Annotated in this window: 105 protein-coding genes and 2 pseudogenes; 55 read left to right on the forward strand and 52 right to left on the reverse strand. The window is 61.1% G+C overall.

Translation table 11 applies throughout. The features are described 5' to 3' along the window. Positions 1-31: 31 nt before the first annotated feature. From QM600_RS00005 to QM600_RS00015, 3 genes are all read right to left on the reverse strand, one after another. On the reverse strand, positions 32-1,117 hold the full coding sequence (locus tag QM600_RS00005; RefSeq protein WP_283259435.1) for a helix-turn-helix domain-containing protein: 1,086 nt from the start codon (positions 1,115-1,117) through the stop codon (positions 32-34). Positions 1,118-1,267: 150 nt separating this feature from the next. Next, on the reverse strand, positions 1,268-2,440 hold the full coding sequence (locus QM600_RS00010; protein WP_283259437.1) for an MFS transporter: 1,173 nt from the start codon (positions 2,438-2,440) through the stop codon (positions 1,268-1,270). Then, entirely contained in the window at positions 2,437-3,384 is a 948-nt protein-coding gene (locus QM600_RS00015; RefSeq protein ID WP_502942828.1) for a PAC2 family protein, read from the reverse strand. Before QM600_RS00015 ends, QM600_RS00010 begins: the two co-directional genes overlap by 4 nt. Before the next feature lie 51 nt (positions 3,385-3,435). Here QM600_RS00015 and metH point away from each other — a divergent pair, with 51 nt between their 5' ends. The 6 genes from metH to hisG all read left to right on the forward strand — a co-directional run bounded on the left by metH (position 3,436) and on the right by hisG (position 10,736). Then, on the forward strand, positions 3,436-7,005 hold the full coding sequence (metH, locus tag QM600_RS00020) for a methionine synthase (protein WP_283259438.1): 3,570 nt from the start codon (positions 3,436-3,438) through the stop codon (positions 7,003-7,005). Continuing rightward, a complete protein-coding gene (locus QM600_RS00025) occupies positions 6,998-7,696 on the forward strand; it encodes an HAD family hydrolase (RefSeq protein ID WP_283259439.1) in 699 nt (232 codons plus the stop codon). The genes metH and QM600_RS00025 overlap by 8 nt, the downstream gene beginning before the upstream one ends. 13 nt (positions 7,697-7,709) lie before the next feature. Continuing rightward, positions 7,710-8,570, forward strand: coding sequence for an oxygen-dependent tRNA uridine(34) hydroxylase TrhO (gene trhO, locus QM600_RS00030; RefSeq protein ID WP_283259440.1), 861 nt, complete (start codon positions 7,710-7,712; stop codon positions 8,568-8,570). A 3-nt stretch (positions 8,571-8,573) separates the two neighbouring features. Next, the gene (locus QM600_RS00035) at positions 8,574-9,488 is read left to right on the forward strand and encodes a pseudouridine synthase (RefSeq protein ID WP_283259441.1); all 915 of its coding nucleotides are present in this window, start codon (positions 8,574-8,576) and stop codon (positions 9,486-9,488) included. Positions 9,489-9,546: 58 nt separating this feature from the next. Beyond that, positions 9,547-9,810, forward strand: coding sequence for a phosphoribosyl-ATP diphosphatase (locus QM600_RS00040; RefSeq protein WP_003944933.1), 264 nt, complete (start codon positions 9,547-9,549; stop codon positions 9,808-9,810). A gap of 74 nt (positions 9,811-9,884) precedes the next feature. After that, on the forward strand, positions 9,885-10,736 hold the full coding sequence (hisG, locus tag QM600_RS00045) for an ATP phosphoribosyltransferase (protein ID WP_283259442.1): 852 nt from the start codon (positions 9,885-9,887) through the stop codon (positions 10,734-10,736). Positions 10,737-10,773: 37 nt separating this feature from the next. Here hisG and QM600_RS00050 read toward each other — a convergent pair whose 3' ends face one another. Then, positions 10,774-11,583, reverse strand: coding sequence for a thioesterase family protein (locus QM600_RS00050; protein WP_283259443.1), 810 nt, complete (start codon positions 11,581-11,583; stop codon positions 10,774-10,776). Continuing rightward, entirely contained in the window at positions 11,584-12,474 is an 891-nt protein-coding gene (locus QM600_RS00055) for a RecB family exonuclease (RefSeq protein WP_283259444.1), read from the reverse strand. 86 nt (positions 12,475-12,560) lie between these two features. Between QM600_RS00055 and QM600_RS00060 the strand changes: the two genes are divergently transcribed. Further along, positions 12,561-13,571 carry a tRNA (adenine-N1)-methyltransferase gene (locus QM600_RS00060; protein ID WP_283259445.1) on the forward strand — a complete coding sequence of 337 codons (1,011 nt, stop codon included), beginning with the start codon at positions 12,561-12,563 and terminating at the stop codon, positions 13,569-13,571. A 64-nt stretch (positions 13,572-13,635) separates the two neighbouring features. Here the strand turns inward: QM600_RS00060 and QM600_RS00065 are convergent, their stop codons facing one another. Further along, a complete protein-coding gene (locus tag QM600_RS00065; protein ID WP_283259446.1) occupies positions 13,636-14,136 on the reverse strand; it encodes a WKL family lipoprotein in 501 nt (166 codons plus the stop codon). Positions 14,137-14,329: 193 nt separating this feature from the next. On the opposite strand from QM600_RS00065, the gene arc reads away from it, so the two are divergent. From arc to QM600_RS00110, 8 genes and pseudogenes are all read left to right on the forward strand, one after another. Then, entirely contained in the window at positions 14,330-16,105 is a 1,776-nt protein-coding gene (gene arc, locus QM600_RS00070) for a proteasome ATPase (RefSeq protein WP_283259447.1), read from the forward strand. Between the two features lie 133 nt (positions 16,106-16,238). Beyond that, positions 16,239-16,721 (forward strand): hypothetical protein, encoded by a 483-nt coding sequence (locus QM600_RS00075; RefSeq protein WP_283259448.1) that lies wholly within the window; start codon positions 16,239-16,241, stop codon positions 16,719-16,721. 544 nt (positions 16,722-17,265) lie between these two features. Continuing rightward, complete coding sequence (locus tag QM600_RS00080) at positions 17,266-18,174, forward strand: peptidoglycan DD-metalloendopeptidase family protein (RefSeq protein WP_283259449.1); 909 nt, start codon at positions 17,266-17,268, stop codon at positions 18,172-18,174. 314 nt (positions 18,175-18,488) lie between these two features. Further along, entirely contained in the window at positions 18,489-18,875 is a 387-nt protein-coding gene (locus QM600_RS00085) for an HsmA family protein (RefSeq protein WP_283259450.1), read from the forward strand. Positions 18,876-18,910: 35 nt separating this feature from the next. Continuing rightward, positions 18,911-19,363, forward strand: a pseudogene (locus QM600_RS00090) (6-phosphogluconolactonase); the annotation flags it as partial. Positions 19,364-19,574: 211 nt separating this feature from the next. Further along, a complete protein-coding gene (locus tag QM600_RS00095; protein ID WP_283259451.1) occupies positions 19,575-20,594 on the forward strand; it encodes an FAD-dependent oxidoreductase in 1,020 nt (339 codons plus the stop codon). Between the two features lie 274 nt (positions 20,595-20,868). Further along, complete coding sequence (locus QM600_RS00100; protein WP_283259452.1) at positions 20,869-21,060, forward strand: hypothetical protein; 192 nt, start codon at positions 20,869-20,871, stop codon at positions 21,058-21,060. Positions 21,061-22,127: 1,067 nt separating this feature from the next. Then, positions 22,128-22,553 carry an RlpA-like double-psi beta-barrel domain-containing protein gene (locus QM600_RS00110; protein ID WP_283259453.1) on the forward strand — a complete coding sequence of 142 codons (426 nt, stop codon included), beginning with the start codon at positions 22,128-22,130 and terminating at the stop codon, positions 22,551-22,553. Between the two features lie 295 nt (positions 22,554-22,848). Here QM600_RS00110 and QM600_RS00115 read toward each other — a convergent pair whose 3' ends face one another. Beyond that, complete coding sequence (locus QM600_RS00115) at positions 22,849-23,373, reverse strand: GAP family protein (RefSeq protein ID WP_283259454.1); 525 nt, start codon at positions 23,371-23,373, stop codon at positions 22,849-22,851. A gap of 600 nt (positions 23,374-23,973) precedes the next feature. After that, entirely contained in the window at positions 23,974-25,581 is a 1,608-nt protein-coding gene (locus QM600_RS00120; RefSeq protein WP_283259455.1) for an AMP-binding protein, read from the reverse strand. A 251-nt stretch (positions 25,582-25,832) separates the two neighbouring features. Between QM600_RS00120 and QM600_RS00125 the strand changes: the two genes are divergently transcribed. Beyond that, positions 25,833-27,515 carry an ATP-binding cassette domain-containing protein gene (locus QM600_RS00125; RefSeq protein ID WP_283259456.1) on the forward strand — a complete coding sequence of 561 codons (1,683 nt, stop codon included), beginning with the start codon at positions 25,833-25,835 and terminating at the stop codon, positions 27,513-27,515. An 85-nt stretch (positions 27,516-27,600) separates the two neighbouring features. Here the strand turns inward: QM600_RS00125 and QM600_RS00130 are convergent, their stop codons facing one another. Continuing rightward, positions 27,601-28,026 carry a pyridoxamine 5'-phosphate oxidase family protein gene (locus tag QM600_RS00130; protein WP_283259457.1) on the reverse strand — a complete coding sequence of 142 codons (426 nt, stop codon included), beginning with the start codon at positions 28,024-28,026 and terminating at the stop codon, positions 27,601-27,603. Between the two features lie 134 nt (positions 28,027-28,160). Between QM600_RS00130 and QM600_RS00135 the strand changes: the two genes are divergently transcribed. After that, a complete protein-coding gene (locus tag QM600_RS00135) occupies positions 28,161-28,766 on the forward strand; it encodes a class I SAM-dependent methyltransferase (protein ID WP_283259458.1) in 606 nt (201 codons plus the stop codon). A 17-nt stretch (positions 28,767-28,783) separates the two neighbouring features. Here QM600_RS00135 and QM600_RS29725 read toward each other — a convergent pair whose 3' ends face one another. After that, a complete protein-coding gene (locus QM600_RS29725; RefSeq protein WP_502942836.1) occupies positions 28,784-29,134 on the reverse strand; it encodes a MarR family winged helix-turn-helix transcriptional regulator in 351 nt (116 codons plus the stop codon). A 191-nt stretch (positions 29,135-29,325) separates the two neighbouring features. Between QM600_RS29725 and QM600_RS00145 the strand changes: the two genes are divergently transcribed. Continuing rightward, positions 29,326-30,243, forward strand: a complete 918-nt coding sequence (locus QM600_RS00145) for an NADP-dependent oxidoreductase (protein ID WP_283259460.1) — start codon at positions 29,326-29,328, stop codon at positions 30,241-30,243. Between the two features lie 112 nt (positions 30,244-30,355). Here the strand turns inward: QM600_RS00145 and QM600_RS00150 are convergent, their stop codons facing one another. Then, positions 30,356-30,928: an NUDIX hydrolase gene (locus tag QM600_RS00150; RefSeq protein ID WP_283259461.1), complete on the reverse strand. Its 573-nt coding sequence runs from the start codon at positions 30,926-30,928 to the stop codon at positions 30,356-30,358. A gap of 57 nt (positions 30,929-30,985) precedes the next feature. Here QM600_RS00150 and dop point away from each other — a divergent pair, with 57 nt between their 5' ends. From dop to prcA, 4 genes are all read left to right on the forward strand, one after another. Then, positions 30,986-32,485 (forward strand): depupylase/deamidase Dop, encoded by a 1,500-nt coding sequence (dop, locus tag QM600_RS00155; RefSeq protein ID WP_283259462.1) that lies wholly within the window; start codon positions 30,986-30,988, stop codon positions 32,483-32,485. Positions 32,486-32,630: 145 nt separating this feature from the next. Then, positions 32,631-32,825: a ubiquitin-like protein Pup gene (locus QM600_RS00160; protein WP_003944925.1), complete on the forward strand. Its 195-nt coding sequence runs from the start codon at positions 32,631-32,633 to the stop codon at positions 32,823-32,825. Beyond that, positions 32,822-33,700 carry a proteasome subunit beta gene (gene prcB / locus QM600_RS00165; RefSeq protein WP_283259463.1) on the forward strand — a complete coding sequence of 293 codons (879 nt, stop codon included), beginning with the start codon at positions 32,822-32,824 and terminating at the stop codon, positions 33,698-33,700. Before QM600_RS00160 ends, prcB begins: the two co-directional genes overlap by 4 nt. Then, positions 33,697-34,479, forward strand: a complete 783-nt coding sequence (prcA, locus tag QM600_RS00170) for a proteasome subunit alpha (RefSeq protein ID WP_283259464.1) — start codon at positions 33,697-33,699, stop codon at positions 34,477-34,479. Before prcB ends, prcA begins: the two co-directional genes overlap by 4 nt. Before the next feature lie 15 nt (positions 34,480-34,494). On the opposite strand, the gene QM600_RS00175 is transcribed toward prcA, so the two are convergent. Beyond that, entirely contained in the window at positions 34,495-35,916 is a 1,422-nt protein-coding gene (locus QM600_RS00175; protein ID WP_283259465.1) for a bifunctional phosphatase PAP2/diacylglycerol kinase family protein, read from the reverse strand. 143 nt (positions 35,917-36,059) lie between these two features. Between QM600_RS00175 and pafA the strand changes: the two genes are divergently transcribed. The 7 genes from pafA to QM600_RS00210 all read left to right on the forward strand — a co-directional run bounded on the left by pafA (position 36,060) and on the right by QM600_RS00210 (position 44,566). Then, the gene (gene pafA, locus QM600_RS00180; RefSeq protein ID WP_283259466.1) at positions 36,060-37,418 is read left to right on the forward strand and encodes a Pup--protein ligase; all 1,359 of its coding nucleotides are present in this window, start codon (positions 36,060-36,062) and stop codon (positions 37,416-37,418) included. Between the two features lie 43 nt (positions 37,419-37,461). Continuing rightward, positions 37,462-38,475, forward strand: coding sequence for a helix-turn-helix transcriptional regulator (locus QM600_RS00185; protein WP_283259467.1), 1,014 nt, complete (start codon positions 37,462-37,464; stop codon positions 38,473-38,475). Next, complete coding sequence (locus tag QM600_RS00190; protein WP_283259468.1) at positions 38,472-39,449, forward strand: helix-turn-helix transcriptional regulator; 978 nt, start codon at positions 38,472-38,474, stop codon at positions 39,447-39,449. The genes QM600_RS00185 and QM600_RS00190 overlap by 4 nt, the downstream gene beginning before the upstream one ends. A 122-nt stretch (positions 39,450-39,571) precedes the next feature. Then, entirely contained in the window at positions 39,572-39,841 is a 270-nt protein-coding gene (tatA, locus tag QM600_RS00195; RefSeq protein WP_283259469.1) for a Sec-independent protein translocase subunit TatA, read from the forward strand. A gap of 88 nt (positions 39,842-39,929) precedes the next feature. Then, on the forward strand, positions 39,930-40,961 hold the full coding sequence (gene tatC, locus QM600_RS00200) for a twin-arginine translocase subunit TatC (protein ID WP_283259470.1): 1,032 nt from the start codon (positions 39,930-39,932) through the stop codon (positions 40,959-40,961). A gap of 80 nt (positions 40,962-41,041) precedes the next feature. After that, complete coding sequence (locus QM600_RS00205; protein ID WP_283259471.1) at positions 41,042-43,768, forward strand: DEAD/DEAH box helicase; 2,727 nt, start codon at positions 41,042-41,044, stop codon at positions 43,766-43,768. A gap of 99 nt (positions 43,769-43,867) precedes the next feature. After that, positions 43,868-44,566 carry a DUF4333 domain-containing protein gene (locus tag QM600_RS00210; RefSeq protein ID WP_283259472.1) on the forward strand — a complete coding sequence of 233 codons (699 nt, stop codon included), beginning with the start codon at positions 43,868-43,870 and terminating at the stop codon, positions 44,564-44,566. Here the strand turns inward: QM600_RS00210 and QM600_RS00215 are convergent, their stop codons facing one another. Further along, complete coding sequence (locus tag QM600_RS00215; protein WP_283259473.1) at positions 44,567-45,529, reverse strand: 5'-3' exonuclease; 963 nt, start codon at positions 45,527-45,529, stop codon at positions 44,567-44,569. A 59-nt stretch (positions 45,530-45,588) separates the two neighbouring features. Here QM600_RS00215 and QM600_RS00220 point away from each other — a divergent pair, with 59 nt between their 5' ends. Next, complete coding sequence (locus QM600_RS00220) at positions 45,589-46,722, forward strand: M24 family metallopeptidase (protein WP_283259474.1); 1,134 nt, start codon at positions 45,589-45,591, stop codon at positions 46,720-46,722. 157 nt (positions 46,723-46,879) lie between these two features. Here the strand turns inward: QM600_RS00220 and QM600_RS00225 are convergent, their stop codons facing one another. Further along, positions 46,880-47,302 carry a PPOX class F420-dependent oxidoreductase gene (locus tag QM600_RS00225; RefSeq protein ID WP_283259475.1) on the reverse strand — a complete coding sequence of 141 codons (423 nt, stop codon included), beginning with the start codon at positions 47,300-47,302 and terminating at the stop codon, positions 46,880-46,882. A 30-nt stretch (positions 47,303-47,332) separates the two neighbouring features. On the opposite strand from QM600_RS00225, the gene dprE2 reads away from it, so the two are divergent. From dprE2 to QM600_RS00260, 7 genes are all read left to right on the forward strand, one after another. Further along, positions 47,333-48,094 carry a decaprenylphospho-beta-D-erythro-pentofuranosid-2-ulose 2-reductase gene (gene dprE2, locus QM600_RS00230; RefSeq protein WP_283259476.1) on the forward strand — a complete coding sequence of 254 codons (762 nt, stop codon included), beginning with the start codon at positions 47,333-47,335 and terminating at the stop codon, positions 48,092-48,094. Continuing rightward, positions 48,091-49,365 (forward strand): precorrin-6y C5,15-methyltransferase (decarboxylating) subunit CbiE, encoded by a 1,275-nt coding sequence (gene cbiE, locus QM600_RS00235; RefSeq protein ID WP_283259477.1) that lies wholly within the window; start codon positions 48,091-48,093, stop codon positions 49,363-49,365. The genes dprE2 and cbiE overlap by 4 nt, the downstream gene beginning before the upstream one ends. Beyond that, a complete protein-coding gene (cobM, locus tag QM600_RS00240) occupies positions 49,362-50,111 on the forward strand; it encodes a precorrin-4 C(11)-methyltransferase (protein WP_283259478.1) in 750 nt (249 codons plus the stop codon). Before cbiE ends, cobM begins: the two co-directional genes overlap by 4 nt. A gap of 20 nt (positions 50,112-50,131) precedes the next feature. Further along, entirely contained in the window at positions 50,132-50,878 is a 747-nt protein-coding gene (locus QM600_RS00245) for a cobalt-precorrin-6A reductase (RefSeq protein WP_283259479.1), read from the forward strand. Positions 50,879-50,969: 91 nt separating this feature from the next. Then, on the forward strand, positions 50,970-51,944 hold the full coding sequence (locus QM600_RS00250; RefSeq protein WP_283259480.1) for a HAMP domain-containing protein: 975 nt from the start codon (positions 50,970-50,972) through the stop codon (positions 51,942-51,944). 159 nt (positions 51,945-52,103) lie between these two features. Next, complete coding sequence (locus QM600_RS00255) at positions 52,104-52,745, forward strand: ScbR family autoregulator-binding transcription factor (RefSeq protein ID WP_283259481.1); 642 nt, start codon at positions 52,104-52,106, stop codon at positions 52,743-52,745. Between the two features lie 18 nt (positions 52,746-52,763). Further along, positions 52,764-53,267, forward strand: coding sequence for a DUF1990 domain-containing protein (locus QM600_RS00260; protein WP_283259482.1), 504 nt, complete (start codon positions 52,764-52,766; stop codon positions 53,265-53,267). A 24-nt stretch (positions 53,268-53,291) separates the two neighbouring features. Here the strand turns inward: QM600_RS00260 and cobJ are convergent, their stop codons facing one another. From cobJ to cobG, 3 genes are read right to left on the reverse strand one after another with little or no spacing between them, the layout of a single operon-like run. After that, positions 53,292-54,776 (reverse strand): precorrin-3B C(17)-methyltransferase, encoded by a 1,485-nt coding sequence (cobJ, locus tag QM600_RS00265; protein ID WP_283259483.1) that lies wholly within the window; start codon positions 54,774-54,776, stop codon positions 53,292-53,294. After that, positions 54,773-55,399, reverse strand: a complete 627-nt coding sequence (locus tag QM600_RS00270) for a precorrin-8X methylmutase (protein ID WP_283259484.1) — start codon at positions 55,397-55,399, stop codon at positions 54,773-54,775. The genes cobJ and QM600_RS00270 overlap by 4 nt, the downstream gene beginning before the upstream one ends. 19 nt (positions 55,400-55,418) lie before the next feature. Then, the gene (cobG, locus tag QM600_RS00275; protein WP_283259485.1) at positions 55,419-56,561 is read right to left on the reverse strand and encodes a precorrin-3B synthase; all 1,143 of its coding nucleotides are present in this window, start codon (positions 56,559-56,561) and stop codon (positions 55,419-55,421) included. Between the two features lie 220 nt (positions 56,562-56,781). Between cobG and cobN the strand changes: the two genes are divergently transcribed. Then, the gene (gene cobN / locus QM600_RS00280; RefSeq protein ID WP_283259486.1) at positions 56,782-60,432 is read left to right on the forward strand and encodes a cobaltochelatase subunit CobN; all 3,651 of its coding nucleotides are present in this window, start codon (positions 56,782-56,784) and stop codon (positions 60,430-60,432) included. Between the two features lie 214 nt (positions 60,433-60,646). Next, a complete protein-coding gene (locus QM600_RS00285) occupies positions 60,647-61,288 on the forward strand; it encodes a hypothetical protein (protein WP_283259487.1) in 642 nt (213 codons plus the stop codon). A 1-nt stretch (position 61,289) separates the two neighbouring features. Here QM600_RS00285 and QM600_RS00290 read toward each other — a convergent pair whose 3' ends face one another. Then, positions 61,290-62,930 (reverse strand): GMC oxidoreductase, encoded by a 1,641-nt coding sequence (locus QM600_RS00290; RefSeq protein WP_283259488.1) that lies wholly within the window; start codon positions 62,928-62,930, stop codon positions 61,290-61,292. A gap of 212 nt (positions 62,931-63,142) precedes the next feature. Here QM600_RS00290 and QM600_RS00295 point away from each other — a divergent pair, with 212 nt between their 5' ends. Continuing rightward, positions 63,143-63,523: a PPOX class F420-dependent oxidoreductase gene (locus QM600_RS00295; protein WP_283259490.1), complete on the forward strand. Its 381-nt coding sequence runs from the start codon at positions 63,143-63,145 to the stop codon at positions 63,521-63,523. A 2-nt stretch (positions 63,524-63,525) separates the two neighbouring features. On the opposite strand, the gene QM600_RS00300 is transcribed toward QM600_RS00295, so the two are convergent. After that, positions 63,526-64,551, reverse strand: a complete 1,026-nt coding sequence (locus QM600_RS00300; protein WP_283259492.1) for an alcohol dehydrogenase catalytic domain-containing protein — start codon at positions 64,549-64,551, stop codon at positions 63,526-63,528. An 820-nt stretch (positions 64,552-65,371) separates the two neighbouring features. Between QM600_RS00300 and QM600_RS00305 the strand changes: the two genes are divergently transcribed. Continuing rightward, entirely contained in the window at positions 65,372-66,985 is a 1,614-nt protein-coding gene (locus QM600_RS00305) for a tyrosinase family protein (RefSeq protein ID WP_283259493.1), read from the forward strand. Positions 66,986-67,030: 45 nt separating this feature from the next. Further along, positions 67,031-67,558: a hypothetical protein gene (locus QM600_RS00310; protein WP_283259494.1), complete on the forward strand. Its 528-nt coding sequence runs from the start codon at positions 67,031-67,033 to the stop codon at positions 67,556-67,558. A gap of 98 nt (positions 67,559-67,656) precedes the next feature. On the opposite strand, the gene QM600_RS00315 is transcribed toward QM600_RS00310, so the two are convergent. Beyond that, positions 67,657-68,460, reverse strand: a complete 804-nt coding sequence (locus QM600_RS00315; protein WP_283259495.1) for a pentapeptide repeat-containing protein — start codon at positions 68,458-68,460, stop codon at positions 67,657-67,659. A 326-nt stretch (positions 68,461-68,786) separates the two neighbouring features. On the opposite strand from QM600_RS00315, the gene QM600_RS00320 reads away from it, so the two are divergent. Further along, entirely contained in the window at positions 68,787-70,292 is a 1,506-nt protein-coding gene (locus QM600_RS00320) for a hypothetical protein (RefSeq protein WP_502942829.1), read from the forward strand. 28 nt (positions 70,293-70,320) lie between these two features. Here the strand turns inward: QM600_RS00320 and QM600_RS00325 are convergent, their stop codons facing one another. From QM600_RS00325 to QM600_RS00335, 3 genes are all read right to left on the reverse strand, one after another. Then, positions 70,321-70,680, reverse strand: a complete 360-nt coding sequence (locus QM600_RS00325; RefSeq protein WP_283259496.1) for a hypothetical protein — start codon at positions 70,678-70,680, stop codon at positions 70,321-70,323. A 90-nt stretch (positions 70,681-70,770) separates the two neighbouring features. Next, positions 70,771-72,345, reverse strand: coding sequence for a hypothetical protein (locus QM600_RS00330; protein WP_283259660.1), 1,575 nt, complete (start codon positions 72,343-72,345; stop codon positions 70,771-70,773). Positions 72,346-72,570: 225 nt separating this feature from the next. After that, the gene (locus QM600_RS00335; protein ID WP_283259497.1) at positions 72,571-73,206 is read right to left on the reverse strand and encodes an isochorismatase family protein; all 636 of its coding nucleotides are present in this window, start codon (positions 73,204-73,206) and stop codon (positions 72,571-72,573) included. A gap of 56 nt (positions 73,207-73,262) precedes the next feature. Between QM600_RS00335 and QM600_RS00340 the strand changes: the two genes are divergently transcribed. Further along, positions 73,263-74,240, forward strand: a complete 978-nt coding sequence (locus QM600_RS00340; protein WP_283259661.1) for a GlxA family transcriptional regulator — start codon at positions 73,263-73,265, stop codon at positions 74,238-74,240. Between the two features lie 225 nt (positions 74,241-74,465). Here the strand turns inward: QM600_RS00340 and QM600_RS00345 are convergent, their stop codons facing one another. From QM600_RS00345 to mhpA, 5 genes are read right to left on the reverse strand one after another with little or no spacing between them, the layout of a single operon-like run. Next, the gene (locus QM600_RS00345) at positions 74,466-75,164 is read right to left on the reverse strand and encodes an IclR family transcriptional regulator (protein ID WP_283259498.1); all 699 of its coding nucleotides are present in this window, start codon (positions 75,162-75,164) and stop codon (positions 74,466-74,468) included. Positions 75,165-75,212: 48 nt separating this feature from the next. Continuing rightward, positions 75,213-76,574: an MFS transporter gene (locus QM600_RS00350; RefSeq protein WP_283259499.1), complete on the reverse strand. Its 1,362-nt coding sequence runs from the start codon at positions 76,572-76,574 to the stop codon at positions 75,213-75,215. Positions 76,575-76,625: 51 nt separating this feature from the next. After that, entirely contained in the window at positions 76,626-77,570 is a 945-nt protein-coding gene (locus QM600_RS00355) for a 3-carboxyethylcatechol 2,3-dioxygenase (protein WP_283259500.1), read from the reverse strand. Then, positions 77,567-78,433, reverse strand: a complete 867-nt coding sequence (locus tag QM600_RS00360) for an alpha/beta fold hydrolase (protein ID WP_283259501.1) — start codon at positions 78,431-78,433, stop codon at positions 77,567-77,569. Before QM600_RS00360 ends, QM600_RS00355 begins: the two co-directional genes overlap by 4 nt. Positions 78,434-78,481: 48 nt before the next feature. Then, positions 78,482-80,203, reverse strand: a complete 1,722-nt coding sequence (mhpA, locus tag QM600_RS00365; RefSeq protein ID WP_283259502.1) for a bifunctional 3-(3-hydroxy-phenyl)propionate/3-hydroxycinnamic acid hydroxylase MhpA — start codon at positions 80,201-80,203, stop codon at positions 78,482-78,484. A gap of 818 nt (positions 80,204-81,021) precedes the next feature. Between mhpA and QM600_RS00370 the strand changes: the two genes are divergently transcribed. Continuing rightward, the gene (locus tag QM600_RS00370) at positions 81,022-81,441 is read left to right on the forward strand and encodes a hypothetical protein (protein WP_283259503.1); all 420 of its coding nucleotides are present in this window, start codon (positions 81,022-81,024) and stop codon (positions 81,439-81,441) included. Positions 81,442-81,900: 459 nt separating this feature from the next. Then, positions 81,901-82,602 (forward strand): hypothetical protein, encoded by a 702-nt coding sequence (locus tag QM600_RS00375; RefSeq protein WP_283259504.1) that lies wholly within the window; start codon positions 81,901-81,903, stop codon positions 82,600-82,602. 52 nt (positions 82,603-82,654) lie between these two features. Here the strand turns inward: QM600_RS00375 and QM600_RS00380 are convergent, their stop codons facing one another. Both QM600_RS00380 and QM600_RS00385 read right to left on the reverse strand, forming a co-directional pair. Continuing rightward, entirely contained in the window at positions 82,655-83,314 is a 660-nt protein-coding gene (locus QM600_RS00380) for a maleylpyruvate isomerase family mycothiol-dependent enzyme (RefSeq protein ID WP_283259505.1), read from the reverse strand. 318 nt (positions 83,315-83,632) lie between these two features. Beyond that, the gene (locus QM600_RS00385) at positions 83,633-84,949 is read right to left on the reverse strand and encodes a ferredoxin reductase family protein (protein WP_283259506.1); all 1,317 of its coding nucleotides are present in this window, start codon (positions 84,947-84,949) and stop codon (positions 83,633-83,635) included. A gap of 411 nt (positions 84,950-85,360) precedes the next feature. Here QM600_RS00385 and QM600_RS00390 point away from each other — a divergent pair, with 411 nt between their 5' ends. After that, positions 85,361-86,731: a trimethylamine monooxygenase gene (locus QM600_RS00390; RefSeq protein WP_283259662.1), complete on the forward strand. Its 1,371-nt coding sequence runs from the start codon at positions 85,361-85,363 to the stop codon at positions 86,729-86,731. Positions 86,732-86,791: 60 nt separating this feature from the next. Here the strand turns inward: QM600_RS00390 and QM600_RS00395 are convergent, their stop codons facing one another. From QM600_RS00395 to QM600_RS00405, 3 genes are read right to left on the reverse strand one after another with little or no spacing between them, the layout of a single operon-like run. Next, positions 86,792-88,153: a metallopeptidase TldD-related protein gene (locus QM600_RS00395; RefSeq protein ID WP_283259507.1), complete on the reverse strand. Its 1,362-nt coding sequence runs from the start codon at positions 88,151-88,153 to the stop codon at positions 86,792-86,794. After that, positions 88,150-89,676 (reverse strand): TldD/PmbA family protein, encoded by a 1,527-nt coding sequence (locus tag QM600_RS00400; protein ID WP_283259508.1) that lies wholly within the window; start codon positions 89,674-89,676, stop codon positions 88,150-88,152. The genes QM600_RS00395 and QM600_RS00400 overlap by 4 nt, the downstream gene beginning before the upstream one ends. 4 nt (positions 89,677-89,680) lie before the next feature. Then, on the reverse strand, positions 89,681-90,421 hold the full coding sequence (locus tag QM600_RS00405; RefSeq protein ID WP_502942837.1) for a TSUP family transporter: 741 nt from the start codon (positions 90,419-90,421) through the stop codon (positions 89,681-89,683). A gap of 65 nt (positions 90,422-90,486) precedes the next feature. Between QM600_RS00405 and QM600_RS00410 the strand changes: the two genes are divergently transcribed. After that, on the forward strand, positions 90,487-91,650 hold the full coding sequence (locus tag QM600_RS00410) for a sensor histidine kinase (protein WP_283259510.1): 1,164 nt from the start codon (positions 90,487-90,489) through the stop codon (positions 91,648-91,650). A gap of 120 nt (positions 91,651-91,770) precedes the next feature. Here QM600_RS00410 and QM600_RS00415 read toward each other — a convergent pair whose 3' ends face one another. The 6 genes from QM600_RS00415 to QM600_RS00440 all read right to left on the reverse strand — a co-directional run bounded on the left by QM600_RS00415 (position 91,771) and on the right by QM600_RS00440 (position 97,163). Then, positions 91,771-92,160: a hypothetical protein gene (locus QM600_RS00415; RefSeq protein ID WP_283259511.1), complete on the reverse strand. Its 390-nt coding sequence runs from the start codon at positions 92,158-92,160 to the stop codon at positions 91,771-91,773. Positions 92,161-92,362: 202 nt separating this feature from the next. Next, positions 92,363-92,839, reverse strand: a complete 477-nt coding sequence (locus QM600_RS00420) for an SRPBCC family protein (protein WP_283259512.1) — start codon at positions 92,837-92,839, stop codon at positions 92,363-92,365. Between the two features lie 33 nt (positions 92,840-92,872). Further along, positions 92,873-94,708: an acyl-CoA dehydrogenase gene (locus QM600_RS00425; RefSeq protein WP_283259513.1), complete on the reverse strand. Its 1,836-nt coding sequence runs from the start codon at positions 94,706-94,708 to the stop codon at positions 92,873-92,875. Positions 94,709-94,794: 86 nt separating this feature from the next. Further along, complete coding sequence (locus QM600_RS00430; RefSeq protein WP_283259514.1) at positions 94,795-96,180, reverse strand: flavin-containing monooxygenase; 1,386 nt, start codon at positions 96,178-96,180, stop codon at positions 94,795-94,797. Between the two features lie 85 nt (positions 96,181-96,265). Continuing rightward, complete coding sequence (locus QM600_RS00435; RefSeq protein ID WP_283259515.1) at positions 96,266-96,595, reverse strand: hypothetical protein; 330 nt, start codon at positions 96,593-96,595, stop codon at positions 96,266-96,268. Positions 96,596-96,740: 145 nt separating this feature from the next. Continuing rightward, positions 96,741-97,163, reverse strand: a complete 423-nt coding sequence (locus tag QM600_RS00440; protein ID WP_283259516.1) for a hypothetical protein — start codon at positions 97,161-97,163, stop codon at positions 96,741-96,743. Positions 97,164-97,363: 200 nt separating this feature from the next. Between QM600_RS00440 and QM600_RS00445 the strand changes: the two genes are divergently transcribed. Continuing rightward, positions 97,364-98,659 carry a M23 family metallopeptidase gene (locus QM600_RS00445; RefSeq protein WP_283259517.1) on the forward strand — a complete coding sequence of 432 codons (1,296 nt, stop codon included), beginning with the start codon at positions 97,364-97,366 and terminating at the stop codon, positions 98,657-98,659. Between the two features lie 134 nt (positions 98,660-98,793). Here the strand turns inward: QM600_RS00445 and QM600_RS00450 are convergent. Beyond that, positions 98,794-99,120 (reverse strand): annotated as a pseudogene (locus tag QM600_RS00450) (transglycosylase family protein); the annotation flags it as partial. A 1,184-nt stretch (positions 99,121-100,304) separates the two neighbouring features. Between QM600_RS00450 and QM600_RS00455 the strand changes: the two are divergent. After that, positions 100,305-100,625, forward strand: coding sequence for an amphi-Trp domain-containing protein (locus QM600_RS00455; RefSeq protein WP_283259519.1), 321 nt, complete (start codon positions 100,305-100,307; stop codon positions 100,623-100,625). Positions 100,626-100,690: 65 nt separating this feature from the next. Here QM600_RS00455 and QM600_RS00460 read toward each other — a convergent pair whose 3' ends face one another. The 3 genes from QM600_RS00460 to QM600_RS00470 form a co-directional block, all read right to left on the reverse strand. Continuing rightward, positions 100,691-101,083, reverse strand: coding sequence for a hypothetical protein (locus tag QM600_RS00460; protein WP_283259520.1), 393 nt, complete (start codon positions 101,081-101,083; stop codon positions 100,691-100,693). Between the two features lie 223 nt (positions 101,084-101,306). Then, positions 101,307-102,782 carry an FAD-dependent oxidoreductase gene (locus tag QM600_RS00465; RefSeq protein ID WP_283259521.1) on the reverse strand — a complete coding sequence of 492 codons (1,476 nt, stop codon included), beginning with the start codon at positions 102,780-102,782 and terminating at the stop codon, positions 101,307-101,309. 174 nt (positions 102,783-102,956) lie between these two features. Next, entirely contained in the window at positions 102,957-103,178 is a 222-nt protein-coding gene (locus QM600_RS00470; protein WP_283259522.1) for a CDGSH iron-sulfur domain-containing protein, read from the reverse strand. Here QM600_RS00470 and QM600_RS00475 point away from each other — a divergent pair, their 5' ends adjacent. The 4 genes from QM600_RS00475 to QM600_RS00490 all read left to right on the forward strand — a co-directional run bounded on the left by QM600_RS00475 (position 103,179) and on the right by QM600_RS00490 (position 106,721). Continuing rightward, on the forward strand, positions 103,179-104,264 hold the full coding sequence (locus QM600_RS00475; protein ID WP_283259523.1) for an iron-containing redox enzyme family protein: 1,086 nt from the start codon (positions 103,179-103,181) through the stop codon (positions 104,262-104,264). It abuts the gene before it with no gap. A gap of 215 nt (positions 104,265-104,479) precedes the next feature. Beyond that, positions 104,480-104,773, forward strand: a complete 294-nt coding sequence (locus tag QM600_RS00480) for a hypothetical protein (RefSeq protein ID WP_283259524.1) — start codon at positions 104,480-104,482, stop codon at positions 104,771-104,773. A 153-nt stretch (positions 104,774-104,926) separates the two neighbouring features. Beyond that, positions 104,927-105,181 carry a hypothetical protein gene (locus tag QM600_RS00485; protein ID WP_283259525.1) on the forward strand — a complete coding sequence of 85 codons (255 nt, stop codon included), beginning with the start codon at positions 104,927-104,929 and terminating at the stop codon, positions 105,179-105,181. 163 nt (positions 105,182-105,344) lie between these two features. Beyond that, positions 105,345-106,721, forward strand: a complete 1,377-nt coding sequence (locus QM600_RS00490; protein ID WP_283259526.1) for an NAD-dependent succinate-semialdehyde dehydrogenase — start codon at positions 105,345-105,347, stop codon at positions 106,719-106,721. Between the two features lie 89 nt (positions 106,722-106,810). Here QM600_RS00490 and QM600_RS00495 read toward each other — a convergent pair whose 3' ends face one another. The 7 genes from QM600_RS00495 to QM600_RS00525 all read right to left on the reverse strand — a co-directional run bounded on the left by QM600_RS00495 (position 106,811) and on the right by QM600_RS00525 (position 111,058). Beyond that, the gene (locus QM600_RS00495) at positions 106,811-107,431 is read right to left on the reverse strand and encodes a class I SAM-dependent DNA methyltransferase (RefSeq protein WP_283259527.1); all 621 of its coding nucleotides are present in this window, start codon (positions 107,429-107,431) and stop codon (positions 106,811-106,813) included. Continuing rightward, positions 107,428-108,177 carry a PIG-L deacetylase family protein gene (locus QM600_RS00500; protein WP_283259528.1) on the reverse strand — a complete coding sequence of 250 codons (750 nt, stop codon included), beginning with the start codon at positions 108,175-108,177 and terminating at the stop codon, positions 107,428-107,430. Before QM600_RS00500 ends, QM600_RS00495 begins: the two co-directional genes overlap by 4 nt. Continuing rightward, positions 108,177-109,103 (reverse strand): acyl-CoA dehydrogenase family protein, encoded by a 927-nt coding sequence (locus QM600_RS00505; RefSeq protein ID WP_283259663.1) that lies wholly within the window; start codon positions 109,101-109,103, stop codon positions 108,177-108,179. Before QM600_RS00505 ends, QM600_RS00500 begins: the two co-directional genes overlap by 1 nt. 5 nt (positions 109,104-109,108) lie before the next feature. Then, positions 109,109-109,831, reverse strand: coding sequence for a glycosyltransferase family 2 protein (locus QM600_RS00510; RefSeq protein WP_283259529.1), 723 nt, complete (start codon positions 109,829-109,831; stop codon positions 109,109-109,111). An 85-nt stretch (positions 109,832-109,916) separates the two neighbouring features. Continuing rightward, positions 109,917-110,210 (reverse strand): type 1 glutamine amidotransferase family protein, encoded by a 294-nt coding sequence (locus tag QM600_RS00515; protein ID WP_283259530.1) that lies wholly within the window; start codon positions 110,208-110,210, stop codon positions 109,917-109,919. Between the two features lie 189 nt (positions 110,211-110,399). Then, on the reverse strand, positions 110,400-110,738 hold the full coding sequence (locus QM600_RS00520) for a hypothetical protein (protein ID WP_283259531.1): 339 nt from the start codon (positions 110,736-110,738) through the stop codon (positions 110,400-110,402). A gap of 146 nt (positions 110,739-110,884) precedes the next feature. Further along, the gene (locus tag QM600_RS00525; protein ID WP_283259532.1) at positions 110,885-111,058 is read right to left on the reverse strand and encodes a hypothetical protein; all 174 of its coding nucleotides are present in this window, start codon (positions 111,056-111,058) and stop codon (positions 110,885-110,887) included. Positions 111,059-111,215: 157 nt separating this feature from the next. On the opposite strand from QM600_RS00525, the gene QM600_RS00530 reads away from it, so the two are divergent. Beyond that, on the forward strand, positions 111,216-111,353 hold the full coding sequence (locus tag QM600_RS00530) for a hypothetical protein (protein WP_283259533.1): 138 nt from the start codon (positions 111,216-111,218) through the stop codon (positions 111,351-111,353). Between the two features lie 136 nt (positions 111,354-111,489). Here QM600_RS00530 and QM600_RS00535 read toward each other — a convergent pair whose 3' ends face one another. Then, on the reverse strand, positions 111,490-111,636 hold the full coding sequence (locus QM600_RS00535; protein ID WP_283259534.1) for a hypothetical protein: 147 nt from the start codon (positions 111,634-111,636) through the stop codon (positions 111,490-111,492). Between the two features lie 342 nt (positions 111,637-111,978). Beyond that, entirely contained in the window at positions 111,979-112,689 is a 711-nt protein-coding gene (locus QM600_RS00540; protein ID WP_283259535.1) for a GAF and ANTAR domain-containing protein, read from the reverse strand. Between the last annotated feature and the right edge of the window lie 285 nt (positions 112,690-112,974).

The following is a 112,974-nucleotide window of genomic DNA, read 5'->3' on the forward strand; positions in this document are numbered from 1 at the left end:
CAGGGTAGGCGAGAGTGCCCCTCGGATTTTCCTACGGTCTGTCCGTAGCAGGGGAGGCGGCGCGTCGCCACTGCGATTCGTTGGCAATCATCCACGACAACAGATACTCGGCGGCCTCTTCGTTGGCATCCGGGCCCGCCAGAAGGTCGGCGTACGCCTGGCTCGGCGCGACGATTCGGATGCCGTCCCGGGTGAGGATTCGATCGAATACCGACGGAGAGAGTGGAGCGGTGACCCAGACGTCGGCGCCACTCTCGACGCGTCGGAGGCCCATAGCGTCCGCAAATTGGTCGACGTTGTCCGCGTGAAAATGCGCGCGCTGTGTGGGCGCGTACCGCGCGAAGGGTGCGGCAGCGACCGACGCGGTGCCGGCGTAGATGTGTCCGCTGAGTTGGCGCAGTTGGTCGAAGAGAGCCTCGAGACCGTCGGGGGCATGAAAGCCATGCGGTGTGGGAGCTTTGGCCACTGATTCCTGAGCCCACTCACGCAGCATCTTCGGCCAGTTGGCATCGGCGATTCCGCCGCGGGGGAGTCTGGACACCAATTCACGATCGGCCAGCGTCTGCACAACTCGATATGTTGCGCCGGTCGACGCGCCGGCCAAGCGCACCAGAGCAGTAATCGCCAACGGTGGAGCGAAATCGGCCAGTGCTCGTACGACGCGAGCCGACGGATCGCCGCTGAGTTGGCCCGACGGACGGCCGGGGCCGCGCCACGGGTCTGCGTCGGCGCCCCGGCCACGCACCCAGACTGCGGGACGGTCGGCAGTCAGAGAGACGTTTCCGGTGGCATCGGCATAGGAGAGGGCGTGGGCGTCGAGTTGGCGACGCACGGGTTCGGACAGGTATTTGGCGCAGACGAAGCCGGACTGCCCGGCGGGGAAGCGGTCGGCGATTCCGGGAACGTCGCTGCTCAGAACCCCGTGTGCGGCGTAGACCCCGAACTTGGCGACTGAACCGTCAGGGGAGCGGAGGTCGAGGCGAAGCGGCGCTTCGGAGAGGTCAGGGGAGCGCTTCGTGGACAAAGACCAGGTGGCGGGCAAGTTTTCTTCGATGATCTCGACGGATCGACGAAAAATGTCGATGGGGCGTTCCGGTTCCGACTCAGCTTCGCTCATGTTCCAATAGTATCAATATCTGCCGTTGACGGAAACCCCAGATTTTCCGAATACAGGTTTACCGTCGAGCATCAATCATGAGTCCTCGCCAATTCCGAAAACTCACGACTTGCAACGCTCAATTTTCGAATCTGCACCGAGACCCGGGCCTCAATCCGCCTTCGAGCGTGGTTTCGGCATAACCAGGGGAGTCACCAGCGCAAGGAGCACTGCGGGGATCAGGAAGCTGGCGACGGGTGACACGTCGTAGACGGGGGTCAAGGCGATGGGCGCCAACGCGGCGCCGCCAAAACGCATGGCTTGGACGACCGACACTGCGCCGCCTCGGTTGGGGCCTTGTGAACCCAGTACTGCCGCGTTGACTCCGACGAGGACGAACTGGCTGGCGATGCCGGCAACAAACCAGGCGATCGCGATGGCCGGGATGACGGTTGCCAACCCGACGATGGTCACGAGGATCGCACCGCCGATCGCACCGATGAGCACCGAGGATCGGGCGCCGATGCGGTCGATCAATATTCCGATCGGACGCGCGCACAGGATGCCGGCGAGACCGAAGAGCGTCAGCAGGAGACCTCTGACGGTAGGTGCGAGTGCGAACTCGTCCTCGAAGCGGAAGGCGATCAGGAAGCTCAGTCCGCCGAGTGCGCCCCAGCCCAGTAGGGCGGCGATGCCGATGCGGAGAACTTCGGGGCGGAGGGCGTCGCGTAGCCGTGCGGGGGTGGTGGTGGTTGCCTTGTCGGCGGTCGGTAACCCGATGGCCCCGAGTAGGCCGGCGACGACGGCGATGATGAGAAATGCCAAGCGCCAATCGAATTCGGCGGCCAAGCCGCCGATCAGCGGTGCCGATGACTGGCCGGCGGCCTGAAAAGCGCCGAAGGCCCCGAGTGCGCGACCGAGGCGTGCCTGCGGTGTGGCGGCCGCCAATGATGCAAGCAGCAGGGGAGTGGTGAACGCATTTGCGGAGCCCTGTAGAACTCGGGCCGCGAGGAAAATTTCGATCGTCGGAGCGAGGAAGCACGCCACGGATGCGATGACGTACACCCCGTAGGCGATGCGGACGGTCCGAACCTTGCCCCACCGGGAACCGAGAGTTCCCGACACCAACATGAGTGCGGCGAACGGCAACAGATATGCGGTGAGCGACGACGCGGCCGCTGACGGTCCGACCCCGAGATCGTCGCCGATCTCGGGGAGCGTGGATACGACGACACCGCCGCCGAACGGGCCGAGAAACCCGCCGGCGTACAGCGCGATCAGTTGCAAGCGAAGGCGGAGTGGCGGGGGATTGTTCGCGTTGCCGTCAGTGGTGTTCTTACTCACAGTCCGAAGCTGCCAGGGCCCCGTCGACGCAGGTATCGCTCGAATTCGGCTGCGATAGCGTCGCCGTCGATCTTTGCGATAGCTTCCGTGATGTCGGTTTCGGCGTCGCCGCGCTCTTCGAGAGTGCGGACGTACTCGCCGATTTCTTCGTCGTCGGAGGTCATTTCGTTGACTGCCTCTTCCCAGTCCTCGGACTGGGCCGGAAGCTCGCCGAGCGGGACTTCGATGTCGAGAACGTCCTCGACTCGTTGCAGCAGTGCCACCGTAGCCTTGGGGTTAGGTGGCTGAGATACGTAGTGCGGCACTGCCGCCCAGAAGGAAATGGCCGGTACACCTGCGCGGACGCACTCGTCCTGGAGAACTCCGGTGATTCCTGTAGGGCCTTCGTATCGGGTTTGTTCGAGGTTGAATCGAGCTGCGGATTCGCTGCTGTAGGCCGTTCCGGTGACCGGGACCGGCCGAGTGTGCGGAGTGTCTGCGAGAAGTGCGCCGAGGATGACGACTGTCCTGACGTTGAGCTGGTCGATCAGTTCGAGCAGGTCCTCGCAGAAGCTTCGCCAGCGCATGTTCGGCTCGATGCCGTGAAGCAGAACGATGTCGCTCTGACTGCCGGGAGGTGAGCAGACTGACAAACGTGTAGCAGGCCAGACGATTTCGCGGGTGACGCCGTCAATCTGACGCACGGTGGGGCGGTTGACCTGGTAGTCGTAGTAGTCCTCGGAATCGAGCTCGGCCAGCGGTTGGGCGTCCCAGATCAGTGCGAGGTGCTCGACGGCCCCACTGGCGGCGTCACCAGCGTCGTTCCAGCCTTCGAATGCCGCAACAAGAATGGGATCGCGCAGCACGGGGATGTCGCCTTCAGGGCGATCAGGACTCTCGAAGGCCGCGGAATCGTCGAAATCGACCGGGCCGTCGGGAGTGACGGGGAACTCACTTGGACTCACCCACCTAGCCTACGGCCAGAGCATGTCGGTACGCCCACTACTCTGGACGGCATGTCTGCCTCATTTAACTCTGCCCTGCTTGATGCGTTGAAACAGCGCGTTGTCATCGGCGACGGAGCGATGGGCACCATGTTGCAGGCCGCGGATCTCACACTAGATGATTTCCTCGGACTCGAGGGGTGCAATGAGATCCTCAACGACACCCGCCCCGACGTGCTCAAAGACATCCACCGCGCGTACTTTGCCGCTGGTGCTGATGCTGTCGAGACAAACACTTTCGGTTGCAACCTGCCCAACCTCGCTGACTACGATATTTCGCATCGAATTCGTGAACTCTCTCTGAAGGGCACCGCCCTCGCGCGTGAGGTCGCTGACGAGATGGGACCGGGCCGTGATGGCATGGCCCGCTTCGTTCTCGGCTCGATGGGGCCGGGAACCAAGCTGCCCAGCCTCGGCCATGCGCCTTTTGCAGTGTTGCGTGACGCGTACACCGAGGCTGCCCTCGGCATGATCGACGGCGGCGCCGACGCCATTCTGGTCGAGACCTGCCAGGACCTTCTTCAGGTGAAGGCTGCGATCATCGGCAGCCAGCGAGCGATGGAACAGTTGGGCCTGCGTCTGCCGATCATCACGCACGTGACGGTCGAGACCACCGGAACCATGCTCCTCGGTAGTGAGATCGGTGCAGCGCTGACCGCACTGGAGCCGCTCGGTATCGACATGATCGGCCTCAACTGCGCGACCGGTCCGGCCGAGATGAGTGAACACCTGCGTCACCTGTCCAAGTACTCGACCCTGCCGGTGTCGGTCATGCCCAACGCCGGCCTTCCGCAGCTCGGCCCCAATGGCGCCGAGTACCCGTTGGGTGCCGACGAGTTGGCCGAAGCCTTGAGCGGGTTTGTCTCCGAATTCGGTCTCGGCCTGGTCGGCGGTTGCTGTGGAACGACTCCCGAGCACATCAGCGCTGTCGCCGAGGCTGTCCGCAAGGTGGAGAAGGCGCAGCGCAATCCGATTCACGAAGCCAGCACGTCGTCGCTGTACTCGGCTGTTCCGTTCGAGCAGGACGCCAGCATCCTGATGATCGGTGAGCGCACCAACTCCAACGGCTCCAAGGCATTCCGCGACGCAATGCTTTCCGCGGACTACCAGAAGTGCCTCGATATCGCGAAGGATCAGACCCGCGACGGCGCGCACATGCTCGACCTCAACGTCGACTACGTGGGCCGCGACGGTGCCGCCGACATGTCAGCACTGGCCAGCCGCTTGGCGACGGCGTCGACGCTGCCGATCATGCTCGACTCCACCGAACCTGCTGTCTTGCAGGCCGGTCTCGAGCACCTCGGTGGACGTTGCGCGGTCAACTCCGTCAACTACGAAGACGGTGCGGGCCCCGAGTCGCGGTTCCACAAGATCATGCAGTTGGTCAAGGAGCACGGCGCTGCCGTTGTTGCTCTGACCATCGACGAAGAGGGCCAGGCCCGTACCGCCGAGACCAAGGTCGCGATCGCGACGCGCCTGATCGAAGACATCAAGGGCAACTGGGGTCTTGCCGAATCTGACATCATCGTCGACGCTTTGACCTTCCCGATTTCCACGGGCCAGGAAGAGGTGCGCCGCGACGGCATCGAGACCATCGAAGCGATCCGTCAGCTCAAGGCGCTGTACCCCGAACTGCATTTCACTCTCGGTATCTCCAACATCTCGTTCGGCCTGAACCCGGCGGCGCGTCAGGTTCTGAACTCGGTATTCCTGCACGAATGCACCGAAGCCGGTCTGGATACGGCGATCGTCCACGCATCCAAGATCCTGCCGATGGCGCGTATTCCGGACGAGCACCGCGAGACTGCCCTTGACTTGGTCTACGACCGTCGCCGCGAAGGTTACGACCCGCTGCAGAAGCTGATGGCACTCTTCGAGGGCGTCTCGGCTGCGTCGGCTCGCGAATCTCGTGCGCAGGAACTCGCCGGCCTTCCGCTGTTCAAGCGTCTGGAATCTCGCATCGTCGACGGTGAGCGCAATGGCCTCGACGACGACCTGACCGAGGCGATGAAGGAGAAGTCGCCGATCGAAATCATCAACGAGACACTGCTTTCGGGTATGAAGACCGTCGGTGAGCTGTTCGGTTCCGGTCAGATGCAGTTGCCGTTCGTGCTTCAGTCCGCTGAGGTCATGAAGGCGGCCGTGGCTTTCCTCGAACCGCACATGGAAGCCACCGACGACGACGGCAAGGGCCGTCTCGTGATCGCGACGGTCAAGGGCGACGTCCACGACATCGGCAAGAACCTCGTCGACATCATCCTGAGCAACAACGGATACGACGTCGTGAACCTCGGCATCAAGCAGCCCATCGCGACCATTCTGGATGCTGCTATCGAGCACAAGGCAGACGTCATCGGTATGTCCGGTCTGCTCGTGAAGTCGACAGTCGTCATGAAGGACAACCTCAAGGAACTGAACGCTCGCGGAGTTTCGGAGCAGTTCCCGGTCATGCTCGGCGGCGCTGCGCTGACTCGCTCGTACGTCGAGAATGATCTTCAAGAGGTTTACGACGGCGAGGTCAACTACGCACGTGACGCGTTCGAGGGTCTGAATCTGATGGATCAGATCATGACCGCCAAGCGTGGCGGTGGCCCGGCACCGGACAGCCCCGAAGCAATCGAGGCACGTGAGAAGGCAGCTGAGCGCAAGGCTCGCCACGAACGTTCCAAGCGGATCGCGGAAAAGCGTAAGGCTGAGGAAGTTCCGGTCGTCGTGCCGGACCGCTCCGACGTTGCCGCTGACGTTGCAGTCCCGACTCCGCCGTTCTGGGGCAGCCGCATCGTCAAGGGCGTTGCGCTGTCCGAGTACGCGGGTTTGCTCGACGAACGTGCATTGTTCCTGGGACAGTGGGGACTTCGTGGCCAGCGCAAGGGTGATGGCCCGACGTACGAACAGCTGGTCGAGACCGAGGGCAAGCCTCGCTTGCGGTACTGGCTTGACCGTTTGACAGCTGAGGGCATCCTCGCGCATGCCGCCGTGGTGTATGGCTACTTCCCGGCAGTGTCCGAAGGCGACGACGTCATCGTGCTCACGGAACCGAAACCGGATGCGCCGGAACGATTCCGGTTCACGTACCCGCGTCAGCACCGGGACCGTTTCTTGTGCATCGCGGACTTCGTGCGCTCGCGCAAGGATGCGGAAGCAACGGGTCAGGTGGACGTCCTGCCGTTCCAGTTGGTGACGATGGGTCAGCCGATCGCAGACTTCGCCAACGAGCTGTTTGCGTCCAACTCGTACCGCGATTACCTCGAAGTTCACGGCATCGGCGTTCAGCTCACCGAGTCGCTGGCCGAGTACTGGCATCGACGTGTTCGTGAAGAACTGGTACTGCCCGGTGGGCACACTGTCGCCGAGCAGGATCCGACGGACGTAGCCGGCTTCTTCGACCTCGAATACCGTGGCGCGCGTTACTCGTTCGGTTACGGTGCGTGCCCGGAACTCGAGGATCGGGCAAAAATGGTCGCCCTACTCGAACCTGAGCGGATCGGCGTCAAACTGTCCGAGGAACTGCAACTCCACCCGGAGCAGTCCACGGACGCGTTTGTCCTCCACCACCCGGAAGCCAAGTACTTCAATGTCTGATGTGTTGACTGAGGTCCCCGGATCGACGCTCGGTGGTGTCCTGTGGGATATGGACGGCACCCTGCTTGATTCGGAGAAGCTGTGGGACATCGCGCTTCACGAGTTGTCGCTGCGTCTGGGTGGGCCGATGACGGAGGCGACTCGCATTGCCGTCATCGGCGCATCCAGTCCGTTCGCGTTGGCGACGCTCTTCGATTCGCTCGATCTCGAGAAGCATCCGGAGGCTATTGCCGAGGCGAAGGACTGGATGTACACCCGCGTCGGCGATCTCTTCGAGGACGGCGTGACGTGGCGCCCCGGTGCGCAGGAGGCTCTTGCGACAGTTCGTGACGGCGGGCTTCGGTCGGCGCTTGTCACCAACACCGAGCGGGTACTGGTGGAACGCGCGCTCGGGATGCTCGGTCGTGAATTCTTCGACCATTCCGTGTGCGGCGACGAGGTGCCGGCGGGTAAGCCCGCTCCCGATCCGTATCTGCGGGGCGCTCACCTTCTCGGGCTCCAACCGGCGCAGTGCTTGGCCATCGAGGATTCACCGACCGGAACGGCGTCGGCGACTGCTGCGGGATGCGTCGTGTTGGTAGTTCCGTGTGAGGTCGATGTGGCTAACGGACCTGGTCGGGTGTTCCGAGAGTCGTTGGTGGACTTGTCGATTTACGATCTTCACGACGTTCACTCGTCTGTATCGCGTTAGGTTGGTGTGACTAGTGGCTATACCGAAAATCGTATTGTTCTACCAGTTCACGCCGTTGGCTGATCCGGAAGCGATCAAGCTGTGGCAGCACAGCTTGGCCGAGTCCAACAATCTGACCGGGCGAATCCTGATCTCTGAGCACGGGATCAACGCCACTGTCGGCGGAGATATCGAGGACGTCAAGCGGTACGTAAAAGGCACCCGCAGTTACGCGCCCTTCAAGATGGCCGACATCAAGTGGTCGGATGGGCTGGGCAATGACTTTCCGCGCCTGTCCGTCAAGGTGCGCAGCGAGATCGTGACTTTCGGTGCGCCCGAAGAACTTGCCGTGGACAAGAACGGTGTTGTCGGCGGTGGCGTTCACCTGGCGCCGAAGGAATTGCATGAGCTCGTCGACAATCGCGGTGACGACGTCGTCTTCTTCGACGGCCGCAACGCCTTCGAGGCCGAGATCGGACGGTTCCGCGACGCCGTTGTTCCGGACGTAACGACAACTCGAGATTTTGTCAGCGAACTGGACAGCGGCAAGTACGACCACCTCAAGGGCAAAGCGGTAGTCACGTACTGCACCGGGGGAGTGCGCTGCGAGGTGCTCTCGTCGCTGATGCGTTCACGCGGATTCGACGAGGTGTACCAGCTCGCCGGTGGGATCGTCCGATACGGAGAGACCTTTGGCGACAAGGGTTTGTGGGACGGTTCGCTGTATGTCTTCGACAAGCGCATGAACATCGAGTTCTCGTCGGAGTCGAAAACTATCGGTGTCTGTGTCGACTGTGGAACGCCCACGCCTCGATTCCGCAACAGAATCGACGGCGACGGCCGCACCCTCGAATTGCTGTGCGAGAGTTGTTCACCCGACCTCGAACAGGCCTGAGAAGTGCCCAAGGCACCGCTGCCGATCCGAAACGGACTCGGACCGGATCGGCTGCGGATGCCCCGGGAATCCGAGGCGCGCACAGTTCTGGAGTACCTGACCGGTGAGTTTCCAGACGAACGGGCACTGTGGACCGTGCTCGTCGACACCGGCGGCGTAGTCGACGAGCACGGCCGAACCGTCTCGTCGGACACTCGTTATCAGCCCACGCGCTTCGTGTACTTCTACCGCGAGCCGGCACCCGAGATTCCGGTTCCGCATCAGATCGAGATCCTGCACCGCGACGAGCAGATCCTGGTGGTCGACAAGCCTCATTTCCTGGCGACCATTCCGCGTGGGGCGCACATCGTGGAAAGTGCGGTCGTGCGGCTGCGGCGTGATCTCGACCTACCCGACCTTGCCCCGGTACATAGGCTCGACCGGATGACGGCCGGAGTCATCGTGTTCACCGTGACGCCAGATCTGCGTCGGCCGTACCAGGAATTGTTCGCCGAACAGCGGATCGTCAAGGAATACGATGCGATCGCCGGTTTTGATCCGGAGCTGACATTTCCCCGAACGGTCCGCAGCCGGATCAACAAGGTGCACGGCGAGATGACAGCCACCGAGGTCGAGGGCGAACCGAACAGTGAAACCCGCATCGAGCTGACCTCGACCGTCACCGATTCCTCAGGCGCGACGTTTGGCCGATACCGGTTGTTCCCGCGAACCGGGCGCACCCACCAACTTCGGCTGCATTTGAATTCGCTCGGGGTCCCCATCGTCGGTGACAACTATTACCCGCATTACCGCCCGTCGGCACCAGGTGACTTCTCTGCACCTCTCCGTCTCCTGGCTCGGGCACTGGAGTACCCGGACCCGATCACCGGGCATACACGCCGGTTCGTCAGCTCCCGCGCGCTCGACATGGGCTTGTGACGGGCTCGTGCGTGGCCCTGTGAAAACCAGTTCCCCTCTCGTGAAAGAATGGCTACCTGTGAAGACCTTCGAATCCTTGTTCGCCGAGTTGACCGAGCGTGCTGCCACCCGTCCCGAGGGGTCCGGCACTGTCGCCGCCCTCGATGCTGGTGTTCACGCACAGGGCAAAAAGGTCATCGAGGAAGCCGGTGAAGTGTGGATCGCTGCGGAGTACCAGAGCGATGAGCAGCTAGCCGAAGAAATTTCCCAGCTTTTGTACTGGACGCAGGTGTTGATGGTCGGCCGCGGGCTGACCCTCGAAGACGTGTACCGACATCTGTGAATCGGATCTGACCCGACGTTCCGAGTTCACATTTCCCACGTCTGACCCATCACCTTCCGAAAGGACGTTCACTGATGTTGCGCGTCGCAGTTCCCAACAAAGGCTCGCTGTCCGAGTCCGCCGCAGAAATCCTCAGCGAAGCCGGCTACCGTCGTCGCACCGATTCGCGGGACCTGACGGTTCTCGATCCGGCCAATCAGGTCGAGTTCTTCTTCTTGCGTCCCAAGGACATTGCCATCTATGTCGGATCGGGTGAACTCGATCTGGGCATCACCGGTCGCGACTTGGCCGGAGACTCGGGTGCCGAGGTTTCCGAGCGACTGTCACTCGGCTTCGGCCGTTCGTCGTTCCGCTATGCGGCTCCCGCCGGCAAGGACTGGACTGTCGAAGACCTGGCGGGCCTGCGCATCGCCACGTCGTACCCGAACCTCGTTCGTCAGGACCTCGCGGCTCGCGGCATCGAGGCGACGGTTATCCGTCTCGACGGCGCCGTCGAGATCTCGATCCAGCTCGGTGTCGCCGACGCTATTGCCGACGTTGTCGGTTCCGGTCGTACGCTCCGTCAGCACAACCTGGTCGCCTTCGGCGATTCGCTGTGCGATTCGGAAGGTGTCCTGATCGAGCGCACCGGTTCGCCGCAGGACGACGCTGCACGCAACTTGCTGATCGAGCGTGTTCGCGGAATCGTCTTCGCGCAGCAGAACCTGATGATCGACTACGACTGCCCGCGAAGCATCCTCGACGAAGCCATCAAGATGACGCCGGGCATGGAATCGCCGACGCTCTCGCCGTTGGCTGATCCGGACTGGGTCGCAGTACGCGCCATGGTTGCCATCAAGGATCACAATCAGGTGATGGATGCCCTGGCCGAACTCGGTGCCAGGGCCATCCTCGCGTCGAACATTCGCTCGGTACGCGCTTTCTGATCGATCACTGCATGCGTATTCGCGCCCGTTCCTTATCTCAGGAACGGGCGCGAATCTGCAACGTCTGGGCGATGCGGCCGACTGCACCCTGCTCGTCGTAGAGCACTCCGGCACACATGCCGACGCCGTCGGGTCCGGTGGTCGTTTCAGCAGACACGCCGATCCATTCTCCTTCGGGCACGCGGAAGATGTGCACCGTCAGATCGGTGTTGAGGAACGTCCAGTGCTCGGGATCGAGTTTGGCACCGACGCCGTTGGAGATGTCGGCGATGACGAAGAGGCGTTCGAGAGCCGTCAACTCCTCGCCTTCGACCAGCGCCGGCTTGGGCTTGGCCCATACCTTTCCGGTTCCCTCGCAACCGATTTTGGAAATCCAGGACCAGTCGAGAGTCTTCAGGTAGCCGACGCTCCACATTCCGGCGAGGACACCAGGTGTTCCGCTTTCGCGCGGTTCGAGCGGCGGGTCCACAACGTGGACAACATCTTTGGTATCCGCAGTTTCCATACGCCACGCGGTACCACGCGCCACTGCGCGTGACGATCCGTCAGGAGCGCTCGCCCACAGTTCGGCAACGATCAATTCGATTCTGCGACCGGGACGTTCGATCCAGGAGCGAACCTCGATGTCCGCGATCGGGATCGGTCCGAGAATTTCGACGACAACTCGGGTCAGGCGGGTTCCTTCGCGGGCGCCGCAACGCTCGAGGGCGCGCACCAGAAGCGCCGACGGGGGAGCGCCGTGCTGAAGCGTGGGGCCCCAGATGCTCACCGTTGCCTGCGTGCTCGCAAACCGCTCGTGGCCTTCCTCGGTAGCGCCAAGAAAGCGGTAGTACGAACTGTCGGTCATCTACGTATTCTCCTTTGCAGCAACAACTTCGGTGCCCAGTAGATCCGGCCAGCCCGGGTAGGGCGGTGGGGTGCCGCCAAATGCGGGGCACAGGGCCTTGTGATCGCACCAATCGCACAGTTTGCCAGGCTTGGGTCGGAAGTCTCCGCTCGCACCTGCCGCCAGGATCGCCTTCCAGATTGCGGACAGTGTGCGTTCGAACCGAATGAGTTCGTCGTGATCGGGCGCGTACGTGAGGATCGATCCGGAGGCCAGGTAGATCAGGCGCAATTGTGCTGGGACGATTCCGCGGGTTCGTAGGAGAACCAGCGCATAGAACTTCATCTGGAACAGCGCTTTGGACTCGGTGAACTCACGGGGCGCCTTACCGGTCTTGTAGTCGACCACCCGCACCTCTCCGGTGGATGCGACGTCGATGCGGTCGACAAATCCGCGCAGCCGTACACCGTTGTCGAGTTCCGTTTCTACGTAGACCTCGCAGGCTTCGGCGTCGAAACGCGTCGGATCTTCGAGTGTGTAGTACGTCTGGACCAACTTGCCGACCTCGGTGAGAAACTCGTCAAGATTGTCGGCGGGAATCAACTCCGAAACCTCGAGAGATTCGGTGCTCACGCGCTCCCACGCCGGCCTTACCAACTCGGCTGCGCGATCCGGAACACGCTCGCCAGTGGGTAGTCCGAAGAGTGCTTCGAGGGCAGCGTGAACAACAGTGCCTCTGACCTGCGCTCGTGTGGGAGCTTCGGGGATTCGGTCGACGGCCCGGAACCGGTAGAGCAACGGGCATTGTTTGTAATCACCAGCACGCGAAGGTGACAGTGCGGGCCGGCTACGCGGGCGCTCCTGTGACGTTGCACCCGTTTGGGAGGGGGCTGGCAGTTCTACAGAGCTCACACCTGGCAGGCTAGAGGACTGGTCCGACAACTCCGTCGGAGCCGGTGGCGAGGACGCCGGAACAAACGAACAGGGATCACTCACGCATGGCGAACGAGCTGCAACCGGAAGAAATCACAACCGAAGTGGATGAGGTTGCGCAGTCCGCTGTCGCCGATGTCCCCGAAATACCTGAGATCGCCGAAATCGCTGAGATCCCTGAAGTCGCTGCCGAGGCCGAGCTCACCGCACCCGGGAAACGTCCGTCCGGACCGTTCCGCGTCGGCGACCGCGTCCAGCTGACGGACGGCAAGGGTCGTCACTACACGATCGTTCTCGAGGCCAACCGTGAGTACCACACCCACAAGGGTGGAATCGTGCACAACGACTTGATCGGTGCGGACGAGGGTAGCGTCGTCAAGTCGGTCAACGGCACCCCGTACCTGGCACTGCGGCCATTGCTCGTCGACTACGTGCTGTCGATGCCCCGCGGCGCTCAGGTGATCTACCCGAAGGACGCGGCCCAGATCGTCCACGAGGGCGACGTTTTCCCCGGTGCACGGGTACTCGAAGCTGGTGCCGGCTCTGGCGCACTGACGTGTTCGTTGCTTCGTGCAGTCGGCCCCGAGGGCAAGGTCATGTCCTACGAGGTACGCGACGATCACGCTGAACATGCGGTTCGCAATGTCGAGACATTCTTCGGTGAGCGTCCCCCGAACTGGGAACTGACCATCGCGGATCTCGCGGACTTCGACCCGGATAACCACGGCGGCAAGGTCGATCGAGTCGTTCTCGACATGCTTGCACCGTGGGATGTACTGCCGGCCGTGGCGAATGCACTTGTTCCCGGCGGCGTGCTCATCGTCTACGTGGCGACCGTGACTCAGCTGTCGAAGGTCGTCGAGGCGATGCGTGAGCAGGAATGCTGGACGGAACCGCGCTCGTGGGAGTCCATCGTCCGCGGCTGGCATGTGGTCGGCTTGGCCGTGCGACCCGAGCACCGCATGCAGGGACATACCGCGTTCCTGATCAGTGCGCGTCGTCTCGCTGAGGGAACTGTGACCCCGAAGCCGCAGCGTCGCGCCGGCAAGGGTTCCAACACCGCAGCAGCCAAATAGTCACTGGCAGAACAAAAGAACGGCGATCCGAGTTCCGGATCGCCGTTCTTTTTGTTTCAACGGCTTATGCGCAGGGCGCACGTCCCATTTCGAACAGCGTGCAAGCAGAGGTATCGGCGAGCTTCCAGGAACCGTCTTCGAGCTCCCACGTCCACGGAGTGCCGGGCATTGTGCCGTGCGGGCTGACGATGGCGACGTCAGCAGTTGCAGTCTCACCGTCGACCTTGACGTTCTCGACTGTGAAGGTGATCTTGTACGCGGGGTTGGCGCCCAGTGCCGTACCCATGGTCTCGATGTTGGCCTGGCGTGCGGAGCCGTCGACAACGAGTGCGGTCTTCTCGGCGATCGGCTTGGCCGGATCGATGAGCGTGATCAGTGCGGCGTTCAGGTCGTCGGCCGTCGGTGCGGTGACTGTCGACGTGGCCTTCGCGGAGCTCGAGGTGGTTGCAGCAACGGAAGTCGAGGTGGCAGCAGCCGTGTCCTTCGAGTCGTCGGAGCCACAGGCGCCGAGGGCGAGAACTGCGGCGACGGCACAAGCGCTGACAAGAGTCTTGCGGATGATCACAGCGTGACCTTTCGTTGTAGGAGAGACAGGCGCTGTCTCCATCTTGTAGGCAAGGCTAACATGACCTACTTGGGGGTCAGTACCGGCGATCGGGACAAGCTGCGGCAGTGAAATCTCACTCCCACACCGTGTCTGGCGACACTTGGGCCCTGATGCCGGTAGCGTTGATGCATCGCACTGGGAGGAGACGCACATGAGCTCGACAGAAAACCCGGATTCGGTTGCGGCAGCAGAAGAGCTTCACGCGTTACGAGTGGAACTTCAGGTTCTGCGCCGTCAGCTTGCACAGTCACCGGAGCAGATGCGGGAATTGGAGTCGAAACTTGACTCGCTTGCCATCCGTAACGGCAAGTTGATGGACACGCTCAAAGAAGCCCGCCAGCAACTCATCGCGCTGCGCGAAGAAGTCGACAGACTCGGGCAGCCGCCCAGCGGCTACGGAGTACTCCTCGCGGTTCACGACGATAAAACTGTCGACGTGTTCACCTCCGGCCGCAAGATGCGGCTGACGTGCTCACCGAACATCGACACCGAAACTCTCGCCCTCGGGCAGACGGTGCGACTCAATGAGGCGCTCACCATCGTCGAGGCTGGAACGTACGAGCAGGTCGGTGAGATCAGCACGTTGCGTGAGGTACTCGACGACGGCCTCCGTGCACTGGTCGTCGGACACGCGGACGAGGAGCGGATCGTGTGGCTCGCGGCGCCGCTGGCCGCTGTCTTCGCGGATCCCCAGGCCGACATCATCGCCTACGACGCGGATTCCCCGACCCGCAAACTGCGACCCGGCGACTCCCTCCTTGTCGACTCCAAGGCCGGGTATGCCTTCGAACGCATCCCCAAGGCCGAAGTCGAGGACCTGGTTCTCGAAGAAGTTCCGGACGTTCACTACGACGACATCGGTGGCCTCGGTCGTCAGATCGAGCAGATTCGCGACGCCGTCGAATTGCCCTTCCTGCACAAGGATCTGTTCCGCGAGTACTCGCTTCGCCCGCCGAAGGGAGTTCTGCTCTACGGACCACCCGGTTGCGGTAAGACGCTCATCGCGAAGGCGGTTGCCAACTCGTTGGCCAAGAAGATCGCCGAAGCCCGCGGGCAGGACAGCAAGGACGCCAAGTCCTACTTCCTGAACATCAAAGGCCCGGAACTTCTCAACAAGTTCGTCGGTGAAACCGAGCGTCACATTCGGATGATCTTCCAGCGTGCGCGTGAGAAGGCTTCCGAAGGTACCCCCGTCATCGTGTTCTTCGACGAGATGGACTCGATCTTCCGGACCCGCGGTTCGGGTGTTTCCTCCGATGTGGAGACGACGGTCGTTCCGCAGTTGCTCAGTGAGATCGACGGCGTCGAAGGTCTCGAGAATGTCATCGTGATCGGTGCGTCCAACCGCGAGGACATGATCGACCCCGCGATCCTGCGTCCGGGCCGACTGGACGTGAAGATCAAGATCGAGCGTCCCGACGCCGAATCCGCTCAGGATATTTTCTCGAAGTACCTGGTGGACGGTTTGCCGATCAACGCCGACGACCTCGCCGAGTTCGGCGGCGACCGTACGGCCTGCCTGAAGGCGATGATCGTGCGCGTTGTTGATCGGATGTACGCCGAGAGTGAGGAGAATCGGTTCCTCGAAGTCACCTACGCCAACGGTGACAAGGAAGTTCTTTTCTTCAAGGACTTCAACTCGGGTGCCATGATCCAGAACATCGTCGACCGCGCCAAGAAGTACGCAATCAAGTCGGTACTCGATACCGGTGCACCAGGGTTGCGGGTTCAGCACCTCTTCGATTCGATCGTCGACGAGTTCGCCGAGAACGAGGATTTGCCCAACACCACCAATCCAGACGACTGGGCACGTATCTCCGGTAAGAAGGGGGAGCGGATTGTTTACATTCGCACCCTCGTCACAGGTAAGAACGCCAGTGCTAGCCGTGCAATCGACACGGAGTCGAACACGGGTCAGTACCTGTAGTCGGTAAAGACACCTCGGGTCGGTAATTCCCTTTTTGGGAGTTGCCGACCCGACGTGTATTCGAGTCACGGATATGGTTGATGGCGCCGATCTTCCCTGCCGAGACCACCCGAGAACAGAACGGAACGCCGACGTGCGCGAGACCGAGTCGCATCCACTGGTTGGAGCAGTTCCCGGGACTGTACTGATCGTTTTGAAGCGGTCAAAGCTTGCGCTCCTGTGGGGCACATCGCATCATCCGATAGTCACGATCAACGGCAGGACCGAAGTTCTTCCATGGGGTGAGCACCGTCTGGCGATTCCGGACACACAGTCGCTGTCGATCGATGTGTATGTCAATGAACGACGCTCGAGATCGCTGAAATCGACTATCGGACGCTGCGCCGACATCATTGCTCCCGGTCCCGCTCGGGTAGTGGAGTATTCGGCGCCCGCCCAGGGATTCTGTAAGGGCGAGTTGGGTCCGCTCGGCACAACACGTTCGCGTGGGCTAGTCGCTCAGTTTCTGATCGTCAGTGTGCTGGCACTGATCTGCGGGTTCATGGCCGTGGGACTTCTCGGAGTGGGATTAGCAGCCCTCACCGGTCAACTTGGTGAACTACGTCCGCCGCAATAATCTTCCGGTAGAAAACCGGAACGCGGATCGCCTGGATCTGCATTCGTTCTCACTCACCTCCCCGACTGGGCGATCACTGACCACGTGCCGCAAGTTTGGTATCGACCGGTCGGGTGGGAACCCGATCTAGGTATGTTTTCGGGTAATTTGGCCGTCGCGTGCAGGGGTCGTGACGCGAGATCCTGTGAAGGTAATTGGCCATTCGCAACGCAAGGATCTGCATGTTCCACCCCTCCGTTCCAGACAACCCGGGTAGGCACCCACCCGATTGACCTGCATCCGAAAACACTTCAGTTCGATGAGGTATCAATCGGAGCCCTCTCTAACGGATCGGTTCCGGGCATCGCCCGTGATGGATTCGGGCTGTGTGTCGGGCATCGCAGATATCCAAGTGTTTGTGGCAAGCGAGAGCCGTCGTTGCGACGGCGCGTTCTCAATGTTCATCCCACGGGGTCCGTGCAGTACGCCATGCGGCGGAGCACGTACTCAGTTGTGTCAGCGTGATCGAGACTGCAACTGCCCCGGTCAAATCAGTCAAGGAAACATGAGTAAACACAGCAATAGCAAGGCTTCCAACACGAAACGATTTATCGCAGTCACTGCAGGACTGGGCTCTCTCGTAGGCGCCGGGGTGGTAGTGAACGCCGGTACGGCCGCTGCACAAGGCTGGTCAGAGAGTTGCAGCTGGGAGTGGCCTGTTGAGGGATCGCTGTCGCAGGGTTACAACGGCGGACATGATGGCGTTGACTTCGCCGTTAACGTCGGCACCGTGCTCAATGCGCCGACCTCGGGCACAATTTCTGTTGCCGGACCGAATGATCCAGGCGGGTATGGAACCTACATCCAGCTGGAAGCAGATTCAGGCGAGCAGATCCAGATGGGTCACCTCTCCGAAACCTGGGTCAATGTGGGGCAGCACGTGGAGGTCGGCGCGCAGATCGGTGCCACGGGCAATACTGGCAGCTCCACCGGTCCACATTTGCATCTCCGCATTCACGGAGCCGGGGCGGTCGACCCCATGTCCTTCCTGAAATCGGTCGGCGCGTGCAACACCGGTTCGGGTAGCGTCGCAGCACCCGAACCTGCCGCAGTGTCTGAACCTGCACCTGCGGTAGTGCCTGAACCTGCAGCAATGCCTGAATTGGCACCTGAACCGGCAGCAGTGTCTGAACCCGCACCTGAACTTGCACTCGCACCTGAACTTGCGGCCGTGCCTGAACCTGCATCTGAAATTGCTCCCGTTGTCGAGCCTGGTCTGACTGAAGCCTCACCGGTGGAGAGCGTTCCGGAAGCGGAAGCTGTTGTGTCAGGCGAAGTGGTAGTCGTTTCAGCCGGCGACACGTTGTTCGACCTCGGCGCAGCACGAGGGCTCACTTGGCAGGACGTTTGGGACATGAACCCACAGATCGATCACCCTGACAGTATCTTCGTGGGCGACGTAATCAACCTGTAGCAGTAGAGAATTCGATGCTGAACTAGGGCGCGGCGAACAGCCCCCATGCGCTCTAGTTCAGCGTTGAATTCTTTTGCCGGAGGGACCGTGCATCTGGCTATTGTGGATGCTCGCGGAACAACCTGGCACACAACTGAACTCGCGGGTATTGTCGCGAAGCGGTTTTCCGTCAAGGGCCCTGTCAGTGGATCGACACTGGCGCAAGCGACCACAACGCGCCTCGCGATTCCACTACTTCAGGGGCCTTGTCCCGTTCGACACGCAGGCCTGAGTGCATCCGTACATCGCAGATCGCCCCGAGTTAGTCTCAGGGCATGTTGGCCGCAGCGATCATCGTCATCACGTTTGCCCTGGTTTTCTACTCGATCGGTGTGTGGTCAGAACGCATCCAGAAGACACTGAAGTGGTGGCATGCCGGTGCATTTTTGCTCGGCCTGATTTGCGACGCAACCGGAACCTTTCTGATGAGTCGAATCTCCGATGAGTCGCCGGATACCGGAACGTCCACCTTCAACAACATTATGATCGTCACCGGGGCCCTAGCCATCGCGCTTATGGCCATTCACCTGGTGTGGGCGGTCATCGTCCTGCTCCGCGATCGACCCTCCGAGAAGGCGAAGTTCCACAAGTTCAGCCTGGTCGTCTGGGCGATCTGGCTGGTGCCCTACTTCACCGGGGCCATCGGCGCGATGACGAACTAGCGCCCCGAGTAGGCACGCGCGCGACCGCACAATTGGAAGCAGTACGGCGCTACGATGCCGCCATTGCCGAGAACGGTCCCATCGACGTGCACATCCTCGGCGTCGGGCTCAACGGGCACATCGGTTTCAATGAACTGTCCTCCTCTCTCGCCTCATACCCGCGAGCGAAGACGCTGACCGTGAGGACTCGGGCCGACAATGCACGGTTCTTCGCAGAACCGGCCGAGGTCCCGCATCACGTGATCGCGCAAGGACTCGGAACGATCAGTGATGCAGGATATCTCGTGCTGGTCGTTGACGGGGCGGGTAAGGCCCCCGCGGTCCGGACGGCAGTCGAAGGCCCGGTCTCGGCGTTCTGCCCGGCTTCGGTACTTCAGTTGCATCGTCACGTGACCGTCATCGTCGACGAAGCCGCGGCGGTAGAACTCGAACTCGCCGAGTTCTATCGGTACACAACGGAGCACAAGCCCTCGTCGCAGGGCTACTGAGAGCAGAGCTACTGGCACGAGGACTTGATCTCGACCGCAATTGAGCTTCTAACCTCGGTGCATGATCAGCGCGAGAGGTTCAGTGGTACCCCGGTTCGGTCGGTCACTCCGGCTTTTCCCCACCGTTGTGTGTTGCGATCGTCGGAGCGGGACCGGCGGGTGTCCACGCCGCTGGTGCTCTGGCCGAGCTGGCCCTAGCACCAATATCGACATGTTCGAACGTCTACCCACGCCGTATGGGCTGGTGCGCTACGGCCTCGCGCCAGACCACCCTGAGACCGAGGCGATCCTCCACTCCCTGCACGCCATGCTGGTCGCCGGCAACACGCGACTGTTCTGCAACGTGGAGATAGCAACCGGCCTTTCCGTCGACGATCAACGTTCTTCCTACGCCGCCGTGATCATTGCTACTGGTGCGCTCAGGGATGCGCCGCTCGATATTCCCGGTGTTGATCTTTCCGGTTCTCTCGGTGCCGCCGATTCTGTCGGTTGGTACGACGATCACCCGGACGCACCACAGCACTGGCTGTTGCATACAGAGTCGGTGGCAGTGATCGGTGGTGGCAACGTTGCACTCGATGTCACGCGCATGCCTCTCTCAGAGGCACAATCGCTGCAGGCCACGGACGTATCCGACGAAGTTCAGGCAGGGATCGTCGTCAGTCTCGTTCGGGAAGTGCACATCTTCGTCCGACGCGGACCCGCCGACGCTCGCTTCTCCCCGAAAGAGTTGCGCGCTCTCGGTGAATTACCCGGAGTCGATGTCGTGGTCGACGCTGCCGACGTCGCACCGGACCGGCATATCGCGCGGATGACCAAACAGCTGGTGCACACCCAGCTGGCTGTAGAGACGCTCCGCACTTTCGCGGACGCCATTTCTGCCGAACGAACTGCCCAGCGCCGAGTTTACCTGCACCTTTGCCGCCAGCCTGCGGAAATTCTTGGTGACGGGAAAGTTGAAGCACTCCGCGTGGACCGCACAGATCCGGACGGCTACGGTCACCTCACCGCCTCGGGTGTTTGTACCGATTACACGGTTCAAGCGGTGTACCGGGTAATCGGGTATGTCTGTACGCCACTTGCCGGACTGCCTTTCGATCATGGACGTGGCACCGTTCCGCACCGGAGCGCCGCGGTGGTCGAACGGGAACGGTCTACCGATCGTGGGCCTGTTCGTGACCGGATGGATGAAGAGCGGCGATTGCCGCAGCCTGGTTCTGATCAGCGATAGCTGCGAGAATTGTGCGGAGTTCGCGATTCGTTTCCTCGCGGCGACCGACCTGGCACGTTGATGGTTCGAATGTTCTCGAGGTGACGGTGCCTAAGTGAGCATCAGCCCATCGCTTCCTTCAACAAGTCACTGCGTTCGGTTGGTGCCAACTGAAGCGTTTAGGGAAAGGTCTCCGGGGAAGACAGCGAGTAGGCCTTGGTTAGCTGTTCGTCCCTCAAGTGGCGTTGCCAGGACTGGCGATCACAAATGAACACTGATCTTCGGAGGTCACTCGATGAAGCCGCTCGCACTAGTTGACAATGCCGATCTTGTTGATCTGTACTGCTCGTTGAGAGTTACTTACGAGGATGCAACTATGCTCATTCCTTGTCCTGATGCTGGATACTTCGCGGATCTCGATGACTCGTTGCGCGAGATCCACGAGGAAATTCTCAGTCGCGGTTTGATGGACTACGAGGCAGCCTAAGCGTTCGTGTGAAACGCCGCGGCGTGTCCCGCTGGACGTGTTAGCACTTTCATGGCCTGCCAGTTTTCAGGGCAGTTGGGTCTTGTTGTTTCCCAGCTGGACTCGAACCAGCAACCTCGCCACGAAGTGACGCGCTCTACCGTCGTAGAGCTTCATGGGAATCCCTATTTAGTTGGAGCGGTGAGGCTTTCGTCCTGATCTGAACTCGCGCTGCTATCGTCAGAATTTTGTGCGGCTACTGGTCTTCTCGGATCACCACGCACCGCACTAAAGCGGGGACGATTGTGGATTTTGATTTCCGGAGCACTCAAGGGGGTTGGTGCTCAACAGATCCAGACGCACCCCTGACCGAGAGGGCCCTGTCAACGACGGGGCGGGTTCTGGTCATCGTTGAAACACTTGGCGTGGCTGAGAGGTTAACAGGGTCTCGAATAGTTCGGTCGGAGTACGGTCTTTGAGAACCCGCCGCGCGTTCTGATCACCGGCAAGCTCGGCAGTTACCCGGTCGCGCACCTGGAGACGATGTCGTCGGTGGAACACCGGCACTATCGGCTCAGCCCAGTTGTTTTTGGCCGCTTTCAGTCGTATCTCACCGCACTTCCGCCCGCCTCGGCACCGTATGACCGCCACCGATCACCGCACCGAAGTCGCTATTCGATTTCACGTGTGGGATCTGGTCGCCGAACTGGCCCAGGCCGCATGAACTCCGGTCCACAAATTTCCCTGCTGCACCCGAAAATGGCTGCACCCCATACAACTTGACAACGCTGTTGGTCGGTCTCGGCATATGCCTGTGACTCGCCGAACCTGCCGCGAAGATCTACGCGCCCGAGTCGAGGACCCGTGGCAAGCATGCCTGCGACCCTCGCTTGACATGAGGGCACATTGACGCCCGGGGTCACCGTCACCCGGACAGAACCTATTTGGAATGTCAAGTCCGGCGAGCCTACACAGTGGTAGTACCGGTCGGCCGGTACCGTCGCCCAAACGTGCGAAAATACCCCGTTTCCGATTGAAAACAGGAGGTCGTTTTGTCCCGATATTCCGTGCGACGAATTGTGGTATCCGTGGCCGTCGCGGTGGCGGCATCCGCTGGCGTATTGGCGGGAACGCCGATAGCGGGTGCGCAACCCACTTTGTTCGAAATGCTTGGAGACACCTCCACCGGCAGTACAGGCAGTGCAGGCAGCACGCCGGACGATACGAAAACGTACAGCGGCGATGCAACGTACTTCAAAGTCGGGCTCGGTAGTTGTGGCGGTACGTCAGTAAATGCCGACTACGTGGTTGCGATTTCCGCACGTATCTGGACCAGAGCGTTGTGCGGAAAACGAATTCTGGCCACGAGGGGGATGAGATCGGTAACTGTAACCATCGTAGATACATGCCCAGGCTGCGCCGCTGGTGATCTTGATCTTTCACCAGCAGCTTTTGCAAAGTTGGGTAATCTGTCGGATGGAAGAATTCCTATCACATGGCAGTTCATCGACTGATCTCGTCTGTGAGTTGGGCACATGCCGACTTCACGGGTCGAAAAGATGCTCCTGGAACTGGTGTTGATTCAACTTTCGCAAGTCGAATTATCCCAGTTCAGGGCAGCATCTTTTCGTTTGTGTGACGACGGTTGAAAACTGGTACTGCCGCTCGATTTCAGGTGTGGGATCAGGTCACCGAACAGACCCTCGCTGCCTGAACACCGCCCACTGTGATGGCGTGCTGCGCCCGAAAACAGTTGCACACCAAACAACTTGACAGCACCTCTTGGCGGATTTCCTGGCCGAGCCGGGATCAGCGGATTCCGCAGATTCCCTTGCCGATCAGGACACCTCCGATCACCAAAATCAGCACACTCATCACCGTGGTGTTGTACTCCTGGAGCCAAACCTTGAGCTGGGCCAACGGTTCACGTAGACGATCTGCAGCCACCAGGTACTCGGCGACCGGGATCGCCACGGTGCAACCGGCGATGATCGTGAAGACCAGGATCGAGACGATCACCTCGCCGGTTGCCAGCGACGCCGAACCGATCGACTGGGGTGATGCCCGAATGAACAAGGTTACTGTTCCGGGCACATGCGTGGAACGTTCGGAACCGACACCGGGCTGCTTCTCACCGGCCATCCTGAGCCGATGACAGGTGAGAGCTTCTTTGGACAGCAGGGCCACGACGACGAACGCCGCGGCGATCCACCTCCGAGCCGTCAGGAAATGCTGGCGATGCTCACCGAACGACTTGAGATCCTCACCGCGATCGCTGCCGGCATGGACTGCCGCAGCGAGCTCATCGCGGTGGTGAGCGGTGCCTCCGATCATGATGGATCCCGACGCGCCGTGATGAATTTGCTCGGGGTGACGGAAACTGGTGCTGACGCCGTACTCGCGATGCAGGTCAGACGGTTCAGTGTTCAGGAACGCAAGCGTATTCGACTCGAACAAAGCCAGATCGAGAAGGAACGCCGAAGGCTCGAGTCCTAATGGGAGGCCGCAATCTAAGGTTTCGGGTCAGACCGTGAAACGGTGAGGGACGGGAATAGCGCAACTTTCGTATACATCCTCTTTGCCAGCTTCCGTCAGGTCGGCGTGTTCTTCGCTCGTCTGTGCCAGTGTCATCGCATCTTCGAGTAAGGGTTGAGATGCATAAGGCCATTACATCATGCTTGTCGCATGACAAGAACAGAGATCGCACCGGTCAGTTGTATTCACCGTTGGGAGGTCGAATCTCGGCATCGGACGAGTGAGGGGACGGTAACGTACCTGCGCTGCCATTGCGGTTCGTGGCAGACCTTGCTCACCGAATGGCTGTCGGCGAGCCCAGGCTCGGCCATAACCACGCCGATAAGGGCGAGGTCCAGATCATGATCCACCGCGTCCTGACCAATCGATCGCGCGTCACCAGAGCGAATCCCTCCCGAATTAGGAGGACGCCAGAGTCGTCGCCCAGCGATAGTCCGCTTTGCCGGCTGGGGTTCGCTTGACTTCCTCGACCAGTACGATCGTGCGCGGAATTTTGTAGCCGGCCAACGTCTTACGGCAGTGTTCCTGCACGTCGTCGAGGGTTAGTTCCGGCGACCCGGGGTAGGTCGCGATCACCGCTGCGACCTGTTGCCCCATGCGTGCGTCGGGTGCGGGGACGACGAGTGCGTCGACGATCGACGGGTGTGCGTGAAGGGCTGCCTCGACCTCCTCGGCGAAGACCTTCTCGCCGCCGGTGTTGATGCATTGCGAGCCACGGCCGAGAAAGACGATAGTGCCGTCCGCTTCGACCTTGCCCATGTCGCCGAGCACTGACAGGCGGGTTCCATCCGTGCGGGTCGGGAACGTGCGAGCAGTCTTGTCCTCGTCCTTGTAGTAGCCGAGCGGGACGTTGCCGATGCGCGCGATGTAGCCGACCTCGTCGGAACCCGCAGGGATCTCGTCCAGTCGCTCGTCGACAAGGACCATGTTCGGAGAGGGCGGCATTCGCAGATTGCCGGCCTCGTCAATGGAGAAGGCGCCGTCGTTACCGGACTCCGAGGCACCGAAGTTGTCCCGCAACAGCAGGTCTGGCTTGACCGCCAACATGCGGTCCCGAACGCTGGTGGACCAGATTGCGCCACCCGACGTAATCGAGAACAGGGAGCTGAAATCGACCTCGCCCTTGCGTCGTTCCATCTCGTCGACCAATGGCATCCCCATGCCGTCGCCGACGATCAGGATCACCTGGACCGAATCCTTCTCGATCGCTTCGACAACCTTCTTGGGGTCGAAGTCGCGCCGCAGGACCACGCGAGCGCCGAGGGTGAAGAAGGTGAACAGTGAATACAACGCAGCACCGTGCATGAGAGGTGCGGCAATGAGGAATGAGAGTTCGGGAAATTCCTTTGCAGCACTGGCGATCTCGGCGAGATCTTGCCGCGCCGCCTCGCCGTACGGGTTTCCGCCGGAGAGCGGCTTGCGGAAGAAGTCGTCCTGCCGCCACATGACGCCCTTCGGGTATCCGGTGGTCCCTCCCGTATAGAGCAGGTACAGGTCGTCGCCCGTACGGGCGTCGAAATCCGCTGTGGGGGACAACTCGTGAGCGTCGGCGAAGGAAACCACGGACACTGCGCGTGCATTCGCGGCGGCGAGCAACTCGGCGTCGATCTCGCCGATCACGATCACCGTCCGCACCATCGGGCACGCGTCGAGAAGGGAAGCAAGGACACGTTGATGTTCGGGGAGTTCCACGACCACTGCGACCGAGTCGGAGTTAGTGAAGATGTACTCGAGTTCGGCGGGCGTGTACCGGTAGTTCACGTTGATCGGCACCGCGCGGATCTTGATCAACCCAAGGATTGAGGTGACATGTTCGACGCTGTTCTTGAGGAACAGCGCCACGTGGTCGCCCCGGGAGATGCCGACCTTCGTGAGCAGGTGGGCAGTCCTGTTGGCCTCCGCGTCCAACTGGCCGTAGGAGAAGTTCTCTCCCTCGTAAGTCAATGCAACGCGATCCGGTACTGAGTTGGCGACCGTCTCGAAAACGTCTGCGAGGTTGAACTGCATCGTCGGTCCTTTCAGAGGCAGCGCCGCGATGTGGACGCAGATTGCCCTGAATCTAGACACCTTCCCTGCCGCCCCGAAGCGAAACGCGCAGATTCGTTTTCGGCAGGCTGGGCTGAATTTCTCAAATCCCAACAGTTGCACACCAAGTGGATCACTCCTGTCTGTCTATTTCCAACATGAATGTAGAGACTGTGGCCGATCAACGGATTAATGGTTTGGCAGATCGACGTGCGTAGGGTTCCCTTGACACCGTGACTCACCTCAACATCGCAGACGTCGATTACTTCCTCCCCGATGGTCGACAGTTGCTCAGCGGTGTGAGCTTTCGAGTCGGCAACGGTGCCAAGACTGCATTGATCGGCCCGAATGGGACTGGCAAAACGACATTGCTCCGCATCATCTCCGGGGATGCGGCCGCAGACGAAGGCGCCGTCACGCGATCCGGAACGCTGGGCGTGATGCGCCAATTCGTCGGTCAGGTTCGTGACGAGTCCACCGTGCGTGATCTCCTGCTGTCCGTGTCACCCGCCCCGATCCGCGACGCAGCGCTAGCACTCGAAACCGCGGAGAACATGCTGATCGAGCGCGACGAAGAATCGACCCAGATGAAGTATTCGCACGCTCTGGCCGATTGGGCGGACGTGGGCGGCTACGAAACGGAAGACTTCTGGGACAAGGTCACCACATCTGCTCTCGGTGTGCCGTACGACCTAGCGAAGTGGCGAGCAGCCAACTCACTCAGTGGGGGAGAGCAGAAGCGGTTGGTCCTGGAAGCGCTGTTCGCCGGGCCTGACGACGCACTTCTTCTGGACGAGCCGGACAACTACCTCGACGTACCGGGTAAGCGATGGTTGGAAAAGACGATCTCGGAGTCTGCGAAGGTGGTCCTGTTCGTCAGTCATGATCGCGAACTGATTGCCAACGCCGCAACTCATATCGTCACCCTGGAGCCAGGAATCAGCGGCGCTACGTCGTGGACCCACGGTGGCGGTCTGGCCAGCTATCACCAAGCTCGTGAGGATCGCAACGCTCGCTTCGAAGAACTGCGTCGGCGCTGGGACGAAGAACTTGTGAAACTGCGTGCCCTGGTTCTCCGATTGCGCGAGAAAGCGAAGTTCAACGACGGCGTCGCTGCGCGGTATCACGCTTCGCAAACCAGGCTGGCGAAGTTCGAGGAGGCGGGACCACCCGAGGCAATTCCACTGCAGCAGAAGGTGACCGTTCGACTCTCCGGAGGACGAACAGCCAAGCGCGCCTTGGTATGCCAAGATCTCGAGCTGACCGGGTTGATGAAGCCGTTCGATACCGAAATCTGGTACGGAGATCGAGTTGCCGTGCTGGGCTCCAACGGGTCGGGGAAGTCACACTTCCTACGATTGTTGGCGGGTGGAGGAACCGACCCGGGAACCGAGCACCTACCCGTCGAGGCGCTCGACATCGCTCCCGTCAATCATGGCGGCACAGCGACGCTGGGCGCTCGGGTCCGTCCTGGACTATTTGCCCAGACGCATTCTCGGCCCGACCTCACGGGGAACACGCTGCTCGAGATCCTGCACATGGGCGACGAGCATCGACATGGGATGGGGCGCGAAGCGGCGAGCCGGGCTCTCGATCGCTACGGGCTGTCCCTAGCCGCGGAGCAGAAGTACGACGATCTGTCCGGTGGTCAACAGGCGCGCCTACAGATCCTGCTCCTGGAACTCTCGGGCGCCACGATGCTGTTGCTCGACGAGCCGACCGACAACCTCGACCTTCATTCGGCGGACGCACTGGAGCAGGGGATCGCGCAGTTCGCCGGCACCGTCATCTCGGTCACCCATGATCGTTGGTTTGCGCGTGGGTTCGACAGGTTCCTTGTCTTCGGCTCGGGTGGGAACGTGTACGAGAGTGAGTCGCCGGTGTGGGATGAAGCCAGGGTTGAACGCGCCCGCTGACATCGACACCTCACTGCGACCGATAGTGCCTGATGACGACCCGACACGCGACTGACTGCGTCGTTCTGTAACCGGACCTGCGGTCCTAGATTTGTCCGAGGTCGGCAGACAGCCAGCGTTGTGGAGTCATGTAGATAGCGACCTGCTCGCCCAGTTGTGAACGCGCGAAATCGAGATACCCGTCGACTTTGTCCGGTGCGAGGTACCGCCGCGACACTTCGACCAACATTTCGTCCGTACCCGGAACGATCTTGTCGACGGGGCCCTCGACGCTCACATAGCGAATTGTCGGTTCTAGTCGTTGCGCCATGAGTGAGAAGTGCCCGGCAGACTCGATGAGTCGGGCCTTTGTCGAGTCCTTCCCAGTTAGAACCCAGGGACTTCCTCCGGGCGAATAGAGATACCAGATGGGGACAGTTAACGGTCCGTGCTGGGAACCGTTCGATACCGACAGTGCCGCTACATGTGGTTCGGCCAGGAATTCTTCACGCTCGTTTTCGGAGAGTGCCATCATCCGAGACTACAACGGTCGTTGACGTCGAGAAATGACTTCGTCTGCTACTGGCGATAGTCAAGAACATCTATTGGGCAGTCTTCTGCCGCAAAAATGTATGAGAAACGTTCTCGCCGTCTACGATTCGGTTCATGCAAATCGATAGTGTGCGCGATGCCTATGCCGGGCGCGTAGGCGAGTGCGTCGACGCTTTCGGATCGATGGATTCGGTGCACTCAGCGGATCGGGAGTTGGTGTCGGCCTGGTCGCAGGGAATCGATGGTCCCGTTGTCGATGCCGGCTGCGGGTCTGGCCAGTGGACCAACTACTTATTCGAACGCGGGGTCCACGTCGAGGGCGTTGACCTGGTGCCGGAGTTCATCGGTCATGCGAAGGCCAGGTTTCCAGAAGTACCGTTCCGAGTCGGAAGGCTGGAAACGCTGGACGTGCCGGATGGTTCACTGGGTGGTGTGCTGTCGTGGTACTCGATAATCCACACGCCGCCCGCGGAGGTGCGCACGGTATTGGCTGAGTTTGCGCGCTGCATCAGGCCAGGCGGTGGCCTACTACTTGGGTTCTTCGAGGGCGCGACGGTCGAGCCGTTCGCGCATCTTGTTGTCGAGGCGTATCGGTGGCCCGTGGAAGGGTTGCGCTTAGAGTTGCTCGCGGCGGGATTCGAGACGATCGAGACGCACACGCGAACCGGCCACGGCTACCGGCCACATGGTGCAATCGTCGCCTGCCGCTCAGCTGTTTGATTGGTTGCCTCAATCACTCATTGCGACATCAGTTTTCGTCGGTTGGGTGGCCTGATGATGCCGACGCGACCGTAATCTGTGGAGGTCAACATAGTTCCTCGTTCCGGCCCACAAGACCCGCGCGGTTCCGATCGCTCGACCTTGACCTCCTCTCGCACGCGTTCGACGTGGCCGGGCGCGCAGTCGGCGACCTTCTGCAGCCCAGCCTCGGTCAGCGTGGCAAGCGTGTAGCGCCCGTTAGCCGGGTCGGGTTGGCGAGTGACCCACTGGCGCTGCTCGAAACGGACCATCACCTTCGAGAGTCGGGGTTGGCTGCTGTTGCACTGCGCAGCCAGGTCACTGAGTTGCATCATCAGGTCGTCGGCCATGGACAGGCGCGCGAGGACGCTGTACTCGAAGTTCGATGTCTCGGCGTCCTGCTCCAATTGACGATCGAGCAACGTGGGCAGTGCGATGACGACGGTAAGCAGGTCCTGCCAGACCGCTTGCTGGTCTTCGTCAAGTCAAGCGGGCGGCCCTTATTAATTCTGGGCCCCGACGACACACACGAGGAGATTCCGTGAAAGCGATTCGCTACCACCAGTTCGGCGGCACCGAGGTTGTGCGGGAGGATGAGGTGGCACGCCCAGCACCCGGTCGCGGCCAGGTGCTGCTCAAAGTCGCCGCCACGTCGTTCAACCCGGTAGACGACCACATCCGCTTAGGGGTGCTGGCGGAAGCCATTCCCACCCCATTGCCGATCACACCAGGTTTGGACGTTGCCGGCACGGTCATCGAGCTGGGCGCAGAGGTAAGCGGCCTGCAGGTCGATGGCCAGGTCGTCGGCATGTTTCCCCTGGACCAGCATGGCGGCGCGGCAGAGTACGCAGTGATCGCGGCCGGTCTTCTTGCCGCCGCGCCCCGCACGGTGGCCCTGACCGATGCCGCAGCGCTTCCGCTCGCCGGCCTCGCAGCCAGGCAGGCTGCCATCGAGCTGGCCGACATCCAGAAAGGGCAGAGCGTGCTCGTCAATGGAGCCTGCGGTGCGGTGGGCAGCCTCGTCGTCCAGCTTGCGGTCGACGCCGGCGCTACCGTCACCGCAGTCGACGGACCGCAGCACGCCGTTGGTCTCCGCGGCTACGGCGTGACGAATATTGTCGGCCCGCTGGACCTCGATGCGGGTCCTGCCGCGGTCGGTGGTCCTTTCGACGTGGTAGTCAATCACGTGCGTTTGGATGCGGACGGACTTGCGAAGCTGGCCTCGTACGTCGCTGACGGCGGCATTGCGGTCAGCTCCGCCGGGGCCGTGCCCGCCGACGACGAGCGCTCGGTCCGGACTGCGAGCGTATGGGTGACGCCCAACGGCTCCCACCTGGCCGACATGGTGTCCCGTCTAGACGAAGGCCGCCTCGAGCTCGCGATTGTCGATCGCCGACCACTGCAGCAGCTACAGGCGGTCCACGAAGACGCAGCAAGCAAGCGGCAAGCTCGTTGGTAAAACCGTCATCACCGTCGACTAGACCACGGGACGACGCTCCTTCGCGGATTGTCGAGAGGGAGCGTCATGCATGCGGCAGCGCGGAGTCACCGAGACTGTGTCTTGCCGGGCTTCACTCCTTGCTGAGGCTGCTCCAGCAGTAGTCGGCCAGCAGGACACGTGTGTCGGGAACAAACGGCCACGACGGATCCCGCAGGTGGGCGTCGAGTTCTTCTGGCGTCCACCACCATCCGTCGGAAATTTCGCTCGGCTGATGATGGATCGGACCGTCGTAGCTGAGTTCGAAAGCAAACAGATGGCACCGCAGTGGGCGTCCGCCCCACTCGCCGTCCCACGAAGTTCGCGCAATTTCTCTCAGCTCCAACGGCGCATCCTCCGTGCCGAAGATTCCGAGCTCTTCTCCCACCTCGCGCACAGCGGTCTCGTAGGGCGATTCTCCCGGATCTACGACGCCACCGGCGATGCAGTCGTGATGGCCTCCGAAGACGGTTTTGCAGGCAGTTCTGCGGTGAACGTACACACGCTGACCATCTGTGGAGCGCACCAGAACACCGGCGCTGGCGTGCCACAGACCCTCCCGATAGACGACTGCGCGGGGCGCCTGGCCGATTGGATTGCCGTCTCGGTCATAGACGGCGACAACCTCGTCCGACGGGTTCGGCTGGGCGGCAGGCGGCTGATCCATTCTTACTACTGTGCCACCACTGCGGGTAATGATGCTCGATCGCATAGTCTCGAAGTTATGCAGCGGATTATCGGTGTCGAGGTCGAGTACGGAATATCTTCACCCAGTGAGCCTTCGGCTAATCCGATACTCACGTCCACCCAGGCGGTGCTGGCGTATGCGGCGGCCGCGGGGGTTCCCCGGGCTCGGCGCACACGCTGGGACTACGAGGTCGAATCGCCGCTCCGTGACGCCCGCGGCTTTGATCTCGGGAGGTTGAGCGGGCCCGCTCCCGTGATCGATGCCGACGAGATCGGTGCGGCAAACATGATTCTGACCAACGGTGCGCGCCTGTACGTCGATCACGCGCACCCGGAGTACTCGGCACCCGAGGTCGCGGATCCGCTGGACGCGGTGATCTGGGACAAGGCCGGGGAACGGGTCATGGAAGCCGCCGCACGTCACGCGTCCAGCGTTCCGGGTGCGCCGCGGTTGCAGTTGTACAAGAACAACGTCGACGGCAAGGGTGCGTCGTACGGAACCCACGAGAACTACCTGTGCTCGCGCGATACCCCGTTCAACGACATCATCGCCGGACTGACGCCGTTTTTCGCCTCGCGTCAGGTGATCTGTGGTTCGGGACGCGTCGGAATCGGGCAGTCCGGCGATGAAGCCGGTTTCCAGCTTTCGCAGCGCGCCGATTACATCGAGGTCGAGGTCGGTCTCGAGACGACGCTCAAGCGCGGGATCATCAACACTCGCGACGAACCTCATGCCGACGCCGACAAGTATCGGCGTTTGCACGTCATCATCGGCGATGCGAACCTGGCCGAGATGTCGACGTATCTCAAAGTCGGGACGACGGCTCTGGTTCTGGATCTGATCGAAGCGGGAGTCGACCTCACGGATCTCCAATTGGCCCGTCCGGTAACCGCTGTTCATCACATCAGTCACGACCCGACGCTGCGCAAAACTGTCGCCCTCTTTGACGGGCGTGAATTGACAGGTCTTGCCCTGCAACGGATTTACCTCGATCGCGTCGCGAGGTTCCTCGACAGAGAGACCGATCGAGACCCGCGGGCGGACGACATCGTCGAAAAGTGGGCGATGGTCCTCGATCTACTCGAGCGGGATCCCATGGAGTGTGCGAACATTCTCGACTGGCCGGCGAAATTGCGTCTGCTCGAGGGCTTCCGCAACCGTGAAGGGTTGGCATGGTCTGCGCCGCGTTTGCATTTGGTCGATTTGCAGTACTCGGACGTGCGCCTCGACAAGGGGCTCTACAACCGTTTGGTGGCCCGCGGATCGATGGAACGGCTTGTTACGGAACAGCAGATTCTCGACGCAGTGAGTAATCCGCCGACCGATACGCGCGCTTACTTCCGTGGTGAATGTCTGCGCCGATTCGGCGGCGACATTGCTGCTGCAAGCTGGGATTCGGTGATCTTCGATCTCGGCGGTGAGTCGTTGATCCGGATTCCGACTATGGAACCGTTGCGCGGAACCAAAGCCCATGTGGGTGCATTGCTCGACTCTGTCGACAGCGCAGCGGAGTTGGTGGATCAGCTCACCCACTGATTTCCGTACGTGTTCATCGTCGCGTCTCCCGGCACGTGACGGTGCCGCTCGGTAGGGTAAAGGTCCGAGCGGGATCAGTTACCGACTCTGCTGGGCCGAACAGGATGCTCGCGAGAGCTCCCTTCACTTAAGGAGGTCGACGGCGATGGCTCAAGAACAGACGCAGCGTGCCGGTGGCGGCGAAGACGACGAAACCACGGGCGGCGACGGTAGTGCCGGCCAGGAGCGTCGTGAAAAGTTAGCTGCTGAAACCGACGACCTACTCGATGAAATCGATGATGTGCTGGAAGAGAACGCCGAGGACTTCGTTCGCGCGTATGTCCAGAAGGGCGGCCAGTGACGGGCGGTCGCGCTCCCCGGTTAGCTGACGGGGACACACGGCTGAGCTTCGGCTCCAATCTGTCGTCGTTCACGGAATATCTCCGAGTGCATGCACCGGAACATCTTCCGCAGAACCGTTTCGCAGACACGGGAGGTGTAGTCATGGGCGGGGGCGATATCGCGCCGCACGGAACCACCATCGTCGCGATCAGTTATGCCGGTGGTGTGCTTCTGGCCGGAGATCGTCGGGCAACGATGGGTAATCTCATCGCCAGTCGCGATGTGCAGAAGGTGTACGTCACCGACGACTACTCGGCCGCCGGTATCGCGGGCACCGCCGGCATTGCCATCGAATTGGTGCGGTTGTTTGCCGTCGAACTCGAGCACTACGAGAAAATCGAAGGCGTGTCGTTGACGTTCGACGGCAAGGCGAATCGTTTGTCGTCGATGGTGCGCGGCAATCTCGGTGCAGCTATGCAGGGGCTTGCGGTGGTGCCTCTCCTGGTCGGATACGACCTTGATGCTGCCAACCCGCTCACCGCGGGCCGGATCGTGTCTTACGACGTCGTCGGCGGTCGGTACGAGGAACGCGCCGGCTATCACGCCGTCGGATCGGGTTCACTGTTTGCAAAGTCGTCTCTCAAGAAGCTGTATTCGCCCGGTATCGACGAAGACACGGCATTGAGATTGGCAGTCGAAGCGCTCTACGACGCGGCGGACGACGACTCGGCAACCGGTGGTCCGGATTTGACGCGCGGGATCTATCCCACGGCGGTCACGATCACTGCGGCCGGGGCGGTAGAACTGTCGACGGCCAAGGCCTCCGAGATCGCGCGAGAGATTGTTGCGACGCGTTCCGCGCTCAATAGTCCGGAAGGGGATTCTGCGTTATGACGATGCCGTACTACGCATCAGCCGAACAGATCATGCGGGATCGTTCGGAGTTGGCGCGCAAGGGAATTGCCCGCGGGCGAAGTGTTGTCGTGCTGACGTACCGAGACGGTGTGGTGTTTGTCGCGGAGAACCCGTCGACGGCGTTGCACAAGGTCAGTGAGTTGTACGACCGTCTCGGATTTGCGGCAGTCGGAAAGTATAACGAGTTCGAGAATCTGCGCCGTGCCGGCATCGTGCACGCGGACATGCGGGGCTACTCGTACGACCGCCGTGACGTGACGGGCCGCTCGCTGGCCAATGCGTACGCGCAGACGCTGGGCACCATTTTCACGGAGCAACCCAAACCGTACGAGGTCGAGATCTGCGTCGCTGAAATCGGCCGTTTCGGCAGTAGTACGCCCGCTCAGCTGTATCGGATCACGTATGACGGTTCGATCGCCGATGAGCAGTCGTTTGTTGTCATGGGCGGCACTACCGAGCCCATCGTGACGACGATGCGCGAGACGTATCAGCGGGATCTGGATCTGGAATCCGCGGTGCGTATCGCGGTCGGGGCTTTGCAGAAGGGCGGGCCGGCACCAGTCGGGACGACCGAAGCGGAACCGCGGATACTCACCGTCGAGGCGCTCGAGGTTGCCGTTCTGGACAACAATCGGCCTCGTCGCGCATTCAAACGGATCTCGGGTGAGGCACTTGAAGCGATGCTTCCGGTTCCGCCTGCGGATGCCGAAGATACAAAGAAGGATGCGACGCCCGCCGAAGGCGACGCATCCTCCTGACCTGTAAATATTGAGCTAGTTCTGCGTAATTCTGTAGACGGCCACCGCGCCCGGTTCGGTTTCGAAATCGAACCGGCGCGCGTCTGCCACCACCTCACCGTCGGTTGCTATCGCGACCGGACTGTCGGCGACATTCACCGACAGTGATGAAACCAGCGTGCGAACGTACACCCTGGAGCTGCCCAATGTTCCTGTCGCAGCGGCAAACAGCAGTCGAGTGCGGGAGAGTCGCCGGTCTGCGCGTAGGTATCGCACGTCGAGTAGTCCTCGGTTGAGTTCGGGACGTGACATCGGAACCTGATCGCCGGGGGAGTAGCGGCCGTTCCCGACAAAGAGCATCCAGATGCTGGTCTGTGCACCGTCGATGGTGACGGACATCGGCTCCGCGGCCGCGAGTACGCGGATCATCGCGGCTCCCGCGGCCGGCCACTTGCCGAAGCGGGGTTCCCACTTTTCACGCAGCCGAACGGCGTCCGGGTACCCGCCCAGACTGGCCGTATTCAGAAACCGTGCGCTCACCCCGGTATCGGTTGTCACGACCGCGTGGTCCACAAATGCGGCCTGGCCAGTCTCGATTGCTAGTGCGGTGTTGTCGACGTCCACTACTCCGACGTCGCGGGCAAAATGGTTGAGCGTGCCACCCGGGAAAACTGCGAGCGGCAGTTCGTGTCTTGTTGCCGCGTTCGCCACGGTGACGACTGTGCCGTCGCCGCCGCAGACTCCGAAGGCACGAGGTGTGAACTCGGCGACCTTCGCCTCGATCTGCTTGTCGAAGTCGATATCCGGATCGAATTCTACGATGACGGCGTCGGGGAGTGATGCGCGAATCGAATCCACGATGCCGTCGTTTTCATCGCCAGACCCCGGGTTGGTGAAGACTACGAGCCCTTCGCCGCGGGGCAGTGCGGGTACGACGCATTCGGGACCGAGGTCGGCTGGTTCTTCGTCGCGAACTGCCCACCAGCGGCGTGTTCCCGCTGCTACAGCCCCGCCGACCGCGATTCCGGCAAATACGTCCGACGGCCAGTGCACTCCGTTGTGGACGCGTGAATAGGCAACGGCAGCTGCCAGCGGTACCAGGACGGCGCCGGCCACGGGGGCTTCCATCGCAACAGCTGCCGTAAACGCTGCGGCCGAAGACGAATGCCCGGACGGAAACGATGAGGACGTGGGAAATGTGACCCCGCGCTTCGGGTTGAGCCACACGCGGGCGGGAGGCCGGCGCCGGGGGAACAACGGTTTGAGTACACCGTTTGCCAGTGCGCTCGATCCGGCAAGCGCAAGCATTCCGCGGGCCGCTGCACGCCTCGGCCGCCCACCGATCAGTGTCATCACACCGGCGATGCACATCCACAACACCCCGTGATCTGCGGCGCGAGAGAGGAAACGCATCGCCGGATCCAGTCCGGAAGGTCGAAGCGCCCCAGTGCTTTCCATTAGTTTCGTATCGGTACGTACAAGTTTTCGACGAATGTTGCTCACGTGGCCACCCTATGCCGGTTGTGTCCGTTGTCGACTCGTGATCTCACTGCTCGTCAACTACACGGGTGAAGCGGGCATTCTGGTTGTACTGTCGAAGTGTGCAGAGACGAATCATGGGTATTGAGACGGAATTCGGCGTTACCTGCACCTTTCACGGGCACAGGCGACTGAGCCCCGACGAGGTTGCCCGGTACCTCTTCCGTCGAGTGGTGTCCTGGGGCCGAAGTTCCAACGTCTTTCTCCGCAACGGAGCCCGGCTGTATCTCGATGTGGGTTCGCACCCCGAGTACGCGACGGCCGAGTGCGACAGCCTCATCCAGTTGGTCAATCATGACCGTGCGGGTGAGCGTGTGCTCGAAGAGTTGCTCATCGACGCGGAAGAGCGACTGGCCGAGGAGGGGATAGGCGGCGATATCTACCTCTTCAAGAACAACACCGATTCAGCCGGGAACTCGTACGGTTGCCACGAAAATTTCCTTGTCGCGAGAGCCGGCGAGTTTTCGCGGATCTCCGACGTCCTGCTTCCTTTCCTCGTGACGCGACAACTCATTTGCGGCGCCGGAAAGGTCCTGCAAACACCCAAGGCCGCCACTTTCTGTCTTTCTCAGCGCGCCGAGCACATCTGGGAAGGTGTCTCGTCGGCAACGACGCGTTCACGCCCGATCATCAATACTCGCGACGAACCGCATGCCGACGCCGAGAAATACCGTCGCCTGCACGTCATCGTCGGTGATTCCAACATGGCCGAGACCAGCACGATGCTGAAGGTCGGTTCAGCCGCGCTGGTTCTCGAGATGATCGAGGCCGGAGTTTCGTTCCGGGACTTTGCCCTCGATAACCCGATTCGCGCCATCCGCGAGGTCAGCCACGACGTCACCGGCAAACGTCCCGTCCGATTGGCCGGCGGACGCCAGGCGAGTGCTCTCGACATCCAGCGTGAGTACCACTCCAAGGCCGTCGAGCACCTCCGTAATCGTGAACTTGATCCGCAGGTCGAGCAGGTCGTCGATCTGTGGGGCCGGATGCTCGACGCCGTCGAAGCGCAGGATTTCGCCAAGGTCGACACAGAGGTCGACTGGGTGATCAAGCGCAAACTGTTCCAGCGCTACCAAGATCGTCACGGGTTCGAGCTGTCGGATCCGAAGATCGCTCAACTCGATCTGGCTTATCACGACATCAAACGTGGCCGGGGCGTCTTCGACGTTCTGCAGCGCAAGGGTTTGGTCAAGCGGGTCACGGAGGACGAAACCATCGACGAGGCCGTCGACAACCCCCCTCAGACGACACGCGCGAAACTTCGCGGCGATTTCATCACCGCGGCGCAGGCCGCGGGGCGAGACTTCACAGTCGACTGGGTACATCTCAAGCTCAATGATCAAGCTCAGCGGACCGTACTCTGCAAGGACCCGTTCCGTTCCGTCGACGAGAGAGTGGAGCGGCTCATCGCGTCGATGTAGCGCTTGGGCGCACCCGCTACCGGCGAGCCACTAGGATTTCGGCGTGGCGACATCGAAGATCGAGCGGTTGATGAACCTGGTGATTGCTTTGCTGTCCACCAGGCAGTTCCTCACCGCGGAGAAAATCCGTGACTCGGTGGCGGGCTACAACGATTCCGCCAACTACGAAGCGTTCAGTCGGATGTTCGAGCGTGACAAGAATGAGCTTCGTGACCTGGGTGTTCCGTTGGAAACCGGTCCGGCTGGACGGTTTTCGACGGTTGAGGGCTATCGCATCAACAGGAATGCCTATGAGCTTCCGGATGTAGATCTGACCAGTGAAGAGTCTGCGGCGGTCGCTGTGGCAGTGCAGTTGTGGGAATCTCCGGAGTTGATTGCTGCCGCGCAGAGTGCGCTGCTCAAACTTCGGGCGGCCGGTGTGCAGGTTGACGGCGAGGTTTCCGCCGCCCCGGTCACGGCTATCCCGGCCCGCACCCGAGGTTCCGAACCCGCATTGGGCAAGCTGCTCGCAGCAGTCGATGCCGGGCGCGCAGTTCATTTCCAGCACCGAGGCGCGCTTAACGAACCGTTCACCGAACGCACTGTCGAACCATGGGGCGTCGTCACCCACAACGGCAAGTGGTACCTGGTCGGACATGACGTCGATCGTGACGCCGTTCGAACATTTCGGCTTTCACGCATCGGCGACGACGTTCGTGAATTCGGTCCGGCCGGTGCGGTTCACAAACCTGAGGGACTCGATCTCCGGGAAGTAGTGGACCGCGTAACGGGTTCAGGCGTTGTCACCGGTACAGCAACGGTGTGGGTGGCGGCGAACCGTGCCCACGAATTGCGCAGGCTTGCATCGTCATCGGCGGATCGGATGTTGACCGAACGTGAAGGCGCCGTGTTGTCGATCCCCGTCCGGTCGTGGGAATGGACGGCCCGTTTGATTGCCGGCCACGGCGTCGACGCACTCGTTCTGGATCCGCCGGATCTTCGCGCCGATGTGATCGCGAAACTTCACGGCGCGGCTTCGCTGTCGGCAAGTGTCGAGTCGAAGGGAAACAATCGATGAGTAATCGTCTGTCGTCGAGGCTGGCGCGCTTGCTGAACCTCGTTCCTTACTTCATCGCGAATCCGGGTATCAGCGCTGCCGAGGCCGCCGAGGAACTCGGTGTCAGTACGACGCAGTTGATGAACGATCTCAATCAACTCTGGGTGTGCGGTCTGCCCGGGTACGGGCCGGGCGATCTCATCGATCTGTCGTTCTCCGAGGAAAGTATCGAAGTCACGTTCTCTGCGGGTATCGACCGTCCACTGCGGCTGACGTCGACCGAGGCCACTGCCTTGCTGATTGCCTTGCGCTCGTTGGTCGAGATGCCAGGGATGGTGGATCCGTCGGCTGCGCAGCGGGCGATTGCCAAGATCGAGGATGCAGCAGGTTCTGCTGCGGTGCAGGCAACTGGTCGTGGCAGCGAATCCGAACCGGACGTCGACGTCGCCGAGGCTCCGGTCACGGCAACAGTGCGGGCGGCATTGGCGGATCGACATGCGCTGAAGCTGACGTACTACTCGGCGTCGAGGGACGCAGTCTCGGAGCGAGTCGTGGATCCCGTCCGTATCGTGTTGGTCGACAATTTCAGTTATCTGCAGGCGTGGTGCCGGCAGGCCGAGGGGGTTAGGCTGTTTCGATTCGATCGCATCGACGACGCGGTCGAACTCGACGAAGTGTCGAACCCGCCGCCGCATGCGCTGGCTGACGATTCCAGCTTGGAGCTGTTCAGTGGCGACGGTTCGCTACCGGAAGCTCGGTTGTTCGTGGCCCAGAACTGCGTGTGGATGCTCGACTACTACCCGATGGACGTTCAGAAAGTGAACGACGATGGCAGCGTCGAGGCCGGAATGAGTTTCGGGACACTCGAATGGATGGCGCGGTTGGTGATGGGATTCGGGGAAGGCGTTCGAGTCCTCGGCCCGCCGGAACTGGTCGTGGAGGTCCATAACCGGGCAATCGCGGCGCTCGATGCCTACGACACGATCGGCTCGTAGCGCGCCTTCACAAGTTGCGTACAGGAAACAAACAGGTAAAAGGTAGCCGCAGTCGGGCACTTACGCATCCGGACGCCGGTTGTGTCCGGTAGCATCGAAGAATCTGATCATGGGAGGTCGTTATGGGTGCAATGCAGCCGATGCATTGGCTGATTGTCGCTGTTGTCGTCGTTATTCTGTTCGGGTCGAAGAAACTTCCCGACGCAGCTCGAGGACTCGGCCGTTCACTGCGCATATTCAAGAGTGAAGTGAAGGAAATGCAGAACGACGATGTAGCGACCACCGCTGCACCCGTCGTTGCTCCGGCTCCGGCTCAGCTTCCGACGGCAACTGTCGCGACAAACGGTGCGGCTGCGCCTATCGCTCAGCCGACTGAAATCAAGTCGCTCTAGTACACGCTGCGTTCTAACCGGGGTGAGAATTTTGTTCACCCCGGTTGTTTGCTGACCAAGACCAGGACGCCCAGAGCAGGATGCACCAGTGCGTATTCCGTTAGACCCGCGTAACCGCCAGCGGAAGGTCAATCCCGACGGCACGATGTCGCTGATCGACCACCTGTATGAACTGCGGACTCGATTATTGTTCGCATTTCTCGGCGTGATCATCACGACAGCATTCGGATTTTACTGGTACTCGCATACATTGCTCGGGCTCGAGAGCCTGGGCAACTTGCTCACCGGCCCCTACTGTTCGCTTCCTGTCGAGAGTCGCGCAAGCCTCACCTCGGATGACGCTTGCCGCCTACTCGCGACGGGTCCGTTCGAGCAGTTCATGCTGCGTTTCAAGGTGGCGCTCACCGCCGGCATCGTTCTGGCCAGCCCCATTTGGCTCTACCAATTGTGGGCGTTCATCACGCCGGGTTTGTATTCGAAGGAACGTCGATACGCAGTAGCGTTCGTCTCCGCCGGTGCCGGTCTGTTCATGCTCGGCGCTGTACTCGCGTACATGGTGGTTGCGAAGGCACTGCACTTCCTCCTGACTATCGGTGACAACGTCCAGATCACCGCATTGAGTGGTTCCGAGTACTTCGGGTTCATCATCAACTTGCTGTTGATCTTCGGCGTGAGCTTCGAGATTCCACTTCTTGTCGTCGTACTGAACTTTGCGGGCATTCTCACCTACGCGCGCTTGAGGGCCTGGCGTCGAGGCTTGATCTTCGGTCTGTTCGTGTTTGCCGCCATTGCAACTCCGGGTTCGGACCCGTTCTCGATGCTCGCTCTCGCGCTCTCGCTTACCTTGTTGTTCGAGTTCGCAGTTCAGATCGCGAGGATCAACGACCGCCGTAAGGCCAAGAAGGCCGGCGAGGATTGGGGCGCACTTTCGGACGAGGAAGCGTCGTCCATTTCTGCGCCTTCAGATTTGAACGCGGCATTCGACCAACCGGCAAAGCCGAAAGCTGAATCGAGCGGTCTGTTCGGACGCAAGTCGAAGGCAAAGGCAGCGGCAACCAGCGAGCCCAAGTCCGGCGAGGGAGAGAACACAGCCGGACAGGACTTCACCGACACGTTGTGAGCCATGTGCCCGACACGTTGTGAGCCCTGTGACGCTGTGAGTTTCGTGTCGCCCACGTGTGAAACGCTGACGGGGTGGTTATGAGCAATAGTGAACAGAGTTCCGACGTGGAACTCAGCAAGTTCGTCTCGGGGTTGAAGTTCGAACTCGATCCCTTCCAGGTCAAGGCCTGCCGGGCTCTCGAGGACGGTCATGGAGTACTGGTGTGCGCGCCTACGGGCGCGGGCAAGACGGTGGTCGGTGAGTTCGCCGTCCACTTGGCGCTGGCTGCTGGGCGGAAGTGTTTCTACACCACGCCCATCAAAGCGCTCAGCAATCAGAAGTACTCCGAGCTGGTCGAGCGGTACGGATCCAGCGAAGTCGGGTTGCTGACCGGAGACTCCAGCATCAACTCCGACGCTCCCGTCGTTGTCATGACCACCGAAGTGCTCCGCAACATGCTGTACGCCAATTCCGAAGCACTGCGCGGGCTCTCTCACGTCGTCATGGACGAGGTTCACTACCTCGCTGATCGGTTCCGCGGCGCGGTGTGGGAAGAAGTGATCCTGCACCTCTCCGAGGACGTGCGCTTGGTGAGTTTGTCCGCGACGGTCAGCAACGCCGAAGAATTCGGTGCGTGGATGGAAACCGTTCGTGGTGACACCACAGTGGTAGTCGACGAAACGCGCCCGATTCCGCTGTGGCAGCACATCATGGTCGGCCGTCGCATCTTCGACCTCTTCGACAGCCGCAGCCTTCCGTCTGCCGGTCCCAAGACATTTGTCGTCGATCAGGATTTGGTTCGGCACGTCAAGGAACGTCAGGCCCTCGATCGGGTAGAGAGCTGGCAGCCGCGCGGACGCGGTCGCAGCCGCTACCAGAGTGCCAACGATTTCCGTCCGCTCCCACGGCCCGACGTGATCGCACAACTCGACCGGGACGGGTTACTGCCGGCGATCACCTTCATCTTTTCTCGCGCCGGCTGCGACGCCGCGCTTGCACAATGCGTGCGCTCACGCCTGGATCTGACGACGCCCGAGCAGGTACGTGAGATCGACGCGATCATCGAGAAGCACACCGGCGAACTTCCCAAGGACGACTTGGAAGTGCTCGGCTATTGGGAGTGGCGCAAAGCGCTGCAGCGTGGATTGGCTGCCCACCATGCCGGAATGTTGCCGGCCTTCCGGCAGACCGTCGAGGAACTTTTTGTGAAGGGTCTTGTGCGAGCGGTGTTCGCGACCGAGACGTTGGCGCTTGGTATCAACATGCCGGCCCGAACGGTCGTGCTCGAACGTCTGGTCAAATACAACGGCGAAACGCATGCCGAACTCACCCCGGGTGAGTACACGCAGCTCACCGGCCGTGCGGGCCGTCGAGGGATCGATGTCGAAGGCCACGCAGTTGTTCTGTGGCAGCCCGGCGTCGAGCCGCTCGATGTCGCCGGTTTGGCGTCGACACGAACCTTCCCGTTGCGCAGTTCGTTCAAGCCGTCCTACAACATGTCGATCAATCTTGTCGATCGGATGGGGGCCGAGGAGTCTCGCACGCTGCTCGAGAGATCATTCGCGCAGTTCCAGGCAGACCGCTCGGTGGTCGGCCTGGTTCGAGGTATCGAACGCAACGAAGAGGCGCTGAAAGCGTTGCAGGAGAAGCTGGGCGGAGTCGACGGCGAGTACTACGAGTACGCGTCGCTGCGCGAGCGACTGAGTGCGCGTGAACGCAAGCTCGAGCGTGAAAGCCGCGAAGACCGTCGAGACAGCGCCGTCGAATCATTACGCACGCTGCGCCGGGGAAATGTGATTGCGATTCCGATCGGCCGACATTCCGGTACTGCCGTGGTGTTGGTACCCGACAATGATCCCAAGGATCCGCGGCCGCTGGTTCTGACCGAGGATCAGTGGGCCGGCAAGCTTTCTGCGGCAGATTTTCCGGAGGCGGCAGAAGTTCTCGGCGAAATGCGATTGCCGAAGTTGGTAGATCACCACACCGCACGCGTTCGACGCGATCTGGCGTCGTCGCTACGGAGTACCGGAATCACCGCGCCGCGGCGCAAGAAGCGGCACAAAGGCGGCGCTTCCGAGGACGCCGAGGTGGCGTCACTGCGGCGCGCGATTCGTGTACACCCGTGCCACAGTTGGCCGGACCGCGATCACCTCGGGCGAATCGGTGAGAAGTACAACCGCTTGGCACGCGAAACTCAGACGATGCGGGAGAAGGCGAAGGCCACCACCAATTCGCTGGCGCGAACTTTCGACCGCATTGTTTCTCTCCTGAAGGAACGCGGATACATGACCGCGGAATCGGCTCCCGAAGTTACGGAAGCCGGTCGACGGTTGAGCAGAATCTACTGCGAAAGCGACCTCCTTGTGGCCGAGGCATTGCGCACGGGCATCTGGAAGGGGCTGACACCGGCAGAACTCGCCGGAGTCGTATCCTCGGTCATCTTCGAGTCACGACGCGAGGGTGACACCGCGGATCGGGTACCGAGCCAAGCGATTCGCCTCGCGCTCAACGACACACAGCGGCTATGGAGTGAATTGCGCTCCGACGAAATACGTCACAAACTGCCGCCGACGCGAGAGCCCGATCTGGGTTTCGTGACAGCTGTTTACCATTGGGCAAGCGATCACTCACTGGTCGAGGCACTGATCGCGACAGGTATGCAGGGTCGGGCGCTCTCGGCGGGTGATTTTGTACGCTGGTGCCGTCAGGTCATCGATCTACTGGACCAGGTGCGTCTGACATCGACGGATCCCGACGTCGCGAAGACTGCAGCCAAAGCGGTCGGAGCGATTCGCCGCGGGGTAGTTGCCGTCGACGCAGCTTGATCGCGGACTGTGTGGTTGGATTCGCAGGAGTGGCGTGTGCGCGGTAACTGAAGGCAGAAGCTTTCGAGCGTGACTGACAGATTTCGAGTGGAGGCGAAGATGAGCGGGCCTTACGGACCGAACGATCCGAATCGGCAGTGGGGTCCCGGTGAACAGCCACCTCAGCAGCAGTGGGGACAGCCGATGCCGCCGCAGGGGGGACAGCCACAGGGGCAGCCCGCGTGGGGTCAGCCTGGATACGGACAGCCCGGCCAACCGCAGGGGCAGCCACAAGGCCAGCCTTATGGTCATCCGCAACCGTGGGGTCAACCTCAGCAGCCGGGACAGGCGCAGCCTGGCCAGTGGGGTCAGCCGCCGGCAGGAGACCAGACTCAGGTCTGGGGTCAGCAGCCTGCCCCGCAGCAGCAACAGGCGTGGGGCGCCCAACCCGGCGGACCAGTGCCCGGCGCACCGGTGCAGTGGAACCAAGGACCACCGCCCCAGGGCGCAAAGTCGAAGAAGCCACTGATCTTTGCCGCGATCGGTGTACTCGTCGTCCTGGCTGGTGTCGTGATCGGCCTTTTCGTGATGATGGGCAAGAACACGCTGGATCAGAACGCTGCTGCCAAGGGTGTCGAGCAAATCGTCACCGAGTCATACGGGGCCAAGGGCGTCAGCAACGTTTCATGCCCATCCGGTCAGGAAATCAAGTCCGGTGGGAAGTTCACCTGCACGCTCTCGATCTCGGGAGAGAAGAAGTCCGTGACGGTGACGTTTGTCGACGACAAGGGCACGTACGAAGTTTCTCGCCCCAACTGATCAGTTGGATCGGTTTGCCGCTGCAGCCTCGAGCGCAGCGGCAAGCCGGCCGGCAGAGCGTTCGATTCCCAGTGCAGCGGCCACAGTCTCGAATCGTGCCGGGTCCACCGGCGCTGCGGGGAGTGCATCTGATTTCGAGAACTGCACGTCCGCGTCCCGGACCACTCGCACTACCGGCAATGCGGCGTCAAGGTACGCCTTCGCTTCCGGTGACGTAAGTTTCGCGCGAATACCTTTCGCCATATCCGATGCGGGATCATCTGCGGCCGTACGTATTTCGGCGAGCGAACCGTATCGGAGCATGAGCGTCGACGCAGTTTTTTCGCCGACACCTTTGATACCGGGTAGGCCGTCGGACGAATCTCCGCGCAGCACAGCAAGTTCCGCATACGCCACACCGGCACGGTCACCGGGCACACCGTATTTTTCGGCTACCTCGGCAGGTCCGAACAGTTCTGCCTTGGACAATCCGCGGCCCACGTACAGGACCCGGACGGGTACGTAGTCGTCGCTGACAACTTGGAGTAGATCGCGGTCACCGCTCACGACGATGGTGAGATCGTCGCGTTCGGTGGCGGCAAGAGTGCCCAGGACGTCGTCGGCTTCGAGGCCAATTGCGCCGGCGGTTGCGATACCGGCAGCTGCGAGAACGTCCTTGATCATGTCGACCTGGGGCGTCAGGGTGTCCGGTACTTCCTCGGACGAGCCGTCAGACCCTTCTGCCACCCGGTGCGCCTTGTACGTCGGTATGGCGTCAACGCGAAACTGTGGACGCCAGTCGAGATCGAGGCACACCGCGAGGCGGCTCGGTTGGTGCTTGGTGATCAGTGACGCAACCATGTCGGTGAATCCGCGTACCGCGTTGACCGGCCTGCCTTCGGAATCGACAAACGACTCGGGCAGTGCGTAGAACGCACGAAACCACAGGCTGGCACCGTCAAGGAGAAGCAAAGGCCCACTCATGGTCCACATCTTGCCAGTCGGCACTACTCACCCTGCCTGTCGGCACTAATCTGGACACCATGAACTCTCCCGCTGACCATGGTTCACGTTTCGCTTCTGCCGTCTACAGCTCTCGGATCGCCCGCGCCGCGGAGTTGGCGCGGGGAGCTGGTTTGGATGGTCTGGTGGTGACACCGGGGCCGGACCTGCGGTATCTGACGGGTTCGCGGGCCGATTCCTTCGAGCGACTGACGGCCCTGGTCATTGCTGCGGACGGCGCACAGGCGTCGGTGGTGTTGCCGCGGCTGGAATTGGCGTCGCTCAAGGAATCTGCGGCGGGAGACCTCGGTCTGGATGTCCTGGACTGGGTGGACGGCGTTGATCCGTACGCCATCGTGGCTGGGCTGCTGCCGGCCGGCGCGAAGGTGGCGGTCACCGACGCGATGCCCGCGCTTCACCTCATTCCCCTAGCGGATGCAGTGGGTACGCTGCCGATCCTGGCGACCGCGGTACTGCGGGAACTGCGCATGGTCAAAGACACTGCCGAGATCGATGCATTGCGTCGGGCGGGGCAGGCAATTGATCGTGTGCACGCACGGATGGCGGAGTTCCTGACCGCCGGACGGACGGAAGCGCAAGTGGCTGCGGCGATTTCAGCTGCAATTCTCGAAGAGGGTCATACGGCGGCTGCGTTTGTCATCGTGGGTTCGGGCCCCCATGGCGCCGATCCCCACCATGAGGTGTCGGACCGGGTGATCAAAAATGGCGACGTCGTCGTGATCGACATCGGCGGACCGGTCGAGCCCGGCTACAACTCCGACTCCACCCGTACGTACAGCATGGGGGAGCCTTCCGCGGACGTCGCAGCTCAGTTCGCGGTTCTCGAAGCCGCGCAGCAGGCGGCGGTGGACGCCGTACGCCCGGGTGTCTCTGCAGAGTCTGTCGATGCTGCGGCCCGCGAAGTGCTTGCAGCGCAAGGACTCGCCGAGGTGTTCGTCCACCGCACCGGTCACGGTATCGGCTTGTCGGTGCACGAGGAGCCGTACATCGTCGAGGGCAACAGTATCGAGCTGATCGAAGGTATGGCATTTAGCATTGAACCGGGAATCTACTTCAGCGGAAACTGGGGTGCTCGCATCGAGGACATCGTGGTTGTCACCGCCGACGGTTGTGAATCGTTCAACAACCGTCCGCACGGGTTGACTGTTCTCTGACCTTCCGATCGGGCCGGGCAACGTGTCGAAACGAGTAGGGAACGAGCGGTCGTGAATGCACACAAGTCGTCTTCAGTTGGCTGGATGTGGCTGGCCGTGCGGCGTTGTGTGCAGTCACGAACACCGAAGCTGCGAGAGGAAAGCAGATGACCCACGCCTAACTCGAGGCTCCGATTTTGAATGCTGGTGACCCGAGAATTCGGCTGACCTCGATTTCGATGACCACTCGGGCCGGATTGATTCGCGGCTGTCGGTAGCGCTCGGCGTAACGCGCGACGGCGTCGGCCACAGATTCCGGGTCAGTGAGCACACGCGCCGGGCCTTCCAGCGTGAGCCAGCGTCCGCCGTCGACGGAGCCGATGGCAGCGTAACCGCCCCTGGCTGCGTTGACAGCTTTCTGTGAGCCCCCGCTCGTGATGACCCGCGCTTTTCCTGCTTCCTGATCCCAGGTGAACCCGACTGCAACCACGTGCGGAGTGCCGTTCGGGCGCAGTGTCGTCAGGGTGGCGAGATGGTATTCGCGGACGAAGGCCAAACCGTCTTCGGAGAGCGCGGCCGTCGTGCGGGGGGTGATGGTCATGCCACGACGGTAATCGAGGAGACTAATGCGGTGACTTCGGGTGCAAACAATGAACATGCCGAGACGGTTCTCCTACTGGGAGGGCGCAGTGAGATAGGTCTGGAGATAGCCGTTCGACTGGCGCCTGGTCGGCGGATCGTACTGGCGGCGCGGCGGAGTGGTGAACTTGAACAGCAGAGCAAGATGTTGCGCGGTGCCGGAGCTGCCGCGGTCGGTGTTGTCGAATTCGACGCCGATGCAACTCAGAGTCATGGATCTGTCCTCGAGCAGGTAGTAGCCGCCCACGGACCGATTTCGATCGCTGTACTGGCGTTCGGGATCCTCGGTGATCAGTCTCGCGCCGAAACCGATGCTGCGCACGCCGTCGCAGTTGTTCACACTGACTACGTCGCGCAGGTCAGCATCTTGACTCACCTGGCGGAGTTGATGAAGCGTCAAGGCCGCGGCAAGATCGTGGTCTTCTCGTCGGTGGCGGGCGTTCGGGTGCGGCGCGCAAACTACGTCTACGGTTCAGCCAAAGCGGGTTTGGACGGTTTTGCCAGCGGGCTCGGTGACGCGTTGCACGGCACCGGAGTTCAACTGCTGCTGGTGCGGCCGGGATTCGTGATCGGAAAGATGACGGAGGGCATGACGCCCGCGCCGATGTCGAGCACACCGTCACAGGTTGCCGACGCCGTCGTTCGTGGTTTGAAGTCGGGGGCTACGAGGGTGTGGGTGCCCCGGATCCTGCAGCCTGTGTTCTTCGTGATGCGCCTTCTGCCGCAATCGATCTGGCGGCGGATGCCGCGATGATCGTGCGTGAACCCGTTGCTGTCGTCGGTCTGGGTGCCGATGGCTGGGACGGGTTGTCAGACGCTGCCAAACGTGCGGTTCAGGGAGCGCAGGTGCTGATGGGTTCGCCTCGGCAACTGGAATTGATCCCGCGAATCGACGGCGTATCGGTTGACCGCATCATGTGGCCTACCCCGATGATCCCGGCACTACCAGATTTGTTCGAGGCCAACGCTGATCGGCACGTTTGCGTGCTGGCCAGCGGGGATCCGATGTTCCACGGGATCGGCGTCACGCTGGTGCGTCTGTTGGGTGCAGACAACGTTCGGGTGTTCTCGCACCCGTCGTCGGTTGCATTGGCCAGTGCGCGAATGGGATGGGCGTCGGCGGATGTGGAGTTGGTGAGCCTGGTCAATCGCGTCGCGTCGACGGCGTTGGCGGCCGTCACCGAAGGGGCGCGCCTGTTGATCTTGAGCAACGGCAGCGCCACACCGGGTGAGGTGGCAATACTCTTGACCGAATCCGGTTTCGGCCGATCCGTGCTGACGGTTTTGGGTCACCTGGGCGGACCGAACGAATCGCGGACCGTTGCGCTCGCGCAGGACTGGGATATCGATTCCGCGGATGTTGATGCATTGAATATTGTTGCGGTGGAATGTGTCTCGGACGGTACCCGTCCCCGGCTGACGCGCACCCCCGGACTTCCCGATGCTGCCTTCTCCGGTGACGGTCAGATGACCAAGCAGGAGATTCGCGCTTTGACACTGTGCGCGCTCGCACCGGCTCCCGGCGAGCATTTGTGGGACATCGGCGGCGGCTCCGGAACCATCGCAATCGAATGGATGAGATCTCACCCACGCTGCACGGCAACCACTTTCGAGCGGGTTCCGTCGCGCGTTTCGCAGATCGAGAACAATGCTCAGGCATTGGGTGTCCCGGCTCTCGATGTGCTGGGCACGGCGCCCGCATCATTTGCAGAAGTGCGTCGTAGTCCCGATGCGATTTTCATCGGCGGCGGCGTCACCCAACCGGGAATGCTCGATGCCTGCTGGTCTGCGCTCGACATCGGCAGCAGGCTCGTCGCCAACGCGGTCACTGCGGAATCGGAAGCGCTGCTGCTCGAGTGGTTCACGCGGTACGGCGGAACTTTGCGCAGGCTGCAGGTGCAGCGTGCCGAACCCTTGGGAACATTCAACGTGTGGCGACCTCAACTGCCGGTAGTGCAGTGGTCGGTGACCAAAAAGCTGACGCCCGAAGATGGCGTCGACAAGTCGGAGGAAAACTCGAAATGACCGTCCACTTCATCGGTGCGGGGCCCGGTGCGGCCGATTTGATCACGGTGCGCGCGCAGCGAATCATCGCTTCCAGTCCGGTGTGCCTGTACGCGGGCAGCCTGGTACCGGCAGAACTGCTCGAATCGTGCCCCGCCGACGCGCAGGTTGTCGATACGGCTCGATTGAGCCTCGACCAGATCACGGCACTGCTTATCGCCGCAGATTCCGCTGGGCATGACGTCGCGAGGTTGCATTCCGGCGACCCGTCGATTTTCAGTGCAGTGGCTGAGCAGGCTCGACGCCTCGACGCGGCGGGAGTTCGATACGACATGATTCCCGGTGTTCCCGCATTTACTGCCGCTGCCGCAGCGTTGGGCCGTGAACTGACGGTGCCGGGGGTATCTCAAACAATTGTTCTGACCAGGGTGTCCACCTTGTCGACGGCAATGCCTGACGGTGAGGATCTTCGCTCGCTCGGCCGAAGCGGCGCAACGATGGTGATTCATCTCGGCGCGCACCGGATCGAGCAGATCGCTTCCGAACTTTCCGAGAACTACGGGTCGGACTGCCCTGTGGCTGTGGTTGCATTCGCGTCGCGGCCCGAAGAAATCGTGGTTCGCGGAACATTGGGATCGATCGTGAACCTGGTTCATGAGGTCGGCATCACCAAAACTGCTGTCGTGATCGTGGGCAGGGTACTGACCGCGGAAGGTTTCCCGGACAGCTACCTGTACTCGGCTGCGCGTGAGCGGATTACGCACTGAACGAGCAACGCCGGCGCCGTGTGCTTGTGCTCGGCGGCACGGGTGAGGGACGCGAAGTCGCTGCCCGCTTGGCAGATTCGTCCGAACTCGACGTGGTGACGTCGCTGGCGGGACGTGTGCGCGACCCTCGGTGGCCTGAGGGTGAAGTTCGGGTAGGCGGATTCGGGGGAGCGGAAGGGCTCGCGGAATGGCTGCACGAGAACAGCATTCAGGCTGTGCTCGACGTCACGCATCCTTTTGCTGCTCGTATCACCGCCAACGCGCACCGGGCCGCTGCGGCCTGTTCGGTTCCGTTTGCGATCTGCCGACGTCCACCGTGGCGACAATGTGATGGTGACACATGGCTTCCCGCACGCGATCTCGATCATGCAGCCGAATTGGTACCGACATTGGGCAGGCGCCCGTTCCTGACGATCGGCCGGCAAGGTGTGTCGGCGTTTGCCGGAGTTCACGGCGTAGATTTTCTGATTCGATCCATCGATCCGCCGAGTGGTGAGATGCCGGAGTCGTCGACGTTGATCTTGGCGCGGGGGCCGTTCAAGGTGGAATCAGAGGTCGCGCTGATGCAGCGCCATGACATCGACGTCGTGGTGACCAAAAGCAGCGGCGGCGATCAGACGTACGCCAAAATCGCTGCTGCCCGACAGTTGAAACTCCCCGTCGTGATGGTGGCGCGCCCACCGGTGCCGACAGGTGCGCGCACCTACGAATCACCGGCTATGGCCGCGCAGTGGCTCGAATCCGTCCGAGGGTCAGAGCACGGATGACAACACCATCTGGTCGGTTTCAGGTTCGTCTAAGGTTCGCGGCACATACTGGAACCATGTGGGGATCGGGCAACAAACACCGAGGTCGGACATGAGGGTGTCCGTTCCCGCTCTCGGCCGTCGCCAGCATCCGACGATCCATGTCCGAACTCTCCACGCCCGAGTGAAACTTCTCACGGCAGGCTTGGTCGCGATCGCTGTGATCGCCTCTGCGACTTCGGTGTACGTCGTGTTCAATGCGTATCTGCAAGGCAATGTCGATCGGCAGTTGGAACGCACGGCTGAGGCTATCGTCGATACCGTCAATTTCGGCGGGGTCACACCGGTTTTGGGGTTGACAGCGGGAGCCGACACCGCAGTGATTCAGGCTGTCGGATTGGTGACAACAGACGGGGCGTTGGTGACCGCCACTCCCGGCCTGCCGCCGTTCAGCACCAGCAGCGACGCAATCAAATCCATCGCTAACAGCGCGTCTGGTCCGACGATTGCGACGCTGGACGCCTATCGGGTGCTGGTCAGTCCGTCGGTCGCAGGTCAGACGTTGATCGTCGCACAGTCCTTGGGTCCGACGCGTTCGGTGTTGAAACGGCTGGCGGTTGTGTTGGCGGCGTTGGGTGCGGCGGGTATTGCACTCGCCTACGCAGCGGGAGATGCTGTGGCGCGCACCGGGTTGCGGCCGATTTCTCGATTGACCGCGGCAACACAACGCGTCGCGGCTACCGATGATCTGACACCGATACCAGTCACCGGGGACGACGAGTTGGCTTCGCTGACTGTGAGTTTCAATCGAATGCTCGGAACGTTGTCGGAGTCCCGGACTCGTCAACGCGGGTTGATCACCGAGGCTGGTCAGGACTTGTTGGCTCCGTTGACTGCACTGCGGACCAACATCGAATTGTTGATGTCGATGGACTCGGCGTCAGGCTCTGTATCGGAAATGGAGGTAGGTATTCTGCGAGACGAAATTTCCAACCAGATGATGGAACTGACGGTGCTGGTCGGAGAACTGGTCGATCGCGCACGGGTCGACGAAAGCGCTTCAGGGAGAATTGATTCTCCACTGTAACGAGGCTCTCACCAGCGGATTATCGGTTTACGAAATATCTTCCAACAATCCAACGCTGATAAGCTGGGGGAGTTGCGAAGATTCTGGGTATAGCCGAAAAGTAGGTGCAAACCGAAAGGGTTTGCGGGGTGGGGCCTCGAGAATGTGAAAGGGGTTTCAGTGGTCAAGCAAGCACGCGCCGAGTTGACTCGGCAGCAGATTGTCGCCGGTGCGGCAGCACAATTCGAGAAGACTGGTTACGGCAGCACAAGTATGAGCGACATCGTCGCGGGTGCCGATACCACGAAGGGTGCGTTGTACTTCCACTTCGCGTCGAAAGACGAATTAGCGCAGTATGTAATCGCTGAGCAGCATCGGATGTCGATCGAATCTGTTCAGGCGATTTCGGCTACCTCGTCGTCTCCGCTCGAACAATTGGTGATGCTCACACACGAGATGGCTCGACAGATAGTCGAGGAGCCAATTGTCCGCGCCGGTATTCGATTGACGTTGGAACTGAGCACGTTCGAAGGCCCGGTTGAGCCGTATGCGGATTGGATCGCGGCGTGTACCGCTCTGGTACAGCGAGCCAAGGACGCAGGTCAGATCAAGGGTTCAGTAGACACCGGTGCGCTGGGACGTTTCCTTCCGGCGGCCTTTACCGGAGTTCAACTGGTATCCAACGTCATTGCTCGGCGTGCGGACCTCACGGAGCGTGTCGACGAGATGTGGAAATTGATTCTGCCCGGTGTAGTTTCCGAGACCCTCTCCGGGGATGTCGACACTTTGGTCAAGAGTCGTTGGGTACCTGTGGCGGCATAGCCGTGTCACACTGCCCTGATGACCGAAGAGCCGTTGACTTATGCCGAAGTGGGTTCTACCAGCGGTGAATTGCCGGCCGGCTATCACCACGTTCGCGAGAGCGCGGTAGTCGGGTTGGGCCGCGAAGATTTCTCGACTGCCGCGGGCACCGTCATGACCTGGGGGATGCACCGCGGCGCAGGACTGCGGGTGCGGTCCGCAGCGCAGATGGCGGTTGCCGGGCAGGACGCGAAGTTCGGATTCGGTCCGGTGTCGATTCCGGTGCGCGTCGTCTACGTCGTGGACGAGCCCAACCGCCGGGGATTTGCATACGGAACCCGCCGCGGCCACCCGGAATGCGGGGAAGAGTCATTCATCGTCATATTCGACGAGGTCAGCAAGCAGGTTCGCCTCGAAATCGCCGCATTCTCCAAACCTGGGACCTGGTGGGTGCGGCTCGGCGCCCCAATTGGTCGATTGGTGCAGAAGTGGGTGACGCGGCGCTATATACGCGCTGTGATCGTGAAGGATTTCACTCGCTGAGCGAGTGAAATCCTTCACGATCAGCTAGGGATAGCGGCGCGGCGTGAACACTTGCCGACCGGATCCGGTATCGACGACCTTTGTCATCGACGAGCCGACTATCAACAATGTCCGCATATCGATTTCCGACGGTTCCAATTCCCCGAGTGTGACAATCCGAACCGATTCCTCGGCGCCGGCTACATCGCGGCCGATGATCACGGGCGTTTCGGGGGAGCGGTGTTCGAGCACCAGGTCCTTCATTGCCTGGACCTGCCACGTACGCGACTTCGACGCCGGGTTGTAGACGGCAAACGCCATGTCGGCTGCCGCGACAGCCGAAATACGACGCGCCACGACATCCCAGGGCTTCAGGCGATCAGAGAGTGACAGCACGGCGTAGTCGTGTCCCAAGGGCGCTCCGACGCGACTGGCGACTGCATTGGCTGCCGTCATTCCCGGAAGAATCCGGACGGGGACGTTGCACCATTGTTCTTCGGCGGCAACTTCGAGAACTGCTGCAGCCATCGCGAATACACCGGGGTCACCGGACGAGACCACAGCGACCCGGGCGCCGTTCTTGGCGAGGTCTAGGGCCATGGCCGCACGTTCCGCTTCGACACGGTTGTCGCTGGAATGGCGACGCTGCCCTGGCCGTGTCGGGACACGATCGACGTACGGACCGTATCCGACAAGATCGGTTGCGAGTGAAAGTTCATGGGCCACTTCAGGTGTGGTCCACGCGGTGTCGCCGGGTCCGAGGCCGACCACGACAACCTCACCGCGCGTATCCTCTTGCGCTGCAGGGTTGTTCGATGGACTCGGCACGATCGCGATCGAGAAGTACGGCACACCGCCGGGGTCGACATCGCCCGCAGCTTCGACGCGTTGACGCGTTGTACTGGCCCGCTCGACATAGTGGGCTTCTGCGAGTCGGCCGGAGTCTTCGAGTGATCGCAGGACCGGTGGGAAGGTGCGGCCCAGCTTGAGGATCGCGGCCGAGTCGGTCTCCTTGAGTCGCCTGGTCAGCTCTGCCTGCGGGAGGGTTCCGGGAAGAATGGTGAGGATTTCATCGCCCTCGACCAGCGGCTTCCCGAGAGCAGCCGATGCGGCGCTCACCGACGTGACACCGGGTATGACCTCGGCCTCGAAACGATCGGCGAGGCGTTTGTGCATGTGCATGTACGAGCTGTAGAACAGGGGATCGCCGGCAGCGAGTAGCGCCACGGTGCGTCCGGCTGCTAGGTGCACGGCCAACCTTTCTGCGGCGGCTTCGTAAAATTCGTCCATCGCACCCTGGTATCCACCGGGATGATCGATGGTTTCGGTGGTAACGGGGTAAACGAGGTGTTCCTCGATCTGGCCCTCGCGCATGTACGGCGCCGCCACCGCGCGCGAAATGCTCTTGCCGTGCCGCGCGGAGTGGAAGGCGATGACATCGGCCTCACCGATAACGCGGGCGGCCTTGACGGTCACCAATTCGGGATCGCCGGGTCCGATGCCGACGCCCCACAACTTGCCTTCGCTCATTCTACTTCGCTCGCAATCGCATTGACGACGGCCGCGGTGATGGCGCTGCCACCGCGTCGGCCTCGGAGTACCAAATGTTCTATGCCGCTGGGATGTTCGATCAGTGCTTCCTTCGATTCGGCTGAGCCGATGAATCCCACGGGCCCGCCGACGATAGCAGCCGGCCGGGGCCCGCCCGCTTCGATCAGATTCAATAGATGGAACAGTGCTGTCGGTGCATTGCCGATCGCTACGACGGCACCTTCGAGCTTGGGTCCCCACAGTTCCAGCGCGGCGGCAGAGCGGGTGTTTTCGATGTTGGCTGCCAGTACGGGAACTCGCGGATCTCGAAGTGTGCAGATTACTTCGTTGTCCGCGGGGAGGCGCGTACGGGTGATTCCGGCGGCGACCATGTTCGCGTCGCAGAAGATCGGCGCACCATTTCGCAGTGCGGTCCGGGCGGCAGTGATGACGCCCGGCGAGAACGCGATGTCGTCAACCAGATCAACTTGTCCGCTCGCATGAATCATGCGCACGACAGCTTGCGAGACATCCGCCGGGAAACGGCTCAGGTCGGCCTCGGCCCGAATGGTGGCAAAGGACTGGCGATAAATTTCCGCACCGTCACGGATGTACTCGATCATGTGGCACACGATAGAGGCATCACCGAACTGTCGGATTAACCCGGTAACCATCACCCGTTGCGATCACATCAGCTACGTCCCCGCGGGGACGTCCGCAGGAACGGTCACAGCCGGCCCAGTGTTGACGGCCTTCGATCGGCAGTTTCTCCTGCTCGACGGCGGTGATTGCGTCGGATCGAACGTCGGCGAGCGACTTTTCGCAACCGGGGCTTCCGGTGCAGGCAGTGACGTCGAGCCACGGTGAGTTCTCGTCGAAGATCAAGCCCATGGGGGCGAGCACGCGCACCACCTGCTCGGCTGCGCCTTCGTCGAGGTCGAAGATCAGAACCGAACGCCACGGGGTCACGACCACGGGCTTTTCGATGGCGGCGAGGAACTCGGCGAGCCGTGCGTCGAGGAGTCCGAACTGCAGTCCGCCGCCCAAAGCCACGGTTCCGTCGCGCTGTTCGAGCCAACCGATCGCAGGACCGGCGTCGGGCGAAAGGTCGATTGCACCGGCGAATTCGGCGCCGAGGCCCAGGTGGTCGATGGTTCGGGCGACGCCGTCGGGTACCTCGGCGAGACGCCAGTGCTTGTCCCGCACTGCGAGGAAGGCGTGGGCCGCGTCGAGTAGGAGCGAGATGGCGTCGTCCTCGTGGACGCGGTGGCTGGTGCGATGGCCGGCGAGAACCAACGAGTGCTCGGTTTCGCTGTACGCGTGGAGACCGAAATCGCCGTGCAAGCCGCTGATGTCGCCGCGGCCGTCGTCGAGCGTGAACAGGGTTCGACCAGGTAGATCAGCCAATGCCTGATCGGATTGAACCGCGGAATCGAGTTGCGTCACCAGGTCACGGATATCCGCTACGCCGCCAATTCGCCCCGAGAGCGGGGAGGCCAGAATGTTGCGGACACGCTCGTGCGTCGCCGACGGCAGCAGCCCGGCAGACGCGATCTGCTCGGCAAAAGCGTTGGGGTCCTTGACCGCTCGCAGCTGGATATTTCCACGCGACGTGAGTTCCAGCTGGCCGTTCCCCAACGTGCGGGCGGCGTCGGCGAGGGTCTGCAATTGTGGCGGCGTCAGCACTCCGCCGGGCAGGCGCACGCGGGCCAATGCGCCGTCGGCGGCTTGGTGAACCTGCAGTGCACCGGGGCACGCATCTGGCTGTGAACGGTCCTTCGGCATGGTTCCAGGGTACGGCTGTCACGTCCGCGGACTCTTGACCGGTAGCATCGTCCGGCATACGTGACAGTAGTTGAGGAAACCGGTGAGAAACCGGTGCGGTCGCGCCACTGTGAGTGAATCGAGCGGATTTGTTTCCGTTTGTAAACACGAGTCAGACCCTCAACTGTCGTCGATGACCGATCTTGGCCACGGGGCGCGAAACCCCAGGAAGGTTTCACCCGTGATTCTTCTGCTTTCGACGTCCGACACCGATTTGCTGAGCGCTCGCGCCGGCCAGGATGTCGGCCGAGAGGTATCGCCGAACCCGTGGCGCGGCGACGACGTCTCCTACCGCTGGGCCAACCCGTCCAGGCTCCTGGTCTCGGAAGACCTGCCGCGACTGCTCGAGGGCGTCGATCTGGTTGTCGTTCGTATCCTCGGCAGCCGTCGCACTTGGGAAGCCGGCTTGGACATGGTCCTGGCGAGTGGTCTGCCCGTGGTGGTTCTGGGCGGTGAACACGCGCCCGATGCCGATCTCATGGAGTGCTCGACCGTCTCCGCGGGTGTCGCTGCAGAAGCGCACAACTACCTGGCCGAGGGCGGCGCGCACAACCTGGCGAACCTGCATCACTTCCTCTCGGACACAGTCCTGCTCACCGGTCACGGCTTCGACCCGCCGACTCGACTTCCGTCGTGGGGCATCGCCGGTTTTGCCCCCGAAATTACCGAAAACAACGGCCCCGTCATCGCGGTTCTCTACTACCGCGCACAGCACCTGGCCGGAAATACCCGCTACATCCAGGCATTATGTGATGCAATCGCCGGCGCCGGTGGAACTGCCCTCCCGATCTACTGCGCATCGCTGCGCACGGCGGAAGCCGAACTTCTCACCACGCTTCGACGCGCCGACGCCATGGTCGTGACGGTTCTGGCTGCCGGCGGAACCAAGCCGGCAACTGCGTCGGCCGGTGGAGACGACGAAGCCTGGGACGTCGCTGCACTTGCTGCGTTGGATGTCCCGATCCTGCAGGGACTCTGCCTGACCAGTAGCCGCGCAACCTGGGAAGAGAACAGCGACGGGCTAACCCCGCTCGATGTCGCGACGCAGGTCGCCGTTCCCGAATTCGACGGCCGCATCATCACGGTGCCGTTCTCGTTCAAGGAAATTGACGCCGACGGTCTCTCCACGTACGCACCTGATCCGGAGCGAGCAGCCCGCGTCGCCGGCATCGCGGTCCGTCACGGCAAGTTGCGCCACATCCCGGCAACTGAGCGTCGTATCGCGGTGATGCTCTCGGCGTACCCGACCAAGCATGCCCGCATCGGCAATGCTGTCGGCCTGGACACCCCGGCCAGTGCCATCGATCTGCTCACCGAAATGCGCTCCGCTGGTTACGATCTCGGACCCGTCGACGGACCCGATGCAGTACCCGGTTTGGCGGCAAAGGACGGTGACGCCCTCATCCACGCTCTGATCGCCGCCGGCGGTCAGGATCCCGACTGGCTTACCGCCGAGCAGCTTGAAGGCAACCCGATCCGCATCTCGGCATCGCGGTACCGCGAATGGTTCGCGACCCTGCCGGAGGACCTGCGCAGCGGAGTCGAAGAGCACTGGGGCGACGCTCCCGGTGAGCTCTATGTTGATCGATCGCAGGACGCCGAGGGCGAAATCGTCATCGCCGCACTGCGATTCAACAACATCGTTCTGATGGTCCAGCCGCCCCGGGGATTCGGCGAGAGGCCCGTCGCGATCTACCACGATCCAGATCTGCCCCCGAGTCACCATTACCTTGCTGCGTACCGTTGGATTGCCGCTGCGCCCGAGGCCGGTGGATTCGGAGCCGACGCCGTCGTCCACCTCGGTAAGCACGGCAACCTCGAATGGCTGCCCGGCAAGACGCTGGGCATGTCCGCGAACTGCGGGACCGATGCCGCGCTCGGTGACCTGCCACTGATCTACCCGTTCCTGGTCAACGACCCGGGAGAGGGAACGCAGGCCAAGCGTCGCGCGCACGCAACGTTGGTGGATCACTTGATCCCGCCGATGGCGCGCGCCGAAAGCTACGGCGACATCTCCCGTCTCGAACAACTTCTCGACGAGCACTCCAACATCTCCGCTCTCGACCCGTCCAAGCTACCGGCCATCCGCCAGCAGATCTGGACGCTCATGCGCGCCGCCAAAATGGACCATGACCTGGGACTTGCCGAGCGGCCCGAAGAAGACGTGTTCGACGACATGCTCCTGCATGTCGACGGGTGGCTGTGCGAGATCAAGGACGTCCAGATCCGCGACGGCCTGCACATTCTCGGCCGCGCACCGCAGGGCGACGCTGAAATCGAACTCGTTCTCGCGATGCTGCGTGCCCGCCAGATGTGGGGCGGTGAACAAACGGTTCCCGGTCTCCGTGAGGCGCTGGGCCTGAGCGAGGACGGCGACGAATCGCGCAATCGGGTCGACGACATCGAAGCGCAGGCACACGCTTTGGTTCGCGCGATGTCCGAAGCCGAGTGGAATCCTTCTGCTGCAGAGGAACTCAGCGAAGACCCGACAGTTGTGAAGATCTTGCAGTTCGCGGCCACCGAGGTGGTTCCGCGTCTGCGTCAGACCGACAACGAGATCAAGCAGGTTTTGCACGCGCTCAACGGAGGTTTCATCGCGGCCGGACCCAGCGGATCGCCGCTGCGCGGACTGATCAACGTGTTACCCACAGGCCGCAACTTCTATTCGGTTGACCCCAAGGCCGTTCCGTCTCGCTTGGCGTGGGAGACCGGTCAGGCGATGGCAGAATCCCTCGCGGCGCGGTACCTGGCCGATCACGGCGAGTACCCGCGCTCGGTCGGCTTGTCGGTGTGGGGGACCGCCGCGATGCGTACCTCCGGGGACGACATCGCCGAGGTCTTTGCACTGCTCGGTGTCCGTCCGGTGTGGGACGAAGCCAGTAGGCGCGTCGTCAGCCTCGAGGTCATCGATCTCGAAGAACTCGGCCGCCCGCGTATCGACGTCACTGTCCGCATCTCGGGCTTCTTCCGCGACGCGTTCCCGCACGTCCTGGCACTTCTCGACGACGCCGTGCAGTTGGTTGCCGCACTCGACGAGACCGATGAGCAGAACTACGTTCGCGCCCACGCGCAGGCAGATCTGGCCGAACACGGGGACGCCAGGCGTGCGACCACTCGTATTTTCGGATCCAAGCCGGGGACGTACGGCGCCGGTCTGCTCCAGTTGATCGACTCGAAGACCTGGCGCGGCGACGACGACCTCGCCGAGGTGTACACCAACTGGGGAGGCTTCGCCTACGGACGTGGCCTCGACGGCATCCCTGCTGCCGACGACATGCGCAGCGCCTACCGTCGAATCAACGTGGCGGCCAAGAACACTGACACCCGTGAACACGATATCGCCGACTCCGACGACTATTTCCAGTACCACGGCGGCATGGTTGCCACCGTGCGGGCACTGACCGGCAAGTCTCCCGAGGCATATATCGGTGACAGCACCCGGCCGGAATCGGTTCGCACGCGCACTCTTTCGGAAGAAACGGCACGTGTGTTCCGGGCTCGCGTCGTCAATCCGCGGTGGCTCGACGCCATGCGCCGCCACGGCTACAAGGGTGCCTTCGAGATGGCGGCTACCGTCGATTACCTCTTCGGCTACGACGCCACCACCAACGTTGTCGCGGACTGGATGTACGAGAAGCTCGCCGAGACTTATGTTCTGGACGAGCAGAACCAGAAGTTCATGACGGCATCCAACCCGTGGGCATTGCACGGCATCGCCGAGCGTCTACTCGAAGCCGCCGAGCGCAAGATGTGGGAGCACCCCGAGCAGAAGACGCTCGACGGCCTGCGGCAGGTGTATTTGGAGACGGAAGGCGAACTCGAAGGCGAGTAACCCCAGCCTCCCGACGTGTGCCGGTAGGTGTGCGCATAATGTCTCAATGGCTGTTTGCACGCGATTTCGTCGGGACGGTGTCCGGTGCACCAACGAGACCACCAATTACGACGGTTGGTGCCGCGCGAGTGAATGTCACGGGTTCGCGCGTTCGGAACACTCGAAAGCTCCGGTGTCAGTCGGTTCACCGCGCGGGACGTCCAAGCACATCCGGATGTCGCAAGATACGCCTATTGGGGACATCACGATCGAGGATGTTGCGGACGTCCGCGTCTCACTGCGCGCCGTGGACAGCTTCCGGTACCACCACGGTGGGGATCTGAAGGCTGCAGAGATTCAGTTGCGCAGCATGCTCGAAGATTTTCTGCTCAAATCTGCCCGGTTCTTATCGGGTGGTGGATACCTGCAGATGTCCCGAGATGGCTATGCACTGGTCCTTTCGCCTGACCGGGGAACCATCACCGGCTATTCGACTGTGCACCGTGAACGCACCTGGGAACAGGTAAAGAGCGGCGTCAAATCCCGTTTCAAGAACCGCGGGGAATCGACTGCTCCTCGGCCCGAGGCGGGGCCGCCGGTGTCGACGGCAGATTTTGCCGACAACTTCGATACCGCTTCCGTGCACCTCACCGCGCGGGTGCGTCAGTCCTACGCCCCGATCTGCGGGATACCGCGGACGTCGCATGCCGAGCTCGAGGCCGCAATTCGCGAAGCGATCGGTGAGTGGAAATCCGGGACCGTCGCGCATCTCGACGACGGACCCTTCGAATTCGAGATCGACGGCCGATACTGGCTCGTCTCACCCGATTGCCGCGTCTTGATCGGGGCCAGGGACCACTCATTCAGGAGGCAGTAACTTATCGCTTCGATCTGATGATCTCCGCAATGTTGCGCTCGGCCAATGCAGTGATGGTCAGTGACGGATTGACCGTGCCGGTGCTGCCTGGAATCGCTGCACCGTCCATGACGTACAGACCGTCGTACCCCTTGACCCGGCCGTACCCGTCGGTGGCCTTGCCCAATACCGCGCCCCCGAGTGGATGAGCGGTGAACGAGGAGTTGACGTCCTGAGCCAGCGGCAGCGCGCCCGGCAGAGTTGTGCCGGCAAACGACATTTTGTTCTGCACTGCGCGTAACGCTTCGACGGTTGCGGCGCTGCCGTTCTTGGGCCAATTCAGAACGACGCGGTTGAACCGGGCGTCGTAGGTGAAATCTGCTCGCTGCGAATCGAGGGTCATACCAAGGCTGCCGAGTAGGCCAATGTTGATGGGAACTCCTGGTAAATGCCAGTTTTCGAGTGAGAGCGGCATCCCGGTTTCGTCGACGATACGCGAAGCCGACGGTGCGGCCTGGGCATTGCCGTCGCTGAATCCGAAGGAACGCACCATGGCGCCGTCGCCGTTGGTGCCCCAACCCTTGCCGATGTGTTCGTTGAGGTTCGGCAATGCACCGGTAGCTTGGGCGCGCACCAATAATTCGGAGGTTCCGATCGATCCGGCTCCGAGAAACAGGCGATCACAGGTGATGGTGCGACGGCTGAGAACCATCCCGGTGGGATCGCTTGATTCGACCTCGACGATGTATCGTCCGTCCCGTTCACGCCCGATGCTCAGCGCCTGATGGCCGAAACAGACCGTGGTTTTTCCGGTTGCCTCGGCGGCCGGAATGTAATTCTGGTTGAGGTCGAACTTGGCGCCGTTGGAGTTACCCATGTTCGTCTCGCCGGCAGAGGCCGACGGTCGAGTTCCGCCGCTGACTTCGGATCGGACAACATCCCAGTTCCAGATTCCGTCAATGCGCTGCGGGTCGAATCCGGCGCGACGGGCATCCTGATCCCAGCGACGTGAATGCCCGAAATTAGCGGACTGATACAAATCTTCGGGTAGGGGACTGAGGCGAAGCATCTGCCGGACCTTGGGATACCAGGTGGATGCCATCTCGTCGTAGCTCAATGAGTTACCGAAGACAGCGTCGAAGAATCTCCGCTCCGGCGCAATCATCACACCGGTGAAGATGACGGAACCGCCGCCGACGGCAGCCCCACGCCAGACCGAGATGTTCTCGTAGTCGGTGGCGTCGAGAACTCCACTGAAGTAATCGCAGATCACTGGCAGGCCGGTGAGGTTGGTGAACGACGTCCGGCGGAACACACCACGGCCGTCAGCGAGCAGGTCGGAAGTGTGGATTTCGCGAAACGGATCCCGTGGCCAGCGCAGACCGCGCTCCAAGATCGTGACAGCTGTGCCGTTCTGCGCGAGGCGTAGTGCCGTCGCGCTGGCACCGAATCCGGAACCGATGACGATGGCTTCCGAATGAGCTGGCGCCGGAGGAGACGGAACGAATAATTCTGGAACAAGGTTGCGGTAGTGGTCGCTGCCCATGGGCAGCGCATGCCGCGGCGATGGTGCTGCGTGCCCGACCGGGGTGGTTGTGAGAGTTGTCGTAGCGGCAACCGCCGCGCCAACTCCTGCTGCCTTCAAGAAATTTCGACGCTGCATGATGAAAAATCGACTCCAGAAGCCTCGTAAATACAGTTAACGACAGAATAGCTCGAGGTTGGTTTTTTCTCATGCACCGAGACTGGGAAAAGGCGCCCGAAATCGGCATTTATCGGACAAATGGTCAATTATCAGACCGGAGATGCGGTCGCTGGGGGTTATCTGAAGTTTCTAGTTGCCTGTTTGTTGGTGCACACACCTATCCTCGAGGGGTGAACCCAGACTTCAAACGAGTAACCGAATCCAAATACGTCTTGCTGACCACCTTCCGCAAAGACGGCACACCCGTCGCAACACCGTTGTGGGCTGCGGCCGACGGTGAGCAGCTGTTGATGTGGACGGTCACCGATTCGTACAAAGTGAAGCGGATTAAACGAAATCCGTCAGTGACGATTGCCGCGTGTGATGCTCGTGGCAATCCCAAAGGTGAGCCCGTAGCCGCAAAGGCGGAGATTCTGGATGGACCCGGAACGGATCACGCGCGCGATGCGATCGCCCGTCGGTACGGCATCATCGGCTGGATCACCATGAAGGGCAGCCTCCTTCGTCGCGGCAAGACCGGCACCATCGGGCTGGCGATTACTGCTGCGTGACCTCAGTTTCCGGTGGTCAAGACCATGCGGAAGCGGGCCTTGCCGGTGAGCATCTTTTCGAAAGCGGCCCCGGCATCGTCTAGTGGCACCTCCTCGGTCCAGGCACGGACCCCGGTTTGGGCGGCAAAACGCATAGTTTCCTCGATGTCGAGTGCGGTCCCGGACGCGTGACCGTAAATCTTCTTGGTGTTGTTGATGAACTGCAATCCGCTGAGCTGCAATATGTCTGGTGTTGCTCCGACGATGATGAGTTCGCCCCGTCGTCCCAGCCCGTCGAAGGTGGCGGTCATCGCCTCACCGTTGGTGACCGTCGCCAGGATGACCTTCGCGCCGCCGAGGGATTGCAATGCTTGTGCGACGTTGTCGTTGGTGCTGTCGATGTAGCGATCGGCTCCCAATTGGTTTGCCAATGAGGATTTTTCGGCGCCGCGGGCAATCGCGACGGTGACAAAGCCCATTTGGGCAGCGAATTGCACGCCTAGGTGGCCCAGCCCTCCGAGCCCCAGAATCGCGACAACGTCGCCGACTCGTGCGGCACTTCGACGTAGGGCGTTGAACACGGTTACTCCGGCGCAGGCGAGGGGCGCTGCATCGACTGCGGAAAGCTCATCCGGTATGGCTGCCAGTGCAATCGCGGGTACAACAACGGAATCCGCGAACCCTCCAGGGTAGGCGACACCCGGAATCTGCAACTTGGCGCAGTTGACGCCGTCGCCGTCACGACAGGCGTCGCAATACCCGCAGCTACCGCCGTACCAGCCGACCGCAACCCGTTGGCCGAGCGTCCAACCGTCGACTCCGTCTCCGATCGATTCGATCCGACCGGCGATCTCATGGCCGGTGGTAAGCGGAAACGTTGTGCCGGGAAGTTGTCCGCCCGTGATCATCGCATCGGAATGGCATACGCCGCAGGCCTCGACGGTGACGCGTACGTGGCCTGGTCCGGGCCGCGGGGTGGTGACCTGCGTCCGAGCGAATGTGCCACCAGGTTCGGCGGTTTGCATTGCTCGGGTATTCGAGAGTGTCATGGCGTGTCCCTTCGTTGAAAGGCTGATGGTCGTCCTCATTCCAGACTCGTCCATCGACCGGTAGTAGTCACGGATAATCTCGACGCGGGGTTTCGGCGGTGTTCGGTCTGCTGGAACAGCTTCTCGAATAGCAAACTTCGTGCGGCGGACAAATGGAGTACGCCCGGAGATTGCGCTGCCGACTGTGGACCGCTGCTACGGCGGGAATTGCTGATCGTCCGCAGGGTTTCAATAGACCTCGCGAATTGTGAGATGAACCGAACCCTTGTTTCGGCGGCGGTTTTCGGACCTAAGCGCAAGCGAATCTGCAAGATCCAGTTATCTTTAAGTGATTGTAGTGAACGTTAATAGACCGGGACATCGGAATGATGGATTATGGGGGAGCGATCTAGCCGCATGCTCGGAGAATGTCATGAATACGAGTAGAAATTGCCTATCAACCGGCGGTCAAATTATATCCGTGATACGGCATCGTCATGTTCTAGAATGCGGCCGAGTCGCGGAGTGGTTAATCGAGCCGAAGAGAGCTTCCCGGCGGCGATGCGTTCGACGGCGTCGAGGTCGAACAACAGTTCTGTGTAGTAGTTGCTGGTTGAATGCCGTTGTCAGCATCGGCATCGGGGAAGCTGGTGAGCAATACAGCAGGTCGCTTTCTCGCTAATCGACAGTTTCTTGACGAGGGATCAGTCTTACCTGATTGCCCGTTAGTGGAGTTTCATTGATAATCGCGTTTTTCGAATCAAACGCAGGGTTGTCTTCTACGCTCTGCTCACCACAACACCAATTCGACTGTGATTCCGAACCATGATGGGAAATCGACATGTCCAGCACCAAATTAGCTGTTCGGCGCTCATTGACAAATATCCAGGATGACTACGACAAGGGCAACAAGACCGAACTCGAAAATCTAATGCGAGCCTGGAAGGGGATACAGGAACTGCCGCCGGAGGATCTTCGATCGTTCTTCATGATCGGCGGCTATCACGGCGAACCATTCCGAGGTCCTGGCGAGACCTCTGACACGTGGTGGGGTGGCTACTGCCAGCATGGCACCGTGCTGTTTCCGAGTTGGCACCGCGCGTACTTGATGCAACTGGAAAGGGCGTTGCAGACCATTCCTGGCTGCAGTGACGTAACACTGCCCTTCTGGGACGAATGCAGTGCACTGTCCGCGGACAAGGGTATTCCTCGTGCTCTGACCGACGAGACGTTCATGCTTGACGGTAAGAGGATTCCCAACCCGCTGCGCTCGTTCGAGTTGCCGGTGGCCATCGTTGATCAGGTAGCGCAAGACGCCATCGTCTACAGCAAGCCTGCGGGCTACGAGACCGTGCGCTACCCACTGTCAGGATTGGTAGGAACTGAGAATGACGCTCTAGCAACAAAAGCGCACAACGCACAGTTTCCGAGCTACACCGCAAACGTCGGTTACCTGAACGACAACGTGACCACGTGGCTCAACGGAAAGATCAGGATCGGCGGCAAGTGGCAAGGTGAGGTGTCCACCAAGTTCTCCCAATGCCTCGATGCGCCGAACTACACATTGTTCTCCAACACCACGTCAGCCGGTGCGTGGAACAAGAATCACAGCACGAGTGTGGTCCCGTTGGAAAGTCCGCACAATTACATGCACCTCGCTGTCGGCGGCTTCGATTATCCCGGGCAGGGAGATGCTTCGGCGATTCCTGGCGCCAACGGAGACATGGGGGAGAACGATACGGCCGGTCTCGACCCCATCTTCTTCTTTCATCACTGCTTCATCGACTACACATTCTGGACGTGGCAGCGTCGGCATGGCGCAACGGACAGTTTCACCATCGATTCCACGGATACCGGCACGAAGTACACAAAAGACAATCCGCCGCCGGCCGGTGCCGATCCGGACGAGCGACTGTCGATGACGACCGAACTCAAGCCGTTCAAGAATGCCGACGGCAAAACATACGTAACAACCGCCGACTGCATCAATATCGAATCCCAACTCGGTTATACCTACGGTCCGGGCTCGCTCGAAACGTATGCACAGCAGACTTCGGATGCGCTCACGGCTGAACTTGCGGACGTGCCGGACGGACACACCGTGCGGGTGGCTGGAATCAATCGGGCGGATATCCGAGGCTCGTTCCTGATCTCGGCCTACGCCACAGTCGACGGGGAGCGTGAATACCTCGGCACCGAACCGATTTTGAGTCGCTGGCATGTCGAGGGCTGCATGAACTGCCAGACGCATCTCGAAGCTCAGGCGTCGTTCAGGCTGCCCGCTGAGACCGCGACAAAACTTGGTGCGGCACCGGGGGGTGTCACATCCGGTGTGGAGGTCGAAGTATTGACTCGTGAGGGCCTCCTAGGTGGACGGGCATTCCGCACCGGCGCTGGTGGTTTGACTGCCGGCGCCTCAGCGGACGACGCCCCGTTCACTATCGAGATTCGCTGAATCTACGCGCAGTCCAGACCTCGATGTAGTGGCAGGAGTAGACACGTGGCAAGCACAACCACGGCCGGATGGCGGCCCGCATTACCCGCGAATCCTGTTGTCGCAGTTTATGCGGGGAAAGTGTCCGCTGTCTTGGCTGTGGTTTGCTTTGCTGCTCACGTGCCCCTGCTGACGGCGCACCTCACACAGATGCCAGGCAGAAGCATGCTGATGGCAACTGCTTCCCTGGCGTGCATTCCGTGCGTCCAACATCTGTGGGGTGCGCCGACCATTCGAGTGTGGGCCACTGCTGGGGGACTCGCAGGTTTCATGCTGCTGGTGCATCTGACGATCATCCAAAGTATGAGCGCGATGACCTCTGACCGCACTGCGATGGGGGCGACCTCCGGTGGACACCACATTGCCAGCCGTCTCGCGGATCCGGCAACGATTCACCAGTCGGGCAGCGAGATACTCACGTACCTAGCGACTGGCCTAGCTCTCGGTCAAGCCGGCCTTGCCGCCGTAGTTGTCGCGATTTCCGTGAAACGGCGCGACAGAAAACAGGGTGTGATCCACTCGAACCGGAGATAACGGGCATGCGTGGACAGAAAACACCTCCGGAGTTGTGGCTGCGAGTAATCGCGCGACGTTGCTCGGGAGGTGTTTGCGGTGGGCAGATCTCAGCTCATTCAGCTACCGAAAAGACTGAGCGATCCCAGCGATCCGGTCGACGAAGCGTCAGTGCCGACAGTGACGGTGAAGGTGCCCGAACCGATCGACGGAGAACCAGCCCGGACGCTATGGACGGTGCAGGTCACCGTCGTCGTACCGACTGGAAATGCACTGGTCGTATTCAGTGGGACAGCGACGTTCTGCGGTCGGGTACATCCGTCCAACGTCACGCCCGTCGCTCCCGCCGGTGCGGGAATCGTGACGGAAGCGCCATCGGCCGACGATGCAGCCGATCGGATGTTTGCCGGCACAATGCTGGTGCCGGTCAGCTTCGATTTCGTCAGGTTCGTCCCGGTCAGGTCCGTCCAGGTCAGATCGGCGCCGGACAAGTTTGCGTCGGCAAGGTTCGCGCCGGTCAAGTTCGCGCCGGTCAAGTTCGCGTACCTCAGATTCGCGTCGCTGAGGTTCGCATTGATCAATTCCGCGTTGGTCAGGTTCGCGCTGCCCAGGTCCGCGCCGCGCAGGGTTGCGTCGGACAGTTCTGCTCCAGCTAGTTTTGCGCCGGTCAGGTCCGCACCGGACAGGACAGCACCGGTCAGGTTCTTACCGGCAAGGTTAGCTCCGGAGCAATCGGAGACTTCGTTTTCAGATCCGTTCCAGACCGGGTTCGGTTCGTAGTGCGTGCACGCAGCGCGGAGGGCGTCGGCGGCACTAGCGGCCGCGATTCCCGTTCCTGCTGTCAAGATCGCGGCTGCAGCGAGAGCGGCGCCACCGCACGCGGCAGCGACCCGGGTACGGCGGTCGTGATCGAGTGTTGTCATGTGATCTGTGTGCCCTTTCAGAACTGATCTCCGCACGGGTGCGGTGCGGCCACGAAGAGTAACCGCGGCCTACGAACATAACGAACATTCACCCGATATGGGCTCGATTTAGCCATAGTGGGTATTTGAGGACCCGAATACGCCCCGGAACGAAAGCTGTTGCTACACGCTCGAACCAACTGTCGGTTCCGAATTGCGTACCGCGACTGGACTGGCTCTCGTCGTAATTTCCGTGAAACGGCGCGACAGACAATCGGGTGTGATCCACTCGAATCGGAAATGACGGGCGTTGCCCGTTTTCAGCAAATATCGGAAATGGAGAAGCGATGCAGAAGTTGCGGTACAACGCCCCGAAGACGGGGGCAAGGGGCCGGTTGGCTCTGACCGCACTGACGGCTGTGCTGATGACCGCTTCTGCCAGCACCGCATCGGCGCTGCCCACTTGGGGGCCACTTGCCCCGGCGAACCCGTTCCTCGGACCCCTGGGAACCTCGACGATGCACGGAGACGCAGGTTCCTCGGACGCCACCCCACTCGCAGGCCCGGGCTCCGGTGCACTGTCAGTCGATCCGGTTCCCTTGGCTGCTGCATGCCCGACGTTGCTCGAAGGCTCCGACGGCCTGGTTCTGGCGTTGTGCACCAGCATTCTCGGACAGGTTCCGACCGTGCACCTGATCGACACTTCGGCAATGGGTACGGGCTCATTGGGTTCGTTGGGAGGATCTTCGTCGCCCGCGGCTTCGGTGGCGCAGCTTGAACTCCCGAAAGGCAGCCTGCTCGGCGGCGTCTACGCGTACTTGGACAACGCGGACCGACTTGTTGCAGTCGACGGAAACCGCCAACTTGTGCGTGTCCAGCATGAGCAGACAACAAACGGCAGTTGGCGACTGTTCGTCGACCAGTCCGTCGACCTGAGTGGTTCAATTCCCGACGGCGACAACGTCACCGGTCTTGCACCGGACTGGCAAGGCAATGTGTGGTTCGCGACGGGCGCCGGTCGCGTCGGACGCGTCGACGTGGGAGGAGTCACCCGCACACTGGCGTTGCCTGTGGGCGAGGAAGTGCAGAACAGTATTTCTACTTCCGTCGCCGGTACCGCAGTCGCAACTACTCACGCGTTGTATCAACTCAGTGCTGACACGGACGGCACGCCGAAGATCGACTGGCGTGCGGCGTACGACCGTGGCAGTGCTCGTAAGCCGGGTCAGCTCAGTTGGGGAACCGGTTCGACGCCAACCTACTTCGGCCCCAACGGATCTGACTACCTGACCATTGTCGACAGTGCCGACACTCAGGTGAGTCTCCTGGTCTACCGCGCATCGACCGGTGAAACTGTCTGCAGCCAAACAGTTCTCACCACCGGAGGCCCGGGCAGTGAGAACTCGCCGATCGGCATCGGTAACTCGGTTTTCGTTGCCAGTACCTACGGCTACCCGTACCCGACTGTGCCCGCGGGCGCCGGACCGGCTGTACCCGCCAGCGCACCGTTTGTCGGCGGAATGACCCGAGTTGATGTCGACGTCGACGGTGAAGGCTGTCACACGGTCTGGAACAACGATGCTCGCAGCTCTGCGGTGCCGCACCTGTCGACAGCCGACGGAAATTTGTACACCGTTGTCCGTCAAGGACTTCCGTCTTCGTCTGACAAAACCTCGCCGCTCGATGAATTTGCGTTCGCAGTGATCGATCCGAACACGGGAAATACTCTGGCGATGCGTGATCTGCCCGGGACGATGATCAACGACACCTTGCAGATGTCAGCGCTCATCGACTCGTCGGGTGACTACCTGCAGGGAACGATCAGTGGTGTGATCCGAGTTAGCGGCCAGTAGAGCCGGCAGGTGATCGCCCCGACAACTCTCAGCGTGCGGGGGGATGTGCTGGATCGAGTGTTACCGTGACGGTTACCCGGCCGCGGGCGTCACGGTGACTGACCGCATGTCCGGTGCGATCTACTCCATTCAGGGTGGCTGTTAACGGTGCGCCTTCGTTCCGAAAGTTGCGCCACCAGTTCTTCTTGTCGGGCAGAGCAACTCTGATGAGGAGTTTGTTTCCTGATTGAGTGAAGGACACAGGAAGGCTGAACGTCTTACCGGACTTGCGTCCGGTGTACGTGAGCACGACCATCGACCTTCCGGCGAACTTCCCCAGGACGGGGATCCGCGTCGAGGCCAACACAAGCTTGTTCACCGCGGCGGCGACCTTCTGAAACGTGTTCATGCTTCGATCCTTCCATTTTCGGCCAGCTCAATCAGCTCACCGGTTGTCACGGCAGGGAACTGCACAGCGGGTCAGAGTTGGTGTTTCCTGTCAGCGGACCACCAGGTCGTGGTCGGTGGCGCTGAGCGTGATCGCCGCGATGTGCCTGCCGCGCATCCAGTCTCGGACAAACGCGTCCAGCGCGGGATTCGATACCCGGGCCGCATACGCGTCCGCCGGGATCTCGATCGCCCCGACGAGGTGGCGCGGGTTGGCATCGAGGCCGGGTGCGCGGGGTGTCATCCGGAGTCCGTCGGCGGTGTGCAGGACGACCGGAATGGCGGTGCCATCCGGTGCGGTTACGGTCGCGGTCCGAGTGGTGGCAACCGGATCGAAGTGGTCCACGTCCAGTCGGTAGCCGGACGGCTGCGCGTGCTGGCCGATAGCGTCCAACATGCGCGGATCCACCACCGTGTACGGAAATCCGATGTCGATCAGTGTCTGACCGTCGATGGCGCCGTCGCGGGCAGGCAGGGTCGTGGAAAGGTTCCAGGGAGCGGCGGGAGCCAAGGTATCGGTCGAGCGGTCCGTCGGCGAGTTCTCGATCGGCGTACCGAGGAAGGCCGCGCCGGTCGGCGTGAACTCCCACATGCCGCCCACCATATCTTTGTGCCAGAAACCGGATTCGCCGCCGCTACGGCCCTCCACACGCAATTCGCGCCGATTCGGACCGGGCCCGAGGGAGTGCACGCTGATCGCGGACGTGATCTCTCCGGGAATCTTGGGTTGGTGCACCCACTCCGGCGCCGGCAGTTGAATCGCGGCGGTGCTGCGATCGAGCGTCTCGACGACGAGATTGGGTGCGGTTGGCTTGGCTGACTGGTCGTCCCAGCTGTAGCGGAAGAAGATCGAGTCCGATCCTGACGAGTCGAAATCGAATGTGCGGGTGTACATGTCGCCATACGTGTTCATCACGAAAGTGGTCGATCCGGCCCCCGACAATGATTCGGCCTGGAACCGTCCGCCGAGCGGCCCGCCGATCTCGTAGCTGTCGTCGTTGGGCAGCCACGGGTCCGCGTAGGTGATGCGGCTGCCGTCCCCGGTCAACGCGGGGAGCATCGTCATCTTGCCGTATCCGACGTAGTGGATTCGGCCTGCGATGTCGGTGAACGTCTGGTTGTCCCAGGGTGAGGACACACTCAACGCCCACCCGTTCGGCCGGTCCCCGGGTAGTTGCCGACCGGGACCGGCCCACAGGGGTGCGCCCCACGCGGAGGTCCAGTTCCACAGAAGCGGGTCCTGGGATGCGTTGTCCATCGTGTAAATCCAGCCGTTGTCGTCAACCGCGACGAGTTCGTCGTCGTCCAGCGATATCCCGACTAGTCGGCTGCGCAGGCACTCGGGCGTCGGCACGTAACGCCAGGGCTCCGCCGTGGGCGCACGGGCTTCCCTCGGCCGGGTGAGCAGGTCGTGGCCGACGAGTGCGAACTCCCAGAACCGATTGAACTGAGTGGTCGGCGTGCGAACCTCGACGGATGTCGGGGCGTCCGGGCCGATGAACGCCGGCAGGTGGGCTAGCCCGACTCGGCCACCGCCGGAGGGTGCCCCAGGTGGAAGTTGGGCGGTCCCGAACGGTACGCAGCCCGCTGGTCCGGCCTCCGTGGGTGTGGCTGCGGCGAGGGGCATGGGTAACAGCAGGCTTGCTGCAAGGAGGATGCCAACGCGCAGCAATCGCGGTCGGTGAGGTTGCGAATTTCCACGGTTGGTGTCGTTCACTGTCCGAGTGTCGCACGATTCGACACCTTGAACACATTGATCCCGTGGACGGTGCATCCGTGTCGGTCGCGGCGTTGGCGCTTCGGCGCGGATTCAGAATCCCCGAACCGATTGTGGTCCTTTGTCATTGGACACTCAATTGGTTGCCAACTCGCGTCCTTGAATGGCTGACACCACAAGATCGCTCTTAGGTAAACTCACCCCGGACTGCATGGCGTCGACCCATTCTGCTGTCGTGGCGACTGCAGCAAAGTTCGAGTGAAGAAGAACCATGAGGGTCCTGTGCAGTGATTCGGCCGATACCTGCCCTGCCTCGTTCGCCAAGTGGATCGACCCGGTGGCGTCGGCGAGAATCTCAGCGGAAAACCCCAGGGCGTCGGACTCTGCGGCGGTGGCAAGGTCGCAGTTATTGGTCATGTAGCCGACGATCGTGATGGTGTCGACGTTTCTCTCACGCAACCATTCGGCGACACCGGTCCCGGCGAACACGCTTGCGTACTGCTTTTGTACCTGCATCCACGCCGGATCGACGAGTTCCTCGAGTTCGGGGTGGAGTGACCAACCGGCCGTACCTTCGGCGAAGATCGGGGCGCCTTCGGGCGTCCTGTGCGAAACGATTACGACTGGGACTTCTTTCGCAACAGCAACTTTGACCGTGCTGAGGATGTTGGCCAGAGACTCGTCGCGCGGCGGGTACTGGATCTGTAGAGGTCCGTCGAAATACTCCTGCTGGACGTCGACGACGATGAGGGCACGGCGGGGTGTAGCCACAGTTGATCACTCCTGGAAGGTAGAGCGGGTTCAGTTGCGCGTCGGCGGCGCCGGCGCTGCTCATCCATTCTTCGGTAGGTCGTCTTGGGCTCGCACCTGCCTGGGAAACCAGGCTTTGGTCTGATCGAGCAGGCGGGGTTCGCACCGTCGAGGGATACTCGATCGGCGACGTAGCGGGACCGAGCACACTCGACTGGGCCGATATTGTGGTCATTCCCTCATGGCCGCTGCCACTTTCACCGATCAGTGAGCGATTGCGAGCACCGCTTTCCGCCGCGCACTCTCGCGGTACTCCGATCGTAGGGTTGTGCCTCGGAGCTTTTGCTGTCGCCGACGCCGGGTTCCTCGACGGCCGCTCGGCCGTCACCCATTGGGAGATGATGCCCGCACTCGCTGAACGCCACCCCAGCATCCGCTTGGACGAATCGGTGCTCTACATCGATCACGGCGATGTCATGACTTCCGCGGGGACGGCTTCCGCTATCGACGCGTGCCTGCATCTGGTGCGGAAGCATCTTGGATCGGCAGTCGCCACCCGGGTGGCACGGAGTCTTGTTGTCGCACCACACCGAGAGGGCGGGCAGGCTCAGTACATCGAGCGCCCACTCGCGGAACCTGCCACCGACACAGCGATGCCACATCTGTTGGAGTGGGCGCTCGGGCGACTCGACGAGTCGCTTTCCATCGACAGCCTCGCAGCTCAGGCCCGGATGAGCCGTCGAAACTTCGTACGGCAGTTCCGTCTTGCTACGGGAACCACACCGGCGCGGTGGGTTCTCGAGCAGCGACTGGGCGAGGCTCGCACTCTCTTGGAGACGACAGACTGGAGTATCGATGCCATCGCAGTCGCGTGTGGGTTCGGAAGCGCTGTCACCTTTCGGCAGAACTTCGTTTCCTCGTTCGCAACCACTCCCACTGCGTATCGGAAGCAGTTCGCCGACCACTCTGCTATCGGTCGGCGGGGGGGGGGGGGGAACACCACTGAGCGTTGTCGCCGCGCAACCTCGGCAACTGTCAGTCGGATTCGTCGGTGATCGACGGTTTATCGGATGAACCAGCAACCGGGATTGCTCGCAGTCAGACCTCTCCGATGCTTGACAACGTCGCACGGTCGAAGCGTACGGAACGGTCGTTGAAGGGGACGTGCGAGGCTGCTGTCGACGCAATTCCGGGTGCAGTCGCAATCAAACCTGACAATGGTGCCGGGGAGAAAGGCTTCGCCACAGAAGAGGACAGAGCTGAAATCCGCTCGAGCAGGCTTACTGAGCTTCGCCGCTCAGTTTGTCTGCAGCTGCGATCATCTCGGGGATAGCGGCTCGGGCGAGTTCTTCGGATGCCGAGATCAATGTGAGGCATCCGGCTGGCTCGTTGGCTGGTTGTTTCAGGGGTACACCGAGTCCCCAATAGCCGGGCTCGACTTCACCGTAGCTGAGAACGTAACCGTCGCGGCGGGCGTCGGTTACCCGACTTGACTCGCCGGGAAGGGGAGGTTGACTGGCGAGTAACGCATAGCCGGCTGCGCCGCGGTCTATGGGATGGCGACCACCCTCACGGAACGATACCCAGTAGCGGGCGTTCTTCGGTTCGACCACCGCGACGGCTACCGCTTCGGTGCGTTCGGCGACAAACATTGCGACGCTCGCGCCCAGGGAATTCGCGAGTCTGCGCAACAACGGTGTTGCTTCGTCCCGTAGTCCGGCGTAGAGGTCTCGAGCCAGTGCTGCCAATCCGCCAGCGGCGCGGTACTTACCGTCCGTGCTGCGTTTGATGAGCCGAAAGTCGGCGACGGTGGTAAGTAATCGTGACGCGATGGTCCGATGGACGCCCAGCGCGTCGGCAACTTCCTGGATAGTCATCCCGTCGGGTGTGGTGGCCACCAATTCGAGAGCTTGCAAGCCGCGGGCCAGTGTCTGCGAGCCTGGTTGTTTGACTGACGACCCATTCGATTCTGAAGTCACAGTATGGACTCTATTCCCTCGGGACATGCCGGCAGATCGACACATGGTTCAATCGGAGATTGCGTCGGCCGTATTGGTTTCCCGGTTTGCCTCCGGTGTCTCCGGGTTCTCGCTTCGGCCACGATAGGTGGCGTCGAGTAGCAGTGTCGCGATACCGGCCACCACCAAAACTCCACCGAACATCATGTAGACGGACTTCGGTGTCCAACCGTCGTTGAGAAGGTAGCCGGTGAGAATGGGGGCGATGATCGATACCGTTCGACCGCACCCGATCATCCAGCCGACGCCGGTCCCACGAGCCGCAGCTGGATAGATGGGCGGGCTGATCGCGTAGAAGCCCGTGATGCCTCCGTTCGCGAAAATACCGACGAGCACCGCGAGCGACAAAGCCAGTGCGACGATATGGAATCCGGTGGCATAGCCGACAAATGCAAGCACGCCGCCGAACATGAGGAGCGCAGTCACAATCCTGGGCCGCAACACAATCGACAGTCCGGCAAAGATGATCGAACCGATGACGCCACCGACGTTGACGAGTACACCCGCAGTCACGCCCATATTCGAGTCACCCGTTGCGTCTGAGAGCAACTTCGGTGTCCAGGTATTCGCGAAGTAGAAAGACGCAATCAAGCATGAGTATCCCACCCACAGTAAGATCGTGCGTCGCAACATGATTCCCTTGAACAGCCCATCGCGCACGACGCGTTCCGTTGCGCGAATGGGAGTCGGCAGCTCAGTGGAGTGTGCGTAACCGAGCTTGTCCGCGATCTGGTTGTACTGAATCAAAGCGCCCGCGGGCCTCTTCTCGATCAGGAATTCGATCGATTCGGGCAGCGTTTTGATCACGACCACCAACATGATCGCGGTGATGACTGTGCCGAAGATGAATGCGGATCGCCAGTCGAAGACCGAAATCAGGACGCCGGAGATCGCTCCGCCGACAGCACCGCCGAGCGGGTATCCGACACCGTAGATTCCGAGGGCGGTGCCTCGTCGTTTGTCCGAACTGAATTCCGATACCAGAACATTTAGATTGGCAACCAAGCCGCCGATACCCAAGCCTGCAAACACACGGAAGGCGATTAGTTGCGGTACGTTGACGGCGCATGCTGATAAGGCCATGCCGACGGTGATGCCGACCAGACACAAGATCGCCAGCTTGCGCCGACCGATCTTGTCCGCCAGCGGGGAAATGAAGATTGCGCCCAGTGCTGTACCGATGATTCCGGCGCTGAGCAGATAGCCGATCTCGACGGAACTGATGTCCCAAGATTTCCCCAGGTGCGGCGCTACGAACGCCATGACCAGGATTTCGAAACCGTCGATCATGCTGAGTATCAAACAGATTGCGATCGTCGAAATCTGGTATCGACGCATCGGTTGCGTCCGAATCGCTTCACGAACATCCATCGAGATCTACTTTCATAAAGTCGGGAGGGCATTCGCCCTACTCGGTGGCGGTCAGGGTTCTCTCAAAACCGCTGTCGTGACGGCAAAGCCGGAAATGTATTCCTTGATCGGCCGGTAGAACTCGTAAGTGATCTCGTATTCGCCGCACGCGCGAAGGGCTGAGTAGGCAGCGACCCAGTTTCGTACCTCGTGAGAGGAGTGCCCGGCTACCGCATCCATGTCGTCAGCGGTGTAGCTATCGAAGTCCTCGACGTTGCCCGATGCACAAACATCGAGAAATCCTCTGTCCCACTCTGGGTTCAGATCCATGATGTCGGCTTCATTTGCGGCAAATTTGACTGCAGTATCGATGACCCTCTGCTGCCGTGCCGCACGGGCTTCCGGCGTGGGATTCCGTCCGTCGGTGAGCATCTTGCGCTGCGCCTCGTTGGCCGTGGCGATCTGCGGAACCGGCGGATCATGTGACAGTCCACCGGAACCGATGAACAGGACCTTCTTGTCGGAGTTCTTGAAATACTCGCCGACAGCCTCACCGAACTTGCGTACCCGCGCGACCTTCACAAACGGCCTGGCCACAGAGTTGACGAACACCGGAATCAGAGGCTTGGACGCCACGTCGCCGTAGATGATCTCCATCGGTTGCACCGCGCCGTGATCGACCTCCATCTGACGGGAAATCGCGATATCGAGACCCTGATCCATCACGAACTGCGCCAGTTCCTCGGCAATCGCCTCGGGTACGTCCAGGTCGCCGGCGAACGAGTCGTAGTCACCGCTGCCTTTGGCTTTGTACCCGATGCAGAACGGCGGCATCAGATCGTAGAAGAAGCCGTTGTAGTGATCTGGCCCGAAGTTCACGATCACATCAGGATCGAAACTCGTGACAAATGCACGTGCCTGGTCGAATGCTGCTTCCACCGATGCCTTGACGTCGGCGGGCGGATCGAGATGGTGCAGTAGGGGACTGTGCGACATGCACAGCAATGCCTGCTTCATGACCGGCTCACACCCCGAGCGGAAAGGTACTGCGTAATAACGGTATTGAATTCTTCTGCCCGCTCGACCTGTGACCAGTGACCGCACTGGCTGAAGATGTGCGAATCAGCATGCGGGATGACGTTGAGCAGTTCCCAGGTCCGCGAAACCGGGATGACAACATCCTGGACGCCGTGGATCAGCAGAACGGGAATATCCAAGCGGGACAATACATCGAAGTCCAGCGGTAGCTCGGTGCGGTCACGGTCGCGTGCCGCAACGACCTCGGCCAGTCGATCCGACGCGGTGTCGTTGAGTGCCGATTGGTACCGCAGTGCCACCAATTCGTCGGTGACAAGGGACTTGTCTACGACGAAGAGTTCGAGTGTTTTGCGGATGCCCTCTTCTGACAGGTTCGGATTGGAGTGTCCGGCCAATGCGCCCGTCAGCTTTGCCCCGCCGGTACCCATCGAGACGATGCCCAGTAGGCGCTCGGGATAGTCGATCGCGAACTGGAAAGCCAGCCAGCCGCCGAGGGAGTTTCCGACGATCCACGTCTTCTCGATACCCAGTGCGTCGAGCACGCGCACGGCATGGCGTACCCACTCTTTGATGCCGTATTCCGTGTTCGGAGCAACGACGCTCTGTCCGTAGCCGATGGAATCGATTGCGATGCAACGTCCCTGCTTACTGAGGGTCGGAAGGTTGAGCCACCAGTTTGCGGCAGCGGTGACGCCGGTTCCCGACCCGTGCAGGAAGAGGATCGGTGTGCCTTCTCCCAGTTCGTGATAGTGGGTGAGTTCTCCGTCGGCGGTTTCGATCCATTTGTCGTCGAGGCCGAAGAATGCGTCAGTGGTGTATGCGGGAATCTCGGTAGTCGTCATGAAGTATCTGGCTTTCTCGGGAGGTCAGTGTTGTGAATCGAGGCGAGGCTAGCGAGCTATCGGGACCCGGGTTTCGCTGCTGGTGCTGGATTCGTTGAACCGCATTGCTTTCAGAATCGCGTCCAGCGTGGCCGGAGCATGTTGTGTCAGGCAGGCGCCGGCCACAAAACGGTCGGGGCGGAGGAAAACCAGGGGCGTGGGTCGGTCGTCGAACCATTTCTTGAGGCGGCCGGTGTGATCGCCCAGGACCAGCACATCCGAATCCATTCTCTTCTCGGCCCATTCGCGTTGGGTCTCCGGGACCACCACAACCAGGCGGGCTCCGAGCGCGGACAACTTGTCGAGCGAGGCCCGCGGCAAGACGTCCTTGGGGTTATTGCCCCAGACGATGACCGACCACCAGTTGCCGATGACGTCGTCGAGCAGTTGATCCGACGCAGTGAGCGAGTTCACGCGCGGCTGTGGAAACTGAACGCCAACGGGGGAGTTCTTGACGTTGGCCGTCAGGACCGGGATGAGTTTGCTGGTGAGTTTTGCTGCAGCACTTCCCGATTCCTGTGTGTTCGGATCAGCAAGGACGCCGGTGGTGTACCGCGGCATCGGTTTGAACCGCATGTCCGCGAAGTAGCTCTTGACCTGAGGGAAGAGGTTGAGCACTGATGATGCGGCATCACGGAGAACTGCTCCTACCGGATTGGTGATCTTGATGAGCCGGCCGAAGGTCAGCGACAGGTCCACCATTGCTTGCGCATGGTCCTTACGCTCGGATGTGTAGGTATCGAGCAGAGCGTCATCCGCCTGTCCGGACAAGACGGCGGCTAATTTCCAGCCCAGATTTGTTGCATCACGCATTCCGGAGTTCCAGCCCTGGCCCATCCACACCGGCATCAGGTGCGCGGCATCGCCGGCGATCAACTGCCGACCCTTCCGGAAGTTGGAGGCCACCCGGCCGTGGTGGGTGAATACGCGTCGACGGATGAAGTCCAGCTCCGATGGGTTTGGAACATGATCTGACAGAAGGGCATTCACGTAGTCCGGATCCGTGACCTGCTCTTCAGTTTCGTCGTCGTGGAGCATGAACTCCCAGCGTCGTACTGCATGGGGCAAACCGATGGATACGTAGGGACGCTTCGGATCCGCACCCAGGAAGACATTGGGGGTTCCGAGTGGGTCGTTGTTGACGTCCACGACAAGCCAACGGGTGGAGGGTGATTCGCCCTCGAAGCTGACGCCGAGACGCTTACGGGTCGGCGACTTGCCGCCTTCGCACCCCACCAGATACTGCGCACTGAAGCGGCGTTCCTCGACGGTTCCGTCCGGCCTTGCTACCAGTGCGATCGCGGTGACGGACTGTCCGTCTTCTTCCACATTCTCGACGCGATGCCCGAACAGCACCTGGACGTTGTCGAAGCGGGCAAGCCCCTCGTAGAGAGCCTTGTCAGCTTCAGGCTGGATGAAACCATGCTTGCGTTCCCAGCCGAATTCAACGGTCTGCGGGTTGTTGACCAGCATGACCTTGCCTGCCCCGTTGACCAACCGCATGATGTGCTGCGGGTTGGTGTGCGGGCGGATCGCGTCCACCAGGCCCACCGTCTGAATGGTGCGGAATGACTCGTCGTCGAGTCCGACGCCGCGTGGGTAATCGATGAGCGCATCCATGGCTTCGAGCACTGTGACCTGCTTGCCGTACATGCCGAGGATATTGGCAAGCATCAGGCCGGCGGGACCGGCGCCGACGATGAGCACTTCGGTGTCCTGAGTGGTTTTCATGGCTCCCCATCTGGGTTAATGCAACTATCGAACGTAAGGGTGCGTTATTTGCGCAACATGGACCATTAGAAACCAAGAATCGAGGTACGTCAATCAGCTTTTGTGATGGGCAGCGCAATCTGCGCCCAATGGGACGCCGCAGACAGTGATCTCGATGACAGGAGAGTGAACGAAAAAAGCAGGTAGGGACATTTTTCGACAAGGAGGAAGAGGAAGTGGACTGGCGACGGCCGCGCGATAATGTTAGGCCTGACTGTTCCTTGCGCTGGCAGGTCCACATGGCGACACGGTTAGCGTCTGCGATGTTCGGTATCGATGATTTCGCCTGTGGCGCGTCTCGGTTGTAAGCCGCATACCCGGCGGTATCTACGCGCCGTCCCAGGTGAGTTGGGTGGTTCGAACCTGCGTACGGCTGAAGCGAAGAGGGCGTGGGAGGAACATCGAAGTCAGCGAATCATTCCCGAGATTATGACCACGAAGCCAATCTGAATGTGACTGTCGAACATTTTCGCAATCTCTTGAGCAGTAGGGCGCCACCAACGACGAGTGGAGCGACTATCACTTTCCGCGCTACACCCCGGCGGGTGCGCCGATCGGCGTCGGACCTGTCGTTACCACTGTTCGTGAGGGGATCGCGGCCGTAAGGGCGGGCGAAGGATGTCTGATGATCACCAAGCGCGCAGTCGGGGGAGGACCCCCGTTCCCGATAGCCGAGACCGTACGCGTTCACACTCGACAAGGTCGGCCGGATCGAGCATGCAGTTCAGGTCAGGCCGGACTTGGTTCTGGAGCTGATGGGCTGCAACACGATTCGGGTAATGCCCGAAATCGGCGATCAGATACTGGCGGCGGGCCAGTACTGGGGTGGCGGTGGTGTGTGTCGCTACATCACCGAACCGGACGGAAACACTGTCTTCGCCGGAGTTGAATTACTCCCGGAAAGTCTTGATCAGTTGTTCACCGGTTTTCCGCTCGCAGGTGAGTGTTCGGTGGTCGCGAGCATCGCCGCTGGCATGACGCTGTCACTAGCGGAAACAGGGAGAAACGACGTTCCAGTACTTGTTGAGATCGACGGATGCCGCCGCGTGCTCGTCGACGGGTATATCCCGCTGCAAGCGTCGTCGGACGTCATCGGGCAGGTCGACTCGGGAGTCCATCTCACGGATCAGTACCTCAGAACCGGCCGGAGATCGATCCGGTCCGGGGTATTGGACGCCACCGATGGCAGGCTCGGGTGATGACGGCAATTCGGTTGGCGTGGTTCGTGTTGGCGATTGTCGCTACCGCATTCGGCGTGTTCGTGGCGTCGTGGCAGATCTTCGAGATCACGAATTGCGAGATCGGACTCTCCGGGGCGCAGGCCGAGTGTAATCAGTCGATCTGGGGCTATTCCGGGTGGTCGGTGCTGCCTGTTCTGGCGGTGCCGGTGCTGCTGTGCTTGATTCCTGCTGTGATTCCGAGGCCTTGGAGCGGGTGGTTTGTTGTGGGGTTGCTGGCAATCGTGTTGCAGGTGTTCAGTATTGGGCGGAAGCGAGTCCCCCGAAGCCAAGGCGGTGATCGACCGAACTGGGGCCTCTGCTCAGACTATGGGAGAGCAGTAAGCTTTGGACGTTTTTGCGATGGTTGCGTAACTGTCCGAGGTTACGGTTTGCGAACGAACCCAATCTGTACATGATTTCTTCGCGGAAGGTCTTGCAATGAGTTTTCGGCGCATCCCGGCAGCGACTGGAATAGTCCTCGCTGTCGCGGGACTTGCTGTGGTTGCGTGCAGTCCCACGGAGAAGTTGAGCGATGTCGCGGAGGCCGCGCAGACGCCGAATCCTCGATACTTTGTCGAACTGCCCGCAGATGCACCGATGGACCCGTCCGCACATTGCCTCGACGCAGATCTGCCCAACATGAGCATCGAGGAGTCGGTTGCATACTGGCAGAACATCTTCGACGACCAACGCAACCACTACCCGGAACAGTCGTTTCCCTCGCGTCAGGACCTGGAAAGCCAGAAGGGGGCGGAATGGTCCCAAATTGTGAACGACTCGGTGCCGCCTGGCGGTGACGGCGCCTTCGCCCAGGATATATGTGGGCTACCGCACCTCGACGGTGCCTTGTACGCCGGGACCCCGTTGCGTGAGGTTCGTGGTCACGCCGCCGAACTAGGTCGCCGGGCGTGTACGTCGATCGCGGAGCAAGGGACGGACGTTGTGTGGCAATCACTTCAGGCTCAGGGTTCCCGTCGTTCGGACATTGCCGCGTACGAATACCTGATCCATTCTGCGATCGTCCACGTGTGTCCGCAGCTTTCGGATTTCACATCCGGCGCGGCTGGTATCGAGAGGTGCGTCGACTTGATTCCCGATCCGTCAGCGCAGCCTGGCGACGGTGTTTTCTGTCTTGAGTAGTGCCGCATCGGGGGATCCGGATCTACACAGTCACCAGGGTGGTGCCGCCTCGTCAGTTCCGGGGATCGGCTGTGCCATTGATGCGTGAGCGCAGAGTCGGCACACCCGCGCCGTCGAGTTGGTCGATGTACGGCACCCGGCCCGCCATGCTCATCACGAGGGCAAGGGTCGATCCGGTAATCAGGGGACCGGAGCCCGTGGCAAACGGTCCGTCGTCCGCACGTAGTTGGAGGCCGGCGACGCGGGTACGGCTCGGAACAGCGAAGTCACGTCGGGCAAAGAATTCGGCCACGGGCGTCAGAGCGCCGACGCTCGGTGTCCGGGGAATGCCGAGCGGTTGCCGGATGTCCTGGGCGTGTACGACGACTTCGCCGAGGTAGGCCGGCGTGTGTCCCGAAGGTGTTGTGCTGCTGTTTATGACGGCACGGAATTGTTCGAGTGTCTCGTCGGGGACGGTGCCGAGATGCTCCAGCATTCGGCGTTGGTTGTGCACATCGGGACGGAATCGCGCACCGACCATGCTTCGCACCCACTGCCACTGGTTGAGGTTCGCAGCGGCGGTGAGGTGGGCGACGACCTGCTCGACGTCCCACTGGCCACACAAGGTGCCGTGCCTCCACTGCTCCGCGCTGAGGCCTGCCAAGTCCTCGGCCAATGACGCCCGCTCGGCGTGAATCAAGGCCATCAGGTGGTCGTCCCGCGATCTTGCCATCCCGGATTCCTTCTACTAGGTGACGCAACTTTACCCAGCGTCGGCGACGTCATCTCGGTAGGAAGATTGTGCGCGTTGGTGTCCGGAGCACCTGCCGGTGATGTTTCGGCTAGTGCATCGACAGATCCAGACGCGCCCCTGGACGACAAAGGCGCGAGGTGGATGTCAATCCACAACTCGCGCGACGAAATTAGCCTAACACTGGTGTGGTTCAGCTCAGGCCATCGCCAGACCGAATACGACGGACGCCGCGAGAAGTAGGAGCGTAATGAGTATGACGGCGCGCGTGGTGTAAACGTGACGCATGGAAAACTCCGATCAGACGAAGATGAATCGTTCGGTGTGTAGATGTGGCGCCGGCACTCCCAGCACGGTGAGCGCATCCTCGATGGCATCGAGCATCGGGCCTGGCCCACAGACGAAGTACTGCAGACGCTCATGATGGTCCGGGAGATGGCGGGCAATCATGTCGCGATCAAGGAACCCTTGTTCGCCGGTCCAATCCGTTGGCGGGGACCTCAAGATATGGACGATTGTCAGATTCACACGCATCTTCAGTTCGTTTAGTTCCTCGTCGAAGGTGATGTCATCGAGCGAGTTGCTGGCGTAAAAGAGCAGATAAGGTCGACTGTCTCGGCGATCAGCCATGGTCCGCAGAATGCTCATCATCGGTGTTATGCCGACTCCGCCTGCAATCAGAACGAAACCCGGGCCGTCGTTGCGGTCCGGTGTGAAGACGCCGTGTGGTCCGTCGAGATAGGCCGGAGTGCCGGGGGAGATGGTTCCGACGGTGGAGGTGAAATCGCCGAGCGATTTGATGGTCATTGATATTGCCGTTCCGTTCTCAGCACTGGATGAGAACGAGAACGGGTGCGAGGTGACCGAGAATGGTGAGCGGTCGACGGTGAGCCAGCCGAACTGACCTGGTTCGAATCGGAAACCACTGTGGCCGATGGGGACCATCGTCAACGTGACGGCGTCACCACGTTCAGGGATCACCGACTCGATCTTCCAGGGTTGGCGCAAACGCATAATCGGCCTGATTACCCGAACCCACAACAATAGAAAGATCAGTGCGCAGGTCATGATCGCCCACAGGCATTTCTTCCACGCCTCGTCGACGTAGTAACCGACCAGAAAAACATGGGCGAGCGCGAACGCGACGACCAGTACGGACACCGCCCCGTGCATCACTTGCCACACCTCGTAACGAATCTTCATTCGCCGACGCCAGATCGAGGTGGCAATGAGCACCAACAACAGCACTATCGAGGTCACCGCGAACCGTGCCCGCCAGGGGGCTTGCGCAAGATTGAGCAGGCCCACGATGTCGATTCCGGCCACCTGCAGAAGGATCGGATGCGCCAGAATGAACGCGAGCGCGACGTATGAAATCTCGCGATGAAATTGGACCAGAGCGTCTTCCCCGAAGGGTTTTGCCGCCGTTTGGAATCGTGCGACCAGCGCGAACTGCATCCCCATCATCGACAGTCCGATAAAGCCGAGGGCGACAGAGAATTCGGTGAGGAAACCGCGCCCCGGACCGGAATGGCCGAGTACCGCAAACGCCAACGGTATCACCGTCACTGCCAGATAGAGCCCGATCCAGGCGATTCCCCGTGATAGCAGTGTCATGATCGGACATGCCCCTCTTCATCGCTATGGGCAGGGTGGTTCGGTGCCGGAACATCGGCAGTCACCATCCGGGACGTTACTCCGAGCAGTGCCTGTCGGGGCTCGAACACGGTGGATCGCAATGGTGCGTCGCCCGGGCCGGCCGTCGGCACCGAACTCTCGAACCGCTCCCATCTCGACCCGGCCGCAGTGACTCCCGTACCGCTGTGGACCGCTCCCTCGAAAATTTGGTCGAATGCGCCTTTGCTACAAGGTCTTTCGGGTAAATTTATGGCACGTGATTAGAGCAAATATCGCTGCAAATATTGAGACAAAATACGTGCCGAATTTTTGCGACGCGGACACCGTACACGAGTCACCTATTTTCTTCGTTATACTGAGGTAAATGTCGAGCAAAATAGGGAGATTACTTTGACGCCAAAGATCGCGATTCTAGGAGCTGGTCCGAGTGGCCTCGCGCAGTTGCGAGCATTCGAATCTGCACGGAAATCAGGTCTTGGCTCGGTCCCCGACATAGTGTGCTATGAAAAGCAAAGCGACTGGGGCGGCATGTGGAATTACAACTGGCGCACAGGTCTGGATCAAAACGGAGAACCAGTTCACGCAAGTATGTACCGATACCTGTGGTCGAACGGCCCCAAGGAATGTCTGGAATTTGCCGATTATTCCTTCGAGGAACATTTCGGGCATCCAATTCCTTCATACCCTCCGCGTGAAGTTCTCCTCGAATACATCATGGGTCGCGTTGAGAAGAGCGATGTGCGCAAGTACATTCGCTTCAATACCGCCGTCCACGGGGTGACGTATTGCGATGAGACCGAGAAATTCACGGTCACCGTCATGGACCATGACCGTGGGCAACTCGAATCCAACGAGTTCGACTACGTCATCGTCGCTACCGGGCACTTCTCTACGCCCAACGCACCGGACTTCGAGGGCTTGGAACAGTTCCCGGGGCGAGTTCTGCACGCCCACGACTTCCGCGATGCCCGCGAGTTTACGGGAAAGCGTCTGCTCCTGGTGGGTAGCAGCTACTCCGCCGAGGACATCGGGACTCAGTGCTACAAGTACGGGGCCGCAGAAGTCACGTTCAGTTACCGCACCGCCCCGATGGGACACGACTGGCCCGACGCCTTCTCCGAGGTTCCACTGCTCACCGGACTGGACGGCAACGTCGCCAAGTTCCAGGACGGCAGCACCCGCGAAGTCGATGCCATCATTCTGTGCACCGGCTATCAGCATCACTTCTCATTCCTGCCGGACAATCTCAAGCTGAAGACCAACAACAGGCTTTATCCACGAGATATCTACAAGGGAATTTTCTTTCAGGACAATCCGAAACTGATGTATCTGGGCATGCAGGACCAGTACTTCACTTTCAATATGTTCGACGCGCAGGCCTGGTATGCGCGAGACGTTATTCTCGGTCGAATTGAACTGCCCGATCATGACATTCGAGACCAGGATATCGAGGAATGGCGTGGGCGCGAGGAATCGCTGACCAATGCATCCAGTGAAATAAAATTCCAGGCCGCCTATATTCGCGACCTCGTCGACCAGACCGATTACCCGGAATTTCACGTCGAAAAACAAGGTCAGTTGTTCGAAGACTGGAAGCGCGATAAAAAGAAAGACATCATGGGTTACCGGAACCAGAGTTACGCCTCGACGCTAACCGGAACCGTCGCGCCGCCGTTGCATGATGACTGGCTCGATATTCTCGATGACTCGTCCGAATCATTCCTCCGAAACAGTCTCCCCACGCATGCTCTGCAGCGTTGAGCGCGCGCTCTTGACATAGGCGCTGTGCCCCAGAGTTCTGGGGCACAACGACCTTGCGTATTACTGCGCAGCGCTGACTGACGACATGTGGAAGTCGGGGATCCGCAGCGGCGGCATGGCGGTGCGGGTGAACCAGTCTTTCCATTCGCGGGGGAGTGTGATCTCCGTCCGTCCGGCCTCAGTCACTCGCCTCAGGAGATCGAGTGGGCTCTCGTTGAATCGGAAGTTGTTGACCGCTCCGACGATCTTGCCGTTCTCGATCAGATACACGCCGTCGCGGGTCAACCCGGTGAGCAGCAGCGTCGTGGGATCGACTTCGCGGATGTACCAAAGCGTCGTGAGAAGGAGCCCCTTCGCGGTGTTGGCGATCATGTCCTCGATGGAACTGCTGTCACCGCCGGTCAGGAGCAGGTTGTCGCCGGGAACGGCGACTGGCCGACCGAATTCTCGGGCAGCGTGACGTGGATACGCGAGAGCGGCGATCGTGCCGTCCTTGATCCAGTCGACGCGATCGATGTCCATGCCGTTGTCGAAGACGGAGACGGATTCGCTCGACGACGTGGTGACAACAAACGGCGCGGATTCCAGGCCGTCGGCTTCAGGGTCGGACGTTAGTGTCAAGTGCAGGCTGCCGAGGGTTTCACCGATTCGTGTTCCGCCGGTAGTGGAGAGAGCCGTGTGACCTTCTTCGGCTCCGCGGCCCTCCATGGTCCACATCAGGTAGATCATGAGGTCGGCAACGGCGGACGGCGGCAGGATCGTTTCGTAGCGTCCGGGCGGCAGACTCACCGAATTCTTTGCCCAGTCGAGGCGAGTGGTCAACTGTGACAACAAGTCCGGTATAGAGATGTCGGTGAAGTCGACAGTGCCGGATCCGACCCAGGCGCTGGCGTCGCCGCGCTTGCCGTTGATCTCGACGGAACCGGTGGGCTGGACAGTGCGTCGACGCACTCCGCTCGAGGTACCCAGCCACGTCGTGTGCAGTTGGTGGTGAGCAAAGCCGAACAGCTGATCGTCACCGTCGAAACCTGTTGCAAGATCCGACGCTAGTTGCGCAAAGACACTGATATCGGTCAGAACCGGGTCCAGGTCCCAGTCGGAATCGGCCTTCCCCGGAGGTACGAGGTCGGATGCGTCGTCGGCGGGCGTTGCTGTGCGAGCAGCCTCCTCGCTGGCCTTCACAACAGCGAGGATCTGCTCGGGATCAACACTGCTGGAACTGACCGTGCCGACGCGGGCCACATCACCGTCGCGCACAATCGAAATGACCGTCCACCTGCGGGACAGCGACACTCCGTTGGTGGTCATCGAATTGTTGGCCCACCGCAACGACGCTTCGCTGGCGTCGGTCACGATCACTATCGATTCGTCGACAGTCCGCGCAGCCAATGCGCGTTCGACTACCTGCTGCGCAGTGATCACTGCTGAGCCTCCGAACGGGTGTTGAGAATGTTGACTCCGCGGAACAGTGCGGACGGGCAACCATGACTGACGGCTGCGACCTGCCCCGGTTGCGCTTTACCGCAGTTGAAGGCGCCGCCCAATTTCCAGGTCGATGCTCCGCCGACGGCTTCCATGGATCCCCAGAAGTCCGTGGTCGTGGCTTGATACGCGACGTCACGCACTTGGCCGTCGAGCTTGCCGTCGCGGATCTTGAAGAATCGTTGACCGGTGAACTGGAAGTTGTAGCGCTGCATGTCAATTGACCATGATTTGTCGCCGACAACGTAGATGCCGTTTTCGACACGCGAGATCAACTTGGCCGTCGACGTATCAGTTTCGGGATCCGCAGAGAGTGACACGTTGGCCATCCGCTGGATCGGAACGTGGTGCGCGGAGTCGGCGTACGAGCAACCGTTGGAGCGCTCCAAGCCCAGACGCGGGGCAAACGCGCGATCGAGTTGGTATCCGACCAATGTGCCGTCGTTCACCAGATCCCACCGCTGGGATGCAACGCCGTCGTCGTCGAATCCGACGCTGGCCAGGCCGTGCTCGGCGGTCCGGTCAGCGGTGACGTGCATGATCGGTGTGCCGTATTTCAGTGTGCCCAACTTGTCGGGCGTCGCGAAAGAGGTGCCGGCGTACGCGGCTTCGTATCCGATTGCACGGTCGTATTCGGTTGCATGGCCGATGGATTCGTGGATGGTGAGCCACAGATTTGTCGGGTCGATTACCAGGTCCGTCAGACCTGGTGTGACGGACGGGGCCTTGATCTTCTCGGCCAGCCACTCTGGGATGTGAGCCAGCTCGTCGGCCCAGTCCCAGGTGCTTTCCGTGCCCAGATATTCCCAGCCGCGGGCCACCGGCGGAGCCAAAGTCCGCATCGACTCGAAACTACCTGCCGACTTGTCGACGGCAGTTGCCTCGAACTCGGGGTGCAGGCGCACACGCTGCTGAGTGATGGAGGAACCGGCAAGGTCGGCGTAGAACGTCTGCTCCTTGACCTGCAAGACACTCGCCGTCACATGGTCGACGCCATCAGATGCCTGCAGACGCCCGGAATAATCGACGAGCAGATCAACTTTATCGGCCGTCGGAACTGCGAAAGGATCGACCGTGTACGGCGAAACCCAGGTTGCGTCGGAATAGATCGGTTCATCGGCCAGCGTGACCGGATCGCGGTTGAGTGAACGCAATGCAAGGGCAACTTCGACGGCTTGGCGGGCCATCAGTACTGCGATGTCCGGTGACACCTCGGCGTGCGAAGCGAAACCCCACGTGCCGTCGACGATGACGCGGACGGCTAATCCCACTTCGTCACTGTCTGAGACGGCTTGAACGTTGCCGTCGCGCAAACGGATCGACTGGGTGAGCAATCGGTGTACGCGTACGTCCGCATGCTGTGCTCCGGCAGCGCGGGCTGCGGACAGCGCGGCCTCCGCAACGGCGTTGAGCGGAAAGGCGAGGAAATCTGCATCGACATCTCGGGTGACGGTCACCGTCATCACGCTAGCCGAACTGCTGCCATCCCAGACGAATCACCATGGCAATCACCACAACCAGCAGCGTGATCCGCACAAAGCCGGAGCCTTTGCTCAGCGCCATCCGAGATCCGATGACGGCGCCCACCACATTGCACACAGCCATCGCCAGTCCCAAGCTCCACCACACATGGCCCGTGACGGCAAAATACGTCAACGCACCGAAGTTGGACCCCAGGTTGATCACCTTCGCCATCGCGGCGCTGCGCACAAACTCCGTGCCGAGGAACGTCGCGAAGCTGATGATCAGGAAAGTGCCCGTGCCGGGGCCGAGCAAACCGTCGTAGAGCCCGATGAGGCCCGCCGACAGCAAGATCACCAGCGCTGTTTTTCGTTGGGTCGGGCGATGGGTCGCCAGCGTTGTCCCCAAACTCGGGCGCATTGTCACAAATAACGCGACGCCCACCAACACGACCATGACGATGGGAATGAAGTATTTCTTGTCGATCAACGAGACTGCAGCCGCGCCGCACGCTGAGGTGATCGCGGCCGAGATTGCTGCCGGGACGAGTTGACGCCATTGCATCGGTATCCGACGAGAGAACGTCCATACAGCGGCGCTGGTGCCGGTGAACGCGGTCAGCTTGTTGGTTGCCAGTGCTGCCTGCGGTGTCAACTGGGGCGCAACCAAGAACAGTGCCGGGAGCAGAATCAAACCGCCACCACCGACGACGGCATCTACCCAACCCGCCGCAGTTGCAGCTGTCATGAGCAGGCCCCAGTCCGCGATATCCACGGCGGTGACTCTTTCATAGTTGTGACAGTCTTGATCGCATGAGGAGGTTCAGCCTGTGGCTGCGGGGTAAACCCATGATCGCGGACAGTGCGCTGGCGCTGCTCTTCTTTATCCTCGAAGTTGTTTCGTTCGTGGGTTCGGATCGCGATGAGCGCTGGCCACAGCTTGTTCTCGGACTTCTGATCTGCCTGCCGGTCGTGTGGCGACGCAAGTACCCGCGAGTGTCAGCTGCAGCGATTCTCCTGATGTCGTTGACCAGCACAGTCATCATGTGGACGACGGATAACGCTGCAGCCGAGCATCCCGGCCTCCTGGCACTCGGTGTCGCTCTCTACACCCTGGTGGCGTACGTCGACCGGCGTACCGCTGCCGTCTACCTCGGTCTGCTCGTCGTGGACACCGTATTGTCCTCGTTGGTTGTGCGACAAGACGTGATCCTCGGGATCATCATTTCTGCACTGCTGTTTGCTCTTGCCTGGATCACTGCTGAATTCTTCAGTGCAAGAAGGGCATACGACGAGGAAGTGGCGGCGCGTCTGAAAGTTGCCGAATACGATCGTGACCGTCGCGCCGAAGAAGCTGTCGCAACTGAGCGCACACGTATCGCCCGCGAACTCCACGACGTCGTCGCCCACGCGGTGAGCGTAATGATCGTCCAGGCCGACGGCGCTTCTTTCGCCGTGGATACCAATCCTGCACTAGCCAAGAAGGCGCTGGGCAACATCTCGAGTACCGGCCGTGATGCGCTCGCAGAACTGCGTCGCACCGTCTCACTCCTGCGGTCCGAAGTCAGCGACGACGCGATGCCTCAGCACGGAACTGCCGGCATCGCCAAAGTCGTGGAGATGATGCGGGCGACGGGGCTGCATGTGCGGCTGGAATTGACCGGGGAACTCGACGACATCAGCCCGTCCGTCAGCTTGGGAATCCACCGACTTGTCCAGGAATCACTGACAAACGTGCTGCGGCATGCGGGCGAAAATCCGAAAGCGCGAGTGACTGTGCGACGCACCGAGACCGCCGTTCTGGTCGAAGTGATCGACAACGGTTCTGCGAGATCAGCATTCATCGGTGGTTCGGGCAACGGATTGGTCGGCATGCGCGAGCGGGTCCACGTCCTGCACGGAACTCTCGAAACCGGTCGCCGTCCGGACGGTAGTTGGCGGGTGTACGCGGAATTGCCGCTCGAGATCAAGGATTGACTGAACGGCGTTGACCAGTTGATTCGCTCGTTGGTGGAGTTCTCGTCCGGATGCGTACAGATCCCGACACTCGCGCCTACGTCGCGCGTCGCCGATCCCAAGGCGGCACGACAAAAGTGATCATGCGGAGTCCTCGCACCACTCGTGTGTAATGAGCGCGTCTTCGGCGTCTAGCGTGGTGCCGTCGCGGACGGACTGGAGGAAGTGACGGCAAGCGCCTTCGATACCGCGACGGCGCCCGACCGGTTCCCAGTCGGATCCGCGCAGGAGTTTCGGTGCGCCGTCGTGTTCGATGACATCGCCGAGATTGACAACCTCACGACGGTGGCCGGCACCTGCTGTTTGCAGGATTTCACCGGCCGAGCCGCTGCTGCGGTTCATGACGGCAAGACCGGTGAACCCGGTCTCTGCGAGCCTGAGAAACGAGATGGTGCAGTGTGCCGTCTTCAGTCTTGCCTTGGACGTCGATGTCGTGGGCACCGGGCGGGGGTCGGCAATGGGATCGGGCACAGTGCGATGGAGGGCGAGTAGGTGGGCACTCCGGCCCCGATACGGGGACGATCATCGAACGCCTCGAAGACTGCTCAGCACGCCGAACGGCGATCTCGTCCTCCTCCACCACATTCGAACCGGTCAGACAATGCGGCTCACGACCTCGTGGAGTCGGTCATCCGGCCGGTCTGAGTGAGGCGAGTCTGCGCGATGAATCTGGTCAGTGCGAATAGCCTCGGCGTACGGTACGAGCAAGAATTCCGAGGGTGGACTTCAACGACCCTTCGGCGATGACCGGAAAGATGCCTGCCTCACGCCATGTGGGGTTGATGTCGGACCAGTCGTAGTACGAAGTCACGAGGGAGCCGTCGTCGGTGGGTTCGATCCGATAACCGTAGACGTGCCCGATCGGCGGTCGAATCTGTCCCATGATCGTCCAGGCGATTTCACGTTCCGGCACAAAGGTTTTGATGCTCACCGTCACGTCGTACTCGCCCATCGGAATGTCACCGAGAGCCTCACGATCCATGTGTACGACAAAGCTGTCGCCCACCGCCGTCACGATGTCGCCATCTGCATCCATCAACATTCCGGAGCCGTCGATAGCAACGTGCCCTTGAGGATCGCAGAGGACCGTGAAGATCGATGAGGGATCCGCGCGGATGGTCCGTTGCACTTCGATTCGCTCAGTAGTCATATGAGGAATACTGTCAGATGTTTTCTTGACGGATCAGAAAACTGACACGTCCGCATCCATGACGTCGTTGTCGATATTGCCCAGGACCTCTCGCGTCGACGTCAGTGTGGGTAGTACGTTCTTGGCGAAGAACGACGCAACCAAGAGTTTGCCCTCGTAGAAGTGTCTGTCCGCGGTAGAACTACCGCGATCGAGTGCCTTCATCGCTGCTTCGGCCTGCACCAACAGTCGCCAGCCGATGAGCAGATCACCCACTGCAAGTAGAAACCGCACCGAACCCAGTCCCACTTTGTACAGCTCGCCGGCCTGCTCTTGCGAGGCCATCAGGTAACCGGTGAGGATCCCTGCCATGCCTTGGACGTCCTCGAGTGCTGTGCTTAGTAGCGCCCGCTCCGCTTTGAGTCGGCCGTTGCCGGCTTCGCTGTCGATGAAAACCTTGATCTGTCCGGCAACATGGGCAAGCGCGACGCCACGGTCACGCGCGATTTTGCGGAAAAAGAAATCCTGCGCCTGGATGGCTGTCGTGCCCTCGTACAACGTGTCGATCTTGGCGTCGCGGATGTATTGCTCGATCGGGTAGTCCTGCAAGTATCCGGACCCGCCGAACGTTTGCAGGCTCTCGGTGAGCAACTCGTACGCTCGCTCCGAGCCGACGCCCTTGACGATCGGAAGCAGTAGATCGTTCACTCGATGCGCCAGTTCCGCGTCTGCTCCGGATACATGCTGAGCTACGTCTGCATTCTGATGCGCCGCCGTGTACAGATACACCGCGCGCAGACCTTCGGCATATGCCTTCTGCATCGTGAGGCTACGACGCACATCCGGGTGATTGATGATCGGTACCCGCGGCGCCGTCTTGTCTGTCATCTCGGTGAGGTCCGAACCTTGGATACGTACTTTTGCGTACGCCAGCGCATTCAGATAGCCGGTGGACAGAGTTCCAGCAGCCTTGGTTCCGACCATCATCCTGGCGTTCTCGATTACCTGGAACATCTGGGCAATACCGCTATGTACGTCGCCGACCAGCCACCCGACTGCGGGCACCTCCGTGGCACCGAAGGTCAATTCGCAGGTCGGTGAGGATTTGATCCCCATCTTGTGTTCGACACCGGTGACGTACACACCGTTGCGTTCGCCGAGGTCGAGTGTCTCGGGATCGAAATGGAACTTAGGCACGTAGAACAGGCTCAGGCCTTTTGTTCCCGGGCCCGCGCCTTCCGGACGTGCCAGTACCAGGTGAAATATGTTTTCGGCGGTATCGCCGACATCGCCCCCGGAGATGAATCGCTTGACGCCTTCGATGTGCCAAGTTCCGTCGTCCTGCTGCATTGCCTTGGTCCGGGCGGCGCCGACGTCGGACCCTGCATCGGGTTCGGTCAACACCATCGTCCCAGCCCAACCGCGATCCAATCCGGTCTTGGCCCAGTGCTTTTGCTGTTTGTTGCCCACGTTGTACAGCACACTGGCCATCAGGGGACCCATGTTGAAGAAGCTGGCCGATGCGTTGGCTGCCACCATCATCTCGCCGATCGCCCAGACCAGGGGGGCTGGGGCCGGAACGCCGCCGACGCCTTCGGGAAGTCCCAACCTGGACCATCCGGCTTCGTTGACGGCCGCCACAGTTTTCCGCAGTGGTTCGGGCACGATGACGCGATGGTTTTCGACGTCGAACTCCACCGGATTGCGATCGGTGTCTACAAACGACGCCGCAACCGGCCCTTCGGCCAGCCTTGCAACTTCCGCAAGAATATTCCGGACGGTGTCGGTATCGAGATCTCCGTATGCTCCCGCGTCGAGTAGCCGGCCCAGGTCGAGGACCTCGAAAAGGTTGAACTCGATGTCGCGCACATTGCTCTTGTAGTGGCTCACAGCGTCTCCTACCGCAATAGACGGATATCAAGAAGCCTGCCCCAGAAAGGAATCCGTACGCAACCGTAGGTTGCTAGCAGGGTGGATCAGTGCGCTGCGCGGGCGCGGCGTGCACCCCGCTTGCGTTCCCGGGAGAGATCCCACAGGTAGTGGTCGAAGTCGACTTCCATCGTGTGTCGGGGCGAAGTGTAGAACTGTCGCTTGTTGCGGTCGTGCTCGGTTGCCATCTGCTTACGGATCTGGGTGTCTGCCGGCGGAACGTATCGGCCGGTAAGGATGTCCGTGATCCAGGCGCATTGCGCTTCGGCGAGCGGCATTACTGCGCCGACCGGTTGCAGGAGTCCGATGAAGTACAGGCCCGGAAGATCCGGGTGCACTGTCCGCTTCCAGAGCGGAAGATCGTTGTCGCGGGCGCGGATCAGGTGCGGGTCGAGGAACGGAAAACTGACCCGGTAGCCGGTGGCCCACACGATCAGGTCGGCTCGTGTGCTGTGTCCATCGGTGAAAACTACTGTGTTGCCGTCGAATCGGTCGACGCCCGGGCGTGGAACGATCGCGCCCGCGTCAAGTCGTGCACGCAACTGCTCGGATTGCACCGGATGCGACTGGCCCGGCCTGTGTGTTGGCCGGGGCAAACCGTAGCGGGTGAGGCTTCCGGAGGCGACGGCGCCGATCCTCAACCTCGCACTAGTCACCCACCACGGCATCCATCCTGGCAGTGCGACCTGATCGGCTGCTCTGCCGAAGAGCATCTTGCGCAATACCCACTGGCTGCGCCGCACCGAAAGAGTGGTGCTGCGAGCGACTTTCGATGCCTCGACTGCGATGTCGAGGGCCGAATTCCCCATACCGACAACGACCACGTCACGGTCGATGAGTTGCTCTCTGCTGCGGTAGTCGTGGGCATGGATCTGAGTGCCGGTGAATGTGCCCGGGTAGGCGGGCTCAGGCCAGCGTGCGTCCCAGTGATGCCCGTTGGCAACGAGGACGGCGTCGTAGGTCTTGACTCGTGCGCCAGTGGGGCCGCTGGTGCGCACCGACCAGGTGCCGTCGGGCTCGCGCCGGACATCTTCGACGGTGGTGTCGAAAGTAATGGTGTGCCGGAACCCGAAATGGTCGACGTAGGACTCGAAGTAGGCATGGACCTGCTCATGCTGCGCATAGGGCGGGTAGTCGGCGGGCATCGCGAAATCCGAATACGCCATGCGCGGGCAGGAGGTGTTGATCTCCAACGTCTCATAGCAGGCGGACTGGCCATTGGGGTTGTTGTAGACCCAGTTCCCGCCGATCATGCTGCCTTTTTCGAAGCAATCGAACGGAATGCCGGCGGCATACAGTGCCTTGGCTGCGGCGATACCCGATGATCCCGCGCCGATGACACACACGCGGGGGAGCGACGGGTCTACCGGCACAGGCGTAGTGACCGGCGGTGCACGGTATCCGGGTTTTACCAGGTAAGCCACGATATTCATTGTGACATAGGAGCTGTCGGTGGGGCGGAGTTGAACGCCCGCCGTCGCCGGAACCGTGCCCCTAGAACCGCTGAACGAACAGGTATCAGTCGCCGTCGAACTCCTGGTAACCGATGTCGCCGTCACACCGGGGATTGCCGAGATACAGTGCCCCATCGGGTAGGTACGCCAATCCGATCGAGTCGATCAAACCGCCCTCGATGTGGAATTTGCACCCAGTATTGTCCGACCAGATCTGAACAACCTTGTACACGCCAATCCTTTGGGTGCTCAACGATTCCGAGCACTCTGCTGCCGCTGCGGACAGGGAGTCCTTCGAAATTGCACAAGCAACGCGCGAGGCGACGGACAACATCACGAGCGTCAGTGTGATCAGAACAAGCACTGGGGCGCCGGCGCTCAAACGCAGCGTCACAGGCGAGGGCGACAAGTAGCACGGTAAACCAGGTGAGCAAGGTCCACAAGGATGCTGGACCTCTGTCATCAGTCATCGTGAAACCTTCGCACAACGATGAGCGTGCCGACGGCAAATGACTTCAGATGGCTTGGGTCGGGGTCACCTACGGAACGTAGAAGGTTGCGACGCCGGGGGTGGTCGTTCCGCCCACAGCCGGTATGACGGTGACTGCAACCTGCCCGGCGCCGGTTTGCAGGATCGCCGCGGCCGGAATTCCGTTCAGCCCGTCCGATAGCCGGGCGGAGTCGGATGCCCCGGTCGAGAGATTCAGCCAGAGCACCTCGGACGAGAGCAGGCATCCCCACTGATCGTTCTGGCCACCGGTGATCGTCACCGCGCCAGGCTGCTCGCCGACCACCGCCATACAGCGGATCGGAGGTGCGTCGAAGCTGCCGTTCGGGTTCCCGTACGGCGCCGGGTTGATCTGGAACGGAACGGTTGCCGCTGCGGAGGCGAGGACTACCTGCGCCAGTGCGGACCCGATTACGATGGACGTGCAGATGGTAAGTCCGCGAACAAGTTTCATCACGGCTACCTCCAGCTGGCTGATGACTAGGTGTCGCGCCAATCCTGCACTCGGTATGTCGTCGTTGCAAGTTGGTCGTTGCCACTAGTGGCTCTTGACCACGGTTAGGTCTTAACCCCAAATAAGTCCGATGAGTCCGTTTTGCCTGGTACGTTCTTTCGAAACTGGAGAAACGGAGTTCCAGCGTGACAATCCGCCGCGTGCCCATCTTTTTCGTCTCGCTTCTAGCTACAGTCGCACTTGTTGCGGCAGGATGTTCGTCGGACTCTGACGCTGACTCGACGACCGCCACAACGGCGTCACCGCCGGCCGGTTCCGTTGCCGGAGTGACAGTGCCGGATGCGTTTACCGCGCTCACACTCAACACGATCGGGAATTCGCCGCTGCCGTTCCGTGGAACGGACGGCAAGTATCACGTTGCCTACGATCTGCAACTTACCAACGCCACCAAGGTGCCGGCGAGCCTGGACAAGATCGATGTTGTCGACGGAACTGATCCGACAAAAATCCTTGCCAGTTTCTCCGGTTCGGCATTGGTTGATCCGAAGTGTGCCTTCGGCAACTGCAATCGACTCCGCGACCTGCCCGCGGGCTACGTCGACAGTGCTGCGATCCCGCCGCAGGAGAGTCGGGTCCTGTTCATCGACTTCACCCTGGACTCGCTCGACCAGGCGCCGAAGGCTGTGTTACATCACCTCTACGGAACCGGCGCTGCCTCACCGGCATTCGGTGCGCCCGGGCCGATCGACTACCTGGCAACGCCGGTCGCTTTCTCCACACAGACCGTTCCGGTGATCTCGCCACCGGTGCGTGGTGATAATTGGATTGCGCTCAACGGTTGCTGCGAACCGGGTTTCCCGCATCGCAGTTCGGTGATGTCGGTCAACGGCAAACTGAACAACAGCCAGCGCTTCGCGATCGATTGGAAGCGCACCAACGACCAGGGTGACTTCTACGCCGGTGACAAGACCAGCAACGAGAGCTACGTCGATTACGGGACCGACATCCTTGCCGTCGCCGACGCCACGGTGGTCTCGATCCTCGACGGTATGGAGGCGAACGCTCCGGGCATCCTGCCCGCTAGCGATCCGGCGTTGGCAGCGAAATTGACTGTCGAGAATGTCGACGGAAATCACGTTGTGCTCGATCTCGGTGACGGCGTGTACGCAATGTACGCCCACATGATCTCCGGGTCTGTCACCGTCAAACCCGGTGACAAGGTGACCGAAGGCCAGGTACTCGGAAGGCTCGGAAACACCGGTAACGCCAATGCTTCACACCTGCATTTTCAGCTGATGAACGGACCGAGTTTGCTCGAGGCGGATTCGTTGCCGTATGAACTCGCGAGCTTCGACTACGACGGGCAGGTCGCGCCGCAGCAGATCGCTGATGCAGACGACTACCTGAGTGGCACATTCCTGCAGGGCAAGTTGCCGAAGCCGGAGCCGCGGACAGACGAAATGCCGCTTAACCTGGCGATCATCAACTTCCCCTAGGGTGGGCCGTTGGTCCGGGCCTCTCGAATGTGCTGTCCCGGGACGATCTATCAGTTGCAACGAAAACTGCCCGGTGACCGTCGGAGTCGACGGTCACCGGGCAGTGACGTAAATATGGGGGGTGGGGATCAGCGCAGGTACTGACCGCAGACGGGCCAGGCACCGGCGCCCTGGCCGGCGAGGACGTTTTCGGCGACGCGTTCCTGCTCGGCCTGGCTGGCATTGTGGGCACTGCCGGATCCGCCGAAGGCGTTCCAGGTGCTCTGGGTGAACTGCAGTCCGCCGTAGAAGCCGTTGCCGGTGTTTGCAGCCCAGTTGCCCGATGATTCGCATTCTGCGACGCCGGACCAGTCGTGGGTTGCGGCGGATGCGGTGCCGGCGCTGAGTCCGAGGGCTCCGGCCGCGAGGGCTCCGGCTGCGGCGACGGCGGCGATGGTGCGGGTAACGGTGTTCTTGGTCATTGAGGGTGAATCCTTTCGGGTCCCGCCATTGGAAGACGGTGACCGTCTCAATTCCCACCACAAGGAATGTTGTTGTCCGATATCGCGGGGTGGGATTTGGCGCCGGCGATTCGGTGCTGCCCGGTTGCTCGGGCTGAGAACAACGATAGAGAACGATCACGGATTGGTCACGGTTCGGCGTGTTTGCGCGGTTTTGTGCAACAGATGTGCATCGGTTGGTGTTTTTGCAGGTCAATTGCCGTTATGTGGGTGCGGAGAGCGTTACAGAATTGAGGCTAAATGTGATGTAGATCACTTTATTTGCTGTCGTGATTGGCCTGATGTGCGCTGTTTTCGACCGATTTGTGACATTCAAACGTCCGTCGCGGGCGGTTCGAGCGGGGGAGTTTCGACTGAGTTGCGAGCCGGTTCTTGTCGACTGACCGCCTTGGTTTTCCCTGTGGGCCAGAAGAATTGGAATCTGACCGACTTCGCGCATCGGGACGGATGCTCACCTGCGGGCTTACAAGATGGCGATGTCTGCGTACGTAGCTTCCATTGCGAGAGCGTCATGGGTGGCAATGCCCGTCGCAGGGTTGGGGCATGACAGGTCCGGGAGGCAGGACGTGACGCAAGGCCGCGATGGTGTGGCCACTGATGGGCGGCGCCTTGTGCGGGATTTACGTCGCGTGGCAATTCGCGGCTCCCGGTTTCGCGACGCGGTTCATGGGGATCTTCCTCGGCGTACTTTGCTCGCTTCCCGCCGGTTGATGGGTTGGAGACTCGCATTCGGTTGTGAAACAGGCATGGCAATAGCACTGGTGATCATCGCCGCTCTCGTATGGATGGGCATCGACGGCTGGGATTCGTCTACGTACGGTGCTGTTGGAGCGATCGCAGTCGTTGCCTTTGTTGCGTCATACGTATATTTTCCGGATCCGAGCTGCGTGCGTTCAGGATGAATGGTCGACGCGCTCAATATGATTGACCGATTTAAGTCAGTCAGGGCGCTGAAATTTCCTTCCGATTGCTTCTCTGCGTTCCCAAGGTGACCGCCGCCGCAGACAAGCACGGAGCGTTGTGTACGTGGCGCGCTCAACTCCATTCTCACGGACCCAATTTCGTCACTTTCCCCGGTTCAGGTCGGCTATCGGTACTGCGGCCGCTACGGTGAATGGACATTGCTTCGAGGTCAGGAGTCCGTCGTGCCAAAGTTGGAGATCAAGCGGAAGTCCGAACTTTCCCGGAAAGAGGCCTCTGAGAGGCTCATTGCGCTGGGACACGCACTTGCGAGCGGTTCGGAGGTGGAATTGGGCTCAGGTGGCGACTCGATTGAAATCGTTGTGGCCGACCGGGTCCAATGGGAGCTCGAGATTGAGGTCGACGGAGACAAGTGCGAGATCGAGATCGAGATCAGCTGGCGCGACGATCCGTCCAGCGACTCGAAGTCCGAGGCGCCCGAGAAATCGGCGCCTCCAGCCAAAGCCGTGCGTCGTAGTCGGCCGCGGAAGACCGCCGCAACCTGATCTGCCCCGGGCGTAGTCAGCGCCAAGTTAGGTGTCGAGGTCGGCGGCGAGGTGTCGGGCCTGCGTCAGCTCCGCCGTTGCACGCGCGGCAGCTTCCTCGGCGGAGCGGAGGGCAGAGTCGGCGGCTCGAACACCGATGCGAGGCTTGCGGGTCCGAAGCCACTGTAGGACACCGCGCCGAGCATCCGCCCGCGTCGCAGGTCGTCGCCGATGTCGGGGTCTGCGAGCGCCGCGCGCAGCGTTGCCCCGAGATCGAGAAGTCGATCAAGATTCTCCGGCTCGGCCCGAACCTGGATGTTGAGGGCCCAACCCGTCGTTGTGGGTTTTCGCAGACTGCCCAGTTCCTTTGCCCGTGCCTTGTCGCCAGCCTCCTTGGCTCGCATCACCCAGGCGTTTCGGGCAGCGACGAACTCCGAGGGCTCGAGCCAGTAGAGGTCTTCGGCGCTGTCGAAGTCCACACCTCATTGTGGCATTGCTTATGCACATCCGCACATGACGTAGCCGCCGGCACCCGAAGAGTGTCCAGCGGCTTTGTCAGGGTCGGCGCCCGCCTTGCGCCTCTCGGCAAGTGGCCGCTCGAAGCGGCATTTCTGGGGTGGTACCCGGGGCAATGGATCGGACACCGACAGTCTGTACAACGAGCACGTGCGACGGGTTATTCCGCCCGTCCGGGGTTCGCGGCTACAGGCTCGCAGCGATGCCTGCTCGGCGGCCGAAGAATGTACCGTCGCCTAGCGAGGTCCCGCTGATATAGCCCCACGAGTGCAGGCCGGACGTCGCGCGCCCCGCTGCGAACAGGCCGGGGATCGGGTCGCCGTCGAGGTCAAGGACGTGGCCGTCGACGGTGGTGTGCAAGCCGCCGATGGTGAATACCGCGGCGCCACCACCGCCGGTGCCGCGGTCGCCGAGCTCCGGTGGGGCCATGCCTCGTTGGACGTCGATCGCGGCAAACGGCGACCGCAGCGGCCGCAACCAACGCTCCGACTTGTGGAAGTACGGGTCCTCGCCGTCGGCCGCGAAGCGGTTGTACTCGCCGACGGTATTCTGCAGTGCGCCCTCCGGCATGCCGATCTCTCGTTCGAGCTCCTCGAGGGTTTCGGCGACAAAATGTGGTTGCACGCCCCATCGTTCGTCGACTGGCACCTCCTCGTACGCCTGCTCGTCGAGGATCACCCACACCTTCAGGTTGTGCTTGAAGAGCGCTGCCTGCCCGACTATGCCGGGATAGACGTCTTCGTTGATGAATCGTTGGCCCACGTTGTTGACGATCATGCCGCGCACCATCATTCCGGGTACCAGCGAGATCCCGACCTGGCCGGCGGACATGTGCTTGACTGCTGCGCCGGCAGCCTGCGCTATGACGATGCCGCGTCCGTCGTCGCCGCCGTCGCTGTTGACACTCAAGCCCACCAACTGTGGTGCGTGCTGCGCCAGCATCTCCTTGTTGTCTGCGAAGCCGCCAGTGGTGATGACGACGCCGCGACGAGCTCGATACGTGACCGTCTCGTTGAAGTGGCGGGCGAGGACACCGACTACCCGGCCGTTGTCGGTGATCAGTCGCAGCGCTGTCGTGTCGGAGTGGACTGCGATGGCACTTTTCTCGACGGCCTCGCTGAGCACGGCCATCAGGATCTTGCCGCCAAAGCCGTCGGAGGTCACGCGGTGTCCTCGTGGCGCGGGCTTGGCGATCTCGTAGAACGGGTAGGCGTTCTCGCCCATCCACATCAAGCCGTCGTCAGTGGGCGGAACCCAGGTGGGGGAGTCCCACAACGACGGCTTGAACGGCACACCGTGGTCGACCAGCCACTGGTAGTGGGCGACGCTCTCGCGGCTGTAGAGACTTACCTTCTCCTGGTCGGCGTCGGGTCCGAGGGCAGCGAGGAGGAACTTCTCCATGTCTTCGGCGCTGTCGTCGAATCCGCACGCCTCTTGGATGGGGGTGCCGCCGCCGAGATACATTTCGCCGCCGGAGAGCGCCGATGATCCGCCCCCGCCGCTCTGCCGTTCGAGGAGGATCACGTCGGCTCCGGACTCGACGGCTTCGAGTGCGGCAGAAGCGCCGGCGCAGCCGTAACCCAGAACGAGGACATCAGTTTCGTGGTCGAAGGAATCGATCTCAGCGATATCGATGGCTGTGACGGGTACGCGTGCGCTCATCCGGTTCTCCTGTTGTCAACACTGGCATCAGAGTGGTGCCAGTCACAGTAGGGGTGTTTCGGAGGATCGAGTATTCACTGACCCAGTCAGTGGGAGGTGGCTGAATCGGTTGAGTCCCTGACCTTCTCGGCCAATTTTCCGGACCTTGCCCGTCTCGCGGATGGAATTGGATCGTCAGGTACGTCGAGTTTTCCGCTTCTTGTGCGTACCGTCGCAGAAGGGCGGGATCGATGTGCCGCCGCATCTGCAGAGCGCTACCGTGGCTCGTTCGCGGGAGATTGGGTTGCCGTCGGCATCTATCAGAGTTGCCGGGCCGCGTACGAGCAGCGGGCCGTCCGGGCATACCGTGATCGTGACATCGCGATCCTCACATCCAGGATTGGAAACGGAGCTCACATGTCCTCCACAGAGATTGATCGAGCACCATCACACACAACCAACGTGAGTACGCGCATGCCGATCCCTGCTGCGCGAGGACCGGTCAGTGCGCGGTTGATCGCGGTGCTGTCCGGTTCCGACGCTAACCCTGCGGCCTTCATCGCTGCCGCCCGGGGGTTGGCTGAGCAGCACGACGGACGATCGATCCTGTTCGACGAGGACGCACAGCTGACGCTGACACTGCTGTACGAACTCCACCTACAGGGACTTCACGATGTGTCCGACGATTGGGAATGGAACCTCGACCTTCTTGCAGGACGTGCCGCACTGGAAACGAGCTTCGAAGCAGCGGTGCGTGACGTCGTAGGCGCGCAGCAGGTCAAGGATGACGATGTGGTGTCCGAACTGTGGGCAATGACTGCGCCGTCGACGGGCCCGAGTATGTCCAAATTTATGGCAACAGAAGCCAGTGCAGACCAGTTTCGAGAGGTGCTTGTCCATCGTTCCCTCAACCAACTGAGGGAATCCGACGTTCACACTTTGGGCATACCCCGGCTGGCCGGGTCGCCGAAGGCCGCTCTGGTGGAGGTGCAGGCAGACGAGTACGGAGGAGGTCGGCTCGAACGGATGCACTCGACGCTCTTTGCGGCGACGATGCGCGAACTCGGCCTCACGGATCGATATGCGCATTACCTCGAGGTAGTTCCGGCGGTGACTCTGGCAGCACTGAACGTGCTTTCGTTCTTCGGACTGCACAGGCGCCATCTCGGGGCTTTGGTCGGTCATCTGTGTGCGGTGGAGACCACCTCCTCACTGCCGAGCAAGAACTACAGCGCCGGCCTGCGAAGGCTCGGTTTCGGCGTGGAGGCCACCTTGTTCTACGACGAGCATGTCGAAGCCGACTCGGTTCACGAGCAGATTGCAGTTCGTGACCTTGCCGGGGGCCTCGCCGAGCATGATCCTGCAATGGGTAGGAATATTCTGTTCGGTGCCGCCGCATGTCTGGTGTTCGACGATCTATTGGCCGAACATATTACGGGCAGTTGGGCGCGGGGAGAGTCTTCATTGCGCAGTTCCCGCGCTACGGGTGACCTGAAAAAGTGATCGGATGGCGCGATCAACAGAATGCCTGCAGGGAGCACGATCTGAATCGAGGGTATCCGGACAGTGATATTATCTGTATCCTCTGATACAGATAAATTGTTTCCGATGTGCGGACGGGCGTCCGAACCGGGAGCGACGACGTGTCGTCTAGTGGTTTGACCTGTCGAGGGCGGCGGGACACGTGATCGGAATTACTTCAGCGAACGGAGAGTACAGTGTCCAATGCAAATGGAGAGCTCCCAATTGATGACGCACATACCAATCGATCGCATGTCGGTGAAGCGATCGCCGACGAACGTGGTTATCCCGGATACATTCTGATCGGGCTTGGTCTTGCGGCACTCGGATTAGCTTTGGTGGCAGCAGGTTACGGATTTCGTGGATGGGCACTTCTTGCTGGGATTGTGTGCGCGGCGTCCTTCGCATTTGGAGTGTTTGCCGTTCTGATGGAGCGTCGGCGCATCAAGCGTTTCGAAGGTCGAGATCTTCTGGATCAGGAAGGTCACTGATTCACACCTAACTGACAGAGCTGATGTGATGGAGATTGAAGGGGCTCGTTGACGACTGGAAAGCCGGGCATTGCCATGGGGAATGAGCGGGCAATCAACAGGCGGACAATAACTTACGGCATCTCTGTTGGTTTGACTGTGGCTACGATGATCATGGCGATCGTATGGCTCGGTACTCGGCGCGGCGAGTGTTTCGGCGCCGACACGTTGGTCTGCTCGCGGAAGGATCGGCGTCTGTTGGTCTTCTTGCCGAGTGCGACGCTGGCACTGGGCGCTGTCGGTGCATTCTTACGTGCTTCGCCGCGATGGCATCGCATGCAGCGGCTGTGCATCAGAGCTTACCTAGGATGGATTCTTGCTGGGCTGACAGTGGCGTACGGGGTGGCATCCTTTTTGTTCCTGTTCTGACCTCGGGTGGGACCAAATCGGTTGTCGGGCCAGCTAGATGCGCTCTTCCACCCGCACGCCGCCCGGGATACCCAACAGGAATTCATCCGAAACCTAATGCGCTGATTCACTTTTAGTCTGCTGATTCGGGAATCTTCTGCCCCCTCCTGCACGTTGTCCAACTATGACTACCTACAAAACAGTCAATCCCGCGACAGGTGAAACCGTCAGGGAGTTCGACACTTTGGACGACAGCGGAGTGGAAGCCGCATTGACGAAGGTGCATCGCGGCTATCTGAGCTGGAAAAGGTCTGCACGGCAAACGCGCTCACAAGTACTGGGTCGGACTGCCGAGTTGTACATCGAACGCGCCGACGAGTTAGCGCGCATGATCTCGCTGGAGATGGGCAAACCGGTCCGCGAAGCGAAGGGTGAAGTACAACTGTCCGCGGCCATCTACCAGTGGTACGCCGATCACGGGCCGGCGTTGCTCGACGAAGAGCATCTCGACGTTCCCGGAGCCGAAGAATCGGTGGTGTACCGGCGCCCCATCGGCGCGCTGGTGGGTGTGATGCCATGGAATTACCCCTACTACCAGGTCGCCCGGTTCGCAGCGCCCAATCTGATACTCGGCAACACGATCATTCTCAAGCACGCGTCCAACTGTCCGCAGTCCGCATTGTTGATGGAAGAGATTCTGCAGCAAGCCGGTCTGCCCGACGACGCCTACGTCAACGTCTTCGCGAGCAACGAGCAGATCGCTGACATGATCGCCGATCCTCGAGTGCAGGGTGTGTCCTTGACCGGTAGTGAGCGCGCCGGGACCAGCGTTGCGGAAACCGCGGGACGCAACCTCAAGAAGGTAGTCCTCGAACTCGGCGGTTCCGACGTGTTCATTGTCCTCGATTCCGACGACATGGATGCCACAGTTGCGTCGGCGACCAAGGCGCGCTTGTCCAACGCCGGTCAGGCATGCAATGCGGCAAAGCGATTCATCGTCATCGAAGATTTCTACGACGACTTCACGCGCAAGCTGACGGCTTCATTCGAATCCGTTTCCGCTGGTGATCCTTTGGAAGAAAGTACGGTTCTGGGACCACTGTCCTCGAACAGTGCCGCTGACACGTTGATCGAGCAGATCGAGGACGCGGTGCACAAGGGAGCGACACTGCTGACCGGAGGGAAGAAGGTCGACGGACCAGGCGCGTACGTTCAACCCACCCTGTTGGCAGACGTCACCCCGGAGATGCGTGCGTACAGTGAAGAACTCTTCGGACCTGCGGGCGTCGTCTACAAGGTGAAGTCCGCGGAAGAGGCAGTGGAGCTTGCCAATTCGTCGGTCTACGGATTGAGCGGGTCGGTCTGGAGCGCCGACCTCGACGCGGCGCGTTCGGTGGCTGCCGATCTCGACGTCGGAATGGCGTTTGTCAACGAACACGGGACGACATTGCCCGGTCTCCCATTCGGCGGCGTCAAACGATCCGGCGTCGGGCGCGAGCTAGGCCCCTGGGGAATGGACGAATTTGTCAACAAGAAGCTGATTCGCGTCTCCAAGAAGTAAGGACCGGATATGTCCCCCGACTCCTGTTCCGATGGAGTCGGGGGACATTCGTGCGGGCACCCATCCGAGTGGGTGAATCTCACTGCTGGTCAGGTGACGAGCCCCTCGCACGTGGCTACGGATTCGGGTGTCGTACCGACGGGAACGAAGGTTTCCAGAAGCAGATCGGGGTCCTCGTATCGGGCTGTGCGTGTGAGGGCTTGCTGCTGGGAAAGGGTCTCGTGCACTTCGTCGCCTGTCATCGGGTAATCGGACACAGGATGCCGCCAGTGCGCCGCCACCAGCACGCCGTCCGTCGTGAGATGCGCTGTGGCTTCGTCCACGACACGCGGAAGCGCAGACGGGTCGAGATAGTAGCACACTTCGCTGAGAACGATCAGGTCGAATGTGGTGTCCGGCCACGGATCGCCGAGCGCCCAGCGAACGAAGGCTATGTCCTGGTGGGGAGTTCGCTCCATCCGTGACCGAGCTGACGCGAGAGCAGACTCGACGATGTCGGTGGCCAGTAGGCGGTCACATCGAGGCGCGAGCACGGTGGTGAGGTTGCCGATGGAGCAGCCGGGTTCGAACGCGTGACGGAATCGCTCGCGCGGCAGTATCGCGGCAGTGAGATGGCGTTTGCGGTGCTCGTACCAACGTTTGTCGAATCCCCATGGATCTGGGTTTTGCGCGTACATCTCGGTGAAATAGTCGTCAGGCATTCTGGTCATGGGACGAACACCGTTTCGTGGTTACGTATCAGTCGGGCGAGTACGTGTGGCGGGAGGACCGCCCGGTCTGCCGGGTGCTCCGACAGATCGGTGATCTGGCTTGCGAACATTCCGGCTGCTGCCCGTTTCGCGTCGAGCCGGTCCATGGTGAGCGGGACGCTTCGGGCGCGTGCCCAAGGAACCGAGGGGTCATCTGGAAAGGACCAGTGCCACATCCAGATCGGATACTCGACAAGGACCGCTCCGGCGTCGTGTGCCGCCCGTGCCGCAGCGCGGCCGGCGGCTTCGTGGTCGGGATGGCCGTCGGTACGCAGGGGGGCTGCGCACCAGAAACCTGCTTGCAAGTAGGAACGGATCCGATCAGCGAGGATGTCCTCGTGGTCGGCCACCTCTCCGTCCGGCAAGCTCAGGCGGATCGGTGAAGCTAGCCCGAGGCATATTGCGGCCCGGTTCGATTCGTCGCGTCGGCGGGTTGCCAGCTCATGCGGGGTCACCGTCGGAGAATCCGGGTGGGAGGCATCTCCGTCGGTGACGGACAGGATCGTCACCGGCACACTTCGAGCCGCCAATTCGGACGCCCACCCCCCGATACCGAGGACCTCGTCGTCTGGGTGCGGGGCGACCAGTACCAGTGCCGGGCATTGCCGGTCGTCCAAGGGATCGAACAGTGTGTGTCCCGCCCAACTACTTTCGGGTGTGCCCCCGTCCGCGACCGGTGAACTTTCGAAGCGTTGCGCGCTAGTCATCAGTCGGTACCTTCCGTTCGTAAGACCCGGGCCAAATCGGCGAGGTCTCGTTCGGCGTGACTCTGACGCACGTAGACCGTCAGGTCTGCGACGAGTTGGGCATGCCGGGCATCGTTGCACAGGGGTGCGGCACCGAGCGCTCGGCCGACACGGTCGATTACCTCGCTCACGGCGGCCTCGACGACAGCACGGACCCGTCGTGCCCGGATCTCCCCGCGGACACGGTCGAGAGGGTATCGGTCGAGGTCGAGTGCGGCGGCATCGAGGACACTGCCGGCGGCGTACAGGGCGGCATCAACGCCGCCCAGATGTGCGAGACGATGTGGGTCGTCGCTCGTGGTTGCGCGTAGCGTGTCTGCCACTGCCTGAGCCCCGCCGTACCAGCACGCAGCCACGCCGATCGCGCCATGCCAGAAGCCGGGGCGGGTGAGATAGTCGCTCGCAGCACCAATTGACTCGGCAGGAACCTTCGTGAAATCTACTGCGCCGGAATCGCTTCGGGACATTCCGACTGCATGCCAGCTGTCCGGTACCGGTGCGATCCCGGTAGCGGAGAGGTCGACTGCGAATAGCGCCGACTCGTCACCGGAGCGTGCAGTGACGAGTGCGTGAGTGCAGATTCTCGCGCCCGAACACCACAGCTTCCGTCCGTCGAGGACAATGCCCTCCGACGTTTTTTGCGCAACAACCACCGCATTCGGGGGGTCGGCTGCCCACACACCCCAGAGTTCGCCGAATCGGGGGGCTGGACCCGACAACTCCCGCAAGATGGCGACCGCGTCGGCGTGCGCTTCGAGCATGCGGGCACCGACGAGGTCGACTCGCGCCGCATCAGTGAGTTTATGCCACCGCTCGCGGGAGCTGCCCGATCCAGGGAGCGGCCACTGGGCCGCCTCGTCGGGAGTGATCGACGGATGCACCGACATGGATTTCACTGGTGCTCCGCGACTGCGACTGGACTTTGCGGGGAGCCGTGTTCGAGACCGCGGAGATGATCACCGAATCCTCCGCGTGCTCGAGGCGTTCTCCGGTCGGACGTGGTCACCACGTTCCGTTCATCCCACGCGATCCGTGCCCCCGCATCGCGCATCCGTTCCACCAGGTCGACGTCTTCCGAGACGGCCAGCGGGCGGAATCCGCCGACCCGGTGGTAGAGGTCGGCCCGCATTCCCAGGTTGGCCCCGTGGATGTGGCCATGATTGTTGTTCCCACGTCGGCGATACGCGTTGTCATATCGCCGACGGGTCCGTTCGGAATGTGTGGACCAGTCGACCCGGACTTTGCCCACGACCACATCGTGATGTGGCCAGTAGTCGAGTTGGTCGACGTACCACGACTCGGGAACTGTCGAGTCTGCGTCCGTAGTCGTAAACCAGACATCCTCGCGGCCGATGCTCCCGCTTGCGGTGAACCCTGCGGCTCTGGCGGCGCCTACGTTGCGGTACTCCACGACGAGTACGTCCGCGAAGTCTCCGACCGCATGTGCGGAACCATCCGAACACGAGTCGAGCACGACGATCGTCGTCACCGGAACCGGCACGGAGTCGGCGGCGTGCCGAATACTCCGTAGACAGGCCGGCAGCAGTTGCTGCTCGTTATGGGCGGGTATGACAGTGACGACAGCCCGCACAGTGTGGGGAGATTTCAACTGCATCGACGATTCTCCTTGTTCGACAAAGTGAGCGGTCAGTTTCTGGTCGTGGGTGTGGCCTGAACACTGCCTGCTCTCCAGCTATTTCTTAGAGACGACTCCAGACTCGATGCGACGCGAGCAGTGCGACTACCTGCTCGCGTACCGATGCGCTGTCTTCGCCGGTGACGATGCCGTCCGACGCAGTGAGCTCAGCTGATTCGAGAAGGACTGTCCCGTCGTTCCATGCACCGATGACCTTGCCGTGGCGGAACATTTCCGCGAGAAGAATGTCCAGCCGCGGATCCGTCGGGGCTCCGGCGAGAAGAAGTGCATCGAACTTGATCGATCGGGCAGTGTCGAAGGTGCGCGAGACCGGGACAATAACCGAGTCGGAGACCAATTCACCACCGTGCGGGCCGATCCCAGCGGCACCATTCCAGCGGCGGTGTCGTGGGTCCAGGGGCGCCTGCGATTGGCGGGTTCTTCTTTGCGGGGTTCTTCTCAGCCACTTTCTTGGACATGATGCCACCTCATTGTCTAGTCGAAGGCTCGTCAGAAATATGTGTCGCTGACCGCGAAACAGGAGGTGTCAGGCCAGTTTGAGTCCGCCCTCGGCGGCGAAGACCAGTCGGCCGTCGTCGAGGGCGATCGCCCACCGTTTCGCCGGTGCCCATTCCCGGCCTATCTCGGAGGGGACGATGACTGCGTCGGCGAAGTCTTCGATGACGGACCCGATCTGAGTTCTGGCATCGCCGGTGTGAGATTCGGCGGTCGAGATCACCTGGACTCGGGTACCGACGACAATGCCGTTGCCCGAGACCAGTTCCGTGATGACACCGTCGTTGTCGGGTGTGTGACCGATTTCCCCTCGTGCTTCACCGATGAGTTCTTCGGTCTTGTGCTTTGTCTGGTCGATGAAATCGGCCATGGTGATCTGATCCTCTCTGTTGGGTGACGCCTACCTTGTGGGTGGGATCGTTCGTCGATCGATCCGGCATTCACTGTCGCCAAAACATCATGGGTATTTCTGAAGCCGCACGTTGCTGAGAGATTCGGTTGTGGTGGGATTCCGAATCAGGTTCCGGTGGTTCCGTCTACGGACTCGAGTATCTGTTGGTAGGTGATCCGACGCGGGGCGTCGGCGTCGAACGCGCGTACAGCGAGGCGGCCGAGGTGTGTCAGCGGAAATCTGATCACCTTGTATTGCAAACGCATTGCGTCCCGTGGCAGGGAAACCCAAATACTCATGAGTCGGCCTCATTCGTGGGGATGGAGTTGGATGCAGGTGGAGGTGTCAGTGTCGTTGGGCGTTACCCGGCGGTGTTACTGACTGACCGGTCTTCATGACGCCTGCGGTAACTTGTATGCCCCTTCCGCTCATTCCCGAGGGTTGATTGTCCGGAGCATGAACCGGAACACTATTGCCGTTCCTGCGCCGATTATTACGCCGGCGACAACGTCGGCCAGTACGACGCTGACTGTGACCCCCAAGATGACTGCGGTGGTCATCACCACGACGACATCCGCGGTGTGGCGGCGGTGACTGGTTTCGGAGGTGACCTTTTCCGGTAGATCGATTGCGCGCTTTGGTGTGAACGGATACGAAAGCGAAGAGAGGGATGTGATTATCGCCCGTGCGCAAGGTTGGCACATTGTCACTGGAGGGTGTTTCTGCTGTTTCAGTTGGCGTTTGAGGTCATCTCTGCGGCGATGGGGTCGCCGAAGATCAGTGCGATCGGTAGCTTCAACTCGGCCGTGCGCGAGGTGGAGTTGCAGAATTGAGCCAGGTCGCTTTGTGTGGACAGGGCGCTAGTCGACGTCATCATGCTTGCTCCAACGGTAGGGGTGCGCCAGTGTTTTCCATCTGCATATGCGGTTTTCCGTACCTTAAATCTATATCAGCTGACATAGATAATTGGCAACACCGGCGCGGAGAAAACTGGCACGGCGGGCGATTGTCGAACTGTGCGCGCGTAGCTGTAGGCGGGCTGAGAGACGCGAATCCACAGCCGTCCGAAAACGACACCGTCGTCGCAACCTCTCATATGAGAAGTTGCGACGACGGCTGGAATCTACGGTGTCAAAATGTTGGGTCGGGCGAACCCACGGTCCCTCGTACCCCGATCGCATTGCGCTACAACGTTATCCCCAGAGATATGGATTCCCGTTCAATCGAGAGTGGAATGATGCTCGACGATGACCTTGCGAGCAAGGTCCGCGACCTTGACATTCATCTCCTGAGAAGTTCGTATCAGGGTGTCGACGGCCTTGTCCTCGGAAACTCGATGCAAAGCCATCAATAGACCGACGGCCTGGCCGATCTCACGGTTACTCGCTAGTCCTCGCCGCAGAGATTCCGAATCCTCACCTCGCGAAAGCGCGGTGACTGCCACCGACGCGAAAGAAGTCAACACGACCGCCTGGTCGGCTACGTCTTTCGAGAAAGCGCCGGGTGTATCGGAGAAGAGATTGAGCGCGCCGAACTTACGACGGTCAACCAACAATCGGAAACCCATCGACCCGCGAATCGGTGTCTCCGACACAGCTTTCTGCGCGAATTCGGGCCACTGATTCGGAGTCCTGAGATCGGATTCGAGTTGGGGTAGTTCAGTTTCGAGAGCGTCGATACACGGACCTTCTCCCGTGGCGCGTTCCAGTTCGTCTGCATAAGCGGCAGTCTCGTCACTTGCGGCGACTGTGACGTTGGTTTTTCCCCGGCGCAGCATCAAGCTGGCATGATCACAACCAGGAATCAGCTCGACAGCGGCCGAACAAATTGCATTGTAAACCTCGGCGCTGTCCTCTGCGGAGTAGAGAATCGCGGCCAACGCCGCGAATACTGCTGCGGGTTCTTTCAGCGTCTTATCGGGCCCAGTCATCGCCATACACCTCGGGTCTTCCGTTCATTCAAACGTGCATCGAACGGTTTGAATCCTACGTTCTCGCAGTTCGCGGGCTAAGTACAGCTCGGCTTTGCAAGGGGGCAAAATGGGTCTCGTTGGGCACAGCGTCCCGCGCAGGTATCTCGAGAGATGCCTGCGCGGATGATGTGTTGGGTTAGCACTGGTGGGGCGGGGGGGGCCCCCCCCCCCGGCCCCCCCCCCCCCCCCCAACATTTAAAGGTGGTGTAAAAACAACACAAATATGCCCCCCCCCCCCCCCCC

This window comes from Rhodococcus sp. IEGM 1379, from assembly GCF_030056815.1.
Lineage (GTDB): Bacteria > Actinomycetota > Actinomycetes > Mycobacteriales > Mycobacteriaceae > Rhodococcus_F.

Bases quoted from the DNA above. Each gene is read 5' to 3' on its own strand.
- QM600_RS00290 (WP_283259488.1), bottom strand. From the start codon at position 62,930: ATGCAGCGTCGAAATTTCTTGAAGGCAGCAGGAGTTGGCGCGGCGGTT.
- arc (WP_283259447.1), top strand. From the start codon at position 14,330: ATGAGCTCGACAGAAAACCCGGATTCGGTTGCGGCAGCAGAAGAGCTT.
- mhpA (WP_283259502.1), bottom strand. From the start codon at position 80,203: ATGAAAACCACTCAGGACACCGAAGTGCTCATCGTCGGCGCCGGTCCC.
- QM600_RS00050 (WP_283259443.1), bottom strand. From the start codon at position 11,583: ATGACCGACAGTTCGTACTACCGCTTTCTTGGCGCTACCGAGGAAGGC.
- QM600_RS00375 (WP_283259504.1), top strand. From the start codon at position 81,901: ATGAGTTTTCGGCGCATCCCGGCAGCGACTGGAATAGTCCTCGCTGTC.
- QM600_RS00410 (WP_283259510.1), top strand. From the start codon at position 90,487: ATGAGGAGGTTCAGCCTGTGGCTGCGGGGTAAACCCATGATCGCGGAC.
- QM600_RS00260 (WP_283259482.1), top strand. From the start codon at position 52,764: ATGACCGAAGAGCCGTTGACTTATGCCGAAGTGGGTTCTACCAGCGGT.
- QM600_RS00270 (WP_283259484.1), bottom strand. From the start codon at position 55,399: ATGATCGAGTACATCCGTGACGGTGCGGAAATTTATCGCCAGTCCTTT.
- QM600_RS00420 (WP_283259512.1), bottom strand. From the start codon at position 92,839: ATGACTACTGAGCGAATCGAAGTGCAACGGACCATCCGCGCGGATCCC.
- QM600_RS00215 (WP_283259473.1), bottom strand. From the start codon at position 45,529: ATGAGTGGGCCTTTGCTTCTCCTTGACGGTGCCAGCCTGTGGTTTCGT.
- QM600_RS00315 (WP_283259495.1), bottom strand. From the start codon at position 68,460: ATGACAACACTCGATCACGACCGCCGTACCCGGGTCGCTGCCGCGTGC.
- QM600_RS00005 (WP_283259435.1), bottom strand. From the start codon at position 1,117: ATGAGCGAAGCTGAGTCGGAACCGGAACGCCCCATCGACATTTTTCGT.
- QM600_RS00370 (WP_283259503.1), top strand. From the start codon at position 81,022: ATGCCCGAAATCGGCGATCAGATACTGGCGGCGGGCCAGTACTGGGGT.
- QM600_RS00355 (WP_283259500.1), bottom strand. From the start codon at position 77,570: ATGAAGCAGGCATTGCTGTGCATGTCGCACAGTCCCCTACTGCACCAT.
- QM600_RS00350 (WP_283259499.1), bottom strand. From the start codon at position 76,574: ATGGATGTTCGTGAAGCGATTCGGACGCAACCGATGCGTCGATACCAG.
- QM600_RS00535 (WP_283259534.1), bottom strand. From the start codon at position 111,636: ATGATGACGTCGACTAGCGCCCTGTCCACACAAAGCGACCTGGCTCAA.
- QM600_RS00095 (WP_283259451.1), top strand. From the start codon at position 19,575: ATGTTCGAACGTCTACCCACGCCGTATGGGCTGGTGCGCTACGGCCTC.
- QM600_RS00360 (WP_283259501.1), bottom strand. From the start codon at position 78,433: ATGACGACTACCGAGATTCCCGCATACACCACTGACGCATTCTTCGGC.
- QM600_RS00495 (WP_283259527.1), bottom strand. From the start codon at position 107,431: ATGACCAGAATGCCTGACGACTATTTCACCGAGATGTACGCGCAAAAC.
- QM600_RS00205 (WP_283259471.1), top strand. From the start codon at position 41,042: ATGAGCAATAGTGAACAGAGTTCCGACGTGGAACTCAGCAAGTTCGTC.
- QM600_RS00405 (WP_502942837.1), bottom strand. From the start codon at position 90,421: ATGACAGCTGCAACTGCGGCGGGTTGGGTAGATGCCGTCGTCGGTGGT.
- hisG (WP_283259442.1), top strand. From the start codon at position 9,885: ATGTTGCGCGTCGCAGTTCCCAACAAAGGCTCGCTGTCCGAGTCCGCC.
- metH (WP_283259438.1), top strand. From the start codon at position 3,436: ATGTCTGCCTCATTTAACTCTGCCCTGCTTGATGCGTTGAAACAGCGC.
- cobJ (WP_283259483.1), bottom strand. From the start codon at position 54,776: ATGAGCGAAGGCAAGTTGTGGGGCGTCGGCATCGGACCCGGCGATCCC.
- QM600_RS00465 (WP_283259521.1), bottom strand. From the start codon at position 102,782: ATGAGCGCACGCGTACCCGTCACAGCCATCGATATCGCTGAGATCGAT.
- QM600_RS00540 (WP_283259535.1), bottom strand. From the start codon at position 112,689: ATGACTGGGCCCGATAAGACGCTGAAAGAACCCGCAGCAGTATTCGCG.
- QM600_RS00120 (WP_283259455.1), bottom strand. From the start codon at position 25,581: ATGCAGTTCAACCTCGCAGACGTTTTCGAGACGGTCGCCAACTCAGTA.
- QM600_RS00225 (WP_283259475.1), bottom strand. From the start codon at position 47,302: ATGACCATCACCCCCCGCACGACGGCCGCGCTCTCCGAAGACGGTTTG.
- QM600_RS00490 (WP_283259526.1), top strand. From the start codon at position 105,345: ATGACTACCTACAAAACAGTCAATCCCGCGACAGGTGAAACCGTCAGG.
- QM600_RS00175 (WP_283259465.1), bottom strand. From the start codon at position 35,916: ATGGAAAGCACTGGGGCGCTTCGACCTTCCGGACTGGATCCGGCGATG.
- QM600_RS00025 (WP_283259439.1), top strand. From the start codon at position 6,998: ATGTCTGATGTGTTGACTGAGGTCCCCGGATCGACGCTCGGTGGTGTC.
- QM600_RS00400 (WP_283259508.1), bottom strand. From the start codon at position 89,676: ATGACGGTGACCGTCACCCGAGATGTCGATGCAGATTTCCTCGCCTTT.
- dop (WP_283259462.1), top strand. From the start codon at position 30,986: ATGCAGCGGATTATCGGTGTCGAGGTCGAGTACGGAATATCTTCACCC.
- cobM (WP_283259478.1), top strand. From the start codon at position 49,362: ATGACCGTCCACTTCATCGGTGCGGGGCCCGGTGCGGCCGATTTGATC.
- cbiE (WP_283259477.1), top strand. From the start codon at position 48,091: ATGATCGTGCGTGAACCCGTTGCTGTCGTCGGTCTGGGTGCCGATGGC.
- QM600_RS00150 (WP_283259461.1), bottom strand. From the start codon at position 30,928: ATGGATCAGCCGCCTGCCGCCCAGCCGAACCCGTCGGACGAGGTTGTC.
- QM600_RS00320 (WP_502942829.1), top strand. From the start codon at position 68,787: ATGCAGAAGTTGCGGTACAACGCCCCGAAGACGGGGGCAAGGGGCCGG.
- QM600_RS00430 (WP_283259514.1), bottom strand. From the start codon at position 96,180: ATGAATATCGTGGCTTACCTGGTAAAACCCGGATACCGTGCACCGCCG.
- QM600_RS00190 (WP_283259468.1), top strand. From the start codon at position 38,472: ATGAGTAATCGTCTGTCGTCGAGGCTGGCGCGCTTGCTGAACCTCGTT.
- prcA (WP_283259464.1), top strand. From the start codon at position 33,697: ATGACGATGCCGTACTACGCATCAGCCGAACAGATCATGCGGGATCGT.
- QM600_RS00100 (WP_283259452.1), top strand. From the start codon at position 20,869: ATGAAGCCGCTCGCACTAGTTGACAATGCCGATCTTGTTGATCTGTAC.
- cobG (WP_283259485.1), bottom strand. From the start codon at position 56,561: ATGCCGAAGGACCGTTCACAGCCAGATGCGTGCCCCGGTGCACTGCAG.
- QM600_RS00380 (WP_283259505.1), bottom strand. From the start codon at position 83,314: ATGGCAAGATCGCGGGACGACCACCTGATGGCCTTGATTCACGCCGAG.
- QM600_RS00510 (WP_283259529.1), bottom strand. From the start codon at position 109,831: ATGCAGTTGAAATCTCCCCACACTGTGCGGGCTGTCGTCACTGTCATA.
- QM600_RS00530 (WP_283259533.1), top strand. From the start codon at position 111,216: ATGAACCGGAACACTATTGCCGTTCCTGCGCCGATTATTACGCCGGCG.
- QM600_RS00210 (WP_283259472.1), top strand. From the start codon at position 43,868: ATGAGCGGGCCTTACGGACCGAACGATCCGAATCGGCAGTGGGGTCCC.
- QM600_RS29725 (WP_502942836.1), bottom strand. From the start codon at position 29,134: ATGGCCGACGACCTGATGATGCAACTCAGTGACCTGGCTGCGCAGTGC.
- QM600_RS00135 (WP_283259458.1), top strand. From the start codon at position 28,161: ATGCAAATCGATAGTGTGCGCGATGCCTATGCCGGGCGCGTAGGCGAG.
- QM600_RS00385 (WP_283259506.1), bottom strand. From the start codon at position 84,949: ATGACACTGCTATCACGGGGAATCGCCTGGATCGGGCTCTATCTGGCA.
- QM600_RS00285 (WP_283259487.1), top strand. From the start codon at position 60,647: ATGTCGCAAGATACGCCTATTGGGGACATCACGATCGAGGATGTTGCG.
- QM600_RS00325 (WP_283259496.1), bottom strand. From the start codon at position 70,680: ATGAACACGTTTCAGAAGGTCGCCGCCGCGGTGAACAAGCTTGTGTTG.
- QM600_RS00440 (WP_283259516.1), bottom strand. From the start codon at position 97,163: ATGAAACTTGTTCGCGGACTTACCATCTGCACGTCCATCGTAATCGGG.
- QM600_RS00085 (WP_283259450.1), top strand. From the start codon at position 18,489: ATGTTGGCCGCAGCGATCATCGTCATCACGTTTGCCCTGGTTTTCTAC.
- QM600_RS00080 (WP_283259449.1), top strand. From the start codon at position 17,266: ATGAGTAAACACAGCAATAGCAAGGCTTCCAACACGAAACGATTTATC.
- QM600_RS00060 (WP_283259445.1), top strand. From the start codon at position 12,561: ATGGCGAACGAGCTGCAACCGGAAGAAATCACAACCGAAGTGGATGAG.
- QM600_RS00160 (WP_003944925.1), top strand. From the start codon at position 32,631: ATGGCTCAAGAACAGACGCAGCGTGCCGGTGGCGGCGAAGACGACGAA.
- QM600_RS00300 (WP_283259492.1), bottom strand. From the start codon at position 64,551: ATGACACTCTCGAATACCCGAGCAATGCAAACCGCCGAACCTGGTGGC.
- QM600_RS00220 (WP_283259474.1), top strand. From the start codon at position 45,589: ATGAACTCTCCCGCTGACCATGGTTCACGTTTCGCTTCTGCCGTCTAC.
- QM600_RS00485 (WP_283259525.1), top strand. From the start codon at position 104,927: ATGGCGATCGTATGGCTCGGTACTCGGCGCGGCGAGTGTTTCGGCGCC.
- QM600_RS00115 (WP_283259454.1), bottom strand. From the start codon at position 23,373: ATGATCGGAGGCACCGCTCACCACCGCGATGAGCTCGCTGCGGCAGTC.
- QM600_RS00500 (WP_283259528.1), bottom strand. From the start codon at position 108,177: ATGACTAGCGCGCAACGCTTCGAAAGTTCACCGGTCGCGGACGGGGGC.
- QM600_RS00130 (WP_283259457.1), bottom strand. From the start codon at position 28,026: ATGGCACTCTCCGAAAACGAGCGTGAAGAATTCCTGGCCGAACCACAT.
- QM600_RS00475 (WP_283259523.1), top strand. From the start codon at position 103,179: ATGTCCTCCACAGAGATTGATCGAGCACCATCACACACAACCAACGTG.
- QM600_RS00525 (WP_283259532.1), bottom strand. From the start codon at position 111,058: ATGAGTATTTGGGTTTCCCTGCCACGGGACGCAATGCGTTTGCAATAC.
- QM600_RS00520 (WP_283259531.1), bottom strand. From the start codon at position 110,738: ATGGCCGATTTCATCGACCAGACAAAGCACAAGACCGAAGAACTCATC.
- QM600_RS00330 (WP_283259660.1), bottom strand. From the start codon at position 72,345: ATGCCCCTCGCCGCAGCCACACCCACGGAGGCCGGACCAGCGGGCTGC.
- QM600_RS00250 (WP_283259480.1), top strand. From the start codon at position 50,970: ATGAGGGTGTCCGTTCCCGCTCTCGGCCGTCGCCAGCATCCGACGATC.
- QM600_RS00305 (WP_283259493.1), top strand. From the start codon at position 65,372: ATGTCCAGCACCAAATTAGCTGTTCGGCGCTCATTGACAAATATCCAG.
- tatA (WP_283259469.1), top strand. From the start codon at position 39,572: ATGGGTGCAATGCAGCCGATGCATTGGCTGATTGTCGCTGTTGTCGTC.
- QM600_RS00505 (WP_283259663.1), bottom strand. From the start codon at position 109,103: ATGTCGGTGCATCCGTCGATCACTCCCGACGAGGCGGCCCAGTGGCCG.